Source organism: Oscillibacter sp. 1-3 (assembly GCF_000403435.2).
Classification (GTDB): Bacteria; Bacillota; Clostridia; order Oscillospirales; family Oscillospiraceae; genus Oscillibacter.
Genome location: NZ_KE159703.1, coordinates 167,693 through 270,534 on the forward strand (window position 1 = coordinate 167,693; position 102,842 = coordinate 270,534).

100 protein-coding genes and 1 tRNA gene are annotated in these 102,842 nt (G+C 62.7%); 60 read left to right on the top strand and 41 right to left on the bottom strand.

Annotation, left to right across the window (positions count from 1 at the left end; translation table 11 throughout):
- Window positions 1-104: 104 nt before the first annotated feature.
- From C816_RS00860 to C816_RS00895, 8 genes are all read right to left on the bottom strand, one after another.
- Window positions 105-530 carry an aspartate carbamoyltransferase regulatory subunit gene (locus tag C816_RS00860; RefSeq protein WP_016320507.1) on the bottom strand — a complete coding sequence of 142 codons (426 nt, stop codon included), beginning with the start codon at window positions 528-530 and terminating at the stop codon, window positions 105-107.
- Between the two features lie 15 nt (window positions 531-545).
- Window positions 546-1,466 carry an aspartate carbamoyltransferase gene (gene pyrB / locus C816_RS00865; RefSeq protein ID WP_016320508.1) on the bottom strand — a complete coding sequence of 307 codons (921 nt, stop codon included), beginning with the start codon at window positions 1,464-1,466 and terminating at the stop codon, window positions 546-548.
- A gap of 146 nt (window positions 1,467-1,612) precedes the next feature.
- Window positions 1,613-2,248: an orotate phosphoribosyltransferase gene (pyrE, locus tag C816_RS00870; RefSeq protein WP_016320509.1), complete on the bottom strand. Its 636-nt coding sequence runs from the start codon at window positions 2,246-2,248 to the stop codon at window positions 1,613-1,615.
- Between the two features lie 17 nt (window positions 2,249-2,265).
- On the bottom strand, window positions 2,266-2,985 hold the full coding sequence (locus C816_RS00875; protein WP_016320510.1) for a hypothetical protein: 720 nt from the start codon (window positions 2,983-2,985) through the stop codon (window positions 2,266-2,268).
- Window positions 2,985-3,686 (bottom strand): orotidine-5'-phosphate decarboxylase, encoded by a 702-nt coding sequence (gene pyrF / locus C816_RS00880; protein WP_016320511.1) that lies wholly within the window; start codon window positions 3,684-3,686, stop codon window positions 2,985-2,987. The genes C816_RS00875 and pyrF overlap by 1 nt, the downstream gene beginning before the upstream one ends.
- Complete coding sequence (locus C816_RS00885; protein ID WP_016320512.1) at window positions 3,679-4,596, bottom strand: dihydroorotate dehydrogenase; 918 nt, start codon at window positions 4,594-4,596, stop codon at window positions 3,679-3,681. The genes pyrF and C816_RS00885 overlap by 8 nt, the downstream gene beginning before the upstream one ends.
- Entirely contained in the window at window positions 4,590-5,330 is a 741-nt protein-coding gene (locus C816_RS00890; protein ID WP_016320513.1) for a dihydroorotate dehydrogenase electron transfer subunit, read from the bottom strand. The genes C816_RS00885 and C816_RS00890 overlap by 7 nt, the downstream gene beginning before the upstream one ends.
- Window positions 5,327-6,619, bottom strand: coding sequence for a dihydroorotase (locus C816_RS00895; RefSeq protein WP_016320514.1), 1,293 nt, complete (start codon window positions 6,617-6,619; stop codon window positions 5,327-5,329). The genes C816_RS00890 and C816_RS00895 overlap by 4 nt, the downstream gene beginning before the upstream one ends.
- Before the next feature lie 260 nt (window positions 6,620-6,879).
- Here C816_RS00895 and C816_RS00900 point away from each other — a divergent pair, with 260 nt between their 5' ends.
- Window positions 6,880-8,556, top strand: coding sequence for a methyl-accepting chemotaxis protein (locus C816_RS00900; protein WP_016320515.1), 1,677 nt, complete (start codon window positions 6,880-6,882; stop codon window positions 8,554-8,556).
- A 201-nt stretch (window positions 8,557-8,757) separates the two neighbouring features.
- Here the strand turns inward: C816_RS00900 and C816_RS00905 are convergent, their stop codons facing one another.
- A complete protein-coding gene (locus C816_RS00905; protein ID WP_016320516.1) occupies window positions 8,758-9,351 on the bottom strand; it encodes a LysE family transporter in 594 nt (197 codons plus the stop codon).
- A gap of 185 nt (window positions 9,352-9,536) precedes the next feature.
- On the opposite strand from C816_RS00905, the gene C816_RS00910 reads away from it, so the two are divergent.
- From C816_RS00910 to C816_RS00925, 4 genes are all read left to right on the top strand, one after another.
- Window positions 9,537-10,247, top strand: coding sequence for a hypothetical protein (locus C816_RS00910; protein ID WP_016320517.1), 711 nt, complete (start codon window positions 9,537-9,539; stop codon window positions 10,245-10,247).
- Window positions 10,248-10,275: 28 nt separating this feature from the next.
- Entirely contained in the window at window positions 10,276-10,794 is a 519-nt protein-coding gene (locus C816_RS00915) for a hypothetical protein (protein ID WP_016320518.1), read from the top strand.
- 165 nt (window positions 10,795-10,959) lie between these two features.
- Complete coding sequence (locus C816_RS00920) at window positions 10,960-11,649, top strand: FadR/GntR family transcriptional regulator (protein WP_016320519.1); 690 nt, start codon at window positions 10,960-10,962, stop codon at window positions 11,647-11,649.
- A 202-nt stretch (window positions 11,650-11,851) separates the two neighbouring features.
- Window positions 11,852-12,844 (top strand): lipoate--protein ligase, encoded by a 993-nt coding sequence (locus tag C816_RS00925; RefSeq protein ID WP_016320520.1) that lies wholly within the window; start codon window positions 11,852-11,854, stop codon window positions 12,842-12,844.
- Between the two features lie 46 nt (window positions 12,845-12,890).
- On the opposite strand, the gene C816_RS00930 is transcribed toward C816_RS00925, so the two are convergent.
- Entirely contained in the window at window positions 12,891-13,610 is a 720-nt protein-coding gene (locus C816_RS00930) for an MBL fold metallo-hydrolase (RefSeq protein WP_016320521.1), read from the bottom strand.
- A gap of 279 nt (window positions 13,611-13,889) precedes the next feature.
- Here C816_RS00930 and C816_RS00935 point away from each other — a divergent pair, with 279 nt between their 5' ends.
- The 12 genes from C816_RS00935 (at window position 13,890) to C816_RS21445 (ending at window position 27,147) form a co-directional block, all read left to right on the top strand.
- Window positions 13,890-14,402: a TRAP transporter small permease gene (locus C816_RS00935; RefSeq protein ID WP_040654512.1), complete on the top strand. Its 513-nt coding sequence runs from the start codon at window positions 13,890-13,892 to the stop codon at window positions 14,400-14,402.
- Entirely contained in the window at window positions 14,395-15,702 is a 1,308-nt protein-coding gene (locus C816_RS00940; RefSeq protein ID WP_016320523.1) for a TRAP transporter large permease, read from the top strand. Before C816_RS00935 ends, C816_RS00940 begins: the two co-directional genes overlap by 8 nt.
- A gap of 65 nt (window positions 15,703-15,767) precedes the next feature.
- Window positions 15,768-16,844 carry a DctP family TRAP transporter solute-binding subunit gene (gene dctP / locus C816_RS00945; RefSeq protein ID WP_016320524.1) on the top strand — a complete coding sequence of 359 codons (1,077 nt, stop codon included), beginning with the start codon at window positions 15,768-15,770 and terminating at the stop codon, window positions 16,842-16,844.
- 176 nt (window positions 16,845-17,020) lie between these two features.
- A complete protein-coding gene (locus C816_RS00950) occupies window positions 17,021-17,509 on the top strand; it encodes a PPC domain-containing DNA-binding protein (protein ID WP_016320525.1) in 489 nt (162 codons plus the stop codon).
- A 91-nt stretch (window positions 17,510-17,600) separates the two neighbouring features.
- Window positions 17,601-18,605 carry a thiamine pyrophosphate-dependent dehydrogenase E1 component subunit alpha gene (locus tag C816_RS00955; protein WP_371254339.1) on the top strand — a complete coding sequence of 335 codons (1,005 nt, stop codon included), beginning with the start codon at window positions 17,601-17,603 and terminating at the stop codon, window positions 18,603-18,605.
- Window positions 18,602-19,582, top strand: coding sequence for an alpha-ketoacid dehydrogenase subunit beta (locus C816_RS00960; protein ID WP_016320527.1), 981 nt, complete (start codon window positions 18,602-18,604; stop codon window positions 19,580-19,582). Before C816_RS00955 ends, C816_RS00960 begins: the two co-directional genes overlap by 4 nt.
- 12 nt (window positions 19,583-19,594) lie before the next feature.
- The gene (locus tag C816_RS00965) at window positions 19,595-20,842 is read left to right on the top strand and encodes a dihydrolipoamide acetyltransferase family protein (protein ID WP_016320528.1); all 1,248 of its coding nucleotides are present in this window, start codon (window positions 19,595-19,597) and stop codon (window positions 20,840-20,842) included.
- A gap of 15 nt (window positions 20,843-20,857) precedes the next feature.
- On the top strand, window positions 20,858-22,612 hold the full coding sequence (gene lpdA, locus C816_RS00970; RefSeq protein ID WP_016320529.1) for a dihydrolipoyl dehydrogenase: 1,755 nt from the start codon (window positions 20,858-20,860) through the stop codon (window positions 22,610-22,612).
- A 182-nt stretch (window positions 22,613-22,794) separates the two neighbouring features.
- Window positions 22,795-23,841, top strand: a complete 1,047-nt coding sequence (locus tag C816_RS00975; RefSeq protein WP_016320530.1) for a zinc-binding dehydrogenase — start codon at window positions 22,795-22,797, stop codon at window positions 23,839-23,841.
- A gap of 25 nt (window positions 23,842-23,866) precedes the next feature.
- Window positions 23,867-24,832, top strand: a complete 966-nt coding sequence (locus C816_RS00980) for a thiamine pyrophosphate-dependent dehydrogenase E1 component subunit alpha (protein ID WP_016320531.1) — start codon at window positions 23,867-23,869, stop codon at window positions 24,830-24,832.
- 17 nt (window positions 24,833-24,849) lie between these two features.
- Window positions 24,850-25,833, top strand: a complete 984-nt coding sequence (locus C816_RS00985; protein WP_016320532.1) for an alpha-ketoacid dehydrogenase subunit beta — start codon at window positions 24,850-24,852, stop codon at window positions 25,831-25,833.
- A gap of 81 nt (window positions 25,834-25,914) precedes the next feature.
- Window positions 25,915-27,147, top strand: coding sequence for a dihydrolipoamide acetyltransferase family protein (locus C816_RS21445; protein WP_051147025.1), 1,233 nt, complete (start codon window positions 25,915-25,917; stop codon window positions 27,145-27,147).
- Between the two features lie 121 nt (window positions 27,148-27,268).
- Here the strand turns inward: C816_RS21445 and C816_RS00995 are convergent, their stop codons facing one another.
- The 11 genes from C816_RS00995 to C816_RS01045 form a co-directional block, all read right to left on the bottom strand.
- A complete protein-coding gene (locus C816_RS00995) occupies window positions 27,269-27,673 on the bottom strand; it encodes a GNAT family N-acetyltransferase (RefSeq protein ID WP_016320534.1) in 405 nt (134 codons plus the stop codon).
- A gap of 24 nt (window positions 27,674-27,697) precedes the next feature.
- The gene (lysA, locus tag C816_RS01000; protein WP_016320535.1) at window positions 27,698-28,999 is read right to left on the bottom strand and encodes a diaminopimelate decarboxylase; all 1,302 of its coding nucleotides are present in this window, start codon (window positions 28,997-28,999) and stop codon (window positions 27,698-27,700) included.
- Between the two features lie 108 nt (window positions 29,000-29,107).
- Entirely contained in the window at window positions 29,108-30,358 is a 1,251-nt protein-coding gene (locus C816_RS01005; protein ID WP_016320536.1) for a dicarboxylate/amino acid:cation symporter, read from the bottom strand.
- Between the two features lie 322 nt (window positions 30,359-30,680).
- Window positions 30,681-32,495, bottom strand: a complete 1,815-nt coding sequence (locus tag C816_RS01010) for a sigma 54-interacting transcriptional regulator (RefSeq protein WP_016320537.1) — start codon at window positions 32,493-32,495, stop codon at window positions 30,681-30,683.
- A gap of 141 nt (window positions 32,496-32,636) precedes the next feature.
- A complete protein-coding gene (locus C816_RS01015) occupies window positions 32,637-34,880 on the bottom strand; it encodes an SF1B family DNA helicase RecD2 (RefSeq protein WP_016320538.1) in 2,244 nt (747 codons plus the stop codon).
- 18 nt (window positions 34,881-34,898) lie between these two features.
- On the bottom strand, window positions 34,899-35,222 hold the full coding sequence (locus C816_RS01020; protein WP_016320539.1) for an MBL fold metallo-hydrolase: 324 nt from the start codon (window positions 35,220-35,222) through the stop codon (window positions 34,899-34,901).
- 67 nt (window positions 35,223-35,289) lie between these two features.
- On the bottom strand, window positions 35,290-35,781 hold the full coding sequence (gene ybeY, locus C816_RS01025) for an rRNA maturation RNase YbeY (protein ID WP_016320540.1): 492 nt from the start codon (window positions 35,779-35,781) through the stop codon (window positions 35,290-35,292).
- Between the two features lie 14 nt (window positions 35,782-35,795).
- A complete protein-coding gene (locus tag C816_RS01030) occupies window positions 35,796-36,191 on the bottom strand; it encodes a hypothetical protein (RefSeq protein WP_016320541.1) in 396 nt (131 codons plus the stop codon).
- Window positions 36,188-37,168: a PhoH family protein gene (locus C816_RS01035; protein ID WP_016320542.1), complete on the bottom strand. Its 981-nt coding sequence runs from the start codon at window positions 37,166-37,168 to the stop codon at window positions 36,188-36,190. Before C816_RS01035 ends, C816_RS01030 begins: the two co-directional genes overlap by 4 nt.
- Before the next feature lie 19 nt (window positions 37,169-37,187).
- Window positions 37,188-38,390 carry a sporulation protein YqfD gene (locus tag C816_RS01040; protein WP_016320543.1) on the bottom strand — a complete coding sequence of 401 codons (1,203 nt, stop codon included), beginning with the start codon at window positions 38,388-38,390 and terminating at the stop codon, window positions 37,188-37,190.
- A gap of 4 nt (window positions 38,391-38,394) precedes the next feature.
- A complete protein-coding gene (locus tag C816_RS01045; RefSeq protein WP_016320544.1) occupies window positions 38,395-38,685 on the bottom strand; it encodes a YabP/YqfC family sporulation protein in 291 nt (96 codons plus the stop codon).
- Window positions 38,686-38,801: 116 nt separating this feature from the next.
- Here C816_RS01045 and C816_RS01050 point away from each other — a divergent pair, with 116 nt between their 5' ends.
- Together C816_RS01050 and C816_RS01055 are read left to right on the top strand one after the other, a co-directional pair.
- A complete protein-coding gene (locus C816_RS01050; protein WP_016320545.1) occupies window positions 38,802-39,719 on the top strand; it encodes a nucleoside recognition domain-containing protein in 918 nt (305 codons plus the stop codon).
- A 222-nt stretch (window positions 39,720-39,941) separates the two neighbouring features.
- Window positions 39,942-40,256 (top strand): DUF6881 domain-containing protein, encoded by a 315-nt coding sequence (locus tag C816_RS01055; RefSeq protein ID WP_016320546.1) that lies wholly within the window; start codon window positions 39,942-39,944, stop codon window positions 40,254-40,256.
- Window positions 40,257-40,424: 168 nt separating this feature from the next.
- On the opposite strand, the gene deoC is transcribed toward C816_RS01055, so the two are convergent.
- Together deoC and C816_RS01065 are read right to left on the bottom strand one after the other, a co-directional pair.
- A complete protein-coding gene (deoC, locus tag C816_RS01060; protein WP_016320547.1) occupies window positions 40,425-41,087 on the bottom strand; it encodes a deoxyribose-phosphate aldolase in 663 nt (220 codons plus the stop codon).
- A gap of 14 nt (window positions 41,088-41,101) precedes the next feature.
- Window positions 41,102-42,082: an MBL fold metallo-hydrolase gene (locus tag C816_RS01065; protein WP_016320548.1), complete on the bottom strand. Its 981-nt coding sequence runs from the start codon at window positions 42,080-42,082 to the stop codon at window positions 41,102-41,104.
- A 225-nt stretch (window positions 42,083-42,307) separates the two neighbouring features.
- On the opposite strand from C816_RS01065, the gene C816_RS01070 reads away from it, so the two are divergent.
- On the top strand, window positions 42,308-43,627 hold the full coding sequence (locus C816_RS01070) for a S1C family serine protease (RefSeq protein WP_016320549.1): 1,320 nt from the start codon (window positions 42,308-42,310) through the stop codon (window positions 43,625-43,627).
- A 38-nt stretch (window positions 43,628-43,665) separates the two neighbouring features.
- On the opposite strand, the gene C816_RS01075 is transcribed toward C816_RS01070, so the two are convergent.
- Both C816_RS01075 and C816_RS01080 read right to left on the bottom strand, forming a co-directional pair.
- On the bottom strand, window positions 43,666-44,331 hold the full coding sequence (locus C816_RS01075) for an HAD hydrolase-like protein (RefSeq protein ID WP_016320550.1): 666 nt from the start codon (window positions 44,329-44,331) through the stop codon (window positions 43,666-43,668).
- A gap of 100 nt (window positions 44,332-44,431) precedes the next feature.
- The gene (locus C816_RS01080; protein WP_016320551.1) at window positions 44,432-45,178 is read right to left on the bottom strand and encodes a ZIP family metal transporter; all 747 of its coding nucleotides are present in this window, start codon (window positions 45,176-45,178) and stop codon (window positions 44,432-44,434) included.
- 103 nt (window positions 45,179-45,281) lie between these two features.
- On the opposite strand from C816_RS01080, the gene C816_RS01085 reads away from it, so the two are divergent.
- Window positions 45,282-46,556 (top strand): LysM peptidoglycan-binding domain-containing protein, encoded by a 1,275-nt coding sequence (locus C816_RS01085; RefSeq protein WP_016320552.1) that lies wholly within the window; start codon window positions 45,282-45,284, stop codon window positions 46,554-46,556.
- A 63-nt stretch (window positions 46,557-46,619) separates the two neighbouring features.
- On the opposite strand, the gene C816_RS01090 is transcribed toward C816_RS01085, so the two are convergent.
- Window positions 46,620-46,892, bottom strand: coding sequence for a zinc ribbon domain-containing protein (locus tag C816_RS01090; protein ID WP_016320553.1), 273 nt, complete (start codon window positions 46,890-46,892; stop codon window positions 46,620-46,622).
- A gap of 81 nt (window positions 46,893-46,973) precedes the next feature.
- Entirely contained in the window at window positions 46,974-47,879 is a 906-nt protein-coding gene (locus tag C816_RS01095; protein ID WP_016320554.1) for a helix-turn-helix transcriptional regulator, read from the bottom strand.
- 281 nt (window positions 47,880-48,160) lie between these two features.
- Here C816_RS01095 and galE point away from each other — a divergent pair, with 281 nt between their 5' ends.
- From galE to C816_RS01145, 10 genes are all read left to right on the top strand, one after another.
- The gene (galE, locus tag C816_RS01100; RefSeq protein WP_016320555.1) at window positions 48,161-49,180 is read left to right on the top strand and encodes a UDP-glucose 4-epimerase GalE; all 1,020 of its coding nucleotides are present in this window, start codon (window positions 48,161-48,163) and stop codon (window positions 49,178-49,180) included.
- Window positions 49,181-49,193: 13 nt separating this feature from the next.
- Window positions 49,194-50,120 (top strand): nucleotidyltransferase family protein, encoded by a 927-nt coding sequence (locus C816_RS01105; RefSeq protein WP_016320556.1) that lies wholly within the window; start codon window positions 49,194-49,196, stop codon window positions 50,118-50,120.
- Window positions 50,117-51,232 (top strand): phosphotransferase enzyme family protein, encoded by a 1,116-nt coding sequence (locus C816_RS01110; protein WP_016320557.1) that lies wholly within the window; start codon window positions 50,117-50,119, stop codon window positions 51,230-51,232. The genes C816_RS01105 and C816_RS01110 overlap by 4 nt, the downstream gene beginning before the upstream one ends.
- 91 nt (window positions 51,233-51,323) lie before the next feature.
- Window positions 51,324-52,190, top strand: a complete 867-nt coding sequence (locus C816_RS01115) for a PocR ligand-binding domain-containing protein (protein WP_016320558.1) — start codon at window positions 51,324-51,326, stop codon at window positions 52,188-52,190.
- Between the two features lie 186 nt (window positions 52,191-52,376).
- A complete protein-coding gene (locus C816_RS01120; RefSeq protein WP_016320559.1) occupies window positions 52,377-53,666 on the top strand; it encodes an ABC transporter substrate-binding protein in 1,290 nt (429 codons plus the stop codon).
- 158 nt (window positions 53,667-53,824) lie between these two features.
- Entirely contained in the window at window positions 53,825-54,781 is a 957-nt protein-coding gene (locus C816_RS01125) for a carbohydrate ABC transporter permease (RefSeq protein ID WP_016320560.1), read from the top strand.
- Window positions 54,778-55,641: a carbohydrate ABC transporter permease gene (locus tag C816_RS01130; RefSeq protein WP_016320561.1), complete on the top strand. Its 864-nt coding sequence runs from the start codon at window positions 54,778-54,780 to the stop codon at window positions 55,639-55,641. Before C816_RS01125 ends, C816_RS01130 begins: the two co-directional genes overlap by 4 nt.
- 122 nt (window positions 55,642-55,763) lie before the next feature.
- Window positions 55,764-56,516 (top strand): glucosamine-6-phosphate deaminase, encoded by a 753-nt coding sequence (gene nagB / locus C816_RS01135; protein WP_016320562.1) that lies wholly within the window; start codon window positions 55,764-55,766, stop codon window positions 56,514-56,516.
- Window positions 56,501-57,640, top strand: coding sequence for an N-acetylglucosamine-6-phosphate deacetylase (gene nagA, locus C816_RS01140; protein WP_371254340.1), 1,140 nt, complete (start codon window positions 56,501-56,503; stop codon window positions 57,638-57,640). Before nagB ends, nagA begins: the two co-directional genes overlap by 16 nt.
- Before the next feature lie 226 nt (window positions 57,641-57,866).
- Entirely contained in the window at window positions 57,867-59,057 is a 1,191-nt protein-coding gene (locus C816_RS01145; protein ID WP_016320564.1) for an ABC transporter ATP-binding protein, read from the top strand.
- A gap of 50 nt (window positions 59,058-59,107) precedes the next feature.
- Here the strand turns inward: C816_RS01145 and C816_RS01150 are convergent, their stop codons facing one another.
- The 3 genes from C816_RS01150 to gap form a co-directional block, all read right to left on the bottom strand.
- A complete protein-coding gene (locus tag C816_RS01150) occupies window positions 59,108-60,532 on the bottom strand; it encodes a spore germination protein (protein ID WP_016320565.1) in 1,425 nt (474 codons plus the stop codon).
- A 105-nt stretch (window positions 60,533-60,637) separates the two neighbouring features.
- Complete coding sequence (locus tag C816_RS01155; RefSeq protein WP_016320566.1) at window positions 60,638-60,820, bottom strand: ferredoxin; 183 nt, start codon at window positions 60,818-60,820, stop codon at window positions 60,638-60,640.
- A 720-nt stretch (window positions 60,821-61,540) separates the two neighbouring features.
- Window positions 61,541-62,554 carry a type I glyceraldehyde-3-phosphate dehydrogenase gene (gene gap / locus C816_RS01165; RefSeq protein ID WP_016320567.1) on the bottom strand — a complete coding sequence of 338 codons (1,014 nt, stop codon included), beginning with the start codon at window positions 62,552-62,554 and terminating at the stop codon, window positions 61,541-61,543.
- A 313-nt stretch (window positions 62,555-62,867) separates the two neighbouring features.
- On the opposite strand from gap, the gene C816_RS01170 reads away from it, so the two are divergent.
- Both C816_RS01170 and fumC read left to right on the top strand, forming a co-directional pair.
- On the top strand, window positions 62,868-63,881 hold the full coding sequence (locus tag C816_RS01170; protein WP_016320568.1) for a LacI family DNA-binding transcriptional regulator: 1,014 nt from the start codon (window positions 62,868-62,870) through the stop codon (window positions 63,879-63,881).
- A 35-nt stretch (window positions 63,882-63,916) separates the two neighbouring features.
- On the top strand, window positions 63,917-65,275 hold the full coding sequence (gene fumC / locus C816_RS01175) for a class II fumarate hydratase (protein WP_016320569.1): 1,359 nt from the start codon (window positions 63,917-63,919) through the stop codon (window positions 65,273-65,275).
- A 30-nt stretch (window positions 65,276-65,305) separates the two neighbouring features.
- On the opposite strand, the gene C816_RS01180 is transcribed toward fumC, so the two are convergent.
- Window positions 65,306-65,530, bottom strand: coding sequence for a helix-turn-helix domain-containing protein (locus C816_RS01180; protein ID WP_016320570.1), 225 nt, complete (start codon window positions 65,528-65,530; stop codon window positions 65,306-65,308).
- Between the two features lie 177 nt (window positions 65,531-65,707).
- Between C816_RS01180 and C816_RS01185 the strand changes: the two genes are divergently transcribed.
- The 8 genes from C816_RS01185 (at window position 65,708) to argF (ending at window position 75,880) form a co-directional block, all read left to right on the top strand.
- Window positions 65,708-65,875 (top strand): Arc family DNA-binding protein, encoded by a 168-nt coding sequence (locus C816_RS01185; protein ID WP_016320571.1) that lies wholly within the window; start codon window positions 65,708-65,710, stop codon window positions 65,873-65,875.
- Window positions 65,876-66,860: 985 nt separating this feature from the next.
- Window positions 66,861-68,084: an argininosuccinate synthase gene (locus C816_RS01195; RefSeq protein WP_016320572.1), complete on the top strand. Its 1,224-nt coding sequence runs from the start codon at window positions 66,861-66,863 to the stop codon at window positions 68,082-68,084.
- Between the two features lie 194 nt (window positions 68,085-68,278).
- On the top strand, window positions 68,279-69,664 hold the full coding sequence (argH, locus tag C816_RS01200) for an argininosuccinate lyase (RefSeq protein WP_016320573.1): 1,386 nt from the start codon (window positions 68,279-68,281) through the stop codon (window positions 69,662-69,664).
- A 170-nt stretch (window positions 69,665-69,834) separates the two neighbouring features.
- The gene (gene argC, locus C816_RS01205) at window positions 69,835-70,776 is read left to right on the top strand and encodes an N-acetyl-gamma-glutamyl-phosphate reductase (protein WP_016320574.1); all 942 of its coding nucleotides are present in this window, start codon (window positions 69,835-69,837) and stop codon (window positions 70,774-70,776) included.
- Between the two features lie 247 nt (window positions 70,777-71,023).
- Window positions 71,024-72,250 carry a bifunctional glutamate N-acetyltransferase/amino-acid acetyltransferase ArgJ gene (gene argJ / locus C816_RS01210; protein ID WP_016320575.1) on the top strand — a complete coding sequence of 409 codons (1,227 nt, stop codon included), beginning with the start codon at window positions 71,024-71,026 and terminating at the stop codon, window positions 72,248-72,250.
- A 468-nt stretch (window positions 72,251-72,718) separates the two neighbouring features.
- Window positions 72,719-73,579: an acetylglutamate kinase gene (gene argB / locus C816_RS01215; RefSeq protein WP_016320576.1), complete on the top strand. Its 861-nt coding sequence runs from the start codon at window positions 72,719-72,721 to the stop codon at window positions 73,577-73,579.
- A 2-nt stretch (window positions 73,580-73,581) separates the two neighbouring features.
- Window positions 73,582-74,760 (top strand): aspartate aminotransferase family protein, encoded by a 1,179-nt coding sequence (locus tag C816_RS01220; protein ID WP_016320577.1) that lies wholly within the window; start codon window positions 73,582-73,584, stop codon window positions 74,758-74,760.
- Between the two features lie 136 nt (window positions 74,761-74,896).
- Complete coding sequence (gene argF, locus C816_RS01225; protein ID WP_016320578.1) at window positions 74,897-75,880, top strand: ornithine carbamoyltransferase; 984 nt, start codon at window positions 74,897-74,899, stop codon at window positions 75,878-75,880.
- 100 nt (window positions 75,881-75,980) lie between these two features.
- Here argF and C816_RS23315 read toward each other — a convergent pair whose 3' ends face one another.
- Window positions 75,981-76,724 carry a DUF3795 domain-containing protein gene (locus C816_RS23315; RefSeq protein ID WP_155978866.1) on the bottom strand — a complete coding sequence of 248 codons (744 nt, stop codon included), beginning with the start codon at window positions 76,722-76,724 and terminating at the stop codon, window positions 75,981-75,983.
- Window positions 76,725-76,893: 169 nt separating this feature from the next.
- On the opposite strand from C816_RS23315, the gene malQ reads away from it, so the two are divergent.
- On the top strand, window positions 76,894-78,366 hold the full coding sequence (gene malQ, locus C816_RS01235) for a 4-alpha-glucanotransferase (protein ID WP_016320580.1): 1,473 nt from the start codon (window positions 76,894-76,896) through the stop codon (window positions 78,364-78,366).
- 96 nt (window positions 78,367-78,462) lie between these two features.
- Here the strand turns inward: malQ and C816_RS24100 are convergent, their stop codons facing one another.
- From C816_RS24100 to C816_RS01255, 4 genes are all read right to left on the bottom strand, one after another.
- Window positions 78,463-79,284 (bottom strand): SMI1/KNR4 family protein, encoded by an 822-nt coding sequence (locus tag C816_RS24100; protein ID WP_016320581.1) that lies wholly within the window; start codon window positions 79,282-79,284, stop codon window positions 78,463-78,465.
- A 63-nt stretch (window positions 79,285-79,347) separates the two neighbouring features.
- Window positions 79,348-79,761, bottom strand: coding sequence for an EamA family transporter (locus tag C816_RS01245; protein WP_016320582.1), 414 nt, complete (start codon window positions 79,759-79,761; stop codon window positions 79,348-79,350).
- Between the two features lie 63 nt (window positions 79,762-79,824).
- Window positions 79,825-80,256, bottom strand: a complete 432-nt coding sequence (locus tag C816_RS01250; protein WP_016320583.1) for a GNAT family N-acetyltransferase — start codon at window positions 80,254-80,256, stop codon at window positions 79,825-79,827.
- A gap of 76 nt (window positions 80,257-80,332) precedes the next feature.
- Window positions 80,333-80,950: a CatA-like O-acetyltransferase, family 2 gene (locus tag C816_RS01255; protein ID WP_016320584.1), complete on the bottom strand. Its 618-nt coding sequence runs from the start codon at window positions 80,948-80,950 to the stop codon at window positions 80,333-80,335.
- A 354-nt stretch (window positions 80,951-81,304) separates the two neighbouring features.
- Here C816_RS01255 and C816_RS01260 point away from each other — a divergent pair, with 354 nt between their 5' ends.
- From C816_RS01260 to C816_RS01275, 4 genes are all read left to right on the top strand, one after another.
- Window positions 81,305-81,562: a TM1266 family iron-only hydrogenase system putative regulator gene (locus C816_RS01260; RefSeq protein WP_016320585.1), complete on the top strand. Its 258-nt coding sequence runs from the start codon at window positions 81,305-81,307 to the stop codon at window positions 81,560-81,562.
- Window positions 81,563-81,761: 199 nt separating this feature from the next.
- The gene (locus C816_RS01265) at window positions 81,762-82,808 is read left to right on the top strand and encodes an ABC transporter substrate-binding protein (RefSeq protein WP_016320586.1); all 1,047 of its coding nucleotides are present in this window, start codon (window positions 81,762-81,764) and stop codon (window positions 82,806-82,808) included.
- Complete coding sequence (locus C816_RS01270) at window positions 82,798-83,559, top strand: ABC transporter permease (protein WP_016320587.1); 762 nt, start codon at window positions 82,798-82,800, stop codon at window positions 83,557-83,559. Before C816_RS01265 ends, C816_RS01270 begins: the two co-directional genes overlap by 11 nt.
- Window positions 83,559-84,131, top strand: a complete 573-nt coding sequence (locus C816_RS01275; RefSeq protein ID WP_016320588.1) for an ATP-binding cassette domain-containing protein — start codon at window positions 83,559-83,561, stop codon at window positions 84,129-84,131. Before C816_RS01270 ends, C816_RS01275 begins: the two co-directional genes overlap by 1 nt.
- A gap of 49 nt (window positions 84,132-84,180) precedes the next feature.
- On the opposite strand, the gene C816_RS01280 is transcribed toward C816_RS01275, so the two are convergent.
- A complete protein-coding gene (locus C816_RS01280; RefSeq protein ID WP_016320589.1) occupies window positions 84,181-85,200 on the bottom strand; it encodes an alpha-hydroxy-acid oxidizing protein in 1,020 nt (339 codons plus the stop codon).
- 199 nt (window positions 85,201-85,399) lie between these two features.
- Between C816_RS01280 and C816_RS01285 the strand changes: the two genes are divergently transcribed.
- The 4 genes from C816_RS01285 (at window position 85,400) to C816_RS01300 (ending at window position 88,267) form a co-directional block, all read left to right on the top strand.
- A complete protein-coding gene (locus tag C816_RS01285) occupies window positions 85,400-85,588 on the top strand; it encodes a hypothetical protein (RefSeq protein WP_016320590.1) in 189 nt (62 codons plus the stop codon).
- Between the two features lie 288 nt (window positions 85,589-85,876).
- Window positions 85,877-86,554, top strand: coding sequence for a DUF5714 domain-containing protein (locus C816_RS01290; RefSeq protein WP_371254341.1), 678 nt, complete (start codon window positions 85,877-85,879; stop codon window positions 86,552-86,554).
- 112 nt (window positions 86,555-86,666) lie between these two features.
- Window positions 86,667-87,599, top strand: coding sequence for a DUF4349 domain-containing protein (locus C816_RS01295; RefSeq protein WP_016320592.1), 933 nt, complete (start codon window positions 86,667-86,669; stop codon window positions 87,597-87,599).
- A 59-nt stretch (window positions 87,600-87,658) separates the two neighbouring features.
- Complete coding sequence (locus tag C816_RS01300; RefSeq protein ID WP_016320593.1) at window positions 87,659-88,267, top strand: MBL fold metallo-hydrolase; 609 nt, start codon at window positions 87,659-87,661, stop codon at window positions 88,265-88,267.
- A gap of 283 nt (window positions 88,268-88,550) precedes the next feature.
- Here C816_RS01300 and C816_RS01305 read toward each other — a convergent pair whose 3' ends face one another.
- The 3 genes from C816_RS01305 to C816_RS01315 form a co-directional block, all read right to left on the bottom strand.
- A complete protein-coding gene (locus tag C816_RS01305; RefSeq protein WP_016320594.1) occupies window positions 88,551-89,306 on the bottom strand; it encodes an acyl-[acyl-carrier-protein] thioesterase in 756 nt (251 codons plus the stop codon).
- Between the two features lie 212 nt (window positions 89,307-89,518).
- A complete protein-coding gene (locus C816_RS01310) occupies window positions 89,519-90,310 on the bottom strand; it encodes an HAD family hydrolase (RefSeq protein ID WP_016320595.1) in 792 nt (263 codons plus the stop codon).
- A gap of 219 nt (window positions 90,311-90,529) precedes the next feature.
- A complete protein-coding gene (locus tag C816_RS01315) occupies window positions 90,530-90,907 on the bottom strand; it encodes an SMI1/KNR4 family protein (RefSeq protein ID WP_040654518.1) in 378 nt (125 codons plus the stop codon).
- Window positions 90,908-91,195: 288 nt separating this feature from the next.
- Between C816_RS01315 and C816_RS01320 the strand changes: the two genes are divergently transcribed.
- The 4 genes from C816_RS01320 (at window position 91,196) to C816_RS24105 (ending at window position 97,360) form a co-directional block, all read left to right on the top strand.
- A complete protein-coding gene (locus C816_RS01320) occupies window positions 91,196-93,862 on the top strand; it encodes a translation factor GTPase family protein (RefSeq protein WP_016320596.1) in 2,667 nt (888 codons plus the stop codon).
- Entirely contained in the window at window positions 93,856-94,275 is a 420-nt protein-coding gene (locus tag C816_RS21450; RefSeq protein ID WP_016320597.1) for a signal peptidase II, read from the top strand. The genes C816_RS01320 and C816_RS21450 overlap by 7 nt, the downstream gene beginning before the upstream one ends.
- A gap of 418 nt (window positions 94,276-94,693) precedes the next feature.
- Window positions 94,694-96,685, top strand: a complete 1,992-nt coding sequence (locus tag C816_RS01330) for a DNA gyrase/topoisomerase IV subunit B (protein WP_016320598.1) — start codon at window positions 94,694-94,696, stop codon at window positions 96,683-96,685.
- A 291-nt stretch (window positions 96,686-96,976) separates the two neighbouring features.
- Window positions 96,977-97,360, top strand: coding sequence for a transposase (locus C816_RS24105; protein WP_016320599.1), 384 nt, complete (start codon window positions 96,977-96,979; stop codon window positions 97,358-97,360).
- Here C816_RS24105 and C816_RS01340 read toward each other — a convergent pair.
- Complete coding sequence (locus C816_RS01340) at window positions 97,355-97,597, bottom strand: hypothetical protein (RefSeq protein ID WP_016320600.1); 243 nt, start codon at window positions 97,595-97,597, stop codon at window positions 97,355-97,357. The genes C816_RS24105 and C816_RS01340 overlap by 6 nt on opposite strands.
- Window positions 97,598-97,711: 114 nt before the next feature.
- On the opposite strand from C816_RS01340, the gene C816_RS01345 reads away from it, so the two are divergent.
- From C816_RS01345 to C816_RS01370, 6 genes are all read left to right on the top strand, one after another.
- Window positions 97,712-97,933 carry a helix-turn-helix domain-containing protein gene (locus C816_RS01345; protein WP_016320601.1) on the top strand — a complete coding sequence of 74 codons (222 nt, stop codon included), beginning with the start codon at window positions 97,712-97,714 and terminating at the stop codon, window positions 97,931-97,933.
- 15 nt (window positions 97,934-97,948) lie between these two features.
- Entirely contained in the window at window positions 97,949-100,207 is a 2,259-nt protein-coding gene (locus C816_RS01350) for a DNA gyrase/topoisomerase IV subunit A (protein ID WP_016320602.1), read from the top strand.
- A 178-nt stretch (window positions 100,208-100,385) separates the two neighbouring features.
- On the top strand, window positions 100,386-101,243 hold the full coding sequence (locus C816_RS01355; protein ID WP_016320603.1) for a YitT family protein: 858 nt from the start codon (window positions 100,386-100,388) through the stop codon (window positions 101,241-101,243).
- 37 nt (window positions 101,244-101,280) lie between these two features.
- Entirely contained in the window at window positions 101,281-101,877 is a 597-nt protein-coding gene (locus C816_RS01360; RefSeq protein ID WP_016320604.1) for a lactate utilization protein, read from the top strand.
- A 28-nt stretch (window positions 101,878-101,905) separates the two neighbouring features.
- On the top strand, window positions 101,906-102,664 hold the full coding sequence (locus C816_RS01365) for a hypothetical protein (protein ID WP_016320605.1): 759 nt from the start codon (window positions 101,906-101,908) through the stop codon (window positions 102,662-102,664).
- Window positions 102,665-102,700: 36 nt separating this feature from the next.
- Window positions 102,701-102,776: transfer RNA gene (locus C816_RS01370), tRNA-Gly, on the top strand.
- Window positions 102,777-102,842: the final 66 nt, after the last annotated feature.

Genomic DNA, 102,842 nt, shown 5'->3' on the forward strand with positions numbered 1-102,842 from the left:
CCCATCTCGCAATCCCCTGTAATTTTGAATCCCGTCATAGCAGGAAAATGAAAAGGGGCAGAGCCGCCGTCTCATTCCATGAGACGGCGGCTCTGCCCCTTTGCTCAAAACTTCTTATCAATTGCGGTCTCGCAGTAGGCGCAGCGGTAGGTGTGCTTTTCCGGGTCGCTGAGAAGGAACACGGCGTCCAGCTGGGGCTCCGCCGTGGTGATGCAACGGGGATTTTTGCATCGGATGACGTTCACCAGTCTTTGGGGCAGCTCCAGGTGCTTTTTCTCCTTTAGCTTCCCGTCCCGGATGATGTTGACGGTAATGCTGGCGTCAATATAGCCCAGGACGTCCAGATCCAGGTCCATGGGATAGTCGATCTTGATAATGTCTTTTTTGCCCATGTGGCCGCTGCGGGCGTTTTTGATGATGGCCACCTGGCAGTCCAGGCGGTCCAGATGCAGGTGCTTGTAGATCTCCATGCTCCTGCCGGCCTGAATGTGGTCCAGGACTACGCCGTTGGAAATGCTGTCAATATTCATACCGTAAAACCCTCCTCAGACGTGAATGTCCAGCAGCTTCAAAATCAGCGCCATGCGGATGAACTTGCCGTTTTTCACCTGCCTCCAGTAGGCCGCCCGGGGATCTTTGTCCACGGCCACGGCGATCTCGTTGACCCGGGGCAGGGGGTGGAGGATGGACAGGTCCGGCTTTGCGCTTTGCAGCTTCTCCGGCGTCAGGATATAGCTGTCCTTTAACCGCAGGTAGTCCTCTTCGTTGAAAAACCGCTCCTTCTGGACCCGGGTCATATACAGAATGTCCAGCTGAGGGATAACGGACTCCAGGTCCGTGGTCTGGGTGTAGGAGATGCCCTTGGACTTGAGGGACTGCTCCTTGACATACCGGGGCAGTTTCAGCTCCTCCGGGGAGATCAGCACATAGTTGATTTCTCCGTACCGGCTGAGGGCGTTTACCAGGGAGTGGACGGTGCGGCCGAATTTCAGATCGCCGCAGAAGCCGATGGTGAAGCTGTCCAGCCTCCCCTTCTCCCGGTGGATGGTCAAAAGATCCGTCAACGTCTGGGTGGGGTGGTTGTGGCCGCCGTCTCCGGCGTTGATGATGGGGACCTCGCTGAACTGGGCGGCGGCGTAGGGCGCGCCCTCCTTGGGGTGGCGCATGGCGATGATGTCGGCGTAGCAGCTGACGGTGCGGACTGTGTCGCCCACGGTCTCGCCCTTGGCGGTGGAGCTGGAATTGGCCTCGGAGAAGCCCAGCACGCTGCCGCCCAGGGCCAGCATGGCGGACTCGAAGGAGAGGCGGGTGCGGGTGGAGGGCTCGAAGAACAGTGTGGCCAGCTGCTTGTGGGCACAGGCGTCCTGGTACTTGGCGGGGTTTTCGATGATGTCCTCTGCAGCGGCAATCAGCTCGTTGATCTCCGTGACGGACAGGTCGATGATGTCGATGATGTTTCTGGGCATATGGGCCTCCGTTCGTTAAAAGTTTCGCCCGCCTTTTCAAAGGCGGCGGGGGTGCAGGGGGCGGCGCCCCCTGCCGGGGTCCAGGGGCAGCGCCCCCGGAGGTCGCTGCGGCGAAAATGCCGATCGATGGGTTTACAAATTTAACGTCACCCAATCCAGCTCTCGTCAGAGGGATTCGCCCGGAATTTTTTCAGCCGGTCGATGTCCTCCGCCCGGATCTTTCCCTCCTGGGCGGCGATTTCGCACACCGCGTCGAAGTTGGAGAGGCTGTAATTCGTCACATTGGCCGCCGCCAGGCGGTCCAGCCCCTTCCGGAGCCCGTAGGTGAAGATGGACACGATGCCCAGGACCTCCGCCCCGGCCTCCCGCAGAGCCTCCACAACTTCAATGCAGCTCCCTGCCGTGGAGATCAGGTCCTCCACCACCACCACTTTCTGTCCGCGCTCCAGCTTTCCCTCAATGCGGTTCTGGCGGCCGTGGTCCTTGCTGCCGGAGCGGACATAGCCCATGGGCAGGCCCATGAGGTGGCCCACAATGGCGGCGTGGGCGATGCCGGCGGTGGAGGTGCCCATCAGCACCTCCGCCGTGGGGTAGTGGGTGCGAATCAGGTCCGCCAGCCCCTCCTCCACGTGGGTGCGGACGGCGGGGGCGGTGAGGGTCAGGCGGTTGTCGCAGTAGATGGGGCTCTTGATGCCGCTGGCCCAGGTAAAGGGCTCATCGGGCCGGAGAAAGACCGCTCCAATGGAGAGCAGGTCGCGGGCAATGGTCTGTTCCAGGGTCATAGGAAAATCCTCCTTCTTTATGGTTCCGATGAAAGGGGCAGGGATGCCAGCGGGGCTTCCAGGACGTAATGATACCTGCCGTCGGAGACAATCAGGCACAGGTTGTCCTCCGTCAGGTAAAAATTTTTGCCCTCGTCATAGGTCAAAGACTCCGTAAACCGGGATGCCAGCTCCTCCAGCGGGGGAAGGTCAAACCAGTTCCCAAGGGCTGTGAACGCCTCCGGGATAAGCCGTTCCAGGTCCCCAGGGCTGTCAAAGCTCACAAGATCGGAGAGCAGGACGCGTTTGTCTTCTGTGCGGTCAATGGTCACGGCGTACTCGTTGGAGGCCGGATGCGCGCCGCCCTGGGTAATGGCGCAGAAGAGAAACGCCGCTGAAAAATACCGCGCGTCATTTCGTGTGACCTCGTAATCCACAGTGACGGTGGTGTTGGGATACTCCGTAAGGGCCTCCATGGTCCACCCGTTGTACGCGGCCTGACGGATCAGCTCCGCGGCGCCGTTCCCATTGGACTGGTAGTAGTCGGGATAGTCCACAAACACATAGACGCCCTCGTTGGAATCAATATAGTAATCGCTGATCCGGCAGGGGCTGACCGTGTTGCCGGAGTCGTACCGGACAGTGCCGCGCACGGCCTGCGGGGAGGCAGGGGAATCCGGTGGGGCCGCCTCCTGCGTACCGCAGCCGGCCAGAAGAAGCAGGAGCAATACCGGCAAAAGCAGTGACGGACGGGTCATTACCCCAGAAATTCCCGCACCGCCCGGCGGTAGGCCTCCACCGGGTCCGGCGCCTGGGTGACGGGACGGCCCACCACGATGTAGTCGCAGCCGCTCCTGCCGGCCTTTTCCGGCGTCATGATCCGCTTCTGGTCCCCCACGTCGCCGCCGGCAAAGCGGATGCCCGGAGTGACGGTGAGGAAGTTTTCGCCGCAGCGCTCTTTCACCAGCGCCGCCTCCAGGGGAGAGCAGACCACGCCGTCCAGGCCGCACCGGGCGGCGTTTTGGGCGTAGGAGAGCACCGTCTCCGCCATGGGGGTGTCAATGAGCAGCTCGTCTTTCAGGGCCGCGGCGCCGGTGGAGGTCAGCTGGGTGACGGCGATCAGCAGGGGCCGGGTGCCGTCGGGCCGGGTGAGGCCCTCCAGAGCGGCCTTCATCATCTCCGACGCTCCGGCGGCGTGGAGGTTCACCATGTCCACGTCCAGCCGGGAGAGAACGGCCATGGCCCGCTTTACTGTGTTGGGAATGTCGTGGAGCTTCAAATCCAGGAAAATTTTGTGTCCCCGGGCCTTCATCTCCCGGATGATGGCAGGCCCTTCGGCATAGTAGAGCTCCATGCCGATCTTCACAAAGGGCTTCTCCCCGGCGGGGAAGCGGTCCAGAAAGGCCAGGGTCTCCTCTCTGGCGGGAAAGTCCAGGGCGATAATCACGTCGTCAGCCATGGTGCGCGCCTCCTGTCAGTTCAGAAATTTTTGTCACGCCCAGCCGCTTACAGACGCCGGGCAGGTCCTCGATGATGGTCTTGCAGGCATAGGGGTCTATCAGGTTGGCGGCCCCCACCTCTACGGCAGCGGCTCCCGCCAGCATCATCTCCGCCGCGGTCTCGGCGCTGTCCACGCCGCCGCAGCCGATGATGGGGATCTTCACCGCCTCGTACACGTCCCACACCATCCGCACTGCCACGGGGAAGACGGCGGGGCCGGAGAGACCCCCGGTGCGGTTGGCCAGGATGGGCCGGCGGGTGTTCAGGTCGATGCGCATGCCCAGCAGGGTGTTGATGAGGCACAGGCCGTCGGCGCCCTCGGCCTCGCAGGCCCGGGCAATTTCCGCGATGTCGGTGACGTTGGGGGTCAGCTTCATGAAAACCGGCTTCTTTGTCACGGTCCGCACCGCCCGGGTGACCTCCGCGGCGGCTTTGGGATCGCAGCCGAAGTTCTTTCCCCCGGCGTGGACGTTGGGGCAGGAGATATTGACCTCCAGAATGGCCGCCTGTTCCACATCCTCCAGTTTCCGGCAGTTCTCGGCGTACTCCTCCAGCGTAAAGCCCCCCACGTTGGCAATCACCGGCCCGTGAAAGAGTTTGGCGATGCCGGGGACCTCCTCCCGGATCACGGCGTCCATGCCGGGGTTCTGGAGGCCCACGGCGTTGAGCATTCCGCCGGGCGTCTCGGCAATGCGGGGCTGGGGATTGCCGCTTCGGGGGGCGGCGGTGGTGCCCTTCCAGGAGAAGGAGCCCAGGATGTTCAGGTCATAGATTTCCGCGAACTCCCGGCCGTAGCCGAAGGCGCCTGAGGCGGGAATGATGGGGTTTTTCAGCGTCACGCCCGCAAGATTGACCGACAGATCTACCATACGATCTCCTCCTTTTGGAAGACGGGCCCGTCCTTGCAGACCCGGCGGGGGCCTCCGGCCGTGGGGATGGAGCACCCCACGCAGGCTCCGAAGCCGCAGGCCATACGGGCCTCGAAGCTGAACTGGCCGCCGGTGACGTTGGGCAGGCCGTGGACGGCGCGCAGCATGGGGGTGGGACCGCAGGCCAGGACGTAGACGTCCTCCGGAAAGTCCCTCAGTACGTCGGTGACAAAACCCCTGGCGCCGATGCTCCCGTCCTCTGTGGCAATCCGCAGGTCCATGTTCCATGCGGCGAACACCGCCTGGTAGAAGGACTCCTCCGCCGAGCGGTAGCCCAGCACCACCGCGGGGGTTTGCCCCTGCTCCCGCATGCGGATGGAGAGACCGACCAGCGGCGCGATGCCGATGCCGCCGCCCACCAGGACGGTGTTTTTTCCGGCCGCCTTCGACGGGTCAAAGCCGTTCCCCAGGCCGCTGAGCACGTCCAGCTCTGTGCCGGGGGCCATGCGCACCAGCTCCCGAGTGCCTTCGCCCGCCTCTTTTACCAGCAGGGTAAGCTCGTCCGCCGTCCAGTTGCAGACGGAGATGGGGCGGCGGAGAAACCTTCCCGGCAGGGCGATGTTTACAAACTGCCCCGGCGCCGTGACGGCAGAGGTGTCCCCGGCGAGGACCAGCTCCCACACATCCCGGGTGAGCTTATGTGTGCGGACAATAGCAAACTTAGATTGCTTCACTGCAGGACCTCCTCCGGATTTTGCAGATTGTGGTACGCGATCTCCCCGCCGCAGATGGTCAGGGCCACGGCGGCAGAGACGCCCCAGCCGTCGAAGGGCGTGGAATGGCCCAGGGAGCGGAAGGAGCCGCTGTCGACAACGCCGGGCCGGTTCAGGTCCAGCGCCGTCAGGTCTGCGATCTGGCCCGCCGCGATGCGCCCTCCCGGCAGGCCGAAGATGCGCCGGGGGTTGACGCACAGGGCGTTCAAAAGCGTCTCAAAGGGCACGGCGCCGGTCTCCACCAGGTTGGTGTACAGCACGGGAAAGGCGCACTCCAGCCCCACGATGCCGTTGAGGCTGCCTCGAAGGCCCCTGGACTTCTCCTCCGCGGAGTGGGGGGCGTGGTCCGTGGCTACGCAGTCCACCGTTCCGTCCAGCAGGCCTGCGATCAGCGCCTCCCGGTCCGCGGAGGAGCGGATGGGGGGATTCATCCGGAAACGGCCCTCGTCCAGCAGGTCCTCGTCGCAGAGGACCAGATAGTGGGGCCCGGTCTCGCAGGTCACCGGCAGTCCCTCGGCCTTGGCCGCGCGAACAAGAGCCACACTCTCTTTGGTGGAGACGTGGCAGACGTGGTATTGACAGCCGGTCTCACGCACCAGCCCCAGGTCCCGCTCCACCTGCCGCCACTCGCTGGCGGGGTCGTTGCCCGGCAGGCCGTTTCGGCGGGCAAAGTCCCCGTCGTGGACGGCCCAGCCCTTTTGCAGCAGGGACTCGTCCTCACAGTGGGCCGCAATGGGCCTGTTCAATTTTTTGGCCAGCGCCATGGCGCGGCGCATCATCTCCTCCGACTGGACGCCCCGCCCGTCGTCGGAGAAGCCGGGGACATGGGGGGCCAGGGCGGCGAGGTCCGCCAGCTCCTCGCCCCGCTCCCCCCGGGTGACGGCCCCGTAAGGATAGACCCGGATTTTGGCGTTTTTCTCAATGATGTCCAGCTGGGCCCGGAGATGCTCCGGGATGTCGGGCACCGGGTTCAGGTTTGGCATGGCGCACACCGCCGTGTACCCCCCGGCCGCCGCCGCCGCGGTGCCGGAGAACACCGTCTCCTTATAAGAAAATCCAGGCTCTCGAAGATGGACGTGGACATCAACGAAACCTGGAACCAGACAGCGGTTATGCAGTTCAATGACGGAAAAGCCTTCCCTTGGAAGGGCGGGGGAAACGGAAACAATACGGCCGTCGGAGATGGCGACGTCCAGATTCTGAAAGCGTCCGTCCAAAAAGACGGCCCCGCCGGTCAGCAGCAGATCCATACGCGGACTTCTCCCTCCTTTTTTCCTTTTGCTCGAAGAGATATACTACCGGATTGCGGCGGAATTGTCAACAGTTACATTCCGAAACTTTCCAGAATCCTCCGCGGAATTTTTGTTGCAAAGTTCCAAGATTATGATATAATACCCACTGAGAGAAAATTCTGGCCGCCGGAAGGCGGCGTCCCGTCCGCCCTGGCGGGGCGAGAGGGGGCCGCGCTGAGGCTGTCCCCTGATTTTATGACGAGAAAGGATGTCATACTATGCGCAAGAGCATCAACAAGATGGTCGGATACCGGGTGATTGCGGCGCTGCTCTCCGTGGTGCTGTTCAGCGCCGTTACGACGGTGAACATCATGCGGATCAAGCGGGCCGAGGCGGAAAACGCCGAGGCCTTCGCCCTGCTGAACCGTGCTCAGACCGCCGAGGCGGCGCACTACAAGTGGTCCAGCGGCCTCAGCAACGCCCTGTACGCCGGCAAGGACTTCACCGGCAGCATCGACCCCACCACCTGCGTCCTGGGCCAGTGGCTCTACGGCGAGGAGGGCACGGACGACGAGAAGATCCTGGCCCTCCGCGCCCAGATGGAGCCGCTGCACAAGGAGCTCCACGAGTCCGCCGTCAAGGTGCTGGAGATGCTGGAGACCAACGCGCCCCGGGCCCAGTCCTACTATCAGGAGACCATTCAGGCCAACCTCACCACCCTGGTGGGGCTGCTGGACCAGGTGATTGAGGAGGCGTCGGCCATGAGCGAGGAGAGCATGGCTGCGGTGGAGAACATCACGCTTTTGATGAATATCCTGTGCCTGGTCTGCCTGGTGCTGGCGCTGGCGTGCCTGCTGAGCCTGGTGCAGTATGTCCTGCGCCGTGTGGTGCGGCCCATTCTGGAGATCACCCGGAACACCGCTCCTCTGCAGGAGGGCCGGCTGGACCTGGAGCTGGGCCGGTACGGCAACAACGAGCTGGGCGACCTGTCCGCCACACTGGAGAAGTCCATGGCCCAGGTCCACGCCTACGTGCAGGACCTGAACACTGTGATGGACCAGCTGTCCCAGGGCAATTTCGACGTGCGGACCTCCCAGCCCTACATCGGGGATTTCAAGTCCATTGAGGACTCCCTCAACAGCTTTACCGCCACCATCTCCGCCGCCCTGGGCAAGATCAGCCAGGCCCAGGGGCGGGTTTCCAGCAACGCCGACCAGCTCTCCAGCGGCGCCCAGGCCCTGGCCCAGGGGGCCACGGAGCAGGCCAGCGCCGTGGAGGAGCTGTACGCCACGGTGGACGATCTGAGCAAGAACGCGGCTCAGAACGTGAAGATCGCCGCCTCCGCCCAGGAGAACGCCCGCCTCACCGGCGAGCAGGTCACCATCTCCAGTCAGCAGATGGACCAGATGATCTCCGCCATGGCGGACATCACCAACGCCTCCGAGCAGATCAGCAAGATCATCGCCACCATTGAGGACATTGCCTTCCAGACCAACATCCTGGCCCTGAACGCCGCCGTGGAGGCCGCCCGGGCCGGCAGCGCCGGCAAGGGCTTCGCCGTTGTGGCCGACGAGGTGCGGAACCTGGCCGCCAAGTCCGACCAGGCCGCCAAGGCCACCAAAGACCTGATTGACAACTCCGTCCAGGCCACGGAGCGGGGCAGCCAGATCGTGGAGGAGGTCTCCGCCACGCTGAAAAAGACCCTGGAGCTGGTGATGCAGTCCAACAGCGCCATCGGCGAGATCGCCCAAGCGGTGGAGGGCGAGGCGGAGTCCATTGCCCAGGTCACCGAGGGCATTGGTCAGATCTCCGCCGTGGTCCAGACCAACTCCGCCAGCAGTGAGGAGTCCGCCGCCGTCAGCGCGGACCTGTTTGAGGAGGTCCACAAGCTGGAGGCGGAGACCAAGCGTTTCAGGCTCCGGGCGGACAGCACCGGCGCCATGGGCGCCTACTGAGCGCTTACATAGGCAAAAGGGAGCCGCGCCTGAAAGACGCGGCTCCTTAAATTTTGCGGATATATTAGAAACGGTATCGTGGAATGATGGATGGACGAGGGATCTCCGCGCCGGCCGAGGCAGACTGGATGTATTTGAAAAAAATTAACGAAGAACGGCGCAAAAAGACCCGTTCGGACGGCGTTTTACGCCGGCAGCCTCTTACATAAAAATGATCTTCCAGGCGCACCACACCAGCAGCAGGGCCATGACCACGTTAATGGCGGTATTGAACCGCTTGTACAGGGGAAAGAGTATGGTGCCCACGGTGGCCCAGATCAGGTTTCCGGTGGCGGCGCAGCCGGCCATGGTGGCCGCGAAGCCCAGGATCATGGGAACCTGGAAGCCGTGGGGCAGGATGTAGCCGGAGTAGGCGGCGATGCCCAGAGAGAGGATCTTGACGTTCAGAAACTGCAGGAGGAAGCCGTTGACATAGGTGAGGGGGGCGGTGCTGTCCCCGTCGGCGGAGCCGGTCTTGCGCAGCAGGGTGCGGTAGGCAAGGTACAGGATGTAGGCCGCGCCGACGTATTTGGCGTAGGGGACGACCTGGGGGACCAGCTCGCCCAGCCAGGCGCAGCCGAAGCCGCAGATCAGCATGACCGACAGCAGGCCGGTCCAGATGCCGAAGATCAGGGGCAGGCACTTCTTAAAACCGAATTTGCTGGTGCAGCTGAGCAGGAGAATGTTGTTGGGGCCGGGGGAGAAGGTGGTGGCGCAGGCGTAGGCCGCCAGCTCCAGAAAGACCGCTCCGGGCATGGAGAATCTCCTCTTTTCTGTCTGGATTCGCCGCCCCTTTGCAGAGGAGGCGGCGCTCGTATGATGTTAGCACCGGGGTTCGGGAATGTCAAGCGGGTTTTTGCCGCACTTTGACAGCGTCTCTTGCCTAAAGCGGCCGTATGCGGTATACTGTACCGGTAAACTGGAGAAAGGAGCCTCCCCGTATGAGCGCTCAGAAAAAGAAAAAAACATTGGACCCCGCCTCCCGGCAGGCGGAGATGGAGGGCGCGCGCCTCTTCGGCAAACACGTGTCCAAAACCAAGGGCCGGCTGCTGCTGGCGGTGACGCTGGTGTGCTGCGCCCTGCCCGTCAATCTGGGTCTGCGGCTGTGGGAGGAGATTCCGGAGATCGTGGAGACCGGCCTGATCGGCATGGACGGAAAGGACGACTCCCTGCCCCGGTGGGCTGTGGTGTTCGCCCTGCCGGGACTGATGTGCGTGCTGGACCTCCTGGCCCACTACCAGCTGTTGGTGAACCAGAAGCGCATGACCGTGCCCAAGGCCCACGTCCGTCTGGTGGGCCGGTGGGGCTTTCCCGTCATCTCTGTGCTGTTCTGCGGCGGCATGATGCTCCAGTCCGCGGGGCGGGCGTGGGGCCTGCCCTTTGCGGCTCCCTGCGTGCTGGGCCTTCTTTTGCTGCTCCTGGGCTCCCACATGTGGGACTGTCCCCGGGACTCCCGGGTCTCCCTGGGATTTGCCCTTGCAGGACGGCCCGGGGCGGACTGGAACGCCGTCCACCAGTTCACCGGCGGCGTCTGGCTGGCGGCGGGGCTGGCGGCCATCGCCGGAACCATGGCGGGGGTGTCCTGGGTCGCGGCGGTGTGCGGCGCCCTGGCACTGATTGTCCCCGGGATCTTCGTTTGGCGGCAGAGGTGACGGGTCCGTGAGAGAGTGGAGGGACGATATGTCGGACTGGCGGCTGCGGCAGGAGAATCTGGCGGAGCCGTTTCCGTGCGTCTATCCCCGGATGCCGCCCCGCTTCCGGCGGTGCCGCGCCTTTGCAAGAGGGGCGTTCCTGCTGGAGTGGGGCTCGGTCCTGGCGATGATTCTGGGGAGCGCTGTCGGAGGCGGCGGGATGCTGCTCCAAGGAGAAGAGGCGCTGCTGGAGGGCTGGGCGGCCATGCTGACAGTTCTGGCGCTCTTTGTGTCTCTGCCGCTGTACTTTCTCAGCCGGCTGCTGCGGAATGCGCCAAGATTTTATTGGCGCTGTCCCCGCTGCGGGCTTCCGTTTCCGTATTACGCGCCTCCGCCGCTGCGGGGGATGGATGTTCTGAGAGAGGCGGATTGCGCGTATACGATGAAGCGTCTCCGGATCAAGTATGTGAAAGAGAAATTCTGTCCGCTGATTGTTCCGTCAGAGTGCCCGGAGTGCAGGGCGAAATTTTGGGATACACCGGACGCCCTCCCTACCGAAGGCCGGTGAGCCGAAGCCGCGGAGGACCGGCGCGGCAGGAAGGCGGCTCTGTCCGGATGGCGGCGGTTTTGGGGCTTCGGCTTTCAAAACCGCCGCTTTTATTATAATATTTCTCTCGTTGACACCAAATGGGTTTGATGGTAAGATGGCCTTACCAGAAGGGGGGGAGAGGATATGCGGCTGGAAAAAATTCAACACGCGCTGCCTAAAATACCGGAGCTTGTGATGCAGACGCTGATTACCGCCATTGACCGGGGAGATGTCAAAGTGGGCCAGGAGCTCCCCTCCGAGCGGGACCTGGCGGAGATGCTGGGCGTGGGCCGGGGCTCCCTGCGGGAGTGCCTTGCCATTCTGGAGTTCCTGGGCGCCATTGAGAACAGGGGAAACCGGAAGGTGGTGATCCGGGACGCGGACTATATTCAAAGGTCTATCTCCTTTGTCCGGGTGTCCAACAAGCCCAACATCCAGGAGGACTTCGGCGAGTTCCGCCGGATCAACGAGGTCGCCATCGCGGGGCTGGCCAGCCAGCGGGCCACGGAGGAGGATCTGGCGGCTCTGGCGGAGGCGGTCCGGATGCTGGAGAGCAACCCGGACGACTATATGAACGACCTGCGGTTCCATGACGCTCTGGCCATCGCCAGCCATAACATGATGCTGGCCGCTACCATTCACCTGGTCAACAGCATGATCGCCGACATCCGCGTCCGCTTTTTCGGCAGGCCGGACTACCAGCGGCGCAGTCAGGAGTCCCATATTGCCATCTATGAGGCGGTGCGGGACCGGGACGAGGAGCGGGCCAAGCGGGAGATGGACCGCCATCTCAAGATCGTGGAGGACTTCGCCCGGAAGTATCCGGATCATTAGGCCGTGTTTGAAAGCGGCAGAGCGCCTTTCCGGCCTGGTTTGTGCAAACTGTTGGGAATCCGGTGCTTTTTTTGGCGTTTAGACTTTTTTAAGACGCTTGACGAACGGCCCGAAAGCTGGTATTGTAAGAATACCGGTTGGATGGTATGACCAACAGACCGCCAGACCGATTCGGCGCAGGCAAGAATAAGGAGATACCATAATGTCAGTGACATATCTGGAGACCGGGTCGCAGAATCCGTATTACAATTTGGCCTTTGAAGAGTTCGTGCTGACGCACCGGCTGGACGGGGAGTACCTGCTCCTTTGGCAGAACGACAACACCATTGTGGTGGGGCAGAACCAGAACACCGAGGCGGAGATCAACCGTGAGTTCGTGGAGGCCCACCACATCAACGTGGTCCGAAGGACCACTGGCGGCGGCGCCGTGTACCACGACCTGGGAAACCTTAACTACTCCTTCATCACCGGCGCGGGCGACGCGGACCGGCTGACTATGGAGCGGTTCACCCGCCCTGTGGTGGAGGCGCTGCGGGGTCTGGGGCTCCAGGCGGAGGCCTCGGGGCGCAACGACATCCTGGTGGATGGGAAGAAGGTCTCCGGCACGGCCCAGCGGCTGGTGAAGGGACGCATCCTGTACCACGGGACCATGCTCTTTGACGCGGACTCGTCCATGGTGGCGGGCGCGCTGCAGGTGGACCCCAGTAAGTTCCAGTCCAAGAGCGCCAAGTCCGTCCGCAGCCGCATCGGGAATATTCGCCCCGCCCTCGCCCGGGATATGGAGCTGGGGGAGTTCTGGGAGTATCTGAAAAATACCCTGGCGGGAGGCGGCATGACGGCGGGCAGTCTGACGGCGGAGGAGCTCTCCGCCGTGGAGGAGCTGAAACGGACAAAGTACGACACCTGGGAGTGGAATTACGGCCGCTCTCCCCAGTATGACCTCATAAACAAGCGCCGCTTTGAGGGCGGCGGACTGGAGGTCCGGGTCCAGGTGAAGGAGGGCCGGATCACCGGCATTGTGTTCTACGGCGACTTTTTGGCGGTCGCTCCCCTGGACGGCCTTACGGCCGCGCTGGAGGGGTGCGCATTCCGCCGCGAGGCCGTGGAGGAGGTGCTGGACAGATTCTCCCTGGGAGAGCTGTTCGGCGGCATTGCGAAAGAAGAGATCCTGGAGACCATGTTCTACGTGAGTTGAGCTTTGGCAGACCTTTTTTTGCCCTGGGGCAAAAAAAGAGGACGCATTATGCGTCCTCCAGGGTTTCCTGCTGAAAGGGCTCCAATAAGAGCCGGACGTCCGTGCCCTCCAGCAGCGGCGCGGACTTGAGGGCGGCGGCCCGGTAGCCGTAAATGTCGTCCCCGGAGAAGGGGAGATGACACACCAGAAGCGTTTTGGGCCGGATGTGCTCCTGGACAAAGCGCCGCCCGCGGGGCAGCGTCAGCCAGGGGAAGTCCAGAATGGCCAAATCAATGGGGCCGTCCTCCTGTAAAAACTCCGCCAGCTCCGGGGCGCAGAGCCTGCAGTCCCCGGTGATGAGGACCCGGAAGCCCCGGGATTCCAGGATGCAGCCGTAGTGGGGCTTGTCCGCGTAGCGGGGGCCTTCGTGGGTGAGGCGGATAAAGTCCAGCGTCAGGTCCGGCAGATGTACCCGCTCCCGCCGGCCGGAGAGCAGGGCCTGTCCCGGAAAGCGGTCCTCCGGAAGGACAATCTTCGCCTGGGGCCAGAGGTCCAGCGCCTCCCGGGCCATCCACTGGGAGAAGTGGTCCGGGTGGCAGTGGGTGAAGAACAGCAGGTCCGGCTCGGCAAAGGCCGGGTGGGTCCGCATGGCGGCCCAGAGGGCCGGTGTGACGGTGGAAAATCCCGGGACCTTCTCGTCGTGGAGGGCGTCCACCCAGAGGCGGAGCCCGCCGAAATCCAGGGATGCGCCGGCGTTGGCGCTGAGGGTTACTTGACAGCGGGACATAGAGAGCCTCCGTTTCATCGGCTCCGGCGGGACCGGACGCCGTGGGAATGGGACTATTATAGTATGGTTTTCCCAAAAGGAAAATGACAAGATCCCGACGGGAGGGTATTTTCGTCGGAATCGAAAAAATCACGGCGGACGGCGGCGCCTCGTCTGTGAAAAGCCACCAGGGGGTGAGCCCCCGGAGAGAGAAATCCACAAACAGAAGGACCGAGGGATGTTTCTGTGGAGCGGCGGCGCGGGGGCGCCGGCCGCAGTATAAAGGAAGGGAATGGTTTAATGAAAATCTACAAAAAGTTCATGAATATCATTGCCGCCGTTGAGAAGGTCGTTCTCAGCGTGGTATTGGTAATCGTGACCGCGATCACCTTCGCCAATGTGGTGGTCCGGAAGCTGACCAGCAGTCAGTTTGCCTGGTCGGAGGAGCTGGTCATCAACCTGTTTATTCTGCTGATTATGCTGGGCTGTGCCCTGGCGGCCCAGGAGGGCAGCCTCATCAGCCTGTCGCTGATCTACGACCGGCTGCAGACCGGCGCGAAAAAGGTCTTTATCACCATCATCAGCGTGTTCAACCTGGTCTTCTGGGGCGTGCTCATCAAAACCGGCTTCGACAAGGTCATCAACCAGATGGACACCGGCAAGCACACCTCCTCCCTGAACTGGCCGGAGTGGGTGTTCACCATCTTTCTGCCCATTGGCGCCATCTTTCTGGTGCTGCACACCATCGAGTTTTTTATCACCAACGTACTCGGCGACGGGCTGAAGGCGGGAGAGGAGGACGGCAATGATTAATCTGATCCTGTTCGGCAGCTTTTTCGTGATGCTGTTCTTGAATATCCCCATCTGCGTGAGCCTTGGCATGAGCTCCATCTTCGCCATGCTCTTCTCTGGCGACAAGCTGTCCATCGTGCCCACTAACGTTTACAGCAGCATGGCAAAGTTTCTGCTGCTGGCCATCCCGTTCTTTGTGCTCTCCGGCAACATCATGGCAAAGGCCGGCATCTCCACCCGTCTGGTTCAGTTCATTGACGACTGCATCGGCCACCGGCGGGGCGGCATCGCCATCGTCTGCGTGGTGGTGGCCTGCTTCTTCGGCGCCATCTCCGGCTCCGGTCCCGCCACCGTGGCGGCCCTGGGCATCATCCTGATCCCCGCCATGATTAACCGCGGCGGCTTCTCCGCCGCCTTCTCCTCGGCCATGATGGCGACGGCCTCGTCTATCGCCATCGTCATTCCGCCCTCCATCGCCTTCGTGGTCTACGCCTCCATCACCGGCGTGTCCGTGGGCGACATGTTCATGGGCGGCATCCTCCCCGGCATCATGATGGGTCTGGCCCTGGTCATTATTATCATGATCGAGGTGCGGCGCAAGGGCTTGCCCGCCTCCCGGGAGAAGGCCACCTGGGGCGAGCGGTGGAAGTCCTTCCGCACGGCCTTCTGGGGCTTTTTGATGCCCGTCATCATCCTGGGCGGCATCTACGGCGGCATCTTCACCCCCACCGAGGCGGCGGCTGTCTCCGTGGTGTACGGATTGATCGTGGGCCTTTTCATCTACCGTGAGGTCAAGATCAAGGATCTCTTTGACCTGCTGGTGGACTCCGGCAAGACCACCGGCGGCATCATGCTCATCATCGGCGCGGCGTCCCTGTTCTCCTACATCTGCACCGTCCATGGCATCTCCAAGGCCGCTCAGGCGCTGCTGCTCAACGTGGCTGGCAACAAGTATGTCTTCCTGATTATCATCAACGTCATCTTCCTGATTGCCGGTTGCTTCGTGGACGCCAACTCCGCCATGTATATCTTTATCCCCATCATGTACCCCGTGGCCCAGCAGCTGGGGATTAACCTGGTCCACTTCGGCGTCATCGCCACTGTGAACCTGGCCATCGGTCAGGTAACTCCGCCTGTGGGCGTGAACCTGTTCGTGGCCATCGGCGTCAGCGACAAGCTCACAAACATCAAGGACAAGACCAAGGTCACCATAGAGACCATGTCCAAGGCCGTGTGGCCCATGATCGTCGCCTGCGTCATCGCGCTGCTGCTGGTGACCTACATCCCCTTCTTCTCCACCGTGTTTTTGAAGGGCGTGTGATTGGATCTGCCATCACGAAAGTGATCTCAGATAAACGCAACTGTAAATTTTAAGGAGGAAAACCAATGAAAAAGTTTCTTGCACTGCTCATGACTCTGGCCATGTGCCTGTCTCTGGCCGCCTGCGGCGGCAATGACGGCGGCGGCAGCACCCCTGCCAACAACGACACCCCCGCCAACAACGATACCCCCGCCCCCAGCGACGGCGGCGCCACCGAGTTCCCGAAGATGACCTGGAAGTACACCTGCTCTGCCACCGAGAACACCTGCTGGGCCGACATGGGCCGCGACTTCGGCCAGATGGTCAGCGAGGCCACCGGCGGCGCCATCACCGTGGAGGTCTACGCCGCCGACCAGCTGACCTCCGGCAACCAGACCGAGGGCATCCAGGGCGTTATGGACGGCACCATTGAGCTGTCCGCCCACTCCAACATCATCTACTCCAACTTCGACAAGCGCCTGAACGTGGTCTCCCTGCCCTTCCTGTTCGACTCCTTCGACGACGTTGACGCCAAGCTGGACGGCGACGCCGGCAAGGCCGTGGGCGAGGTCGTGGAGTCCATGGGCCTGCACCTGCTGGGCATCGCGGAGAACGGCTTCCGTCATCCCACCAACAGCAAGCGTCCCATCGAGAAGTTGGCCGATATGCAGGGCCTGAAGCTCCGCGTGGCCGGTTCCGACCTGCTGAACGCCGAGTATGCCGCCTGGGGCGCCAACTACACCAACGCCAACTGGTCCGAGGTCTACACCGGCCTGCAGACCGGCACCTATGACGGCCAGGAGAACCCCCTGCCCACCGCCAACGGCGCCTCCATTCAGGAGGTTCAGAAGTACGTCACCTACTGGACCGGCGTGTATGACTGCATCTTCTTCACCATGAACGGCGAGCTGTACAACTCCCTGTCCCCCGAGCTGCAGAAGATCGTTGACGAGTGCGGCCTGAAAGCCGCCCAGAATCAGCGCGCTCTGGAGCGTCAGGGCGACCAGGAGGTGCTGGAGGCCTGGAGGGCCGCTGGCGTCACCGTTTCCGAGCTGACCCCCGAGGCCGCCGAGGAGTTCCGTCAGGCCGCTGCCGGCATCTATACCGATCCTCAGTTCGTTGACATGATCGGTCAGGACCTGATTGACGTGTTCACGAAATAATCTGAGGGGATACCCAATTTGAATGACGCTCTACCGGAGTGCGTTCCCCCTGACAAACGACTCGTTTTAAGGTTGCGTTAGAGAGAAAGCACGTGGCGGCAAATGCGCCGCGTGCTTTCTCCATGCCCAAATTTTCCAAAATTTTATGCAATTTATACAAAAATAGAGGGTAAAATATGGACAATAATAATAACAACAATATTCAGATGGCCGAGGGCAAGCTGGGACGGGTCGTGGTGCTTCGGCTGAAGCCGGGCACGGACGTTCTGCTGGGGCTCCAGGAGGCCTGCGAAAAGGCGGGCATCAGCAACGGCGTGATCCTCAGCGCCATCGGCAGCCTTGCCCATGTGCGCTTCTGCGATCCCATTGAGATCGCAGAGAAGCGGGCGAAGTACGGCTACGGCGATCCCCTCCAGCTGGATGGGCCCATTGAGCTGCTCAGCGCCAGCGGCATCATCTGCCACGACGACAGCGGCGCCGTCAATCTCCACGTTCACGTGGACCTGGCCGACCAGGACGGCAGGGCCTACGGCGGCCATCTGGTGGAGGGCACCAAGGTGCTGCTGACCACCGACGCGGTGATCGGGGAGATCGAGGGCGTGGATATGCGCCGGAAGATGGACCCGGAGCTGGAGGTGCCGCTGCTCTCTCCCCAGCAGCTCTGAGCCCCGCCGGAGCGTATGACTTGAAGATCCCGCCCCATGGGCGGCCCCGCCGCGGGGCCGTCCCGGGGACAAGATACATTTATGGAAAGGCGTGAAAACATTGGCTAACAAGAAATACTCCAAGGAACAGCTGACTGATTTTTACCGCACGATGGTGCGCATCAGGACCTTCGAGGAGAAGGCCGCCGAGTGCTTCACCAAGGGTATGCTGGCCGGCAACATCCACCTGAGCATTGGGCAGGAGGCGGCCGCGGCGGGCGCCTTTGCCGCCATCCAGCCCCAGGACTACTTCACCTCCACCCACCGGGGCCACGGCCACGCCATCGCCCGGGGCATGGATCCCAACCTCTGCATGGCGGAGCTCTTCGGCAAGAAGACGGGCTACTGCCAGGGCAAGGGCGGCTCCATGCACATCGCGGACATGAAGAAGATGAACCACCTGGGCGCCAACGGCATCGTAGGCGCGGGCCAGGGCATCTCCGCCGGCAGTGCGCTGGCCTCCAAGATCCTGGGGGACAACGCCGTCACCGTTGGGTGCTTTGGCGACAGCTCCACCAACGAGGGCACCTTCCATGAGAACCTGAACATGGCCGCCGCCTGGAAGCTCCCCGTGGTCTGGTTCATTGAGAACAACTGCTACGGCGTGTCCACCGAGATCCACCGTGTCACCAACACACCGGATCTGGCGCCCCGCGCCGCCGCCTACGACGTGCCCTTCGCCGTGGTGGACGGCACCGACGCGGTGGCCGTCTACGAGGCCATGGTGAAGGCCATGGACCATGCCCGCAGCGGCAAGGGTCCCTACGTGGTGGAGGCCAAGGTCTACCGCTATCAGGGCCACTACTGCGGAGACCCCGCCGTGTACCGTCCCGACGAGTACATGGAGAAGGCCCTGGAAAACGACGCCATTGAGAAGATGGGCAGACGCCTGATGGAGATGGGCGTCGCCGCCGAGGAGCTGGAGGCCATCAAGAAGGCCGCCGACGACGAGATGAACGCCGCCGTGCAGTTTGCTGTTGATTCCGAGTATCCCGATCCCTCCGAGGCGGTGACGGATGTCTATGCCTCTGACAACGAAAGGTGTGTGGCAAGATGAGCAAGAAGATTACCGTCAGCAAGGCCATTGGCGAGGCCCTGCACGAGGAAATGGTCCGTGACGACAAGGTGTTCATCATGGGCGAGGATATGGCCGTTATGGGCAACGTGTTTGCCATCACCCGGGGCTTTTTGGAGGAGTTCGGCCCCAACCGGGTGATCGATACGCCCATCAGTGAGGAGGGCTTCTGCGGCATGGCCGTAGGCGCGGCCATGCGGGGCATGCGTCCCGTGGTAGAGCTGATGTATGACGACTTTGCCACCGTGGCCGCCGATCCCCTGCTGAACCAGGCCGCCAAGATGCGCTACATGAGCGGCGGGCAGGCCACCGTTCCCATGGTGCTCCGGGCCCCCATGGGCGCCGGCCGCCGCAACGCCGGCCAGCACTCCCAGTCCCTGGAGAACTTCTTCTGCCACTTCCCCGGATTGAAGGTCATCGCCCCCTGCTCCGCCAAGGACGCCAAGGGTATGCTGAAAACCGCCATCCGGGACGACGATCCCGTCATCGTGCTGGAGCACAAGCTGCTGTACGCCAAGAAGGAGGAGATCCCCGAGGAGGAGTACCTGATCCCCCTGGGCCAGGCCGATGTGAAGCGGGAGGGCAGGGACCTGACCATCATCACCTGGAGCCGTGAGGTCAACTTCTCCCTGGATGCCGCTCAGACCCTGGCCGCCGAGGGCATCGACGTGGAGGTGCTGGACCTGAGGAGCCTGGTGCCCCTGGACTGGGACGCCATCGTGAAGTCCGTGTCCAAGACCCACAACGCCGTCATCGTTTCCGAGGAGGTCAAGCGCGGCAGCTACGCCGGCGAGATCTCCGCCCAGATCGCCGAGGAGCTGTTCGACGAGCTGGACGCCCCCGTGGAGCGGGTGTGCGGGCTGAACATCGTGCCCCCCTTCAGCCCCACTTTGGAGGACGAGAACTTCCCCCACCCCGACACCATCGTCAAGGCCGTCAAGCGCGTGCTGAACAAGTGAGGAGGGTGAATCATGGCATTTGAAGTACTGATGCCCCAGCTGGGCCTGACCATGGAGGAGGGCACCGTCTCCCAGTGGATCAAGCACGAGGGCGATGAGGTAAAGGCCGGCGATGTGATTCTGGAGATCACCACCGACAAGCTGACCAACGAGGTGGCCAGCGAGCACGACGGCGTGCTGCTGAAAATCGTGGCCCAGGAGGGGGAGGACATCCCCGTCAAGGGACTGCTGGCCTATATCGGCCAGCCCGGAGAGAGCCTCTCTGGCGGAGAGGCCGTTGGCGGAGCGTCTGCCCCTGCCCCTGCCGCGGCCCCTGCGGCTGCTGCCGCTCCCACCGCTGCTCCGGCTCCTGCGGCCGCCGCGAACGGCGCCCGCATCCGCATCTCCCCCCTGGCCCGGAAGACCGCGGCCAAGCTGGGCGTGAACTATGCCGGCATCGCCGGCACCGGCCCCTCCGGCCGGATCGTCCTAAAGGACATCCTGGCCGCCTCCGAGATCCAGAAGAACGCTCCCGCCGCTGCCCCCGCCCCGGCTCCTGCCGCCCCCGCCGCCAAGGCCGGCTCCCTGGAGCTGATGGAGGGCGACACCGTCATCAAGCTGGCGGGGATGCGCAAGGTGGTGTCCCAGCGGATGTGGGCCTCCCACAACGAGATTCCGCCGGTGACCCAGAACATCAAGGTGGACGTCACCGCACTGATGAAGTTCCGCAAAATGCTGCTGGCGGAGACCGGCAAGAAATACTCCGTCAACGACCTCGTTTTGAAGGCCACCGCCAAGTGCCTGCGCCAGCACCCCGAGATGCTGGTGAGCCTGGACGGCGAGCAGATCATTCAGCGGGCCCACGTGAACCTGGGTATGGCCGTGGCGTTGGACGCCGGACTCATCGTCCCCGTGATCCGGGACGCCGACAAGCTGAGCCTGGACGCCCTGTCCGCCGCAGCCAAGGATCTGGCCTCCCGGGCCAAGGAGAACAAGCTGGGGGCCGACGAGTACAAGGGCTCCACCTTTACCGTGTCCAACTTGGGCATGTTCGGCATTGAGACCTTCACCCCCATCATCAACCAGCCGGATGCCGCCATTCTGGGCGTGTGCGCCATTCACGACGAGCTGGATCTGGACGGCGAGGGCAAGCTCTTCAAAAAGCAGGTCATGCGTCTCTCCTGCACCCTGGACCACCGCCTGCTGGACGGGTCCGTTGTGGCCAAGTTTGAGATGGACCTGCGGGATCTGCTGGAGAAGCCCATGAGCATTCTGCTCTGATAGGAGGAACCACCAATGGCTTTTGAAGTGAAAATGCCCCAGCTGGGGCTGACCATGGAGGAGGGCACCGTCTCCAAGTGGATTAAGCATGAGGGCGACGCCGTCAAAGTAGGCGATGTGATTTTGGAGATCACCACCGACAAGCTGACCAACGAGGTGGCCAGCGAGGCCGAGGGCACTCTTTTGAAGATCGTGGCCCAGGAGGGCGAAGATGTGCCGGTGAAGGGCACTCTGGCCTGGATCGGCCAGCCCGGAGAGGCGATTGGCGGAGCTCCGGCTCCCGCCGCCCCGGCAGTCCCTTTCGCGCCGGCTCCCGCCGCTGCCGCGGCAACTGCCGCGCCTGCGGCGCCTGCAAAACCCGCCGGTGATACGAGCGTGATCGTCATCGGCGGCGGCCCCGGCGGGTATGTGGCCGCTATCCGGGCGGCCCAGCTGGGCGCCAAGGTGACGGTCATTGAAAAACAGTACCTGGGCGGCACCTGCCTGAACGTGGGCTGCATTCCCACCAAGTGCCTGCTGCACTCCGCCGAGCTGGTGGAGGACATCAAAAATCAGGGTAAGGAGATCGGCGTGGAAGTCGAGGGCGTCAAGGTCAACTTCCCCCAGGTCATCGCCCACAAGAACGACATCTCCAAGAAGCTCACCTCCGGCGTGGCGGGCCTTCTCAAGATGAACAAGGTGAAGAAGATCGACGGCGAGGCCAGCTTCGTCGGGGAGAAGAAGATCTCCGTGAAGAAGCCCGACGGCAGCGCGGAGGAGATGACGGCGGACGCCATCATTGTGGCCACCGGCTCTGTCAACTCCGTGCCCCCCATCCCCGGCATCAAGGAGAATCCCAACTGCATCGACTCCACCGGCGCGCTGAGCCTGGAGGCTCTGCCGAAGTCCATGGTGGTCATCGGCGGCGGCGTCATCGGATTGGAGCTGGCCTGCGCCTACGCGGCCTTCGGCACCAAAATCACTGTGGTGGAGGCCATGGACCATATGCTGCCCATGCTGGACGGCGACCTGACCAAGATCGGCGTGGCCCACATGAAGAAGATGGGCATGGAGTTCAACCTGGAGTGCCCCGTGCAGTCCGTTGAGTCCAGCCCGGCGGGTGCGAAGGTTGTGTGCAAAAACAAGGCCGGCGAGACCGTCAGCTTTGAGGCGGAGAAGGTGCTGGTGGCCATCGGCCGCAAGGCCAACACCGCCAGCCTCAACCTGGAGGCCGGGAAGATTGCCAATGACCGGGGCCGGATTATCGTCAACGACAAGATGGAGACCAATATCCCCGGTGTGTACGCCATTGGCGACTGCGTCATGGGCCGCGCCCAGCTGGCCCACACCGCCAGCGCCATGGGCGAGGTGGCGGCGGAGAACATCTGCGGCCATGAGGCGTACTACGACGAGAAGACCAACCCCACCTGTGTCTACATTGAGCCGGAGGCCGCGTCCGTGGGCCTCACGGAGGAGCAGTGCAAGGCCCAGGGCATTGAGTATAAGGTTGGCAAATTCCCCATGAGCGCCAACGGCAAGGCCTTGATTATCAACGGCGGCGAGGGCCTGGTGAAGATCATCGCCGGCAAGGAGTACGGCGAGATCCTGGGCATGCACATCATCGGGCCCCGGGCAACGGACCTGATCGCCGAGGGCGCGCTTGCCATCGGCGAGGAGATGACTCTGGATGAGATCATCGCCACCATCCACTCCCATCCCACGGTCACCGAGACCATGCGGGAGGCCGCCCTCCAGGCCGAGAAGCGGGCCATCCACACCTCCAACAAATAAAGCGGCTGAGAAGCTCGTCAGAACAGCCAGGACAGCAAAGAGCCCCGAAGATGTGATACCTTCGGGGCTCTAAGCTAAAAGAAGACCGGTTCGACGGGAAGGAGGGGTGTGCGCAGGTCCCCCAGGCGGGGCTCCCTGCGGGACCCTTTTTCAAAATGTTACTGTGAAAGGAGTGTCTTGCCATGGAGGGAACCATGCGCGGCGTCTGCAAAATGGCGCCGGGGAAGGGCGCGGAGTACCGGACGGACCTTCCCATCCCCCAGACCGGAGACGATGAGGTGCTGATGAAGGTCCATGCCTCCGCCATCTGCGGGACGGATCTGCACATTTACGGCTGGAACGAGTGGGCCGCAAACCGGATGAAGAATCTTCCCATTGTCTTCGGCCACGAGACTGCCGGAGAGATTGTGGAGATCGGAAAAAACGTCACAGGCTTCCAGGTGGGGGACCGGATCTCCGTGGAGACCCACATCCCCTGCAACCACTGCTTCCAGTGTGAAAATGACCGGCGTCACATCTGTGAGAACATGAAGCTCTTCGGCGTCACGGAGCCGGGGGCCTTTGCCGAGTACGCCCCGGTGCCCAAGGACTGCATCGTCCGCCTGGGAGACGGCGTCTCCTATGAGATGGGGGCCATGCTGGAGGCCATGGGCGCCGGCGTCCACGGCGTGGAGAAGGCGGAGGTCCGGGGCAAGGCGGTCCTGGTCAGCGGCTGCGGCCCCATCGGATTGATGGTGGCAGGAGCCTGCAAAGCCCACGGGGCCAGACGGATCATCGCCTGCGACATTCTGCCGGAGAAGCTGAAGCTGGCGGAGGCCATGGGGGCCGACGTCACCATCAACAGCATGGAGACGGACATCGTCCAGGCCGTCCGCAGGGAGACCGGCGGCGCGGGGGCGGACGCCGCCATTGACATCACCGGGAACGGGAGGGCCATCGTGGCGGGACTGCGGGCCCTGCGGAAGGGGGGCCGGATGGTCTCCGTGGGCCTGCCCAGCGGAGAGATTCCCGTGAACCTCACCGAAGACATCATCTACCGGGAGATCCAGTACACCGGCGTCTCCGGGCGGCAGATGTTCGCCACCTGGGACGACTGCATGGAGATCTTGCAGTCCCCCGGCTTCTCCCTGGAGCCGGTGATGGGCGGACGGTATCCCCTGGACGGCTTTGAGGATGCCCTGGCGGCCATTCAGGGCGGCGCGCCGGGAAAGATGCTGCTGATTCCGTAAATCGACGATAGAGGAGGCAATGCTGATGCAGTATTCCAAGGAATTTTTGCTGGAGATCCACAAAAACCTGCTGGAGACCCGTCTCTTGGAGGAGAAGATGAAGGACCTCTACGCCCAAGGCCGGGTGCCGGGCCACGTCCACAGCGGCGTGGGCCAGGAGGCCGCCTATGTGGGCACGCTGTCCACCCGGAAGCCGGGGGACTACTTCAAGCTGACCCACCGCCCCACCGCCATGCCCCGGATGCTGGGCACGCCGCTGGAGATGCTCTTCGGCGAGCTGCTGGCCAAGAAGACCGGCAACTCCGGCGGGCGGGGCGGCAGCCTCCACATCGGCGAACTTCGCACCGGCGTGCTGGGCATGTCCGGCACGCTGGGCTGTGACGCCGGTGTGGCCGTGGGCGCGGCCCTGACCCTGGACATGGAGGGCCGGGACAACATCGTCTATATGTTCATGGGAGACGGCACCTCCAGCCGGGGCCCGGTGTATGAGGCAATGAACCTGGCGGCAGCCTGGAAGCTGCCGGTGCTGTTTGTCTGCGAGAACAATCAGTTTGCCATCTCCACCCACGTCTCCACCAGCATCCCCGTGGAGAACGCCCTGGCGGACCGGGCCGCGGGCTACGGTATGCCCGCCCGGGTGGCCGACGGCACGGATGTGCTGGCGGTGTACGAGGCGGCAAAGGAGATGAGCGAATACGTCCGCGACCGCAAGGGCCCCGCGGTGCTGGAGTGCAAGGACTACCGCTGGAGAGGCCACTTCGAGGGCGACCAGTGCGCCTACCGGGACGGTGCCGTGGCGAAAGAATGGATGGAGAACCGGGACTGTGTGAAGAACCTGGAGGCCATGCTGGCCCGGCAGGGCGTGCTGACGGCGGAGGAGGCCGCGGCGCAGCGGAGCGCCTTCGACGCGGAGATGGAGGCGGCCATCGCCCAGGCGGAGGCCGCGCCGTCCATGACGCCGGACGAGATCTACGACGGGCTGTACGCCTGAGAAGGGGGGAGAGCGAGATGAAGGTTCCATATGTAAAGGCCATCAACGACGCGCTGAAAGAGGAGATGCGCCGGGACGGCAAAATCGTGGTCTACGGCGAGGATGTGGCGGAGTTCGGCGGCATCTTCGGCGAGACCCGGGGACTGCTGGAGGAGTTCGGCCCCAAGCGGGTGCGGAACACCCCCATCGCGGAGACCGCCATTGTCTCCTCCGCCGTGGGCGCGGCCATCACCGGCCTGCGGCCCTGCGTGGAGCTGATGTACGCCGACTTTACCATGGTGGCGTTCACGGAGATCTTCCACCTGGTGGGCAAGTGGCGGTATATGCACGGGCCGGAGTACAAGCTGCCCCTGGTGATCCGGTGCGCCTCCGGCGCGTCCAACGGCGCGGGGAGCGAGCACTCCAACGTGGTGGAGAGCCTCTTCATGCACGCCCCGGGGCTGACCATTATCACCCCCTCCTGTGCCTATGACGCCAAGGGGCTTTTGAAATCCGCCATCCGGTCGGACAATCCGGTCCTCTTCTGCGAGCCCAAGCAGCTCTACCAGGCGAAGCAGGAGATCGCCGATGATGTCTACGGGAGCGATTACACCATTCCCATCGGCGTGGCCGACGTGAAGCGCCCCGGCAGGGACGTGACCCTGGTGGCCATCGGGCTGATGGTGCCCCGGGCCCTGGAGGCGGCGGAGAAGCTCTCCGCCGAGGGCATCGAGGTGGAGGTCATTGACCCCCGGACCCTGGCCCCTCTGGACACGGACACCATCTACCAGTCCATCCGGAAGACCCACCGGGCCGCCATTGTGGAGGAGAGCGGCAAGACCGCCGGCATCGGCGCGGAGCTCATCGCCCGGTTCCAGGAGGAGCAGTACGACGAGCTGGACGGTCCCGTGGTCCGCATCGCGGCGCTGGATGTGCCCATGCCCTACAACATCCCCATGGAGAAGTATGCCATCCCCGATGTGGAGCGCATCTGCGCCTCCATCCGGGCCATGATGAAGTAAGCGCATGGCACGGAGGAAAAATCAGGAAGGAGGAGCCGTCAGGCGGGGGAGACCCGGCCGGGAAGGCGGCGAGGAAAACCGATGCGTATTGATATTCCGATGCCAAAGGCGGGTCTGACCATGGTGGAGGGCACCATCAGCGAGTGGAAGGCCGCCGAGGGGGCCCTGATCCAAAAGGGCGACGCCATCATGGAGTACGAGAACGAGAAGAACACCATTGAGTACGAGAGCGTCCACGGCGGCTACCTCCACATTCTGGAGCCCGCCGGGGAGACGGTGGAGGTGGGCAGGCCCATCGCCTGGGTCACGGAGACGAAGGAGGAATACGACGCCCTGACGGGCGGCGGGGCTCCGGCGGCTGCGGAGAGCGCCCCGGCGGCAGTTCCTGCCCGGCAGACGGCCCCTGCTCCGGCGGAGGCGCCTGCACCCCAGGGCCGGCGTCATGTCCGGGCCACGGGCCTTGCCCGGAAGATGGCCCGGGAGGCGGTGATCGACCTGGCAGACGTTCCCGCCGGCAGCGGCCCCGACGGGCGGCGCGTGGCCGCCAGGGATGTGACGGCCTATCTGGAGTCCCGGAGGGCCGCGCCCGCCGCGGCTTCCGCCGTCCCGGCGGCGGTGGAGGACGAGGTCACGGCCATCCCCTGGACCGGCGTCCGCAAGACCATTGCCCGGAACATGATGACCAGCCTCCAGCAGTCCGCCCAGTGCACTGCCATGTGCGAGGTGGATGTGACGGAGCTGCTGGCCCTGCGGAGGAAGCTGGTGGAGGGAGAGGCGTACCTGGGCTGCCGGGTGACGGTGAACGACCTGCTCTGCATGGCCGTGTGCAAGGTGCTGAAAAACCACCCCACGGTCAACGCCACCTTTGACGGCAAGACGCTCTATTCCCACAAGCACGTCCAGCTGTCTCTGGCGGTGGCCACCGAGGGCGGGCTCATGGTGCCCGTCATCAAAAACGCGGACACCCTGACCCTGACGGAGCTGAGCCTTGCGGCCAAGGACCTGGGCCGGCGGGCCCGGGACAAGGCGTTGCGCAATGGGGAGCAGAGCTGCGGCACCTGTACGGTTTCCAACGTGGGCATGTTCCCCATCGACATGTCCACGCCGATCCTCAACCCGCCGGAGGTGGGCATCTTCGGCTTTGGCCGCACTACCCGCAAGCCCGGTTATCTCCCCGACGGCACCCTGGCCCCCCGGGAGATGATGTGGGTCTATCTGACGTTTGACCACCGGGTGGTGGACGGCCTGGAGGCGGGAAAGGTATTCAAGGACCTCCAGTACCTGCTGGAGCACCCCCAGCTGATTACGGCCTGATATTTGCCCCCTGCGGCTTCGAGCCGAGCGGGCGGGACAGAGAACGGAACCATAACCCAATACGAACATAATTTTACCCCCCTGACGCGGAGCCAAAACGCTTCGCGCCAGGGGGGTCCATTCAGGTCCAGAGCTCTGTGATGAACATGGGGCTGTAACCGTCTGGTCTTTGAAAGCCGCAGGACTGATAGAATCCGATCTCCTTGTCATAGGCCACCAGTACAATGCGAAGAAAGTTCCGGTAACGATCCTTCATCAGCTCGACCAGATGCGTTCCAATCCCCGTGTGCTGGTACTCCGGCCGCACCAGCAGGTAGTGGATGTACGCGGTCATGACGCCGTCGTCCATGGCGCACACCAGGCCGGCCAGGGTATCCCCGTCCCAGGCGGTGTACACCGTTTCAAAATGCCTCATGGCCTTGCGCAGCTTGTCCGGATAGTGGCCGGAGGACCACTCCACTGAGAGAAACAGAGCCTCCAGATCGTCCCGGCTCAATTCACGGGTATCGCGGTATTTGATCTCCATACCGGCCTCGTTCCGCCGCCCGGATCAGAGGTCGTTGCGGCACAGGTCCTCCAGGGACTCCCGGCGGACGGCCGCATAGCTCTCCTTGCCGCCCCGGAGCATGACGATGGGGGGGCGGGGCAGGCGGTTGTAGTTGGAGGCCATGGAGTAGTGGTACGCGCCGGTGGTGCACACCGCCACGATGTCCCCCCGGCCAACGCTTCGAGGGAGCTTCACGTGCTCCTGGATGATGTCGCCGCTCTCGCAGCAGCGGCCCACCACGGAGCACTCGAAGTCCGCGGCCTCGTTCATCTTGTTAGCCAGCAGGCAGGTGTACGGTGAGCCGTACAGGGCGAAGCGGGGGTGGTCCGGCATGCCGCCGTCTACGGAGACGTAGTTTTTGTAGCCGGGGATGCGCTTGACGGTGCCGGCGGTATAGAGGGTCATGCCTGCGTCGGCCACAATGCTGCGGCCCGGCTCCATGTGGATCTCCGGCATCTCGATGCCGAGGCGTGCGCAGGTCTCCTGAATGGCCGCGGCCACCTCGCCCACCTTGGTGTCCACATCCAGGAAGGGATCGCTGTCCACGTACCGCACGCCGTAACCGCCGCCCAGGTCCAGCTGGCGGGCCATGTAGCCGTATTTTTTCTTCATCTCAGCCACGAACTCCAGCATGATGACGGCGGCCCGCTCAAATACGTCCTCGGCAAAGACCTGGGAGCCCACGTGGCAGTGGAAACCCGCCAGATCCACATGGGGCTGCTTCAGGGTGAAGGCGGTGATCTCCTCCGCCTGGCCGGTCTCGATGGCGCTGCCGAACTTGGAGTCCACCTTTCCCGTGGCAATGGCCTCGTAAGTGTGGGGGTCGATGCCGGGGGTGAGGCGCAGGAGGACCGGCTGTTTGATATTCCGCGCGCCGGCCTCGGCCTCGATGACCTTGATCTCCTCCACATTGTCGGCCACAAAGCAGCCGATGCCGTGGTCCAGCCCATAGCGGATGTCCTCGTCGGTCTTGTTGTTGCTGTGGAAGTAGGCCCGGCTCAGGTCGTAGCCCGCCTGGAGGGCGGTGTAGATCTCGCCGGAGGAGACCACGTCGATGCCCATGTTCTCCTCCCGCATGATCTCGTAAATGCGCTTGCAGGAAAGGGCCTTGCTGGCGTAGAGGGGGCGGGCCTTATCGCCAAAGTGCTTGCGGAAGGCGGCGGTGTAGACCCGGCACTTCTCCCGGACCCGGTCTTCGTCCATCAGATACAGGGGCGTGCCGTACTGCTTGGCCAGGTCCACCGTATCCTGCCCGGCGAAGAGGAGATGGCCATTTTCGGCCGTAGTGATGTTGTCGCAGATCATAGGATGCTTCCTTTCTCTTTTGTTGTGCCGGGGGATGGACGGGGGCCAAGGCTCAACCACACCCTGGCCCCACCCATGCCCGCAAGGGGAGAAAAGGGGCGCTTTGAATCAGCCGGCGGACTTTTTGGCAATAGCTTTGTCCAGCCAGTCCTTGCCGTCGGCGAAGCGGGAGACAATGTAGCAGACCACATAGTCACCGGCGGAGTTAATCATAGTGGCGGGGGGATCTACCAGGTTGCCGATGGCCACCAGAATTGGGAAGGCGATTTCAATATTCTGGGGGAAGAAGATGGAGCAGATGATATACTCACCGATGTAGCCGCCGCCGGGGACGCCGCTCATGCCCACGGAGCTGAGCACAGCCACCAGGACCACGGGGACCAGCATGCCCCAGCTGAAGTCCTGGCCCAGGGCGCCCAGGACGAAGGCGATCTTCAAAACGCAGGAGAAGCAGGAGCCGTCCATGTGCATGGTGGCGCCCAGGGGGCAGACCATCTCGGCCACGTCCTTGGAGATGCCGGTGTCCTCCGCCTCGGTGAGGTTGGTGGGAATGGTGGCCACGGAGGAGCAGGTGCCCAGAGACACCACGGCGGGCTTAGCAATATGACTGAACATGGTCTTGATGCCGTGCTTGCCGCCGCCGAACCAGGCGAAGAGGGGGAAGGCGGTGAAGATGTAGATAAAGCACAGGGGATAGTACACCACCATGGCCCGTCCGTAGGACTCGGTGATGGCGGAGCCGTAGGTGGCCATCAGGTCGGCGAAGATGGCGAAGAAGGCGATGGGGGCGTAGTAGGTGATGATCTGCACGAACTTCATCATGACGTCGGTGAGGCCGCTGAGCCACTTGCCGACGATGCTGTCTGCGCCGCCGGAGAGGTTGGTGGCGAAGCCGAACAGCACGGAGAACACGATCAGGGGCAGCATGGCGCGGCGGCTCAGCAGACCCACAAAATCGCTGGCGGTGAAGAAGTTGACGATCATGTCGGAGATGGAGGCGTACTCGCCCAGCTCCTCAGTGGGCAGCTCCGTCCAGGGGGCGAGCACCGGGGGGAAGATCTTCATCAGGGCGAACATAATCACGGCGGCAATGGCGCCGGTGATGACGAAGGTGGCCACGGTGGTGCCCATGATCTTACCGGCCCGTTTGCGGCTGCGCATGTTGGCCACAGACCCGGCGATGGAGGCGAAGACCAGGGGGACCACCACGCAGAACATCATGTTGATGAATACAGTGCCCAGGAAGCTGATCTTGTTGCCGAACTCAGGGGCGAACCAGCCCACGACGCAGCCCAGCACCATGGCGCCCAGCATGATTGCCAGGAACCGGTAGTTTTTCGCAACAGCTTTTTTGTCCATAATGACTCCTCTCAATTTCTCTCATTTGCGAACAGATTTGGTTGATTTTTCTGCGGCATCCGCCCGGCTGCTGCCGGGGAAGACCTCCCTTGCGGTTTGGATTCTGGTGTCAATATAAGCAAAAAGAATGCCAAAACCGCGAAGGAAGATGAAAGCTGTCGAATAAAACAAAACCGGTGTCTGGAATTTTACAGATAAAACAGAGTTTTTCCGATTTTAAGCAAAATATAAACAGGAAGTTCTGAAATCAGAGCGAAAAGAGTTCTGATTTCAGAACTGCATTTCCTGAAATCAGAACTCCTTACAAAAAACGGAAATCCGTCTACTCGATTTGATACTCTTTCAGCTTGCCGTAAAACACGGTCTTGGACAGCCCCAGCTCCTCCATGGCCCGGGCGCGGCTGCCGCCGCACTGAGCCAGAGTCTGGCGGATGATCTTCTCCTCCTCCTGCCGCAGACGCTGGCGCAGGGTCATACGAACGGGGGTCTGCTCCAGGCGGATGTGCTCGGCATAGATGATGTCGGACTCGGAGAGGGCCGCGGCGCTCTCCAGCACATTTTCCAGCTCCCGGATATTTCCCGGCCAGTCATAGGCCAGCAGCTTGTTCACCGCCTCCCCGGAGAGGACCTTTTTGGGCATGTCGTATTTTTGGAGGATCTTTTCCATCAGGTGGTCGATGAGGAAGTAGACGTCCTCCTGGCAGTTTCGCAGAGAGGGCAGCTCCAGAGAGAAGGCGCTGAGGCGGTAGTACAAGTCCTGCCGGAACTGCCCGGCGGCCACCTTGTCCCGCAGATTGCAGTTGGTGGCGGCCAGGATGCGCACATTGACGGGGATCAGCCGGGTGGAGCCCACCCGGCAGACGACCTTGTCCTGGATGGCCCGCAGGAGCTTTGCCTGGATGTCCAGGGGGATCTCGCCGATCTCATCCAGGAAGATGGTGCCGCCGTCCGCCTCCTCGAAAAAGCCGGCCCGGCCCTTGGGGTCCGCCCCAGTGAAGGCGCCGCCGGCGTAGCCAAACATCTCGCTTTCAAAGAGGGAGGGGGCGATGGTGGAGCAGTCCACGGTGACGAAGGCACCCTTCCGGGGCTGGGCCCGGGAGAAGGCCCGGGCCATGTAGCTCTTGCCGGTGCCGCTCTCCCCGGTGATGAGCACGTTGCAGTCCAGCTGGGAGAGCTTGTAGGCCCGGTGGCGCACCTCCGCCGTGGCGGCCCCGCCGCCGAAGAGGGCGGCAAAGGCGGCTTCCTCCGGCCGGGAGGCCTGCTCCCGCTCCCGGTACCGCCGCTCGGCGGATTTGATGGCGTTGTTCCGCTCCTGGATGGTGACCCGGATGTCCTCGATGTTCCGGAACTTCACGATGACGCCGCTGAGGGTCCCGCCGCTGTCCGTGACGGGCAGGATGGAGGCCACCAGCTCGTAGCCGTTGATCTCGTAGGGCATGTCCCGGAACTCCGGGGCCTGGCCGGTCATCACCTGCTCCAGGTGCCGCTCGAACAGCGTCCCCTCGAAGAACTCCCGGAAGTAGTACCCCGTCACCTTGATCTCGGAGCCGGGGCTCTTGCCGGTGAAGGGCGCGCCCCGCAGCAGGCTGCCGATGCCCTCCTTCCGGGCGGAGTAGCCCTTCTCCTCCCAGAATTTCACCTGGCCGGTGTTCCCGTCCAGCACCACCAGCTGGCCGATGCACCAGAAGTAATCAATGGTATATGTAACCTCTCCCACAGTCACCGCGGCCTCCCTGCCGTCGATGAAAATCCGGATGGAAATGCCCTCCCAGGCGGTGGACAGCTCCAGCGTCTCGGCGTCCCCGCCGGGCAGGAATTTGTAGACCGGCTTGCTGTCCGGTGTGTCGTAGCGGCCTACCGCCGCCAGCCGGTCCCCGGCCCGGAGCTTCCGGTCGCGGATGTTCAGCCGCTCCAGGTCGGCGGGGGAGAGGTTTCCGTCGTCGGCGCCAATGGAGGTGTCGGCGATAATGACCAGATCCCCGCGCTCCAGCCGCCCGGGGCCATGGGAGTGCCGGCTGTGGTTGAACAGGCCGAAGTAGTCCTTGGTCTGTTGGTTGATGTGGGTGATGGTGCCCTCCCGGTCCAGGGTGAACATGGCCTGGGAGGAGGCCTCCATCACGCTTTGCAGCATATCCATATCCCGCGTTCCTTTCCGCCGCTCCAACTTGTCCTGCAATCCCCGGTTTCGCTTCTTTTTCTCATTATTTTCGGGAACTGCTCTAGGCCATGCACCCTATGGGGCTTGTCCGGCGCCCGGAGTTTTGATGATTGCCAAAGCTTATGCTTCCCGTCCGGCCCTGTCAGAACCGGCGGCCGCTTCCCCGCTGTGGGCCAGCCGCCACCGCAGGCCGGAGTACCGCCGCTGCTGGCGGTCGTTGGCAGCCATGGAGCGGAGGACGGCGTCGTCCCCCACCACCACCAGCAGCTCCCGGGCCCGGGTCAGGGCGGTGTACAGCACCCCCCGCACCATCAGGGACTGAGCCGAGGGCATGGCCGCCAGCACCGCGCAGCGGTACTCGCTGCCCTGGGCCTTGTGGACCGTCACGGCGTAGGCCAGCTCTAGCTCGCTGAGCTGCTCTGTGCCGTAGACCGCCCGCCGCCCGTCGTCAAAGGCCAGCTCCAGCAGCTCCCCGGAGGGGTCGATCTTCTCGATCCGCCCCATGTCGCCGTTGAAGATGCCGCTGCCCACGGAGCCGTCCTCTTTTTCCCAAATCACGTCGTAGTCGTTCCGGGTCTGCATGACCCGGTCCCCCTCCCGGAACAGCCGCTCCCCCCAGAGGAGTTCCCGCTTGTCCGGCGATTTGGGATTCAGCGCCTCCTGGAGGCAGCCGTTGAGGCGGATGGTGCCGCTGGGTCCCTTGCGCATGGGGGAGAGGACCTGGATCTGGTCCGCCGGAATGCCCATGCCTCCCGGCAGGCGGGTTTTGCACAGCTCCACCACTGTGGAGACCGCCCGCTCCGCCTCCCGGCGGCAGAGGAAGAAAAAGTCCCCCTGGTTGTTGGCGAGCGCCGGCGGCTGGCCCAGGTTCACGGCGTGGGCGTTGCGGATGATGGCGGACTGCTCCGCCTGGCGGAATACCTCCCGCAAAAACACCGTCTCCACCCGGCCGCTGCGGATCAGGTCGGAGAACACGTTCCCCGCCCCCACGGAGGGCAGCTGGTCCGCGTCCCCCACCAGCACCAGCCGGGTGCCGGGCCGCAGGGCCCGCAGCAGGGCGGAGAACAGCGGCAGGTCCACCATGCTCATCTCGTCCACGATCACCGCGTCCGCCTCCAGGGGCTCTTTCTCCGTCTTGGAGAACACCGGTTCCCGGGTGTTTTCGTCCCACTTTACCCCCAGCAGGCGGTGGATGGTCTGTGCCTCCATATCGGAGAGCTCGCTCATGCGCTTGGCCGCCCGGCCTGTGGGGGCCGCCAGCACCATGTCCAGCCCCATCCGCCGGAACAGGGCCACGACGCCCCGCACGGTGGTGGTCTTGCCGGTGCCGGGGCCTCCGGTGAGGATCAGCACTCCCTCCCGGGCCGCCAGCTCCACCGCCTGCCGCTGCTGGGGGGCGTAGGCGACCCCCTGCTCCTCCTCGATCTCCCGGACCGTCTGCTCCGCGGCACGGCTCTCGTCGGCCTCCGCCGCCAGCAGGACGTTCAGCCGCGTACAGGCAGAAAGCTCCGCCTCCCACAGCCGCCGGAGGTAGCAGGCGTCCACCTTGGCCACATGCTCCTGCACCACCGCTCCCCGCTGGATCAGCGCGTCCAGGGCCGTCTCCACCGGCTCGGCGGCGCAGTCCAGCAGGCGGCAGGTGGCGTCCAGCAGCTTGTTTCTGGGCAGGAAGACATGGCCGTTGTTCTCGTTGTGGCTCAGCTCATAGATCACCGCCGCCTCCACCCGGCAGCCGCTGTCGGCGGAGAGGCCCAGACTCATGGCGATCTCGTCGGCGGCGGAGAAGGCCACGCCGCACCCGTCGTCCGCCAGCAGGTAGGGATTCTCCCGCACCATCTCCAGGGCGGCTGCGCCGTACAGCCGCCGCAGCCGCATGGCCAGCACCGGCGGCAGCTGGTACTGGGCCAGAAAGGCCATCAGCCGCCGCAGGCCCATGTGCTGTTGGAAGCCCTGGGCGATCTCCTGGGCCTTCTTGGCGGTGATGCCCTTGATGGTGTTCAGCCGCTCCGGCTCCCGCTCCAGGATGTCCAGGGTCTCCGCTCCGAACCGGTCCACAATGCGCCGTGCGGTGGCAGGGCCTACACCTTTACAGATACCGGAGGAGAGGTAGCTGAAAATCTCCTCCTCGTCCTCCGGCAGGGACCGCTCCAGCTCCGTGGCCCGCAGCTGTTCCCCGTGCTGGGGGTGGGTCTCCCATGCGCCGGAAGCCGTCAGATGCTCCCCCGGAGCCACGCAGGGGATGCACCCCACCACGGTGACCACCTCTCCCTCCAGCGTCAGGAGGCGGAGGACAGTATAGCCGTTTTCCGGATTTTGAAAGATGACGCTATGTACAGTCCCCTCGCAGCAGGTCAGTTCTTCCATGCTTTTGTACCCTCTATCTCACTTCATTTGAAAATCCCCGCCGTCCGCCACTACGGCGTTTTTCCCGCGGCCCGCCAGGTATTGGGCCAGCTGGCGGGCGTCCGGCGTGAGGCCGCAGTCCGCCAGAACGATCTTGGCCCCGGGCAGCTGGCCCTGGACCCGGCGGAGCTCCCGCACGTCGGACTCCATGGCCAATGCCTCGCCCCGCAGGGGGAGGACCAGCAGAAGGCCCGGGATGGCGGGCCGGCCCGCGTGGAACAGGGCGCCGGCCGCCAGCCAGACCACGGTGGTCAGGCCCACGGCGGCGAGGAATGCGATACAGCCGTCTTGAAGCAGCATCATGGTAAATCACCTCATGACAGCGTATGCAGCGGGGCCTGGGTTTGCCCCTGGCCCCGCGGGGGAGCACTTACCGTCCAATCCCTAATTCGGAGAGGATCGCCTCTTCCCGCTTCCGCATCTGCGCCTTCATGGCCCCCTCATCCAAATGGTCGTACCCCAGCAGATGGAGCACGGAGTGCACCACCAGATACGCCAGCTCCCGGCGGGCGGAGTGACCATACTCCTTGGCCTGGGCGGCGACGTGCTCCATGGAGATCACCATGTCTCCCAGAGGCACCAGCCCCGTGCCGGGGTCGGCGTCCTCCGCCTTCGGCAGTACCCCGGGGGAGAGGTCAAAGGCGGGAAAGCTCAGTACGTCCGTGGAGCTGTCCACCTGCCGCGTCTCCCGGTTCAGGCGGCGGATCTCGGCGTCGTCTGTGACAAGCACATCCACTTCACAGGGAGAGTCCACTCCCTCCGCCGCCAGGGCCGTGCGGATGACCCGGCGAATCAGGGCCTTCTGGCCGTCGTTCACGCCGGGGACGCTGGCCGTGACGGGAATATAGTGCCGCTTTGCCATGGTTTTCTCTCCTCTCAAAGCCCTTCCGCAATCCAGTCAGGCAGATTATCCCAATCCCAGAACTCTCCGCCTCCGCAGTCCACGATCCGGGCGTCCAGCAGCCGGCACAAAAACTTCAGGGGATAGGCCCAGCGATCTCCGCTGCCGGGACGGCCGAACATGATACCTGTCAGGGGCTCGTCCTCGCTGTCCACGGCCAGATTGAACTCCAGGGCGTAGTCCGGGGAGCTGAGAACGGGGAAGTCCATGCCGTCGTCCAGCTGGGCATAGCCGCTGATGAGGTCCGGAAAGCGGCAGCGCAGCATCATTTTCAGCTCCCGCCAGCAGGGCATGGGCTCCACGCTCTCAATTTCACTCAGGTCCCGCTCTTGATTCGAGGCGGTTTTCATCATATAGACCTCGTAACTCATCTTCGCTTCCCCGCGTCCTTCCGGCTTTTGCGGTTTTCATAGTCCTCGTAGGCCTGGACGATCCGCTGGACCATGACGTGGCGCACCACATCGGCGTTGGTCAGCTCACAGATGCCGATGCCCTCCACGTTCTTGAGCACCCGCATGGCCTCCTTCAGGCCGGAGGTCTTGCCGTCGGGCAGGTCGATCTGGGTGGCGTCGCCGGTGATGACGATCTTGGAGCCGAAGCCCAGCCGGGTGAGGAACATCTTCATCTGCTCCCGGCTGGTGTTCTGGGCCTCGTCCAGAATGATGAAGCTGTCGTCCAGGGTCCGGCCCCGCATATAGGCCAGGGGGGCCACCTCGATGTTGCCCCGCTCCAGGTACTTCTGGTACGTCTCCGCCCCCAGCATATCGAAGAGCGCGTCGTACAACGGCCGCAGGTAGGGGTCCACCTTGCTCTGGAGATCCCCGGGCAGGAAGCCCAGACGCTCCCCGGCCTCCACGGCGGGCCGGGTGAGGATGATGCGGTTCACCTGCTTGTCCCGAAAGGCCTGGACCGCGGCGGCCACGGCAAGGTAGGTCTTGCCGGTGCCCGCCGGGCCCACGCCGATGGTGACGGTGTTCTTGAGCACGGACTGGATATACTCCTTCTGCCCGATGGTCTTGGGCTTGATGGGGCGGCCCTTGGCGGAGATGCACAGCACGTCGCCGGTGAGCTCCGCGATCTGGCCCTCCTTTCCCGCCCGCACCAGGTTAATGACGTAGCGCACATTCTGCTCCCCGATGGCCTCTCCCCGGCTGGAGAGGGTCAGCAGGGCCTGGATGGCCTTGCAGGCGGGCATGGTGTTCTCCGCCTCGCCGTTGACCCGCAGCTCCCCGTCCCGGTTGGTCACCGTGACGGAGAACTCCTGCTCCAAAAGGCGGATATTCTCGTCAAAGGAGCCGAAGATGTTCACGGCCTGCTCCAGCCGTTCGATGCTGATTCTCTGTTCCAAATCGCTTCACTCCTGTTAATTACGGGCTCTCGCCCGGTTCTTCCGTATAGATGGGCACCCGCACCCCGATCTCCTCCACGCACTCCGCCGAGAGGGTCACCAGCAGCACGCCGTCTCTTTGGCGGGAGGAGCACAGGGTGGAACTGACGCTGCCATAGGGTTCCACGATGGAGGCCAGGTATGAGGTCAGAACTGCCTCCCCGGCCCGCTCCGCCTCCGCCGCCTCCCGGGAGGCGGGAACGGTCTCGTAAAAGCGGCAGGTTTCGCTCACCAGCGTCGCCGGCAGCCGCAGTCCGAAGAGGGAGAGCGGGACCCTGTTTGTTATTTTATCATATTTCTCCCCCTGGATGCTACTGTTTGAGAAGAATTTTATGCGGCGGGTACCGAAGACCAGGGAGAGATATGTCTTCTCCTCCCCGGTGTACTGTTTTTCCAGCACCTCCAGGGGCATGGCGGCGGTCAGCGTGTACCATGTCCGGGCGGTGACGCTGCCCATTCCCGCCAGCACCCGGGCGCCCACGGTCTCCGTATCCTCCACGCCGGAGACCAGAAGCTGCTTCTCCGTTACGGCGGTCCCCGGCTGGACGGCCGCCACGCCGTCCACGGCCCGGACCTTCAGTACCAGCCCCGCCCGCCGGGCAATCAGGTTGGAAGGGGTCTGCCGGTCCAGCCGCTCTGGGGCCGGAATCCGCTCCCTCACCTGGACATGAGCCCGGCAGCCGGAGACGTTGACGGTGATCCAGCTCAGCTCCGGGATGTCCAGCAGCACGTGGTTGCGGATACTCTCCCCGTCCAGGGACAGGCCGAAGGCCCCCAGATGCACGTCATTTTTCTCCAGAGCCCGCAGGATCTTCTCCGTGGGCACGGTCTCGTTGCCCTCCACAACGAAGTCCCAGACAAAGAAGGAGCCCAGGAACAGCGCAGTGGCGCAGAGCGTCAGACCAATCAGAAGAACCTGCCTGTGGCGGAACCGGAAGAGAAAATAGGGCGCCCCCTCCCGGCCCACCACGGTGAGCTCACAGTCCAGATGCTTCGCCGCCTGGCGCAGGATGTGCCAGTCCCGGCGGCTGAGGCGGCAGGTGAAGGCGGTGGGGGACTCCCACGTCACGTCCCAGAAGGCCAGCTCCCGGGCGCCGCACAGGTTTAAGATCCGCTCCGGAAAGGCGCTCTCCGCCCGGATGCGCACCTGGCCCCGGAGGCGGTTGATGATTCCAGTCAGCATGGCCTCACCTCACCCACTCCACGGACTGAATGTGTCCGCCGATCCGCAGCTCTCCCGCTGTCATGGCCAGCAGTGTCAGCCTTTCTCCCTTTACACGCAGGACTCCGCCGGCGGTGTTGGCGTCAATCTGTTGGTCTGTGTACGCCAGGATCCCGGTGTGGTGCTCCAGGTACAGCTGGCGGCTGCCCACCATCTCCAGCCTGGGAAGTCCCGCCACCACGTCCGCCGGCAGGTCGAACAGCTCCGCCACCGTGGTCAGGACGCCGCCCTCCCGGTCTTTTCGATTTCGCTCCATTTGCAGTTCACCCCTTGTCTGACCCTATGCGGCCGGCGGCGAAAACTTGCCTGAAAACGAAAGCGCCCCGGACATAAGCCCGCTCCCTCCGGCATAGGGTAGGGGCGGTGATGTGTATGAGAATGCGGTGGCGGGGACTGGCCTGCCTGGGACTGTGCGTGGTGCTGGCCTGGTTTCTGGCGGACGCGGGTGAGATTCGCCAATGGGCGGCAGAGGCGTTGGCTCTGTGCGGGCGGTCCGTGGTCCCGGCGCTGTTTCCCTTCCTGGTGCTGTCCAGCCTGCTGGTGTCCCTGGGCTTTGGGGAGCTGGTCTCGCCCTATCTGGCGGGGCTGATGACGCCCTTGTTCCGCCTGCCCGGGTGCGCCAGCTCCGCGCTGCTGCTGGGACTGGCGGGCGGGTATCCCATCGGCGCCCAGACGGCGGCCCGCCTCTATCAGGAGGGCTCCCTGACCCGGGGCGAGGCGGAGCGGCTGCTGGCCTTCTGCAACAACTCCAACCCCGTGTTTCTCATCAGTGTGCTGGGGGCCGGGGTCTTCGGCAGCGTCCGGGCCGGGGTGTGGCTGTGGCTGATTCATATCCTGGCCGCCCTGCTGACGGGGCTGGTGTTCCGCCGGGCCGGGGAGAGCGGCTCTCACCAGCACACGACAAGGAAAACGCCTTGCAGGACAGTCTCTTTCTCCACAGCCCTGGTTGAGGCGGTGCGGGGCGGAGCGGCGGGGATGCTGTCGGTCTGCGCCTTTGTGATCTTCTTCTACGCGCTGGCGGCCCCCCTGGCTGCCCTGGGAGGACGGCTGGGGCCGCTGCTGGTGGGCCTGACGGAGCTCTTTTCCCTGACGCCCCTGCTGACAGCGGACAGCTTCGGCTTTGTCCTGGCGGCGGGCTGCGCCGGCTGGGGCGGGCTGTCCGTGCTGTTTCAGACGGCGGCGGTGCTGGAGGGCAGCGGCCTGCGCCTTCGGAACTGCCTTCTGGGCAAGGTCCTCCAGGGCCTGCTGTCCGCCGCCCTGGCTCTGGCGCTCCAGGGGTATGTCCTATAGCGGTCCGGCAGACCCCGGGGCAGCGGGCCGCCGCGATAGTTCTTTGATTGCTGGGTTGTCCGTTCCCCGCGGTCTCCAGGCAAAAAATCATCCTTTTTACTCATTATTTTCGGGAACTGCTTTAAGCACCAGTAATTTTACGAATCACGGGTTGAAACAAGAAGTTCGGCATGATATACTTATCTCAGTAAATCGGTATTTTGTATAGAGAGGCGCTTGTCAATGGAAAGCGATATTGAGTATATACAGCTATTTATGGAATATGAATCCGATGATATGCCTGTGGTATATTTTTATGAAGTAGATTTGAAGGATAACCGCTTTGCGCTTAGAGAGATGGAAATCTTTGCAGACAGGACAGTAAAGATTGAGAATGACCTCTATCGTGATGTCATAGAAGTATGTCCAATCCCAACCGTTGATGAATTTAACGCAAAGGTCTGGGGAGAAGGCTTCTATGCAACGATTATTTCCAGAGAAGAATTTGATGAAATATGGAATACCAGAATTTATTGCGGAAGCTTGGCTGCTGTCTAACTTCCGGTTTGTCGGGCGGTTATCCATGATGGATAACCGCCTGTTCAGTCATTTTGGCGGAAGGGGGTATTTATCAACACAAAAGGTAAGAGGGAGAAATCATCCCCTCTGCTGTCGCATAATTCGACAACAGAGGGGATTTTCTGAACGTTTTTCTACAAAAAGGAGTTATTTTTCTGCCTCCAGGGCCTTCACGGCTCTGACAATGCGGCTGGTGCCCAGGCGGGACGCGCCCAGGGCGATGAAGTCCTCCGCGTCCTGGAGGCTGGCAATGCCGCCGGCGGCTTTGATCTTCACATCGGGGCCGATGTGCTTTGCGAACAGGGCTACATCCTCCCGGGTGGCGCCGCCCCCGCCGAAGCCGGTGGAGGTCTTGATATAGTCCGCGCCGGAGTCTGTGACGATCCCGCAGAGCCGGATCTTCTCCTCATCCGTCAGCATACAGCACTCGATGATGACTTTTAAGAGCTTTTGGCCGCAGGCGGCCTTCACTGCTCGGATCTCCGAGAGCAGGTCCTCCCACCGCCGGTCCTTCACCCAGCCCAGGTTGATGACCATGTCCACCTCGTCCGCGCCGCTGTCTACGGCGTCTTTTGCCATGAAGCACTTGGCCGCGGTGGTGTCGTAGCCGTTGGGGAAGCCGATGACGGTACAGATGGGAATCTGCCCAGCGGCGTATTCCGCAGCCCGTTTCACGTAGCTTGCGGGGATGCACACGCTGGCGCAGCCGTATCTGATGCCGTCGTCGCACAGGGCTTGGATCTCCTCCCAGGCGGCCGTCTGGGCAAGGAGGGTGTGGTCGCATTTGCGCAAAATGTCTTTCAGTTCCATTTCAGGATGCTCCTTTATTCTCTTGCATAGTAGCGGTATTTTCCCCGCTCCTCCCGGCGGAGCACCCGGCCCCGGACCTCCAGGTAGTCCAGGTGGGCCAGCGCCTCTCCCACGGCGAAAAACTTCTGCTCCAGGGGGAAGTCCTCCCAGCTGCGGCTGCGGATTCTCCAGCGCATCCGTCCGGCGATCTCGTAGCCCGTCAGCCCCGGCTCCTCCCGCACGGTATGCCAGGCGTCCTCGATCCTGCCCAGGTGGTGGGCGGTGAGCTCGTCCGCCCGGTCCCGGAGGACGCCGGTATCCCGCCGGTGGGCGGGGAGCAGCAGCTCCACCGGCAGGTCCCGCACGGTCTGCAGACTCTCCAGATAGCTGCCCAGGGCGTCCGGCATGGTTTCCCAGCGGCAGATGTTGGGGGAGATATAGAAGAGGATGTGGTCTCCTGTGAAGAGCCATCTGGCCTCCGGCTCATAGAGGCACATGTGCCCCGGTGTGTGGCCTGGAGTCAGGATGCAGCGAAAGGTATGCCCGCCGTAGGACAGGGTATCCCCGTCCCGCAGGTACTGGTACCGGGTCCACGCGGCGGGGGCGGCCGTCTGGGCGGGATTGCCGGCCCAGAGACGGTCCGTCTCCTCCCGGGTGAAGCCGTCCCGGATATACCGGGCGTAGAGGTCCCGCCAGCGGTTTTCGTCCATATAGGCTGCCACGCCGGGTCCGTCCACCTCCCCGATGAAGATCCGGCACCCGGGCCGGATCAAGTCCGGCGCCAAGCCCACGTGGTCACTGTGAAGATGGGTGATGAAGATGTCCATCCGGTCCCGGTCCGCACCCAGCTGCTCCAGCTGCCGCTCACAGGCGGCGCGGCAGGAGTCCCAGCGAAAGCCGGTGTCGATCAAAAGGCTCCGCTCCCCCCGGACAAAATAGCTGTTCAGGGTCTTCAAAGGGCTTCCCTCCAAAGGGATCTCCAGCCGCCACAGGTCCCGTGCCAGTTGCTCCGCCATACGCGCCTCCGCCTTCTCGTTTGGTGACGAGTATAGCAAATTTCCACCAAAATGTCCAGTCTCTTCCGGCGGGGAGCCGCGCCGGAGCAGAGTTTTCCATGGCCGCCTTTTGTTTTCCCTTGCGCCGCGGGCCGGATGGTGCTACAATAGAGTGCGTTGACGGCGTCGGCCGGATCAACGTACATCGCTTTCACAACGGATATACCCTGAATTCGGAGGAACATCATGAAAAAAAGAATTCTGTCACTGTTTTGCGTCCTGGTTCTGCTGGCGGGGGCCCTGCCCTCCGCCGCCGCTCTCCAGGGGGAGGCCGCCCGGGCGGCGGACGCTCTGGCCACACTGGGGCTGATTGAGACCGCCGCTTCCGGAGATTACGGACTGAATGAGCCCGCCTCCCGGGCCCAGGCGGTGGTGCTGCTGGTGGCTCTGGCCGGGGCGCGCCAGGAGGCGGAGAACGACGCATGGATCTCCGGCTTTACCGACGTTCCCGCCTGGGCCCGGGCGGAGATCACCTATGCCGCCCACCAGGGCTGGGCCTCCGGAACGACATCGACGGAGTTCCGGCCCGACAGCGCCGTTACCGCCAACGCCTGGTTTGCATTTTTGCTGCGGATGCTGGGATACAGTGACAAGGCCGGGGACTTTACGGTGTCCGGCGCGGCGGTTTTTGCCCAGCAGATCGGCCTGGCGGCCAGGGGATACAGCGGCGGGCTGACCCGCGGCCAGCTGTACCAGTCCGCTGTGGACGCGCTGACCTTCCCCTATAAGGACGGCGGCGCCACAGTGATCGGCCGTCTGGCGGAGAAGACCCCCTCCGTCCGGGCTGCGGCCAACGCACTGGGCCTGCTGGAGACCACGCTGACGGTCCGTCAGGCGGCGGACCGGCTGACTGCCGCCGTCTTCCGCATTGACCTCTATGAAAAGCAGAAGAATGTGGACAAGGGTACGCCCACCTCCACCGCCAGCGGCTTTTTCATCTCCGCCGACGGCATGGCCGTCACCAACTACCACTCCATCGATGGCGGCATCTACGCCACCGCCACCCTCTCCACAGGGGAGACCTTCCCGATTGAGCGGGTCCTCTACTATGATCCGGAGATTGACATTGCCGTGGTGAAGGTCTCCCGGACCACCGACAAGGGCAAGACCACTTCCGCCTTCAAATATCTGGAGATGGCGGGCACCGGCGACGTCCGGCCCGGCGACAAGGTGTACTCTTTGGGCAACCCGCTGGGCAGCGGTCTGGCCGTCAGCGAGGGCGTGGTCAGCGCCACGGACCGGGAGGTGCCCGGCTACGCATGGCCCTGCGTCATGAATACGGCGGACATCTCCAAGGGCAGCAGCGGCGGCGTGCTGATGAACGTCTACGGGCAGGCAATCGCCGTCACCACCGGCGCCTACGCCCAGGGCAACAGCATGTATCTGGGCGTTCCTGTGGACCCGGTGATGGAGGCGGACCTGACCGGAAAGGGCTGGACCCTGCAGGAGGTTGTCAACGCCGAGCAGGCCAAGGTGGAGCAGGCCAGAGCGGAAAACGACAAATGACCAAAGAGGGAGCGCCATACGGCGCTCCCTCTTTGGTCTTATGTATCCGCTCCGCTGTGCGCCAGAATGAAGGCCTCCAGCTCCGCCACGGTCCCGACAACTGTGACGGCGCCCGCCGCCTCCAGCTCTCCCGGGGGCGCGTAGCCGAAAAACTCCACGCCCGCGCAGTCCATGCCGCAGGCCCCGGCGCCCTCCACGTCGTACTTCCGGTCGCCCACCATCAGGGCGCGGCGGGGGTCCGTCAGGCCCAGGCGGGCCATGGCCTCCCGGATGACGTCCGCCTTGCTCTGGTCCCGGCTTTCGGAGCTGCCGGCGATCACCGCCAGATGGGGGGCGAAGCCGAACCGCTCACAGATGGAGACGCACTGGGACTCGGCCTTGGAGGAGGCCAGCGCCAGCGTGAGCCCCCGGGCCTTCAGCCGTCCCATCATGTCTGCGATGCCCGGGGCCGGGCGGTTTTTGAACTGGCCCACGGGGACGTATTGCTCCCGAAAGAGCCGCAGGGCCTCCTGGGCCTCCTCCCGGCTCAGGCCGCAGTACTGCATAAAGGAGTTCTGGAGCGGCGGGCCGATGAATTTCAGCAGGTTCCGGTCCTCCGGCAGCGGGCGACCCATGGCCTCTATGGCGTACCGCACACATTCCAGCACGCCCTCCTGGGAATCGGTCAGAGTGCCGTCCAGGTCGAAAAAGACGTATTGATACATACTCTCACCCTCCTGCCGGAAAGTGTATCACGCCTTTTGAATTTTCGCAAGAGAAATGCGGATTTTCTGGGGGAATTAACAGGATTGCCGGGAACACAGCCTACGCGTACACGATTACCATTCCGGTGATGATTCCCAGCACCGCCGCCAGGGCGGGGGCCTTCCCCCGCCACATCAGGGACGATTCCGGCAGCAGCTCCCCGAACACCACGTAGAGCATGGCCCCGGAGGCAAAGCTCAGGGCCAGGGTCAATGCCGCCGGGCCCAGAGTCCCCAGGCTGAACCCCAGCAGGGCCCCCAGCACGGTGGGGGCGCCGGTGAGTGCCGCGGCTCCGGCGGCCCTCGCCCGGCCCATGCCGCCGGAGATCAGGGGAACGGCCACCGCCATGCCCTCGGGGATGTTGTGCAGGCCGATGACCGCCGCCATCACCATTCCGCCCCGGGCTGAGCCGGGACGGGCCGCCCCCCTGGCGAAGGCGGCGCCGATGACCATCCCCTCCGGCACGTTGTGCAGGGCGATGGCCGCCGCCATTACCAGCCCGGCCAGAAACAGGCCCCCGCCTGTCCCGCTCCGCCGCCCAATCCAGGCGTTGAGCGCGCCGGTGACCCCGCAGCCCAGCAGGATGCCGGGAATCGCCAGCCACAGACGTCCGTTCTCCGGGGACACGGCGTCCGCCAGCAGGTCGAAGCACACCACCGCCGTCATCACCCCGGCGGCAAAGCTCAAAAGCAGACTCACCGCCCGGCTGGAGTCCCGCCGGAACAGGCAGGCGGTCAGTCCGCCGGTTCCCGTGCCGCCGATGCCCGCCGCCGCCGTAATCAGCAGAACCTCTCCCAAACGCCCCATGCCGTCCGCCGCCTTCCAAAACAGTCTCTGGAAAACTCTATTTTTCCCCAAAGCCGTCTAGAACTATTCCCGCGGGCATAGCCTGATGGAGAGGTGATATTCCATGACGATCCATGTTGTGCGGTCCGGGGAGACCCTGGACGCCATTGCCGCCCAGTACGGGGTGAATCCCGCCCAGCTGGGCGCGGCCAACGACGTCCCCGCCGACGGCGCCCTGGCCGTGGGACAGACCCTGGTGGTACGCTTTCCCCGGCAGGTCCATGCCGTCCAGCCCGGGGAGACGCTCAGCTCCATCGCTGCGGCCTACGGCACCGACACCCGCACCCTCTGGCAAAACAACTGGGCCCTGGGCGGGGGAGACGCCCTGGCGGCGGGCCAGCTTCTGACAATCTCTTACTTTGACGAGAAGATCGGCGCCGCGGCCTTCAACGGCTACGCCTATCCCTTCATCCAGACGCGGCTGCTGGAGGCCCAGCTGCCCTATCTCACCTACATGGCACCCTTCACCTATGGCATCGCCGCCCAGGGCGGTCTGCTGTCTTTGGACGACGGCGCCATGCTCTCCTCCGCCCAGACCCACGGCGCCCGGCCGGTGATGCACCTGTCCACCCTGACGGAGTCCGGCGGGTTCGACACGGAGCGGGGGGCCATGGTGCTGACGGACTATGCCATACAGGACCGCCTGATAGACGAGATATTCTGGGTGATCGGCGAAAAGGACTATGTGGGGCTGGACGTGGATTTCGAGTACCTGCCCGGTTATCTGGCGGCGGCCTACGCCGCCTTTTTGGACCGGCTCCACCGGATGCTGCGGGCCCGTGGGCTGTTTTTGTGGGCGGCCCTGGCCCCCAAGACCTCTGCCGCCCAGCGGGGACTGCTGTACGAGGCACATGACTACGCCGGCGTCAGTGCCTCCGTGGACGGCGTGCTGCTGATGACCTATGAGTGGGGATACACCGCTGGCCCTCCTATGGCAGTGGCCCCGCTCCCCAATGTCCGGGCGGTGCTGGACTACGCCGTTACGGAGATCCCCGCCGGGAAGATCTTCCTCGGCATCCCCAATTACGGCTACGACTGGCCCCTGCCCTTTATCCGGGGCACCACCCGGGCCCAGTCCATCTCCAACCAGCGGGCCATTGAGCTGGCCCTGGAGCACGACATCGCCATCCAGTTCGACGAGACCGCCCAGGCTCCCTTTTTCCACTACACCGACGGCGGCGGCACAGTCCATGAGGTCTGGTTCGAGGACGCGCGAAGCATGGACGCCAAGCTGCGGCTTATCGCGGAGTACGGCTTCCAGGGCGGCGGGGTCTGGAACCTGATGCGGCCCTTCTCCCAGATCTGGCAGGTGATGGCGGCGCTGTACGACATTTGGTAAGACCGAACTGAACGCAGAACCGGGCGGCTGCCCAAAATGGCAGCTGCCCGGTCATCCCTGCGGTCACGCCTTTTGCCACCGCTTCAAGGTGGGGAACCAGCTCCGCATCATCTTCTCCGCCTCTTCCTGGGGGCCAAACGGGTGGCCGTTTTCGGCGTTGAACTTCAGGTTGAAGGCAATGATGTCGTCCATGGTGGCGTCGGGAGCGGTGAAGGCCCCTTTCTGGTAGCAGTAACGGCAGTAGTCGGCGCTGGGGGAGCCGTTCGCTTCGGTGCCTGCGTCTGCGGGCTTGTCCAGGGGCATGCCGCAGCACTGGCAGAATTTTCTTTCTTCCATTGAGAAAACCTCCTTATGTTGGACGGGTTCCGTTCCCCCGCCTCTGACACAAGGATACTTCATGAAACCCGACAGGGTCTGTCAGGTTTCATAGACCGCTGAAAGTTTTTGGATCTCTTCGGCGAGGAGCTTTCGCCAATAGGCCGGCGACAGGACTTCCAGCTGGCTGCCGAAGGACAGGAGAAAGGACAGCAGCCACTGGTCCTCCGGAAAATTGCACGCCACCAGCAAACAGCCGTCCGGCTCCCGGGTAATCTCCTTCGGGTGGAAGTAGTCCCGTACCCGCCAGGCGGCGGCCGGGGCAAAGCGCAGCCGCAATTCCACGCCCCGGTACTCCGGGGACGGCGGGGCCTCCAGCCGCTCCGGAGGGCGGCGGGTCGGGCAGGCTCCCTCCTCTGCGGTCAGGTCCTCCATCCGCATCAGGCGGAAGATCCGCCAGTCCTGCCGCTTTTGGCAGAAGGCCGACAGATACCAGCAGCCGCCCTTGAACACCAGCCGGGTGGGCTCCACGGTCCGGCGGCTCCGCTCCCCGGCGGAGCTGTAATAGGTGAAGGACAACGGTCGGCGGGCCAGAATCGCCCCCTTCACCAGGGCGAAATTCTCCCGCTCCACCGCCCCGCTGCCCCAGTCGGTGAAGTCCACCTCCAGCCAGCCGGTTCCCTCCCGGCGGAACAGGGCGGTCAGTCGGGCCAGCGTCTCCTCCTCCGCCCCGCCGCCGGTGGCCAGAATGGCCTGGAGGGCGAAGAGAATCTCGTCCTGCTGGGCATGGGAGAGGAGGGCCTTGTCCAGCACAAACTGGTCCATCAGCCGGATACCGCCGCCCTGCCCCCTCTGGGTGAACACCGGGATGCCGGCGGCGGACAGGGCGTCGATGTCCCGGTAGATGGTGCGCTCCGACACCTCCAGCCGCTCCGCCAGCTCCCCGGCGGTGACGGCCCGCTTTTCCACCAATAAATATAAAATCTCAAAAAGACGGCTGTTCTTCATCTTTTCCTGCGCCCCCGAATGCTGCAAGTGCGTCCCCATCAGGCCCGGCTCATAAGGCAACTATACCACGCCGGCCGGCCGGATTCAACGCTGCTTTCAAAACGGCTGGACACGCCCTGGGATTTCTAGTATAATAAACGCATAATTCGGACGATTTTTCTAATAATGAGTACGTTCCTCTCTTCCCATTTTCACCCAGGGAGCCTACAATAGAGTTTGATGAATCTTGAAAATCTTTCACCGGCACGAAAAATTTTCATAATTTGAAAGGAGCGGTTCTTATGTCCATTCTTGTCACCGGCGGCGCCGGGTATATCGGCAGCCACACCTGCGTGGAGCTGATCCAGGCGGGCTGCGAGGTCATTGTGGCGGACAATCTCTACAACTCCAGCGAGGAGGCCGTCCGCCGGGTGGAGAAGATCGTGGGGAGGAAGATCCCCTTTGTCAAGGCGGAGCTGTGCGACATGGAGCAGGTGGAGGCCCTTTTCACCAGGTTCCCGGACATCGACTCCGTGATGCACTTCGCCGGGCTCAAGGCCGTGGGGGAGAGCGTCAGCAAGCCCCTGGAGTATTACTCCAACAATCTCATCAGCACCCTCTACCTTCTCCAGGCCATGCGGACCCACGGGGTGAAGAATTTCGTCTTCTCCTCCTCCGCCACGGTCTACGGCGATCCCGCCACCGTGCCCATCCGGGAGGATTTCCCCACCGGCGGCACCACCAATCCCTACGGCACCACCAAGCTCTTCCAGGAGCGCATTCTCTCCGACTACTGCGCCGCCGACCCCACCCTGAACGTGGCCCTGCTGCGGTACTTCAACCCCATCGGCGCCCATGAGAGCGGCCTGATCGGCGAGGACCCCAACGGTATTCCCAACAACCTGGTGCCCTATATCGCAAAAGTCGCCGTGGGCCAGCTGGAAAAGCTCCACGTATACGGCAACGACTATTCAACTCCCGACGGCACCGGCGTCCGGGACTATATTCACGTCGTTGACCTGGCCAAGGGCCACGTGGCGGCGCTGAAAAAGCTGGAGCAGAACTGCGGCCTCTTCATCTGCAATCTGGGCACCGGCAAGGGCTACTCCGTGCTGGACGTGCTCCACGCCTATGAGAAGGCCTGCGGCAAGGAGCTGCCCTACGTCATCGACCCCCGCCGCCCCGGAGACATCGCCGCCTGCTACGCCGACCCCAAGAGGGCCCGGGAGGAGCTGGGCTGGGAGGCGGAGCTTGGCATCGAGGAGATGTGCGCCTCCTCATGGAAGTGGCAGTCCATGAACCCCAACGGATACAAGGGTTAAGGGAGGACGGATTATGAACAAGCCTGTTCTCGTCATCATGGCCGCCGGCATGGGCAGCCGGTACGGCGGCCTCAAGCAGCTGGACCCCGTGGGCAGCCACGGCCAGCTGATTATCGACTACTCCATCTACGACGCCCGCCGGGCGGGCTTTGAGACCGTGGTCTTCGTCATTAAGCCCGAGATCGAGGCGGATTTCAAGGCCGCCATCGGAGACCGGGTGGCCCAGGTGATGGACGTGAAGTACGCCTATCAGCTCAAAGAGGACCTGCCGGAGGGGTACGCCGTCCCGGCGGAGCGGACCAAGCCCTGGGGCACCGCCCATGCGGCGCTTTCTGTGCGGGGCATTGTGGACGGCCCCTTCGCCGTCATCAACGCCGACGACTACTACGGCCCGGAGGCCTTTCGGGAGATCCATGCCTACCTCTCCAGCCATCCCGACGGGGCGCTGTACGAGTACGTCATGGTGGGGTACCTGCTGAAAAACACGGTGACGGAGAACGGCACCGTGGCCCGGGGCGTGTGCGAGGAGACGGCGGAGAACTTCCTCACCCAGGTCACCGAGCGCACCAAGATCGAAAAGGGCGAGCCCCCCCGCTTCACTGAGGACGACGGCAAGACCTGGACGGACCTGGCGGGGGACACCATCGTATCTATGAACATGTGGGGCTTTAACCGCAGCTTCCTGGACGAGGCGTGGAAGCGTTTTCCCGCCTTTTTGGACAAGGCCCTGGCGGAGAACCCCGCCAAGGCGGAGTACTTCCTGCCCACCGTGGTCAGCCAGCTGATCGACGAGGGGAAGGCTCGGGTGAAGGTGCTGCGCAGCGAGGACAAGTGGTACGGCGTCACCTACCGGGAGGACAAGCCCGCGGTCATGGCTGCCATCGCGGAGAAGACGGCCTCCGGGCTGTATCCGGACAATCTCTGGGAGGTGCGGGTATGATCCAGGCGGAACAGACTCTGCAGGAGGTCTTGGTGGCCTTTGACTTCGGCGCGCCCGTGGTGGGCGCCGTCCGGTACGGCCAGGGACATATCAACGACACCTTCTGCGTACACACCCAGCCGGAGAACGCCTGCTGCCGCCGCTTCATCCTCCAGCGCATGAGCGCCGCCGCCTTCAAGCGGCCGGACCAGCTGATGGAGAACATCATCGGCGTCACCGAGTACCTTGGCCGGCAGATTGAGGCCCGGCGCGGAGACCGCGGCCGGGAGGCCATGGAGGTTCTCCGTCCGAAAAACGGGGAGCCCTACTACACCGACAGCCAGGGCGGCGCCTGGCGGGTCTATCCCTTTGTAGAGCGCACCGTCTGCTGCCAGGCGGCGGATACGCCGGAGCTCTTCGCCGCCTCCGGCCGGGCCTTCGGCCGCTTCCAGCAGCTTTTGAAGGACTACCCGGCGGAGACCCTTCACGAGACCATCCCCAACTTCCACAACACCGAGGACCGGCTGAAAAAGTTCAAGGCCGCCCTGGAGGCGGACAAGCTGGGGCGGGCGGCAGAGTGCGGGCCGGAGATCAGCTTCGTCCTGGAGCGGGAGGCGGACTGCTCCGCTGCCCTGAGCGCCATGCGGGAGGGAAAGCTTCCCGTCCGCGTCACCCACAACGACACCAAACTGAACAACGTCCTCATGGACGAGACCACCGGAGAGGGGATCTGCATCATCGACCTGGATACTGTGATGCCGGGCCTTGTGATTTACGATTTCGGCGATTCCATCCGCTTCGGCGCCAACCACAGCGCCGAGGACGAGACCGACCTCAGCAAGGTCAGCCTGGACGTGGACCTCTTCGACGTGTACACCAAAGCCTTTTTAGAGGGGACCGGCGGCTCTCTCACAGATGCGGAGATCGAGTATCTCCCCTGGGGGGCCAAGCTGATGACGCTGGAGTGCGGCATCCGCTTCCTCACCGACTATCTGGTGGGGGATGAGTACTTCCACATCAGCCGGGAACGGCAGAACCTGGACCGCTGCCGCACCCAGTTCAAGCTGGTAGCGGACATGGAGGCGCGCTGGGACGAACTGCGGGCCATCGTGGACCGGTACCGCGGAAACTGAGACACGGGATTGAAAAACAACGTGGGAGGGCGCCCTCCCGCAGTCGCTCTGCAGGGCAGAGCGCCGCGTCCGCACGGGAGGTGATCTTTGAATGGCGGAGATGAATATCCTGTTTGACGAGGAGCGGCTGCGCAAGCTCATTGCCAACCTCAACATCCTCACCGGCCTGCCCGCCAACATTTTGGACCCGGAGGGGCGGGACATCAACCTGTTCAAGGGCCACCCGCCCTTTTGCCGGATGCTCAACGACCTGCCGGAGGGGCATGAGCGCTGCGTGGCCTGCGACCGGTGCAAGATCCAACACTACACCGCGGATAAGGGGTTCCAGTTCTACCGCTGCCACGCCGGGATCTGCGAGGCCATCATGCCCCTCTTTGATAAAAAGAGACCCCTGGCCTATCTGGCCTTTGGCTGCTACCTGGACGAGAGCCCCCTGGAGGAGCAGTGGGAGGTGACCCGGAGCCGGCTGGACTGGTATCCCGGCGGGGCCGACGCCCTGCGCCCCGCCTTCTTCCAGTTCCGGCAGTACAGCCAGAAGGAGCTGCGGGCCTATGCCGAGACGCTGGAGGCCCTGTCCGCCTATATCCAGCTCAAGGGCATGATTCTCACAGCCGAGCAGACGGACCTGCAGAAGCTGGAGCTGTATCTGGACCAGCACTATATGGAAAAGCTCTCCCTGGCCTCTGTCTCTCAGGAGCTGCGCATCGGCCGCACCAAGCTGTGCGCCCTGGCCAAGGAGCTCTCCGGCGGACACACCCTGTCCCACCTCATCGCCCAGCGGCGCATCAGCGAGGCAAAGCGCCTGCTGCTCCAGAGCAGCCTGCCCATCTCCGTGGTGGGGGAGATGGTGGGCATCAGCGACTACAACTATTTTTCCAAGGTCTTCCGCTCCGTCACCGGCAGCACCCCCAGCGCCTTCCGCAAAAACGGCCTAAAGGGCGGGGGGATTTCCGGCTAATCGATTACGAAATCGTACGAACTTTCACGGTTCGTACGATTTTGCTATAAAGCGGACTTTTTGCTCTATTATTCGCAGAATGAACAAGTATAATTTAGATTAAGGAAACGCGTTTGTGGATTATTTCCCATGAGGATGCTCCGCAGCTGGGTTTCCCACATCATTTCATGAAAGAGGAGAATGAAGATGAAAAGATTTCTTGCGTTGCTGCTGGCCCTGGTCATGACGATGGCCCTGGCGGCCTGCGGCGGCAAAACCGACACCCCTTCCACTGACAACACCCCTCCCGCGGAGAGCAATGATCCCGCGCCCGCGGCCCCCGCTGAGAAGATCCCCGTCAACGTCATCGCCGCCGAGTACGGCCAGAACACCAAGCAGTGGTGGGCTGACTTTGTGGAGGACTTCAACAAGGACAATGAGAACATCGACCTGACTGTGGAGGTTGTCTCCTGGAACGACATCTACACCGTGGTCAACACCCGCATCTCCGGCAACAGCGCCCCCGACATCCTGAACATCGACGTCTTCGCCGACTATCAGGCCGATGACCTGTTGCTGCCCGCCGAGGAGTTCGTCTCCCCCGAGACCTACGCCAAGATGTACCCCGCCTTCCTGGATCAGTCCGTTGTGGACGGCACCGTGTGGGCCATCCCCGACCTGGCCTCCGCCCGCGCCATGTACTACAATGTGGACATCCTGGAAGCCGCCGGCGTGGAAGTTCCCACCACCTGGGACGAGCTGACCGAGGCCTGCAAGAAGATCAAGGAGTATGACTCCAGCATCTATCCCTGGGGCATTGACATGACCACCGACGAGGGCCAGGCCGCCTTTGCCTACTACATTTGGAACAACGGCGGCGACTTCACCGACGCCGACGGCAACTGGACTCTGAACACCCCCGAGAACGTGGAGGCCATTGAGTACGCCATCAGCCTGGTGAAGGACGGCTACACCAACTCCGACCCCGCCAACGAGACCCGCTACACCCTGCAGGATCTGTTCGGCGCCGGGAAGCTGGCCATGATGATCGGGCCCAACTCCATCCCCACCTACATCAAAGAGGGCGGCAGCACTATCAACTACGCCTTCGCGGCCATCCCCACCAACGGCGGCAACCCCTCCGTCTCCGCCGGCGTTATGGACCGCTTCATGTGCTTCGACAACGGTCACTCCGACGAGAAGATCGAGGCCATCAAGACCTTCTTCGACTACTTCTATGACGATGCCCGCTACTCCGACTGGGTGCTGATGGAGGGCTTCCTGCCCGCCACCTCCGCCGGCGGCGAGATCGTGGCCGCCTCCGATCCCTCCATGGCCCCCTGGGTCGAGATCGTTGGCTCCTGCAAGTTCTATCCCACCGCCAAGGCGGAGTGGGCCGACGTGAAGCAGGGCGTCATTGATGTCGAGCAGCACGCGCTGCTGGGCGGCGATGTGGCCGAGCTGCTGGATACCCTCCAGGCCAGCCTCCCCGGCTGAAAGGGCCGTCAATACCTGAATTAGAAAAACGCACAGCCGCGGGCCGGGCCGGCTTGGTCCGGCCCGCGGCCTCTTCCATTTGCGGCCGCTTTCAAAGGGCGGAGCGTTCCGCCCTTTGAAAGCGGCCGGAGAGAAAACGTACTTAGGGAGGTGTCTCCGTGAACGCAGCAACCCAAACCGTTCCCGCAGAGAAGAAAGCGCCCGCGAAGAAAAAGGTCCCCGGCAGTTCCGGGAAGAAGCTGTTCCGGAAGGTGGAGCCCTATATCTGGATCGCGCCCAGCGTGATCCTCATGGCGGTTTTCATCCTGGTGCCCATCCTGTCCGTGTTCCAGATGGCCATGAGCGACGTCAGCCGGGCGGGCAAGATCAAGGGCTTCAACGGCCTTGAGAATTTCTCGAAGGTCATCAGCAATCCCTCGTTCAGCCTGGTCCTGAAAAATACCCTGGTGTGGACCGTGGCCGTGGTGGTTCTCTCCACCGTGCTGGGCTTCATGCTGGCCCTGGTGCTGAACAACAAGTTTCGCGGGCGGAAGATCGCCCGGGCCATTGTGGTCTTCCCCTGGGCCACCACGCTGGTCATCCAGGCCAGCGCCTGGAACTTCATCATCAACACCGACTACGGCACCCTGAACACCCTTCTGATGAAGATCGGCCTGATTTCCGCCCCGGTGAACTGGACCCCCACGCCGGCAGCCTACTTCGCCTGGGAGATCGCCTGCGGCATCTTCGTCACCATCCCCTTTGTCACCTTCTGCGTCCTCTCCGGTCTCCAGAGCATCGATACCTCCTATTATGAGGCCGCCACGGTGGACGGAGCCGGCTATTTCCAGAAGCTGTTCAGCATCACCCTGCCTCTGGTGAAATCGTCCCTGACCGTGGCCACGGTGCTGAACATCATCTACGTGTTTAACTCCTTCCCCATCATTTGGACCATGACCAAGGGCGACCCCGCCAACCACACGGACACCCTGGTCACCTACCTCTACAAGCTGGCCTTCTACAACGGCAAACAGGGCGAGGCCGCCGCCGTGTCGGTCATCGGCTTTTTGATTCTGCTGATCTGCGCCAGCACCTACATGATCTACACCCTGCGGAAAGGAGATGAGGACCTGTGAGCCAGCCCGCTGCCGCTTTGAAAAAGCCGCTCTCCGTGAAAAAGGTGATTTTGCGCCTCCTGCTGTACTTTGTGGTGCTTGACGTGTGCATCATCACCCTGTATCCCTACTTTGCCATGCTCTGCACTGCGTTGAAGAGCCGCAACGAGATCTTCAGCGGCAATACCATCCTGCCCGTCACGGCCCTGTGGTCCAACTTCATCGACATCTGGAGCCGGGCCCCCATGGCCAAGTACATGCTCAACTCCATCCTGATTGCCGGCGGCTCCACCATCATCGCCATGCTCTGCGGCATCCCCGCCGCCTATGCCCTGGCCCGGATGAAGTTCAAGGGTCAGACCGCTTTCCTGGGCGTCATCATCGTCTCTCAGATGTTCGCACCGGTGGTGCTGCTGATCGGCATCTACAAGGTGATGCTCTCCATGGGGCTGACGGACAGCATCCTGGGACTGATTTTCATCAACGCCGCCTTCAACCAGGCCTTCACCGTCTGGCTGCTGCGGGGCACCTTCATGGGCATCTCCGCAGAGATGGAGCAGGCCGCCACCATTGACGGCTGCAGCCGGGTTCAGTCCATGATGAAGGTGTTGCTGCCTGTGGCGGCCCCCGGCATTGTTACCACGCTGATCTTCATCTTCATCAATGCCTGGAACGAGTACACCGTGGCCCTGTGCCTCATTCAAACCGACACCCTCAAGCCGCTGACTGTTGGCATCAACACCTTCAACGGCTACAACATCATCGAGTGGCAGTATCTCTTCGCCGCATCCATCTTCGCCATCATCCCTGTGGTGATTCTCTTCATGTGCATCGAAAAGAATCTGGTCAGCGGTTTGGCCTCCGGCGGTGTGAAGGGTTAAGGGCTGTACAAACTCACAAAAAATTGGTGGATTCCCTCCGGCGAGCATGGTATACTATGCATAGGATCTCCGTGTTCCGCCGGAGCGCGCCAATCAGGACTTTTGGAAAGGGAGAGCATACCATGAGAATTTACTGCGAGAAGGACTACGACGCCATGAGCCGCCGGGCGGCCAACCTGATCTCCGCCGAGGTGATCCGCCGCCCGGACTGCGTGCTGGGTCTGGCCACCGGCTCCACGCCGGAGGGGACCTACAAGCAGCTGGTGGCCTGGAACCAGCGGGGCGATTTCAGCTTCAAGGAGGTCCGCTCCGTGAACCTGGACGAGTACCGGGGGCTGGCCCCGGACCATGACCAGAGCTACCGTTATTTCATGCAGAAGCACCTCTTTGACCATGTGGACATCCGCCCGGAGAACACCTGGGTGCCTGACGGTCTGGCGGAGGACCCTGCCGCCGAGTGCGCCCGGTATGACGAGCTGATCCGCTCCCTGGGCTACGCCGACCTCCAGCTGCTGGGCGTGGGCCGCAACGGCCATATCGGCTTCAACGAGCCCGACGAGGACTTCATGAAGCCCACCCACGTGGTGGATCTGGCCGAGAACACCATTGACGCCAACGCCCGTTTCTTTGCCAGCCGCGACGAGGTGCCCAAGCAGGCCTTCACCATGGGCATCGGCTGCATTATGGCCGCCCGCCGGGTGCTGCTGCTGGCCAGCGGCACCAACAAGGCGGATGCCATCTACAACGCCGTCTGCGGGCCCATCACGCCCCGCTGCCCCGGCTCCATCCTCCAGCTTCACAATGACGTGGTGCTGGTGGGCGACGAGGCCGCCCTCAGCAAGCTGATCGAGGCGGGGGTATGCGTATGCGGATAACCGGCGGCCAGGTCTTTGACCTGGAACGGGGATTCATTGCCCGGGATGTCTGCACCGACGGCGGGCTGATCGCTCAGGCCAGCGGCGGCGGTGAGACGCTGGACGCCGCCGGATGCTATGTGATCCCCGGTCTGGTGGATGTCCACTTCCACGGCTGCGTGGGGGAGGATTTCAGCGACGCCACCCCCGAGGGACTCCAGCGCATCGCGGACTTTGAACTCAGCCAGGGCGTGACCTATATCTGCCCCGCTGGCATGACTCTGCCGGAGGACCAGCTGACGGCCATCTGCAAAAATACCGCCGCCCACCGCAGGCACAACACCGGCGGCGCGGAGGTGGTGGGGGCTCACCTGGAGGGCCCCTTCCTGTGCATGGCCAAGAAGGGTGCTCAGAACGGGGACTTCCTCCACGACCCGGACATTCCCATGCTGGAGCGCCTCCAGGCGGCAGCGGAGGGGTGCGTGAAGCTGGTGACCGTGGCCCCCGAGCAGCCCGGCTCCGTCGCGTTTATCAAGGCCGCCAGGGAGATGGGTATTCACGTCTCCGTGGGTCATACTGTGGCGGACTACAACACCGCAAAGGCCGCCTTTGAGGCGGGGGCGGATCATGCCACCCACCTCTTCAACGCCATGCCGCCCCTGGCCCACCGGGACCCCGGCGTCATCGGCGCGGCCTACGAGGTCTCCGCCGTCCAGCCGGAGCTGATCTGCGACGGCATCCACATCCACCCGGCTGTGGTGCGCCTGACCTTTGACCTGTTCGGCAAAGAGCGGATGATTATCATCTCCGATTCTCTGCGGGCCACGGGCATGCCCGACGGCGAGTATCCCTTCGGCGGGCAGATGATCGAGGTTCACGGCAACCGGGCCACCATCCTGGGCCACCCGGAGACGCTGGCGGGCTCCGTCACAAGCCTCATGGGCTGTCTGCGCCAGGCAGCCGCCTTCGGAATTCCCCTGGCGGACGCGGTGCGGAGCTGCACCTACAACCCGGCCCGCTCCATCGGCATTGAGGACAGAGCGGGCACCTTGGATGTCGGCAAGGAGGCCAGCCTCGTTCTGCTGAATCAGGCGGACCTGTCCATCCGGGCCATTGTGTTCAAGGGCCAGGTTGTGAAGAGCTGAGCGCGCCCCATTTTTTCGTTGGAACTGGCGGAGTCATCCGCCTTTCCATAAATAAACCAGGGCCGCGGGCTGCTCCACTTCCACAGCCCCCGGTACCAAACAAAAGGAGGAAAACCCGCAGCGGCTTGCGGTGCGGCAGTGTGGAGACCTGCCGTAAAGTCCTCGGGGCCGTGCGCCCCGGGACGAGGTGGAGAGGGCGGAGGCCGCTCCATCAAAGCCGAAGTGTATGGCAACTCTGAACCTGAAGAACATCAAAAAGGTCTACCCCCACAGCGGCGATCAGAAGAAGGCCAAGAAGAAGGCCGGCGAGCCCGAGAAAAAGGTAAATCTGCAGGTGACCGACGAGGGCGTCGTGGCCGTGCAGGAGTTCAGCCTGGACATTGCCGACAAGGAGTTCATCGTTCTGGTAGGCCCCTCCGGCTGCGGCAAGTCCACCACGCTGCGCATGGTGGCCGGCCTGGAGGAGATCTCCGGCGGCGAGTTGTACATCGACGGAAAGCTCATGAATGATGTGGAGCCCAAGAACCGGGATATTGCCATGGTGTTCCAGAGCTACGCACTGTATCCTCACATGACTGTCTATGAGAACATGGCCTTCCCCCTGAAGCTCCGCAAGACCCCCAAGGAGGAGATCGACCGCCGCGTGAAGGAGGCCGCCGAGATCCTGGACATCACCCAGTACTTAGACCGCAAGCCCAAGGCCCTCTCCGGCGGCCAGCGCCAGCGCGTGGCCATCGGCCGGGCCATCGTCCGGGAGCCCAAGGTCCTTTTGATGGATGAGCCCCTCTCCAACCTGGACGCAAAGCTCCGCAACCAGATGCGGGCGGAGATCATCAAGCTGCGCCAGAAGATCAACACCACCTTCATCTATGTCACCCACGACCAGACCGAGGCCATGACCCTGGGTGACCGGATCGTCATCATGAAGGACGGCTTCATCCAGCAGATCGGCACGCCCCAGGAGGTCTTCGACCACCCCGCCAACCTCTTCGTGGCCGGCTTCATCGGCATGCCGCAGATGAACTTCTTCGCGGCCAAGCTCCTCTGCGAGGGCGGAAAGTACAGCGTGTCCGTGGGCGGCTGCACGGTGGAGCTCTCTCCGGAGAAGCAGGCGAACCTGGCGGCCCACAGTGTGGCGGCCCAGAACATCACGCTGGGTGTCCGTCCCAGCCACATGGTGCTGGCCAAGGAGGCGGGCAACACCCTCACCGCCACGGTGGAGGTCAGCGAGATGATGGGCAGCGAGGTTCACTTCCACGCCAACGCCGAGGGCAAGGACGTGGTGGTCATCGTTCCCACCATGAACGCCGAGGGAGAGCACATTGACTCCTTCCGCGCCGGCGACAAGCTGAATCTGACTTTCAGCGGCAACGTCTGCCACGTGTTCGACAAGGACGGCAAGAATCTGGAATTCTGATTGGAAGCGCGAAAAAGAGGAGCGGCTTTGCCGCTCCTCTTTTTGCGTTTTTACGTGTTGTCCCGGCTGATGGGCTCCCGGAGGAAGAGCCGCCGCAGGGCCCTGCCGTTGAAGGGGACCAGCGGGTACAGATACCCCTTGCCCACCAGTGGCTTTGTGGTGGCCAGCAGTACCAGGATGCCTAGAATCCCTAAGAAGAACCCCCACACGTCAAACATCGCGGTGACCACCAGCAGCACCACCCGCAGCAGCTTGAAGGCATAGCCGATCTCATAGCTGGGCTGAGCGAAGCTGGCCACGGACACGAAGGCCATATACACCAGCACCTCCGGCCCCAGCCACCCCGCCTGGACGGCGAAGTCGCCTAAAATCAGGGCCCCCAGCATGGAGAAGGAGTTGGACAGGGAGTCCGGCGTGTTCAGGGAGGCCAGCTTCAAAACGTCAATCAGAAACTCCACCACCAGCAGCTGCCACAGCAGGGGCAGGGAGGCCGGCTCCGGCGAGGAGAGAAAGTCCAGCCATCCCGGCAGGCGGTTGGGCTCGCTGACCATCATATACCAGGCCGGCGTAATCAGCAGAGAGATGAGAAAGACCACAATGCGCAAAAGCCGCAGGTAGGTGCCAACCAACGGCGGGAAGTAGAACTCATTGGCCTCCTGAGTAAAGTCGAAAAAGGTGGTGGGCAGGATCATCACCGAGGGGGAGTTGTCCACCATCAATATGATGTTACCCTCCATGACACAGGCGGCGGCGCTGTCCGGCCGCTCGGTGTAGCGCACCTTGGGGAAGGGGTTGTACCACTGCTTCCGCTTGGGCCGGATGGCCTCCGCCACGCTCTCCTGGGACATGACAAGGGAGTTGACGTCGATGGAGTTCAGTTTGTTCCGGATCTCCTCCAGCAGCCCTGGGTCCGCCTTGTCGTCCAGATAGCACAGCACCGCGTCCGTGCGGGAGCGGAGCCCCACCTTGAGACCCTCCATGGTGAGATGGGGGTCCCGGATGCGGCGGCGCAGCAGCGCCATGTTGGGGACCACCGCCTCCACAAAGCCGTCGTGAGAGCCCCGGAGGACCTTGCCGTCCGGCGGCTCCTCCACGCCCCGGCCGGGGTAGTTTTTGGCGTCCATCAGCGCCGCACCAGAGAGGCCCTCCATCAGCAGCAGCGTCTTGCCCAGCAGAACGGAGGTGACAATATCCTCCCCGTCAAAGCTGACGTCAGTCTCCGAGAAGGTGATGAAGCGGTCGGCAAATTGCTGCATCTCCGTGAGCCCGCTCAGATGTTCCTCTGTCAGCGACAGCCAAAAAGACCCCATCCGCTCCAAAATCTCATCCTTGCCGTAGCCGTCAATGACCCAGATCCTGGCCCGTTTTCCGCCGATGATGTAATCCCTGCTGACCAGGTCGCAGCTGCGGCCCACGCCCAGCACATCATTGAAACGGCGTACATTTTCTCCGTAATTATTTGAAAGTTCTTCCATGCGCCACCTCCGTTATGAAGGTAGTATGCGCAGTACAGGGTACAATATCCGGAAAATGAAACAAAAGGGAAGGGCGGGGCCGGAAATCCGGCCCCGCCTTGGCGATTACTCCTCAATGCTGATGGCGCTGACAGGGCAGCCGTCCCGGGCGTCCTGGGCGCTGGCCAGCTGGTTTGCGGGGACCTCGCCGCCGTGGGCCAGACCGTCATCGCCCATGGTAAAGCACACGGGGCAGGTGCCGGCGCACAAGCCGCAGCCGATGCAGTTTTCATTGACCGTCGCGTTCATGAAAAAGCCTCCTTGTCGATTCCGCCTCCGGCCCGGCAGGGCCGCTCCGGAAGTGTGCCTGTTTTCAGACGCCTCTATTATCTCTCATTTTTTCGTTTTCAAACCGGGACAGCGGACAAAGAGGTAAACGGTTGCTTATGCAGATTGCATTTTTGAGGCGGTGTGGATTTGGTAAAAATGTTGAAATTGCATAAAGCTATTGACAAATCAAAAAAAATATTGTACAGTATAGACACAAGAAAGGAGTGAGTCCCATGGGCTAGGTAAGTCCAAGAGATTCCCAAATTCCCACGCCGTTCGGAATCGAGAGCATTCTCAGTAACCGCGCAAACTCCGGAAGATCCCCCAAAGACGAAACACACTCACTATGCTGAGCAGCACGAGACAGGCCGTTTTGGAAAAATCCAGAGCAATGATCTGCGTGTACCGCTGTTTTATGGATTGGAGCATATCCCTGAGTTTCCCGACTCCCCAGCATTCCCGGCATCCGAACGGTAATCCCGAAGAAATCTGGAGGTAGACAAATTGGAAAATCCGATCCACGCGTAGGCCCCCCATTCGCCGCTGGAGCGAGTGGGGGGTTGTGTTTTGCTGTTGAACGGACCGCCGCAGAGGCGGCGCGGGCTGGAGAAGTCTCCGGCCTGGTATTTTTTTGCATAAAAGGAAGGTGCGGCGGGCTTTTGCCCGCCGCACCTTCCAAACAGAAGTGATTGGAAAGAATTACTTGTTGTCAACAGAGAACATATAGGCGATCAGCTCCACCATCTTGTTGGCGTAGCCGCACTCGTTGTCGTACCAGGAGACAACCTTCACGAAGGTGTCGGTCAGGGAGAGGCCGGCCTTCTTGTCGAAGATGGAGGTCCGGGAGTCGCCCAGGAAGTCGGAGGAGACAACGTCCTCGTCGGTATAGCCCAGAACGCCCTTCAGCTCGCCCTCAGAGGCCTCCTTCATGGCCTTGCAGATGTCCTCGTAGGTGGCGGGCTTCGCCAGCTTGGCGGTCAGATCCACCACGGACACGTCCAGGGTGGGGACGCGCATGGAGATGCCGGTCAGCTTGCCGTTCAGCTCGGGAATGACCTTGCCCACGGCCTTGGCGGCGCCGGTGGAGGAGGGGATGATATTGCCGGTGGCAGCACGGCCGCCGCGCCAGTCCTTCATGGAAGCACCGTCCAGCAGCTTCTGGGTGGGGGTGACGGAGTGGACGGTGGTCATCAGGCCCTCCACAATGCCGAACTTCTCGTTCAGAACCTTGGCGATGGGGGCCAGGCAGTTGGTGGTGCAGGAGGCGTTGGACACGAAGGTCATGTCAGAGGTGTACTTGGTGTTGTTGACGCCCATGACAAACATGGGGGTGTCGTCCTTGGAGGGAGCGCCCATGATGACGTGCTTGGCGCCGGCGTCGATGTGGCCCTGGCACTTGCTCTTCTCCAGGTGCTGGCCGGTGCACTCGCAGATATACTCGGCGCCCACGCTCTTCCAGGGAATGTCGCTGACTTCCTTGGCGGTGAAGACTTTGAACTCCTTGCCGTCCACCACCAGGGCGTCGGCGGTGTAGGAGACCTCTCCGGGGAACTTGCCGTGGACGGAGTCATACTTCAGCATATAGGCCATATACTCGGGGCTCATGAAGGGGTCGTTCAGGCCCACGACCTCCACGTCATCCCGCTTCAGGGCGGCGCGGAACACGATGCGGCCGATGCGGCCGAAACCATTGATACCAATCTTAGCTTTCATTGATCTTTACTCCTTTTCATGAATAATAGACTGATGAGTTGGCTGCAATGTCGAAACGTTTGCGTAAACGATTTGCCTAATCGATTTTCCAGGAGTATCGTACCACACTGTCAGCTTTTTGACAATTGTCATTTCAGATAACAATCACCACCCGAGGTTGTTAATTTTTGATAATAAAATCTCAAAAAATATGGGAATTCAGGAAAAACCCGGGGAAAAAACTTGACGAAAAAGGGGGAGTATTCTATACTGTTAATTGATTACGCAAATTGGATTACGCAAAGAGAGCGAACTTTGCGCAAGGAGAGGCAATATGAAAGTGACCATCAGCGATGTGGCCCGGCTGGCGGGGGTGTCCACCGCCACGGTGTCCCACACGATCAACAATACGCGCTACGTCTCCGGGGAGACCAAGGAGAAGGTCTATCAGGCCATCGCGGAGCTGGGCTACACGCCGGACGCCTCCGCCCGCAGTTTCCGCACAGGGAAGAAAAAGACCATCGGCTTTATCGTGCCGGACATCTCCAACAAGTTTTTCGCCACCATGATCGAGGCAGTGGAGTACCAGCTCTCCGCCCGGGGCTACCACCTGATAATCGCCAACACCAAGGAGAACATGGAGCGGGAGGAGAACACCATCCGCCTTTTGACTGCGGGACTGGTGGACGGGCTGCTGATCGCCAGCACCATCGACGACTTCGCCCGCTTTGACAGCCTGATCCCCGCCGGCTTTCCGGTGGTGCTGGTGGACCGCACCTTTGAGGAGAAGAAGTATTCCTCCATCTGCGTGTCCAACTTCCAGCCCATCTACCGCAGCGTCTGCCGCCTGGCGGGGAAGGGGGCCCGCCGGGTGGGCATCATCGGGGGACTGCCCCGCCTGTCCACCACCAAGGAGCGGATTTTCGCCTACCAGCAGGCCGTGGCGGACTGCGGCCTGGTCCAGGAGGAGGGGCTCGTTCAGTACGGCGACTCTATGGAGAACAGCGCCCGGTTCTGTCTGGAGACACTGCTGGAGCAGGGGTGCGACGCCCTGATTGTCTGCCAGGGCCTGATGTCTCTGGAGACCATCAGCTACCTGAATCTAAAGAACATCCGGCTGGCGGAGGACATTGATCTGGTCAGCTTCGTAGATTATGATTACGATTTTTATCAGCTTTATTCCAGCCGCATGGATTCCATCATCCAGCCGGTGGAAGAACTGGGGGCCGCCGCCGGGGAGCAGATTCTGCGGCGGGTGGAGGAGCCGGAGGCGCCGGTATTTGAAAAGGTGCTGACCTCCGCCTACAAGCCCTGCAGCCTGTCCGCCCAGAGCCACTCGGACCGCTGAGTACCGGATACATATTGATATTGGGGGAATTTTGCATGAATACCCGCATGGAACACGACACCATGGGCGAGATCGCCGTCCCGGCGGAGCGGCACTGGGGAGCTCAGACCCAGCGGAGCCTCGAGAATTTCAGAATCGGCGGCCAGCGTCAGCCCCAGGAGATCATCGCAGCCTTTGCCTTTTTGAAGGAGGCCTGCGCAAAGGCCAACGCGGAGGCGGGCAAGCTGACGGAGGAGCAGGCCGCCGCCATTGCCGCTGCCTGCGAGGAGATTCGGGCGGGAAAGTGGGACGAGGAGTTCCCCCTGGTGGTCTGGCAGACCGGCAGCGGCACCCAGACCAACATGAACGTCAACGAAGTGATTGCCCACCTGGCGGGGGAAAGGGGTGTGGCTTTACATCCAAACGACCACGTCAACGCCTCCCAGTCCAGCAACGACACCTATCCGTCCGCCCTCCACATCGCCGCGGCCATGACACTGGAGCGGCAGGTCCTCCCGGCGGCGGAGCGGCTGGCGGCGGCCTTCAAGAGTCTGGAAGATGCCTATCCGGACCTGATCCGCATCGGCCGCACCCACCTCCAGGACGCCACGCCGCTGAAATTCGCCCAGGAGGTCTCCGGCTGGCGGGAACTGACGGAGGCCCCCTGCCGGATGCTGCGGGCCGCGCTGGAGGAGCTCTGCCGGCTGGCCATCGGCGGCACCGCCGTGGGCACCGGCCTCAACGCCCCCGGGGGCTACGACGAGGCCGTGTGCGCGAAGCTGCGGGACCTGACCGGCCTGCCCTTCCGTCCGGACCCCAATAAATTCCACGCCCTCACCAGCAAGGACGCCCTGGTGTTTGCCCACGGGGCCCTGAAAGCTCTGGCGGCGAATCTTATGAAAATCGCCAATGACATTCGCTGGGAGGCCAGCGGCCCCCGGTGCGGCATGGGGGAGCTCCGCATCCCGGAGAATGAGCCCGGCAGCTCCATCATGCCCGGAAAGGTGAACCCCACCCAGTGCGAGGCCGTCACCATGGCGGCGGTGCAGGTGATGGGCAATGACGCCGCCATTGGCTTTGCCGCCAGCCAGGGAAATTTCCAGCTGAACGTGTTCCTGCCGGTGTCGGCCTATAACTTCCTGCTCTCGGCGAATCTGCTTGCGGACGCCATGGAGTCCTTCCGGACCCACTGTGTGGAGGGGATTGTCCCCGATGTGGAAAAGATGGAGGAGAACCTGAACAACTCGCTGATGCTGGTGACCTGCCTGACGCCGAAGATCGGCTACGAGCGGGCGGCGGAGTGCGCCAAGAAGGCTCTCCACGACGGCACGACGCTGAAAGAGGCGGCGCTGGCCCTGGGGCTTTTGACGGCGGAAGAGTTTGACGAGACAGTCCGGCCGGAGAAAATGGTATAAATATAAGGAGTGAGGACGGCGGCGCCGTCCTCACTGTTTTTGACCCTGCGGAATTCGCCGGTCCGTAAGCCCTGCGAGGTAATCCAGGCTGGTGTGGTGGATGTCCGCGAGACCGCAGATTACAACTAAGGGAATATCAGTCGTTCCGCGCTCATAGTTGGAATACGAGCTGCGGCTGATCTGCAGCAGCTCCGCTATTTGCCGCTGTGTCAGGTGCTGTTCTTCCCGCAGTTCCCGGATGCGTTTGTATTGCATAAAATCCCTCCCTGTAATCCTTTTGATGTATTATAGCACAGTTCCATCTGTTAAGACAAAATTGACAACTAAGTGACATCACCTGTTATATAGTGATCCCACTTAGTTGTTAATCTCTTTTCAAAAAAACGCTTTGATGGTATTATGCTGTTACTAAGATAACATGGAGGGAGCCTTATGCCGTCATATCTGCCCCAGTATACCTTGCGGATACCTGAAGATACCATGAACAAGCTTAAATATATTGCGGAGCGTAGCGGACGCTCTGCGAATAAGGAGATTGAGCAATTGATTTTAGCGCATATTGAGAAGTGGGAATGCGGACATAGGCCAATTATTTTGTAGTTCTCCCGCAGGTCCCAGCCAGACGGGCGGGCGCAGAGGCCCGCCCCTACAGGGTGTTCCGGCGGAAGTGCCGGGGTGTTGTGGGGCCTGGTCAGGTGACCAGGTCCCACAAGTCTTCCGTTGAAAATGCTGGAGGTTGAGGGGGGATGGCCAGCAGAGGGCTGCTGGCCCCACAGTTCTCCTGGCAGGGAATGGCCGGGTCAGGAAACCAGGCCCAAGAGGTCTTCCGCCGAAAGTGCTGGAGGTTGAGGGGGGATGGCCAGCAGAGGCTGCTGGCCCCACAGGTGTTCTACCGGAAAACAGAAGGTTGTTGGAGGGGAGAGCCGGGTCAGAGCCCGGCCCCTACAAGAAAATCGGTAGAATAGGGCACCATCTCACATGGACCCAGCCAGGCGCGAAGCGCGGGAAGAGAAGAACGTCCCTGCGTCCACGCACCAAAACAGCTTCGCAGGCATTGGCAAATGCGGCAGAGCGCCCCCGCAAGGTACGCTGTCAAGCGCACCCGGCAGAAGAGTGGCAAGACTTATGGGCATTGGTTCAGACCAGCCCCCGTAATTTGGCCAAATTCGGCCCCAGCGCCTTTTCTCTTTTGGACCGTGCACGGCCCGTTTTCTCTTTTCGGCGCAACCGAAAAGAGGGGCCCCCGCCGGAGCCCAGCGAAGCGGGTCCGGTGGGGAGAGGAGGAAGGAACGGAGCTTGAGCGGAATGTTCGGCTTTAGCCGGAAATGGAGCGGCGGAGTTTCTTCCGACGACATGGGGGTGCATTGCCCAGCCATCACCATGGCTGAATCCCGCCCCGCCCGCAAGGGCGAGCAAAAGCCGCCCCCACCCGCAGGGCGGCCACCCTCCAACTGCCATACTCTCTCAAAATATGCAAAATACGCCAGTACCCGGACAGAATCTTGTACAATCTCACAATTGAATAAATATACACATAGGGCGTATAATGCACCTATCATCCAACAACACAAGGGAGGACCCCATCATGAAGAATAAGGACGACATCAAAAAGATTGTGCTGGCCTATTCCGGCGGCCTGGATACATCCATTATCATCCCCTGGCTGAAAGAGAACTACAACAATCCCGAGATCATCGCCGTGGCCGCCGACGTGGGCCAGGGGGACGAGCTGGACGGCCTGGAGGAGAAGGCCATCAAGACCGGCGCCAGCAAGCTGTACATCGCAGACCTCACCGACGAGATGGTGGACGACGTCATCATCCCCTCCTTGAAAATGGGCGCTAGCTACGAGCAGTACCTGCTGGGCACCGCCTTCGCCCGGCCCATCATCGGTAAGAAGCTGGTGGAGATCGCCAAGCAGGAGGGGGCCGACGCCATCGCCCACGGCTGCACCGGCAAGGGCAACGATCAGGTCCGCTTCGAGCTGGCCATCAAGCGCTTCGCCCCGGAGATGACCATCATCGCCCCCTGGCGGGAGTGGGACATCAAGGGCCGGGATGAGGAGATCGACTACGCCGAGGCCCACAAGGTCCCCCTGAAAATCTCCCGGGAGACCAACTACTCCAAGGACAAGAACCTCTGGCACCTGAGCCACGAGGGCCTGGACCTGGAGGACCCCGCCAACGAGCCCCAGTACGAGAAGCCCGGCTTCCTGGAGATGGGCGTCAGCCCTGTTACCGCCCCCGACGCCCCTACCTACGTGACCATCGACTTTGTCAAGGGCGCCCCTGTGGCCGTGGACGGCCAGAAGATGAAGGCCAGCGACATCATCCGCAAGCTGAACAAGCTGGGCGGCGACAACGGCATCGGCCTTTTGGACATCGTGGAGAACCGGCTGGTGGGCATGAAAGACCGGGGCGTGTACGAGACTCCCGGCGGCACCATCCTCTACAGGGCCCACCAGTGCCTGGAGATGATTACCGTGGACAAGGACACCGCCCACATGAAGAGCAAGCTGGCAGTGGACTTCGCGGACCTTATCTATAACGGCAAGTGGTTTACTCCTCTGCGGGAGGCCCTCAGCGCCTTCGCCGACGCCACCCAGGAGCATGTCACCGGCTCCGTGAAGCTGAAGCTCTACAAGGGCAACATCATCACCGCCTCTATCACCTCTCCCGAGAGCCTGTACTCCGAGGAACTGGTGACCTTCAACGAGAGCGACTACAACCAGGGCGACGCCACGGGCTTCATCAACCTGTGGGGCCTGCCCGACACCGTGCTGGCCCTCAGAGAGGCGGGGCGTCTTTGAAAGATGCAGGGGGGAGCAGGCTCCCCCCTGAGAATCCCCCTCTACTGCCGGAGGAACCGGGGCGGGGAGGATGGGTCTGATTTTCTGCCGAAGCCCGTCCTGACACCGGCGAGATCCGCTTGCTATGAGGCCGCCGCTCTCGGCGGCCCAATCCCTTCCGTTTTCTAAAAATTTTCCGTTCAGGAGGTCTCCCCATGAAACTCTGGTCCGGCCGCTTTGCCAAAGACACCGACGCTCTGGTGGATCAGCTGAATGAATCCATCTCCTTCGATCAGCGCCTTTACCGCGAGGACATCCAAGGCAGTCTGGCCCACGCCAGAATGCTGGGGGACTGCGGCATCATCTCTTTGGAGGATGTTGCCGCCATCACCGAGGGCCTGAACGGCATCCTCCGGGACATTGAGGCGGGAGAGGTGGAGTTTACCACCGATAATGAAGACATCCATATGAACATTGAGGCCCTGCTCACCGCCCGCATCGGCGACGCGGGAAAGCGGCTCCACACCGCCCGGTCCCGCAACGACCAGGTAGCCCTGGACTTTCGGATGTACGTCCGGGGGGAGATCCCCGTCGTCGTGGGTCAGCTGCTGGAGCTGGAGAAGGTCCTCTGCAGGCAGGCCCGGCAGTACCAGAGTGCCGTCATGCCGGGTTACACCCACCTCCAGCGGGCCCAGCCCATCTCCTTTGCCCAGCACCTGATGGCCTACGCCCAGATGTTCGCCCGGGATGTGACCCGGCTGGAGGACTGCGCGAAACGACTGAATGTGTGCCCCCTGGGCTCCGGCGCCCTGGCGGGGACCACTTACCCCATCAACCGCGCCCAGACCGCCGCGGATTTGGGCTTTGACGGGCCCATGAGCAACTCCCTGGACGGCGTCAGCGACCGGGATTACGCCCTGGAGCTTTTGTCGGATCTCTCCATTTTGATGATGCACCTAAGCCGCTTCGCCGAGGAGATCATTCTCTGGTGCAGCTGGGAGTTTAAGTTTATCGAGCTGGACGACGCCTACGCCACCGGCTCCAGCATCATGCCGCAGAAGAAGAACCCGGACGTGGCGGAGCTGGTCCGGGGCAAGACGGGCCGGGTGTACGGCGATCTGATGAGCCTTTTGACCGTCATGAAGGGCCTGCCTCTGGCCTATAATAAGGACATGCAGGAGGATAAGGAGCCGGTGTTTGACGCGCTGGACACGGTGGAGATGTGTATCCCTGTGTTCGCGGCCATGCTGGACACCATGACCGTCCGGACGGAGAATATGCGTCAGGCGGCGGGAAGGGGCTTCATCAACGCCACGGACTGCGCCGACTACCTCACCAAGAAGGGGATGCCCTTCCGGGACGCCTACACGGTGACGGGCCGCCTGGTGGCGGACTGCGCCGCCAAGGGGAAGACGCTGGAGGAGCTGACGCTGGAGGAACTGCGGGAGGTTTCGGACCTCTTTGCCGGGGACGTGTACGACGCCCTGAACCTGGAGAACTGCATGGCCCTGCGGAACAGCTATGGCGGGCCGGCCAGGGAGAGCGTGGAGCGGCAGATTGCCCTCATAGAGGAATTCACGGCGGCCCGAAGGGATGTTTAAGCTGGAGGAAGCAACCCGGCCCCCCTGGCCTGCGCCCTGGAGGTCCTGGAGAAGGCCGCCCGAATGGCGCTTCGGCTTTCTGGAGACCGGGAAACGCGCTCCGGAGACGAGCTGGGCAGTGAACCGGGAGGAGATCTGCCCTGGAATTTTTGAAGAACAGGGAGGCTGACATGAGCAGACCGATTGTATACATCGACGGCAGGGAGGGCACCACCGGCCTCCAGATCTACGACCGCCTGTCGGCCCGGGAGGACATTGAGCTCCTTCTCATCGACGGGGAAAAGCGCAAGGACCCGGCGGAGCGGGCCCGGCTGATGAACGGGGCGGACATCGTCTTTCTCTGCCTGCCGGACGATGCCGCCGTGGAGGCCGTGGAGCTGGCGGCAAATCCCAACACCCGAATCATCGACTGCTCCACCGCCCACCGGGTGGCTCCGGGCTGGGTGTACGGCTTCCCGGAGCTCACCGGCCAGCGGGAGAAGATCCGTTCTGCCGGGCGGGTGGCCAACCCGGGGTGCTATGCCACCGGCTTTCTGGCCCTGGTCCGGCCCCTGGTGGAGCGGGGCGTGCTTCCCGCCGGAGCCAGGGTGACCTGCCACGCGCTCTCCGGCTACACCGGCGCGGGGAAAAAGGCCATCGCCCAGTACACCGCCCCGGACCGGGAGACGGAGCTGGACGGCCCCCGGCACTACGCCGTCTCCCTCAGCCACAAGCACCTGCCGGAGATGGCTGCCGTGGCCGGGCTGGACAGCCCGCCGCTGTTCACACCCATGATCTGCGATTACCCCCAGGGTATGGTGGTCACGGTTCCCCTGTGGCTGGACCAGCTGAACGGGGAGCAGTCCATTGATACGCTGCGAACGCTGTACGCCGGCTACTACTGCGGCAGCCCCGTAGTGGAGCTGCGCCCTGCCGGCGCCCCCGCCTGCGGCTTCATCGGGTCCAACAATCTGGCGGGGAAGGACACCCTCCAGATCTTTGTCAACGGCGGCGGCGGGGCGGTGCTGCTCTCCGCCCGCCTGGATAACCTGGGCAAGGGCGCCAGCGGCGCGGCGGTGCAGAACATGAACCTGATGCTGGGCTTTGAAGAGACTGCCGGATTAAGCCTGTAAAAGTTTTCGTCCACCTTTTTCAAAAGGCGGCGGGGTGCAGGGGCAGGGCCCCTGCCGTCTCGGGCGATGCGAAGCGAGCCCGCTTCCAAGAGCGGAGACAGCCAACGCAGTGAAACAAAATGATTGGGCTCCGCCCAAACCCGCCAGGGCGTTGCCCTGGACCCACCGCCCTTTGAAAAGGGCGGCCCTAAACTTTATTCTTTTCAGCTGCCGCAGCTATAACAACAAACAGCGAGGTATCAAAACTATGCTGAACTTCATCGACGGCGGCGTCTGCGCCGCACAGGGCTTCCGGGCCGCCGGCGTCCACGTGGGGGTCAAAACCCACGCCGCTTGGAAAAAGGACGTAGCCCTCATCGTCTCCGACACGGACTGCGCCGCAGCGGCGGTGTTCACGAAAAACGTGGTGAAGGCCGCCCCCATCCACGTGGACCTGGCCCATCTCAAAGACGGGCGGGCCCGGGCCGTCATCGCCAACAGCGGCAACGCCAACGCCTGCGCCCCTCATGGGGAGGAGTACGCGGAGCGCATGTGCGCCGCTGCGGCAAAGGCCATCGGCTGTGAGGCCGGGGACGTGCTGGTGAGCTCCACCGGCGTCATCGGCCAGACCATCAATGTCTCCGTGATCGAGGAGGGCGTCCCGGCGCTGTACGCTGCCCTGGAGGCATCTCCCGAGGCCAGCGACGCCGCGGCCCACGCCATCATGACCACCGACACGGAGAAGAAGGAGGCGGCGGTGGAGACCGTTGTGGGCGGGAAGACTGTCCGCCTGGGCGGCATCGCCAAGGGCAGCGGCATGATCCACCCCAACATGGGCACCATGCTCTGCTTCCTCACCACGGACTGTGCCATCTCCTCCCAGATGATCAAAACCGCCCTGCTGGAGACGGTGAACGTCAGCTTCAACCGCATCAGCGTGGACGGCGACACCTCCACTAACGACACCTGTCTTGTCCTGGCCAACGGCCTTGCGGGCAACGCCGAGATCATTGAGAAGGGACCGGACTACGAGGCCTTCCTCGCGGCCCTGCGGACGCTGTGTGTGGAGCTGGCGAAAAAGATGGCCTCCGACGGCGAGGGGGCCAAGCACCTCATTACCTGCTCCGTCGTTGGTGCGAAGAGCGAGGCGTCGGCGGAGATCATCGCCAAGTCCGTCGTCTCCTCCACGCTGACCAAGGCCGCCATTTTTGGCGCGGACGCCAACTGGGGCCGGGTGCTGTGCGCCATGGGCTACTCCGGGGAGGACTTTGACCCGGACAAGGTGGATGTCCATTTTGCCAGCGCCGCCGGAGACATTGCGGTGTGCGAACAGGGCCGCGGCCTGGATTTTGACGAGGAGCTGGCCAAGACGATCCTGACGGAGCACGACGTGGAGATTCTGATCTCCATGGGCGAGGGCCAGGGGACCTGCACCTGCTGGGGCTGTGACATCACTTATGATTATATCAAAATTAACGGCGATTACCGGACTTGACCGTTGATTGGCGGACACTGGGGCCGGCTGATGACTGCCGAGGAGGGCGGGGGGCATGGCCCGCACAGGGGTGCGGGCCCCACAAAGATCCCTCTTGTTCGCCAATGTCACTGAGTTAAAGAAAATTGCCCAATAATGGACTGCAGAAATGTTTTGGATTTCCCTTGTTCAGCTGAAATCCAGGGGCATTTTAATGCGCTGCTATTTGGAAAATGGTCTTATCTTGATGACATTGGCCTGTCCGCCTGACAGCCGGTCCCGCTCTGTTCCGGTGCATATTGGAAAATCGCTGTAAGGGTGGAAAAACCTGTGGAGCCAGATCCCCACTGTGGGATCAGCCTTTCAGGGGAAGGCGGCGCCCTACTGTGGGGCCCGCTGCCCTCAGCAGGCCATTCCCCCTCAGCGATCCGACTCCCCATCATCCTGCAAAGACGGGGAGCATTTCCCCAAGAGAAAGGAAGATCACCCATGTCCTCCCATGAACAGCAGGCCCAGACCCTGATTGAGGCCCTGCCCTATATTCAAAAATTCACCGGCAAGACCGTGGTGGTGAAGTACGGCGGCAACGCCATGGTCTCCGACACCCTCCGCCGCTCCGTCATGAGCGACATCGTCCTTTTGAACCTGGTGGGCATCCGGGTGGTGGCGGTTCACGGCGGCGGGCCGGAGATCTCCGCCATGCTGAAAATGATCGGCCATGAGTCCCGCTTTGTGGACGGCCTGCGCTACACCGACGCCACCACCATGGACGTGGTCCAGGCCATCCTCTGCGGCAAGGTCAATAAGGACCTGGTCTCCCAGCTCAGCCGCCTGGGCGGGCAGGCCATCGGACTTTGCGGCATGGACGGCGGCCTCTTCCAGGCCGTGCAGCTGGACGAGAAGTACGGCCTGGTGGGCCGCATCACCGGCGTGAATCCCGCTCCGGTGGAAAACGCTCTGGCCAGCGGCTACATCCCCATCGTGGCCACCGTGGCCCAGGGGACGGACAGCGATACTGTCTACAACATCAACGCCGACACCGCCGCCGCAAGATTGGCGGAGGCCCTCCACGCCGAGAAGCTCATCCTGCTCACCGACGTCCGGGGCCTTCTCCGGGACCCCAAGGACGAGGAGACGCTGATCCACGTGGTTCGCACCGGCGAGGTGCCGGAGCTCATCAAAACCGGCGTCGTCTCCGGGGGGATGATCCCCAAGATGGAGTGCTGTGTGGACGCCATCCGCGGCGGCGTGGAGCGGGTCCATATTCTGGACGGCCGCATCCCCCACTCCATTCTCATCGAGCTGCTCAGTGACCGCGGCATCGGCACCATGCTGAAAAGGGAGGAATGAACATGACTTCTCAGGAGATCAAGAGCCTGACCCATCAGTATATCATGAACACCTACGGCCGCTTCCCCGTGGCCATTGACCACGGCCAGGGCGCGCGGCTCTACGACCCAGAGGGCCGGGAGTACGTCGACTTCACCAGCGGCATCGGCGTCACGGACCTGGGCTATGGGTATCAGCCCTGGGCAGACGCCGTGGCGGCCCAGGCGAAGAAGCTCAATCACGTTTCCAACCTCTTCTACACCGAGCCCGCCGCCCGCCTGGCGGAGATCCTCTGCAGGCGCACCGGGGAGAGCTGTGTCTTCTTCGCCAACGGCGGCGGAGAGGCCAACGAGGGCCTCATCAAGCTGGCCCGAAAGTACAGCTTTGACAAGTACGGCCAGGGGCGGAGTACCATCATCACGCTGAAAAATTCCTTCCACGGCCGCACCGTCACCACCTTGAAGGCCACGGGGCAGGACGTGTTCCACAACTACTTCTTCCCCTTTACCGAGGGGTTCCGCTACGCCGCCGCCAACGATCTTGACTCCCTGAGGGCCGCCGCCGGCGAGGACGTGTGCGCCGTTATGGTGGAGCTGGTTCAGGGCGAGGGCGGCGTGCTGCCCCTGGAGCCGGACTATGTGAAGGCTCTGGCGGAGCTCTGCGCCGAAAAGGATTGGCTGCTGCTGGCGGACGAGGTCCAGACCGGCGTGGGCCGGACGGGCAGCCTCTTCGCCTTCCAGCAGTACGGCATCCTGCCGGACGCGGTGTCCTTTGCCAAGGGCATCGCCGGGGGCCTGCCCATGAGCGGCATCCTGGCCAATGAGAAGTGCCGGAACGTGCTGGGGCCCGGCACCCACGCCACCACCTTCGGCGCCAATCCCGTCTGCGCCGCCGCGGGCCTGGTGGTGCAGGAGACCCTGAGCGACGCCTTTTTGGAGGAGATCAAGGCCAAGGGCGCATACCTCCGCGAGGGCATTGAATCGCTGGCCCTGCCCTGCTTCGACAGGACCCGGGGCCTGGGATTGATGATCGGCATCGAGGTCAAAGACGGCTTTACCAACAAGGACATCGCAAACCGGCTCATTGAAAACGGCCTCCTGGTGCTGACTGCGGGCCCCGGCATGCGCCTGCTGCCGCCGCTGGTCATCACGAAGGAGGAGATGGATCAGGGGCTGGAGATCATGCGGAAGGTTTTGGCATAACAGATATATCCAGACAGGCCGCCGAGGGTGGCGGCCCCTGTTTCTTTCTATTAAAAAACCTCCTGCAGGGGGCCGGCGCTCTTGCCGGCCCGTTCCCCCCGGTTTTGCGAAATTGACGAAAGAGAGGCGTTCTCCCATGAACAACCACACCCATTTCTTAAAGCTTTTGGACTTTACCCCTGCTGAGATTCAGCAGTTCCTGGACACTGCCGCCGATTTGAAGGCCAAGAAAAAGGCGGGGATTCCCCACCGGTACTTAGAGGGCAAAAACGTGGCGTTGATCTTTGAGAAGACCTCCACCCGTACCCGCTGCGCCTTTGAGGTGGCGGCCCAGGACCTGGGGATGGGCTCCACCTACCTGGGGCCCACCGGCTCCCAGATCGGCGTGAAGGAGTCCATCGCCGACACCGCCCGGGTGCTGGGGAGGATGTACGACGGCGTCGAGTACCGGGGATTCGGACAGGCGTTGGTGGAGGAGCTGGCGGCGCACGCCGGGGTGCCGGTGTTCAACGGGCTGACCAACGAGTTCCATCCCACCCAGATCTTGGCGGACTTTTTGACCATACAGGAGCATTTTGGAAAGCTCAAGGGCGTGAAGCTGGTGTACCTGGGGGACGCCCGGTTTAACATGGGCAACAGCCTGATGGTGGGCTGCGCCAAGATGGGGATGCACTTCGTGGCCTGCGCTCCCAAGGCGTATATGCCGGACCCCGCCCTGGTGGAGACCTGCCAAAAGATTGCCGGGGAGACCGGCGCGGCGCTGGAGTTCATAGAGGACCCCATGGAGGCCGCAAAGGCCGCGGACGTGCTGTACACCGACGTGTGGGTCTCCATGGGCGAGCCGGTGGAGGTCTGGCAGGAGCGCATCGAGGCCCTGGGACCCTATCAGGTGACAAAGGCCCTGATGGACAACGCCGGCCCCCAGTGTAAGTTCATGCACTGCCTGCCCGCCTACCACGACCACAAGACCAAGGTGGGACGCGAGATGGGCGAGAAGTTTGGACGCAGCGCCATGGAGGTCCCCGACGAGGTCTTTGAGTCCCCGGCCTCCATCGTCTTCGACGAGGCGGAGAACCGGATGCACACCATCAAGGCGGTTATGTACGAGCTGATGAAGTGAATAAAAACCGCCTCCGGCAGCGCCGGAGGCGGTGAGGATATTGCAAAAAGCAGGGCGGCCGGATCAAAACGTGCCGCTCTTGTTTTGCGCTTTTACCCTGTCAGGGATGTTTTTGTCCGTTGCAGCGATGTGAGCCCATGTCAAACCAGGTAATCAGCTCGCCGCATGCAGGGCACTTGTGCTGTTCAATCTTCTCGCGAAGCCATTGGGGAATGCCGACTTCCCGCATACGCAGGGAATCGGGGATGACGGAGGCATGATTGCAGATGCCGTTGATGACCGGCTTTGTGCTGAATTCCCTCAACTTTTCACAGGGAAAATCCTGGCACTCACAGCAGCGGCGAACACCGTGACACACAGCGCAGTCCAAAAATCCATGATCGGCGCAATTTTGACATCCCTTGCGGACGTAGTCGGAAAGACAGCCGTGACATTCGTCGGGAAAGGACGGACAGGCCCCGCAAAACAGACCGCATATTGACGCGCAGTCCTCATCTGGAATTCTTTTCATAGCTTGCCTCGCTCCAATCAGAGTAGATTGGTCAATACTAGGCCTTGTTTGAAAAAAGCGGAATGCCCAACGGCGAGAGATGTTTTCGCCAATCAAGGCAAATTTTTGCAGGCGGGCTGACGCCCGGCAAGAAAACTTAACGCAGAGTGGCGGATAAAGATCCACCGTTTGGGCGTTTTGACTTTTTTCAAACAAGGCTTGAATATAAAGTATACTTAAATTATGCGGACAAGTCAATACAGCAAGAGAGGAATACTCAGGGCTTTGCCCCGGGACCCCGCAGACTTTGCAAAGGCTTGCGAAACCTTTTTCCGTGCTTCGCGCCTCTTTCATGCGTTTGCCCGGGGAACACCCAAAGCCGCGAGGGCCGACAGCAGGTGTCCTTTTGGCCTGTTGTCAAAAATGTCTGGTTAGGGGCCTTTCTTCCAAAATCGGCTTGACAGCCGCGTCTGTCCCTCCTAAAATAGAATAGCAATTCTAGCAGACAAGAGGAGAGGGTTTTATGGAACGTTCCGCCGGCATTCTGCTGCCGATTTTTTCCCTGCCGGGGGCCTATGGCGCCGGCGTCCTGGGGACGGAGGCCCGAGAGTTTGTGGATTTCCTCCGCGATGCCGGACAGAAGTGGTGGCAGATTCTGCCCATCGGCCCCACTGGGGCGGGCAACTCCCCCTATACCAGCGAGTCCACCTTCGCGGGCAGCCCCCTGCTGATCGACTTGGAGCATCTGGCGGCGGAGGGGCTGCTGGACCGGTCCGACCTGGAGGGCGCCCGGGTGCCGCCCTCGGACCGGATCGACTACGGAGAGCTGTACCGGCTGCGGGAGCCCCTGCTGCGCAAGGCCTTCCAGCGGGCCAGGGGGAAGGGGGACGAGGCCGTCCGGGCTTTCGCGGAGAAAAATCCCTGGCTGGCGGAATACGTGCTGTACCGGGCCGCCAAGATCCACTTTGAAAACGCGGCCTGGTTCGACTGGCCGGACGAGGGCCTGCGCCGCCACGAGCCGGAGGCCCTGGACCGCTGGCGGCGGGAGCTTCAGGAGGATGTGGCCTTCCGCTCCTACGTGCAGTACTGGTTTTTCACCCAGTGGGCGGAGCTGAAGGACTACGCCAACGGAAACGGCGTGGGAATCATCGGCGATATGCCCATCTATGTCTCCCTGGACTCCGCTGACGTGTGGTCGGAGCGGGGGGAGTTTCTGCTGGACGGCGAGGGCCGTCCCTCCAAGGTGGCGGGGGTGCCGCCGGACTACTTCTCGGAGGAGGGCCAGCTCTGGGGCAATCCCCTGTACGACTGGCCAGCCATGAAGCGGGACGGCTTCGGCTGGTGGATTCGCCGGGTGGAGGGGGCCAGCAGGCTCTTCGACGCCATCCGCATCGATCACTTCCGGGGACTGGAGAGCTACTGGGCCGTTCCCGCCGGGTCCGACACCGCCAAGACGGGGGCCTGGGAGAAGGGCCCCGGCATGGATTTGCTGCGGGTGCTCATCAGCTGGTTTCCCAAGACCACATACATTGCCGAGGATCTGGGAATCCTCACCGACGATGTCCACCGGCTGCGGGAGGAGGCGGGCCTGCCGGGAATGAAGGTTCTGGAGTTCGCCTTCTCCGGGCCGGACAACGCGTATCTTCCCCACCACTACAAGCCCGGCTGCATCTGCTACACCGGAACCCACGACAACGACACCGCCGCGGGCTGGTACGCCCACGCCTCGGAGGAGGAGCGGGCCTTTGTGAAGACGTACCTGGGCGTGTCCGACGCCGGGAGCGCGGCGCGGGCCCTGCTCCGGTGCGGGCAGGGCAGCGTGGCGGAGCTGTTCGTGGCCCAGATGCAGGACTACCTGGGCCTTGGCAGCGAGGCGCGGCTCAACGTCCCTGGCGTGGCGGAGGGCAACTGGCGCTGGCGGCTGCTGCCCGGACAGGTCACGGAGGCGCTGGCGGAGGAGATCCGTGCCATGACGGCGGCGTTCAGCCGGTGCTGAGCTGGGCGCGGCGGAGCGGAGACGTTCCCAGGGCCTTCTCCCGTGAATACAGGTTCTAAGGGCAGGGCGGACCATTTTGGTCCGCCCTGCCCGTTTTTACTGCCACGCAATTAGACCCAGATGTTTGCCAAGCGCGTCCAAATGCGACTCGTCCAGGGCTCCGGCATGAATATCCGCATAAAATCCATTGCTTCGTATCCACGCGATGAGCGTTTCCTCGGAATACATCACCGCAATTCCATACGCGTTGAACTCCGGTAAGAGGTGATAGCGGTCATTGCAGAAGCTCTCTAATTCCCTTTCAATATCGAGGGTTGTTACAAAGCTTCCTTTGCATCTTCCCTTCTTAAAAACGGGCTTGTTTTCCAGAGCGATTGTAAGCATTCTGCCTGCGCAGAACTGATAACAGGAAAAGCCGCTCCGCTCTATATTCCATTCCCGTTTGTAATATTGCGCAAGGCGCCCGCCTGTGATCTCATAGCCGGCAATTGGCGCCCGCTTCTTTTTGAAGAAGACGAGGATTCCCTGCTCTTCATAAATTTCATCCAGGGGTAAAAAGCGCTCCGCGCCCGCAAAATATTCCTCCTGATGATGAATCGCTGTATAGATCAGCTTTAATTCCTCGGGGAAAGGGCGGCCTAGTTTTTCCTCAACCGCGGAGAAATCGACCGTTTCCTCTGTGTTGAGGTTCATGAACAGGCTCATTTTTAAGAGCATAGTCCGCAGATCCGCGTACTCCGGCTCCAGCAGCCTGTGATTGTCCCATAGACGAACCGCCCGGTCGTCTTCACAGATCGGGTGTTCTGACTGGATCAACTCCGGTTTGATGATGGAGAGGCTTGCATACCCGCACATCTGCGTTTCATCATATCGGCCATAATAGACCTTTTTCCTGTAAAAGTAAAATCCCTCTTTCATTTTTCGCCCTCCGTCCGCTTTGGCCGTCCAATGACGACGCAAAGCGCCGCTTTTATATTGTGCTCACAGCGCCATCAGCAGCGTCCCCGCGCCGATGAGGACACAGCCGGCCAGGGATTTGGCGGTGAATTTCTCGTGGAGAAAGACGAAGGCCAGCGCCAGCGTGATGACCACGCTGAGCTTGTCGACAGGCACCACCTTGGAGGCCTCGCCGATCTGGAGGGCCTTGTAGTAGCACAGCCAGGAGGCCCCGGTGGCAAGACCGGAGAGGATCAGAAACAGCCAGCTCCTCCGGCTGATGTCCGTGATGCCGCCCTGGGCGTTGGTGACAAACACCATGCCCCAGGCCATAACCAGCACCACGACGGTGCGGATGGCGGTGGCCAGGTTGGAGGACACGCCCTCAATACCCACCTTTGCCAGGATAGAGGTCAGGGCGGCGAAGACCGCCGATAAAAGGGCCAGGATGAACCACATAGCAACGCTTCCCTTCTTCCGAGATATGTTCAGATGCCGGATGCCGCGGGGCGGGCCCCGCTGTCACAGAGGCTTTTCCATGGCCACGTGGGGCACCGGGGCGCACTCCATGATGAAGACCTCGCTGGTGGTCTTATAGCCGCGGCGGGCATAGAAGGGCTGGGCCGTCACCCGGGCGTCCAGGTACATGGTCTTTCCGCCCTGCTCCGCCGCCATGGCCTCCATCCGCTCCAGCAGCTCCCCGCCGATGCCGCTGCCCTGGAGCGCGAAGTCCACGCACAGATATTCCACCTTGAATACCTCCTTGTGGCTCATGACGCCGACGCCCAGAAGCTGCCCGCCGTCAAAGGCGCCGATGACGGCGGACTCCTTTTCGCAGCTGAAATCCTCCTTGTGGATGTCCAGGCCCAGGGGAATCCGCATGACCCGGTTCCGCAGCTCCAGCGTCTCCAGGTACTCCGCCGAGCCGTATTCGATGGGTTTGATCTGCCGCATATGTACGCCTCCTGAAAATATGATAAAAGATTATAGCACGCAGGGGATGCCCTGCCAAGGCGGGGAGGCGGAAATTTCACAATTTCAGTCCCCGGATCTCTGCCTGGAGGCGCTCCAGAAACCGCGCCGCGGGGATGCCGTCCAGCTGGGTGTGGTGAAACTGGAAGGAGACGGGGAGCTCGGTCCGCAAAAGCCTCTTCCGGTACCGTCCCCAGATCAGGAAGGGGTTGTTGTAAACGCCGGCGTAGATGTTCACCGCGCCGTCTATGTCGTATTGGGCCAGGGCGGAGGTGCCGATGACCATATAGTCCTCCAGGTCGTGGGGGCGGCCGGTGCCGCGCACCCGCTCGGTGAGGGCCAGGTAGTCCCGCTCAAACTGCTCCAGGTCCTGGGAGAAGGGAATGTCGCAGGTGCTGATCCCGCCGCCAGCGGCAACGACGGTGTTCACCGCGATGCGGTCGTACTGGATCAGCTTGTCCCCCGCCGGCAGCAGGTAGAGCTCCTCTGTCCGAAAGGCCGCCGCGCCGATGCACCAGCACATGAGCATGTTGAATTTGCGGCCGCGCCTGCGGCTGAGCCTTGCCAGGTTTGTGACGTCCAGGGTTTTGAAAAGCGTCACCATGGGCATGGGGGCGTTCATCCACAGGGCAAACGCCTCGGCGCGGCCGGTCTGGCCGGGATCGATCTCTCTCATTGTTCAACACTCCTCTCAAAAATCGGAAATTGTACCGCATTGTACCACGGAAGTTCCCGCAAATCAAGGATGAGGCCCCGGCCCGCTCTCTTTTGCGCGGGCCGGCCCGGGGTTTGGCGGGCGCGGGGGAGCTTGACATTCCGCCCTGTTTTGTGGTATTATTTTCTTGTTCCCGGGAAGTTTTCTGACCGGCGGACGGTAAAATTCATTCTGTCGTTCTGGCAGCGAGGCATGAGACCCGAGCTGTAAGAGGAGAGAGGTGGCGCGGGGGCTCCCGCGTCCTGTCAGGTTATGCCACACCCCTCCGCCAAACGGCGGAGGGGTGTTTTAGATTTCAGGAGAGGAGGGACTTGTATGGAGACCCGGGTGGCTTTGATCGCCGTCATCGTCCGCCAGGGCGGCGCCGTGGCGGAGCTGAACGGCCTGCTGCACCAGTACGCAGAGCATATTATCGGACGGATGGGCGTACCCTATCCGGCGAGAGGCGTCAATGTCATCAGCGTTGCCATGGACGCGCCGGCGGATGTGATCTCGGCGCTGTCCGGCAAGCTGGGGCGGCTCCCCGGCGTGACGGCCAAGACGGTGTACGCGCCGGAGGCGGCGCTGCAATAAAAGACTGCGCCCGCCCTTTTGGGCCCCCGCGCGAGCCCGGCGGCTGCGCAGCCCCTGGCAGCTCTGCCGCTTAGGGATGCGGCGCGCCCCATGCGGGTAAGCGGGCCGGACGGGGAGAGGAGCGGAACATAAGCGGTATTTCCTCCGACGAGACGCCGGGGCGCGGCCTCGGCAACAATCAGAAAAAGAGGCGTTCATCATGAAACTGTATCAAAGAATTATGTCCTTGTCCCTGGCGATCCTGCTCCTTTTGTCTCTGGCCGCCTGCGGCCAAAGGCCGGACATTCCGGATACGTCCTCCACGGCCCCGCAGGGCGATGCGCAGGAGCTGGTTCCCACCGACCCTCCGTCTCCCCCGGAAGCTGTCCAGACCCGGTTCGCCGCCCTGAAGGGCCCCACCGCCATGGGACTAGTCCATCTGATGTCCACGCCCGGTATTGGTGAGCACTGGACGTTCACACTGGCGGGCTCCGCCGACGAGGTGACCCCCGCTCTCATCAAGGGGGATTTGGACGTGGCCTGCGTCCCGGCCAACCTGGCCTCCGTGCTCTACAACAAGACGGAAGGCGGCGTTGTGTGTCTTGCCGTCAACACCCTGGGCGTGCTCTATATTGTGGAAAACGGGGATGAGATCCAGTCCGTGGCAGATCTTGCGGGCAAGACCATTGTCTCCGCCGGCAAGGGCTCCACGCCGGAGTACGGCCTGCGGTATCTCCTCAGCGAAAACGGCGTCGACCCGGACAAGGATGTGACCATCGACTGGAAGAGCGAGCACAGCGAGTGCGTGGCGGCCCTGGCCTCCGGGGCGGCGACGGTCGCCATGCTGCCCCAGCCCTTCGTCACCGCGGCCCAGAATAAGCTGGAACACCTCCGGGTGGCTCTGGACCTGACGGCGGAGTGGGACGCTCTGGACAACGGCTCTGCCATGATCACCGGCGTGGCGGTGGCCCGGCGGGCGTTTGCAGAGGAGCACCCGGAGACCGTGGAGGGCTTCCTCCAATACTACGCCCAGAGCGTGGACTGGGTCAACGGCAATCCCGCCGAGGCCGCGGAGCTGATCGCGGCATACGGCATTATTGAGAGCGCCGCCATTGCGGAGCAGGCCCTGCCCCACTGCAATATCGTCTGCCTCACAGGACAGGAGATGTATGAAAAGCTCTCCGGATATCTCCAGGTCCTCTCTGAGGCGGCCCCGGAGGCCGTGGGCGGAGCGCTTCCCAGGGACGACTTCTTCTATGGCGCGTAAAAGCGGCCTCCGATTGCGGGCTGTGGCTTTTTGGCTGCTGGTGTGGCAGCTGGGGGCCATGGCCCTGGCGGCGGCCTATCCCCACGGGGGACTGCTGCTGGCCTCGCCCCTCGCCTCCCTTTGGCGGCTGGGGGAGCTGGCGGTCACCGCCGCCTTCTGGCGCGCCGTGGCCTGGTCCGCCTGCCGCATCCTGGGGGGCTTTCTGCTCTCCTGCCTGACAGCGGCGGCGCTGGCGGCGCTGGCGGCCCGGTATCCCTTGGCGGAGGAGCTGCTGGCCCCCCCAACGGCGGCGGTGAAGGCCACGCCGGTGGCCTCCTTCATCATCCTGGCCCTGGTGTGGCTGGACAGCCGCCGCCTGCCGGTGTTCATCGCCTTTTTGATGGTGTTCCCCACGGTGTACCTGAACCTGCTGGAGGGCATCCGGCAGACGGACGGGAGGCTGCTGGAGATGGCCCGGGTGTTTCACGTGCCGCCTGTCCGGCAGCTGTGGGGAATCTACCTCCCCCAGGTGCTGCCCTACTTCCGCTCCGCCGCCTCGCTGGGGCTGGGCCTTTGCTGGAAGGCGGGGATCGCGGCGGAGGTCATCGGCCTGCCCGCCGGGTCCATGGGGGAGCGGCTGTACACCGCCAAAATCTACTTCCAGACGCCGGACCTCTTCGCCTGGACCGCCGCCGTTGTGGCGGTGTCGGCAGTCTTTGAGCGGCTCTTTTTGAAACTGGTGGACGCGGTTGCGGGAAAGGCGGCGGCGTGATGGAGATTCGGGTCAACCATCTTTGCAAGTCCTACAACGGCGCATCGGTGCTGCGGGACGTGACGTTCACAGCGGGAGACGGCGTCACCTGCGTCATGGCCCCCTCCGGCTGCGGCAAGACCACGCTGCTGCGCATTCTGCTGGACCTGGAGACGGCGGACAGCGGCACGGTGTCCGTCCCGGAGGGCTGCCGCTGGGCGGCGGTGTTCCAGGAGGACCGGCTGCTGGAGCAGCTGGACGCCGCCGGGAATCTGCGGTTCATCCTGGGGCGGGAGTACGACGGCGCCCGGGCCGCCGCCGTGCTGACGGAACTGGGCCTGGGAGATGTGGGCGGCAAGTCCGTCCGGGCGTTTTCCGGCGGCATGCGGCGGCGGCTGGCGCTGGCCCGGGCCCTGCTGGCGCGGAGCGACGCCTTGGTCCTGGACGAGCCCTTCGCCGGATTGGACGGCGAGACCCGGCAGCGGGCGTGGAGCTGCATCCTCCGCCGCAGGGGGCAGCGGCCCGTCCTGCTGGTGACCCACGACGAGGAGGACGCGGCGGGCCTGGGGGCGCAGATCGTCCGCCTGGCCTAAAAGGAAAGGGGAGGCGCCGGCCTCCCCCTTCCTTTTTGATGTATGAGCCTCAATAGCCAAAGAGCATGGACCGGCTGATGTCCGCCAGCGTGCGGGCCCCGCACATGGACATAGTGTCCGCCAGCTCCGAGCGGAGCTTTTCCACGTAGAGCCTGACGCCCTCCGCGCCGCCGCCGTAGACCATGTTCACGAAGGGGCGGCAGATCAGCACGCCGTCGGCTCCCAGGGCCAGGGCCTTGAACACGTCCATGCCGGAGCGGATGCCGCCGTCCACCAGGACGGTCATCTTCCCGCCCACGGCGTCCGCGATGGCGGGCAGGACCTCGGCGGTGGCGGGGCACTGGTCCAGCACCCGGCCGCCGTGGTTGGACACCACGATGGCGCTGGCCCCGGCCTCCAACGCCTTTTTCGCCCCGGCCACGGTCATAATGCCCTTTAGGATGAAGGGCCGCTCCGCCCAGGCGGCGATCTGCCGCAGCTCCTCCACGGTCTTCCGGCCGGCGGGGGGCTCCATCTTCTGGAGGAAAGGCAGGCCCGCCGCGTCGATGTCCATGGCCACGGCGATGGGGTTCGCCGCCTTCACAAGCTCCAGCTTCTCCTTTACCAGCTCCATGTTCCAGGGCTTGACGGTGGGCACGCCGCAGCCGCCGCATTTCGCCAGCACCTCCGCCGCAGAGCGCATGACGTCGTGGTTCTGCCCGTCGCCGGTGAAGGCGGCGATGCCGGCCTCCGCGCAGGCGGGGACCAGGATCTCGTTGTACTCCAGGTCGTTGTACTTGTCGCCATAGTGCATGGTCACCGCCCCCACGGGGGCCGCGAACACGGGCAGGACCAGCCTGCGCCCGAACAGCTCGCAGCTGGTGTCCACGGGCGCGTTTTCGCAGATGGTGTCCATGTTGACGCACAGCTCCTGCCACTTCTGGTAGTTGCGGATGGCGCCGGTGCCCAGGCCCTTGGCCCCGGGGCCGGGCATGGTGTTTTTGCAGGCCAGGCCGTTGCAGACGGGGCAGGATTTGCAGTAGGGCCCCATGCAGGTGCGGCTGGCCGCCAGGACTTCCTGATAGGTCATTGTAGTTTCCCTCCAAACAGTAAATTATGGAATCCATTTTACCCGCTTTTCGAAAAAAAGGCAAGCGGAGAACAAAAAGGTCCCTTTTGAGAAAAGTGTTGCCGAAGTATCACTTTGTCAGTTTCTACAAAACCAGGTTGATGCAGTGATAACTGTGTGCTATAATCAGCTCAGCAAATCGAAAGTTGCGGAGGGAGATATGGAAAAACTTTCTGTATTGTTAATGTCAGTGTTGTTAATGATAGCTGCCATTGTCTGTGCCTTATTTTCAGATAAAATAGATACGGCAGTAAAAGGGGATAAACAGGTTAAAAAAGTGATTGCCGTATTCAGTGTGGGAGTATTATTGGTTTGCACGATTGCTATTATTGCAAGTATTTTATCGTGAATATCCAAATCGAAAATCGTAATTTTATCGAGCAGTTACATGTCTGTATAGGGTAACTGCTCGCTTTAGATATTTTGACGAATCATTTTGCCAGATGGCGTTGAGAAACACCAATCTGAAAAGGGAGGCAAAAAGTCTCTCCTGCGGCGGCTGATCCTGCCGGAATTGAATCGAGGCCGCGTCTATGGTAGACTGGATAAGAGAGCCGTATCGCTGCGCGCCGGCGGGCGGTACGGAGAAAAGCCGCCTGCGGTGGCGGATGGGAGGCCAATGATGCCGGAAGAGTGTTTGATCTGTAAGGCGCCGCTGGAGTATCTTGCGGCGGACACGCTAATGGAGTGCGCCGTTTGCGGCAGGCGGGAGAACAGCAAGACCCGGTGCCTGAGCGGGCACTACGTCTGCAACGAGTGCCACATGAGCGGGCTGGACGCCATCACCGGCCTCTGTGCGGCGGAGACCTCCAGGGACCCCGCCGCCGTCCTCCAGAGGATGATGGACCAGCCCTTCTGCCATATGCACGGACCGGAGCACCACGTGATGGTGGGTGCCGCCCTTCTGACGGCGTATCGGAACGCCGGCGGCGGGATCGATCTTCCCGCCGCCCTGGCCGAGATGGTGCGCCGGGGGAAGAGCGTCCCCGGCGGGGCCTGCGGATTCTGGGGGGCCTGCGGGGCGGGACTCAGTACAGGGATGTTTGTATCCATTATCTCCGGGTCCACGCCCCTGGCGGAGGAGCCCTTTGCCCTGTCCCACCGGATGACGGCCCGGGCGCTGGGGAAGATCGGGGAGATTGGCGGGCCCCGGTGCTGTAAGCGGGATTCCTTTTTGGCGGTTCTGGAGGCGGTGGATTTTGTGGAGGAGCATTTCGGCGTCAAAATGGAGCGGTCTGAGATCGTGTGCGGCTATGCGGCCGGAAACCGCCAGTGTGTTGGAAAGCGGTGCCCGTTCTCTAGGGCGAATCGCTGAGAGGCGCATGGAAAAAGTTATGAAAGGCCGAAACTTTTTTCATCCGATTCCGTCTATATAGGTAAGAGCGCGTATGGAAGAGCGGAAAAGAGAAGCAAGGGAGGTCTACAGCATGAAAAAGCGCATTGGAGGCATATTCCTGGCCACAGTATTGGTGTTGTCCCTGCTCACCGCCTGCGGCGGCAGTGCCGGGGGAAGCAGCGGGAGCAAGAACTCCGCCGCCGCGGACATGGCTCCGGCGGCCGCGGAGGACAGCGGCGGCACGGAGTACGGCTTTACGGGGGAGTCCGTCTCTGCGGGCGGGGCGGATGAGGACGTCCTGCGGGACGCCAAGATGATCCGCACCGCCAATCTGGAGATGGAGACCACCGCCTTTGACGAGGCCGTGGAGGGCCTGGGCCGCCTGACGAAGGAGATGGGGGGCTATTATGAGAACAGCTCACTGCGCACCGGCGGCAGCGGCTACCGCTGGGCGGACTACACCATCCGCGTCCCTGCGAAGAACTATGACGAATTCCTCTCCCGGGCCGGAGCGCTGTGCAGCCTGACCTGGCGCTCCGAGAGAGCCGAGAACGTGACGGAGGCCTATTACGATACGGAGGGCCGCCTGAAAACCCAGCAGATCAAGCTGGAGCGGCTCCAGGAGCTCCTCAGCCGGGCGGAGGCCATGGAGGACATCATCACCATCGAGTCCGCCATCTCCGAGACGGAGTACCAGATCGAGAGCCTCTCCGGCACCCTGCGCCATTACGACGCCCTGGTGGACTACGCCACCGTCAGCGTCAATCTCCAGGAGGTCTACAAGCTCTCCAGCATGGAGGAGGCCCCAAACAGCTTTGGCGCCCGGATGAGCGCCGCTTTCACCGCCGGCGGGGCGGCCTTCGCCTCCGGTGTGGAGAACCTGGTGGTGGGCCTGGCGTATATCTGGATGTGGCTGCTGGTGCTGGCGGTGATCGTCGCCGCCGTGATTGCCGTCCTGCGGCGGAAGCGCGGCTCCACCCTGCCCGGGCGGGAAAAAACGGATGACACGGTGCCGAAAACCTGATAAAATTGAGAGAGGCGGAGCGCCCGCCTCTCTCAATTGATTTACAAGGAGGACTTGCCATGAAGCTTACCTGGCTGGGCCACGCCTGCTTTTTGCTGGAGCGGGACGGCTATACCATTTTGCTGGACCCCTATACCGGCGTGGAGGGCTACCCGCCCCTGCGCGCCGCCGCGCACCAGGTCTTTTGCAGCCATCAGCACTTTGACCACAACGCCGTGGACCGGGTGGAGCAGCTGCCCGCCCGGGAGTGCCCCTTTGCCGTCCGGGAGGTCCCCGCATTCCACGACGATCAGGGCGGCGCGGCGCGGGGGGAGAACACCATTCGGGTCTTCTCCGCCGGCGGCGTGTCCGCGGCCCATCTGGGGGACCTGGGACACCAGCTCTCGGCGGAGCAGGTCGAGGCCATCGGCCCCGTGGATCTGGTGATGGTCCCCGTGGGCGGCACCTACACCGTAGACGCCGCCGGGGCGAAGCGGGTCTGCGAGGCCCTGGCCCCCAGGTGGGTCGTCCCCATGCACTACCGCCATGCCCCCTACGGCCTGCCCAACGTGGGCGGGGTGGAGGATTTCCTCTCCCTGTGGCGGCCGGAGCAGGTCCGCCGTCTGGAGGGGCCCTCCCTGGAGCTGCCCCTGCCGGAGCCCGGCGTTTGGGTGCCCCAATTTGTATGACGCCAAAGAAGGGCGGCCCGGCGTTGCCGGGGCGCTCGGGCTGCCGAAAAACGGTCAAAAAGGCCACGGATTAAAGGAGGAGCACGAGGGGGCGGCGCCCGCCTCGTATGGGATCAAATGTCTGTAAACGGCTGCTTCGCAGACGTTTGCGGAGCGAAGCGACAGATTTTCCAATTGCCGTGCGATTGGAAAATCGAGACATCAGCAGGCTGTGGGGAAAGTCCTTGCGGACTTTCCCCACAGCCTGGAGCGGCCCGGCACAAAGCCGGGCCGCTCCTCTTTTTTATACGGGTCCAAATACGCAAAGAGCTGTAAAGCAGGCCCCCTCGGGGCCCAGGCCCTCCACGCGGCAGGTCTCTCCCTCCCGCAGGCCCAGGAGCCGCAGCTCCTCCCCCAGGGTAGCCTCCTTGCTGTAATTGATGTAGAACTCCCGGGGAATGCGCTCCTGGAGGTCCTCCGGCAGGCAGTCCCACACGATGTCCCCGTAGTTGGCGCTATATACGTGGCCGTTGCCGTCCAAATCGGACCAGCGGATGCGCCGGACGCCCAGTTCCTCCGTCCCCTCCCGGGGCAGGACGATCTTCCGGGGCTCCGGGCAGTCGATCTCTTTGGGGCAGACGGTCAGGGGCTTGGCGGTGAAGGAGCCGGGGCGCAGGATCTTCCGCGTCACCGGGTCCACCAGAATCCAGTCGCTGCGGATGGAGGCGCACAGCCGCCCCTCCTGGTCCGCCATCTCGTACACACGCTGCATATGTGCCCCCTTGACGCCGTTTTCCCAGGTGGTGATGTCCAGCACCTCCCGGGCCCGAGGGCAGCGGTGGATCTTCACCGCCAGGCGGGAGAGGAGAAACGCCTCCCGCATCTCCAGCAGCCTCTCGTGGGTCAGGCCCCGGGCGTCGTAGTCGTAGCCGGCGTAGTTGGCCGCCTTGCGCAGCAGAGCGGAGACCCGGGCATTTTTGTTCCGGTCACAGTCGGCAAAGGTCAGCTCTTCCTGGCGGAAATAGCCGTTTTCCATCAGCTTGGTCTTGAAAGAATCCACGGTGGTTCAGACTTCCTTTTCTCGTTTGTTGATAGGTGCATCATACCACAAATTCCGCAATTTTACAACCGGGCCCTGGAAATGGAAGCGCCCAGCCGCACATTTCATCATCCGCGATTTTAATTTTGCGGCTGCGGCTTTGCAGGGACAGAGCCCGGCCTATGCATAAAATCTGCGATGAGGACACTCCCCACTGGAAATTTGTTCCGCCCTCACGCGCCCAGCTCCGACAGAAGCTCTTCCAGTACGGTGAGCACGTCGGCGCACTGCCGGGGGAAGCGCTCCCGAAGAGCGGGGGCGGCGGAGGCCATCAGCCAGGGGATGCCGGCGGCCTCCAGCATGGGCACATCGTTCCAGTTGTCACCGAAGGCCATGGCCTCCGCCGCCTCCACGCCCAGGGAACGGCACAACCCCCGCAGGCCCGTGCCCTTGTCCGAGAGGGTGAAGTCCAGCCAGATGGGCCCTGCCTCCGCCATGTGGAACCGCTCTCCCCATCGCCGGCCCAGGGCCTCCGCGGCGGCGGCGGGACTGGGACAGCAGGCGGAGACCTTGATAATGTCCTCCCGGATGTCCTCCGCCCACTCCACCGGCTGGACCAGATTGCCGGTCCAGCTCCGGAAGTCCCGGACCAGCTGCTCCGGCCAGCGGGGAAGGTAGGAGATGTTCTGGCCGGAGACCAGGGCGTGGGACTCCGGCAGGGCCATGATGTCCCGGGTCAGGTCCAGGGCCTCCTGCCGGGGCATGGGGGTTTTGGAGAGGACGGGGGCCGTCTCCTCTGTGCCGGGACCGAAGACCACGGCGCCGTTCTCACAGAGGAAGCAGACCTCGTCCGCCGCCGGGGCGAACAGCTGGCGCAGGGAGTGGTACTGCCGCCCGGAGGCGGGACAGAACAGCACTCCGGCGGAGCGCAGGCGGCGGATCAGGCCGAACAGGGCGGAAGGCAGGGCTGTCTCCCCGTAGGAGAGCAGGGTGCCGTCGATGTCGCTGGCGATGAGCTTGACCATGGAGCAAGACCTCTTTTCCAATATTACCGCATTTAACCATACCACAAACTCCGCTCTGTTTCCACTGTGCAATTGACAGAAATTTTTCCGGTTTTGTGCACTTTTTTCAAGATTCGTGCCGTCAAACGCCGGAGATCCGCCCCGCCGTCAAAATATACGGGCGGGCGGTTCTCCATTGCGGATCACCGCCCGATAGATGTAAATTGACGCCGCGGATTTTCAAACAAGACCCAATCCTGTTTTTGCGAGATATTCCAAAACATCGGAAAAATCCGTATCTTGTACGGTGTGATTCTCGTGGTCACAAAAAACGATTTCCTCTTTGCACCTGCCGCCTTCCATGCGGAAAGCATAATAGTCCCCGCATCCGTTGTCCGCCATGAAAAGCAGATCTTTTCTGATGGCTGGGTTGTGATTGAGAATAAAAAAACAGCTGTTTTTGTCTAAAGAATAGATATTTGCGTACCCAAAATAGCCGCCGCCAAAATGCAAGAGAAACTGTATGTATTTTTCCGGTAAGACAATTTGATATTGTCTTTGGAAAGCCACCGCTTCTTCCGCCGTTGGAATCCGGTCATGCTCCAATTCAAAAAGCAAAGGATTTTTTGCTTTTGCCGTTTGAACGGTTTTCTCAAATGCCTCAAAATCAATAGCGGTCCATCACTCCAATTCCAATTTGCCGGGCTGACTATAGCATAGGCGCGAATCCTGTTCAACTCGTTTCCCTGAAATCGGCGGAACTTTGGCCGGCGGCATCCAACGGAACAGGGACAAAACCAAAATCTCGGCCGGACACGTCCCCTCCTGCTTTTCCGCTTGCGCCCCACGGGAATCAATAGTATAATAAACCGATTATACCTGATTTTACAGAAGAGGAGGGCCGGTATGAGAAAGCTGACGGCGGGAATCCTGGCCCATGTGGACGCGGGCAAGACCACGCTGTCCGAGGCCCTGCTCTACCGGGGCGGCTCCATCCGGAAGCTGGGAAGAGTGGACCACGGGGACGCCTTTTTGGACACGGACGCCATGGAGCGTCAGCGGGGAATCACCATCTTCTCCAAGCAGGCGGTGCTGCCGCTGGAGACCGTGGAGGTCACCTTGCTGGACACCCCGGGCCACGTGGACTTCTCCGCCGAGGCGGAGCGGGTGCTGCGGGTGCTGGACTGCGCCGTTCTGGTCGTCAGCGGCGCCGACGGCGTGCAGGCCCACACCCGGACCCTCTGGCGGCTGCTGGAGCGGTACGGGGTTCCGGTGTTTTTGTTTGTCAACAAGATGGACCTGGCCGGGGCGGACCGGGCGGCCCTTCTGGCGGACCTGAAGGGGAAGCTGGACAGCGGCTGTACGGACTTCTCCCTGCCGCCGGAGGATTTGGCGGAGGAGGCCGCCGTCTGTGACGAGGCCGTTCTGGAGCGCTATCTGGAGACCGGAGCGGTGCCGGAGGCGGAGCTGACGCGGCTGATCCGGGAGCGGAAGCTGTTCCCCTGTCTCTTCGGCTCCGCCTTGAAGCTGGAGGGCGTGGACGAATTTCTGGCGGCGCTGGAGCGGTACGCCCCGTTGCCGGACTACCCGCCGGAATTCGGCGCCCGGGTATTCAAAATCGCCCGGGACAGCCAGGGGACCCGGCTGACCTACCTCAAGGTCACTGGCGGAACGCTGCGGGTGAAGGACCTCCTCACCAACCGCCGCCCCGGCATGGCGGAGGAGCGGATCTGGTCGGAGAAGGCGGACCAGATCCGGATCTACTCCGGCGCCAAGTTCCGTTCCGTGGAGGAGGCCCCGGCGGGCGCCGTGGCGGCGGTCACGGGACTGAGCCGCACCCGCCCCGGGGACGGCCTGGGCTTTGAGGACGCCTGGGCCGGGCCGGTGCTGGAGCCGGTGCTGGCCTACCGTGTGATTTTGGAGGACGGCACGGACCCCCACACGGCTCTGGGGAGGCTGCGGCAGCTGGAGGAGGAGGACCCTCAGCTCCACATCGTCTGGAGTGACGGCGAGATCCGGGTCCAGCTGATGGGCGAGGTGCAGCTGGAGGTCCTCCAGCGCCTGGTGCGGGAGCGGTTTGGCATGGAGGTCTCCTTCGGCAGCGGGTCCATCCGCTATCGGGAGACCATCGCCGCCCCGGCGGTGGGCATCGGCCACTTTGAGCCCCTGCGGCACTACGCCGAGGTCCACCTGCTGCTGGAGCCCGGAGCCCCGGGCAGCGGGCTTGTGTTCGCCTCCGCCTGCCCCACGGACGTGCTGGACCTGAACTGGCAGAGGCTGATTCTGACGCATCTTGCGGAAAAGGAGCACCTGGGCGTGCTCACCGGGTCTCCCATCACGGACATGAAGATCACCCTCCTCACCGGCCGGGCCCATGAGAAGCACACCGAGGGCGGGGACTTCCGCCAGGCCACCTACCGGGCGGTGCGCCAGGGCCTGATGCAGGCGGAGAGCGTGCTGCTGGAGCCCTGGTACGACTTCCGCCTGGAGCTGCCCAGCTCCCAGGCGGGCCGGGCCATCAGCGACATCCAGCGGATGAACGGCGAGACCGCCCCGCCGGAGACGGCGGGGGAGGAGACCGTCCTCACCGGGTCCGCCCCCGTTGCGGCCATGGGGGATTACGCCAGAGAGGCGGCGGCCTACACACGGGGGCTGGGGAGGCTGTCCTGCTTTCCCGGGGGATACCGCCCCTGCGGAGAGGCAGAGGCGGTGATCGCGTCCGCCGGCTACGATCCGGAGCGGGACGTGGAGAACACGCCGGACTCCGTATTCTGCGCCCACGGCGGCGGGTACGCGGTGCCCTGGCATGAGGTGCCCGCCTGCGCCCACCTGGACAGCGGCGTCCGGCTTGATCCGCCAAAGGAGCGGACGGAGGAGGTCCAGCGCGCCCGGCAGAGCATGGACTATGCCGGAACCATCGAGCAGGACAAGGAGCTCCAGGCCATCTTCGAACGGACCTACGGTCCGGTGAAGCGCAGGGCCTTCCTCCCGCCCAAGGAGTCCCGGCGAACTCCCGCGGCGGAGCAGGCGGAGCGGCGGACCGTGCCCGAGCGGGACAGCGGGCCGGAGTACCTGCTGGTGGACGGCTACAATATCATCTTCGCCTGGGACGAGCTGAAGGACCTCGCCCGGGACAACCTGGACGCCGCCCGGAAGCACCTGTGCGACCTGCTGTGCAACTACCAGGGCTATCAGAAGTGCCGGGTTATCGCGGTGTTTGACGCCTACAAGGTCAAAGGCGGCCTGGGCTCTGTGGAGAAGTACCACAACATCCACGTGGTATATACTAAAGAGGCGGAGACGGCGGACGCCTATATTGAGCGGGCTACCTACGAGATCGGGCGGAAGCACCGGGTAAAGGTGGCCACCTCCGACGGGCCGGAGCAGCTGATTATCCTGGGTCACGGGGCCCTGCGGCTGTCCGCCTCCAGCTTCCGCGAGGAGATGGAACGGGTCCAGGGGCAGATTGCCGCCGCCCTGGGCCGCAACAACCAAAAGATCAGGACCGGCGCGGTGCGCTCCGCCATGGAGCGGGCCCAAAACGCCGGAAAAAAGGAGGAGCCGCCATGCTGACCACCATCTGGATCGCCGCCGCCGTGCTGTTTGCCTGTACGGCGGCCCGGCGGGCTCTCTGCCGCCCCGGCCGCCGGGAGACTGTCCACTGGGGCGGGCGGGTCCGCCTGACGGCTTTGTGGAACGGCGGCGGGGCCTTCGGCCTGCCCGTCGGGCGCGGCACGCTGGCGGCCCTTTCCGCGCTGGCGCTGGCGGCGGTGCTCCGCTGCCGGAAGCGGGCCCCCGCGGCGGCGGGTCTGATTCTGGGCGGCGGGCTCAGCAACCTGTGGGAGCGGCTGCGGCATGGCCGGGTGTACGACTACCTCCGATTCCCCAAGGCCCCGGGACCTCTGGGGCGGTATGTCTACAATCTGGCGGATCTGGTCCTTTTCCTGGGAGCGGCGGGGCTGCTGCTGGGCCGCCGCCGCCGGTAGGCAGGCCCGCTCCGTCCGGCAGCAGGTATGCCGGGAGCATCCCGGGCGGTGGATTTTTTCGTGATTACGAGGTTGACATAATGGTGTGGAAAACTCTGTGGAAAATGTGCAAAACCCAATGGCGGCAGGCATTTTGCCGGGTGACAGGCCTGTTATGAAAAGATTTGCGTAAGAACATTTTCTCGAAAAAAGAAAATCTTTTCCGGGAAAGGGCGGGAAAAGCAGACTCCGGCTGCGGGAATACTTGAACCCGCGGAAAAACTGTGATATAATAACCAGAAATGGCGGTTCTGCCGGATTTCGACCCTTTTTTCGCCTCCGGCGGGGCGGCTCGCGAGACGGCTTTTGACGGGCGCGGGGACTGCTGTTCCAGATACTGGTATTTTCAGGGCGGACAACGCCCTTTTTTGGAGGGCCTATGGCATCGAAAAAACAGGATTACGGCAATGAGAGTATTTCGTCCCTCAAGGGCGCGGACCGGGTTCGGAAGCGGCCCGGCGTCATTTTCGGCTCCGACGGCCTGGACGGCTGCGAGCACGCGGTATTTGAGATTTTGTCCAACTCCATCGACGAGGCCCGGGAGGGCCACGGTACGTCTATCACCGTCACCCGGTACGCTGACCACAGCGTGGAGGTGGAGGACGCCGGCCGGGGCTGCCCGGTGGACTGGAACGAGAAGGAGCAGCGGTACAACTGGGAGCTGGTGTTCTGCGAGCTGTACGCCGGCGGCAAGTACGACAACGAGGGCGGGGACAACTACGAGTTCTCCCTGGGGCTCAACGGCCTGGGCTCCTGCGCCACCCAGTACGCCTCGAAGTACATGGACGTCACCGTCTGGCGGGACGGCTTTGAGTACAGCCTCCACTTTGAGCGGGGCGAGATTGTGGGGGAGCTGGGGAAAAAGCCCCTGCCCAAAAATCAGAGCAAAAAGACCGGCACCCGCACCCGCTGGCTGCCGGACCTGGACGTGTTCACGGACATCGCCATTCCGGCGGAGTACTTTGCCGGCGTGATGAAGCGCCAGGCGGTGGTGAACGCCGGCATCCGCTTCCTCTTCCGGGACGAGACGGCGGAGGGCTTTGATGAGACGGAGTTCCTGTATGAAAACGGCATCTCCGACTATGTGGCGGAGCTGGCCGGGGAGGGGGCCCTGACGGCCCCCGTCTTCTGGCAGGCGGAGAAGCGGGGCCGGGACCGGGCGGACAAGCCGGAGTACAAGGTGAAGCTCAGCACGGCTGTCTGCTTTTCCAACAAGGTCAACGTGGTGGAGCACTACCACAACTCCAGCTGGCTGGAGCACGGCGGCAGCCCCGAGAAGGCCAGCAAATCCGCCTTCGTCTCCGCCGTGGACAAGTACCTGCGGGACCAGGGGAAGTACCAGAAGAACGAGAGCAGGATCACCTGGGCGGACGTGGAGGACTGCCTGGTGCTGGTCTCCAACAACTTCTCCACCCAGACCAGCTACGAAAACCAGACGAAAAAGGCCATCACCAACAAGTTCGTCCAGGAGGCCATGACGGAGTTCCTGCGGTCCAACCTGGAGATCTATTTCATCGAAAACCCCTTTGACGCAGAGAAGATCGCAGGACAGGTGCTCCTGAACAAGCGCAGCCGGGAGAAGGCCGAGGAGGCCCGGCTGAACATCAAGAAGAAGCTCTCCGGTTCCATCGACATCGCCAACCGGGTGCAGAAGTTCGTGGACTGCCGCACCAAGGACGTGGAGCGCCGGGAGATCTACATTGTGGAGGGTGACAGCGCATTGGGCAGCGTGAAGCAGGCCCGGGACTCGGAGTACCAAGGTATCATGCCCATCCGGGGCAAAATCCTGAACTGCCTCAAGGCGGACTATGCCCGCATCTTCAAAAGCGAGATCATCACGGACCTCATCAAGGTCTTGGGATGCGGCGTGGAGGTGCAGAACAAGCACGTGAAGGACGTGTCCTCCTTCGACCTCAATAACCTGCGCTGGAGCAAGGTGGTGATCTGCACCGACGGCGACGTGGACGGCTTCCAGATCCGCACGCTGGTGCTGACCATGCTCTACCGCCTGACGCCCACGCTGATCCGGGAGGGGTACGTGTATATCGCGGAGACGCCTCTCTTTGAGATCAACTGCGGGGAGAAGACCTGGTTTGCCTACTCCGACAAGGAGAAGAGCGACATCGTCAAGGAGCTGGAGGGGAAGAAATACAAGATCGACCGCTCCAAGGGCCTGGGTGAGAACGAGCCGGATATGATGTGGCTGACCACCATGAACCCGGAGACCCGGCGGCTGATCCGGGTGATGCCGGAGGACGTGGAGCGGACGGCGGCGGTGTTCGACCTGCTGCTGGGGGACAATCTCCAGGGCCGGAAGGACCACATCGCGGAGAACGGGTATAAGTATCTGGAGATGGCGGACATCTCGTAAGGGAGGATGGGGCCGCATGGGGGGTTTCGCCTTTGCGGTGGGTCTTCCGTGTGGGATCGCGCTTTTGAGCCGGGTGACAGAGATGATTTGAGGAAGCGGATATTTCATGAGAGATCTGCCGGGAAGAAAACCGATGCGCCTGCGCGGATATGATTGCGGCAAACCGGGGCATTATTTTGTAACGGTCTGCACAGCTGTGCGGGGCCAGGATATTTTGTCGGCCGTCCATGTAGGGGCGGGCTCTGTCCCGCCCCGCCTTCCGGACCTGCCTGCTGTTCTCCTGTTACTGTTTTGACACCCATCGGCCAGGTGGTGGAGGAATCAATTCTCGGGATTTTGCAGCGGTATACCGGGGTGGAAATTGATACCTATTGTATTATGCCGGACCATGTGCATTTGCTTTTGGCCATGACGGCAGATGTGGATGGGACCAGTGAGACGGGGCGGGACAGAGCCCGCCCCCTACAAAATATCATTGGTGCCATGAAGTCATATACGGACCGGCAATATCGGATTTTGAGAAGGCCCTCTGAGAAAAAATTGTGGCAAATCGGTTACTATGACCACATCATCCGAAATGACGAAGATCTGCAGATCACCCGCCAATACATCCAGAACAACCCCCTGAAATGGATTTGGACCAAGTCCCATAGCGGGGAAGCGCGCGGCCTATGAGACCTCCGGTCCGCCGGTCCGCTGGCCGGCCATCAGGCGCAGGCCCAGCTGCAGGCCCAGGGCGAAGGCATCGCTTCCCCACAGCATGCAGAGGCTGTCCAGCTGGTCCCGCAGGAGGATCTGCCGGTCCGGGCCGCTGCAGGTGATGATCGCCTGCTTGAGTTCATCGGCCTCTTTTTCCACCTGGATCAAGGGCTGGGCGCAGTGGTCATACAGCCATTCATAGGTTTCGTTCATAGCTGTTCCTCCCGATGCGTTGATGAGTATAGTATACAAGAAAAAATTCATGTAGTCAACACTATACTTGAATTTTTTCTCGCATCCTATTAAAATAAAATGGGGGATGCCTTTATGAAACATTCGGAAAGAATTTTGAAAATTATAGAAGAGAGAAAGATTACCGGGTATAAGCTGGCAAAAGAAACCGGTATTTCTGAAAGTCTGTTCAGCAAATGGAGAGAAAAACCCTCCTCAAAAATCGCCTCCCAGAATCTCGAACTGATTGCGGATTATTTAGACTGCTCCGTAGACTACCTCCTGGGCCGCACAGACAACCCCGAAGTGAACAAGTAAAGGAATCAGAATCATATGCCGAAGAAGAAAACACCCAACGAAAACAAGCCCAAGGTCACAAACCCCAACGTCCTGGGCCTCCACGCCGCCGTGGTGGAGCAGTCCATCACCGACACCCTGGAGACCAACTATATGCCCTATGCCATGAGCGTCATCGTCTCCCGGGCCATTCCGGAGATCGACGGCTTCAAGCCCTCCCACCGCAAGCTCCTCTACACCATGTACAAGATGGGCCTTTTGACCGGCGCCCGGACCAAGTCCGCCAACATCGTGGGCCAGACCATGCGCCTCAACCCCCACGGCGACGCCGCCATCTACGACACCATGGTGCGCCTCTCCCGGGGCTACGGCGCCCTGCTGACTCCCTTTGTGGACTCCAAGGGCAACTTCGGCAAGTGCTACTCCCGGGATATGTCCTGGGCCGCCCCCCGGTACACCGAGGCGAAGCTGGCCCCCATCTGCCAGGAGATCTTCAAGGACATTGACAGCGACACCGTGGACTTTGTGGACAACTATGACAACACCATGAAGGAGCCGGCCCTGCTGCCCACCACCTTTCCCAACATCCTGGTGTCCGCCAACACCGGCATTGCCGTGGGCATGGCCTCCCAGTTCTGCGGGTTCAATTTGAAGGAGGTCTGCGATACCGCCGCAGCTTACCTCAAAAACCCGGACTGCGACCTGACGGAGACCCTCCTGGCCCCGGATTTCCCCACCGGCGGCGAGCTGATCTGCGACCCGGCGGCCCTGAACGAGATCTACAACACCGGCCGGGGCAGCGTGAAGGTCCGGGCCAGGTACCGCTATGTCAAAGAGGAGAACCTCATTGAGATCTACGAGATCCCCTACTCCACCACCACCGAGGCCATTATCGACAAGGTGGCGGAGCTCATCAAGGGCGGAAAGGCCAGGGAGATCGCCGACATGCGGGACGAGACGGACCTCTCCGGCCTCAAGCTGGCCATCGACCTGAAACGGGGCACGGACCCGGATAAGCTCATGGCCAAGCTCTACCGCCAGACGCCCCTGGAGGACTCCTTCTCCTGCAACTTCAACGTGCTCATCGCCGGGCAGCCCCGGGTCCTGGGGGTCCGGCGGATTCTGGAGGAGTGGACCGCCTGGCGCACCGACTCCGTCCGGCGGCGGGTGTACTTCGTGCTGCAAAAGCGCAGGGACAAGCTGCACCTTCTCAAGGGCCTCAAGCGCATTTTGCTGGACATCGACAAGGCCATCAAGATCATCCGGGAGACGGAGGAGGAGGCCGAGGTCATCCCCAACCTGATGATCGGCTTCGGCATTGACCAGATTCAGGCGGAGTACGTGGCGGAGATCAAGCTCCGCAACATCAACAAGGAGTATATCTTAAAGCGGGTCAACGAGACCGCCGCCCTCCAGGACGAGATCGAGGACCTGGAGGACATCCTGAACAACCCCAGGCGGGTGAAGAAAATCATTGTGGAGGAGCTGAGCGCAGCGGCAAAGAAGTACGGCGAGCCCCGCCGCACCTCCATTGTCTACGGCCACGAGATCGCGGTCTACGACGAGACGGAGCAGGTGGAAGAATACCCCGTCCACCTCTTCCTCTCCCGGGAGGGGTACTTCAAGAAGATCACCCCCCAGAGCCTGCGGATGAGCGGCGAGCAGAAGTTCAAGGAGGGCGACGGCCTCCGCCAGAGCTTCGAGGCCACCTCCGGCGCGGAGATCATGTTCTTTACCAACCAGTGCCAGGTCTACAAGACCCGTCTCAGTGAGTTCGACGATTCCAAGGCCAGCGTCCTGGGGGACTACCTGCCCTCCAAGCTTGGCATGGACCAGGGAGAGAGCGTGGTCTACGCCGTGCTGCCCGGGGCGGACTACGCCGGGGCGCTGCTGTTCTTCTTTGAAAACGGCAAGGCCGCCCGGGTGGACCTGACCGCCTACAAGACCACCTCCAACCGCCGCAAGCTCACCGGGGCCTACTCCGACAAGTCGCCCCTTTGCTGTATCTGCCGTGTGGACGAGGATCTGGAGATGGCGGTGTACTCCACGGAGCCCCGGTGCCTGATCTTCCACACGGCCCTGCTGGCCCCCAAGACCACCCGCTCCACCCAGGGCGTGGCGGTGATGAACCTGAAGCCCAAATACCGCCTGGAGGCGGTGAAGCCTCTGGAGGAGACGGGGATTTCCAATCAGAGCCGCTACCGGGTGCGGGCTGTCCCCGCCGCCGGGGCATTGCTGCGGCAGGAGGACAGTGAGGAAAAGCAGATCGGGCTTTTGGATGAGGAGATGAATTAACGGGATATTTAGAGCCGAATCCCCAATAATTCGCACGCATCCTGCCCGCGTCTTTTCCGCCTTGCGGGCTGTTTTTCTGCCGGGCGGGCGGTCTGCCTGCAAAAAAACGCCTCGTCAGGCGAAAATCCGGCGGCGCGGTCTGCGATTCTATTTTGAGATCGGCTCTCAGGAGGATTGAATGAAAAAATTTCTGCGGATCTATGGAATCACCTTTGCGGGATCTCTGCTGTTTTCCCTGGCGTTCAGCGCATTTTTTGAGACCAACCAAGTGGGCATGGCCGGCATGACCGGCCTGGGTCAGGTCATCAATGTGTTCCTGCCCCAGATCTCCGTGGGCGTGATTGTATTTGTACTGAATGTGCCCATCTTTCTGGTGGGCTGGAAGCTGCTGGGATTCCATCTGCTGGCCTCGTCGTTGTTCTCCATGTTCGTCACCTCCGCCGCCATGGACGCCTTTACGCGGCTGGGAAATTTTTCCGCCATGGACCCCATGCTGGCCTCCCTCTGCGGCGGTGCGCTGATGGGGCTGGGCCTGGGCATGGTGTTCTCCCAGGGGGCCACAACCGGCGGCACGGACATCATCGGCCGCCTCTTAAAGCTGAAATTTCCCTGGCTGCCTTTGGGCAAGCTGGTGCTGGTACCGGACCTGGCGGCCCTGGTGCTGGTGGCCGTCGCCTTCGGCCGCCTGGAGGCGGCGCTGTACGGCGCGGTGGCCATGTTCGTCTCCAGCCAGGTGACGGACACCGTGCTCTACGGCCTGGACAGCTCCAAGGTGGCCTATATCATCTCAGACAAGTGGCAGGAGATCACCAGGACGCTGATGGACCGTCAGGGCCGGGGCGTCACCATCCTCCAGGGTGAGGGAGGCTACACCGGGGACGAGAAGCGGGTGCTGCTGGTGGCCTTCAAGCAGCGGGAGATTGTGGACATCAAGCGGCAGGTCCACGAGCTGGACCAGGGGGCCTTCCTCATCGTCTGCGACGCCCGGGATGTGCTGGGCGAGGGCTTCGGCAAGTACCGCCAGGACGAGATCTGACGGTCATCCATTACATACTTTGAGAGGGGAGCGCGCTATGGGAACATTTGACACTGTAAAGAGGAATCTGGAGGCCCGGGGCTACGCCGTGCGGGTGTTCGGCACCGGGGCGGAGGCCGCCGCTTATCTGGATCAGGCCATTGACGGCAGAACCGTGGGCTTCGGCGGTTCGCTGACCCTGGATCAGCTGGGGCTGTATGACGCCCTGGGAAAGCACAACACCGTGGTGTGGCACTGGAAGCAGGAGGCGGCGCCGGCCCGCCGGGAGGCCATGTTCACGGACGTGTACCTCACCTCCGCCAACGCTCTGGCGGAGAGCGGGGAGATCATCAATATCGACGGCATCGGCAACCGGGTTGCGGCCACGCTGTTCGGCCATGAGAAGGTGTATTTCGTCATCGGCCGCAGCAAGCTGGTTCCCACCTGTGACGAGGCCCTGTGGCGGGCCCGGAACATCGCCTCGCCCAAAAACGCCCAGCGGCTGGGGAAAAAGACCCCCTGCGCCGTCAAGGGCGAGCGCTGCTACGACTGCAGGAGCCCGGAGCGCATCTGCCGGGGACTGGTGACGCTGTGGGGCCCCATGATGGGCATGGAGGCGGAGGTCCTGCTGGTGGACGAGGACCTGGGACTGTAACCGAAAAATGAGAGGGGGGGGACGGCCTGTGAAAAAGTGCTGCGTACTGCTGATGGCGCTGTGTCTGCTGGCGGGCTGCGCCCCCCTGCTGGAGCGGGAGTACAGCACCGTGGAGCCTCACAGCAGCAAGTTCTGGGAGAGCGAGGCCGCCGGCACTCTGCGGGCGGAGAACTATCAGGACATTGTCAACGACCTTCTGATCCTCATCGGCCAGCACACGGAGACGGCCACGCTGCGGCTCTATAACGTGGACAACAAGCTCCAGGCGGCGGACCTGCTGGAGCGTGCCACGGTGGAGGTCCAGCAGGAGACGCCCATGGGGGCCTACGCGGTGGAGTATATCACCTCCTCCAGCCAGGCCCAGCGGGGCTACTACGAGGTGGAGCTCCAGATCAGCTACCGCCGGACGCTGGAGCAGATTCAGGCGGTGGTAAACGCCACCAGCCCGGAGGCGCTGTACGCCCTGCTGGATACGGCTCTCACCGAGGAACGGACGGAGCTGGCGGTGCGGGTTGGCTACTGGAGCCCGGAGAACGGCCAGACCCAGGTGGAGGAGGCTCTGGCCCGGGTGCGGGAGGAGCGGGGCCTGCTGGAGCGGCCTATGTGGCCGGTGCTCTACTATCCTGCCGGCGGCCCGGTGGGGCTGATCGAGTTTCTTCTGGACCAGGAGGTGCCCCCGGAGGAGACGGAGCCTGTAGACGGTCAGGCGGAGCTGGAGGGAGAGCCGGGGGAGGAGCCGCCGGAGGAATCTGTGGAAAATGAAGAAAAAATTGGTCTGGAGGGTTGACAAAGAGGGAGGGGGCTGTTATAATACTCTTTGTTCGCGGGCATAGCTCATCTGGTAGAGCGCCACCTTGCCAAGGTGGAGGTAGCGAGTTCGAGCCTCGTTGCCCGCTCCAGAGTGAAACAGGACATCCGGTTTGGATGTCCTGCTTTTTTGGTAGAAGGCGAACTCGATACCTCCG

Coding starts and splice junctions, on each gene's coding strand:
- C816_RS00860 (WP_016320507.1), bottom strand. CDS start 530: ATGAATATTGACAGCATTTCCAACGGCGTAGTCCTGGACCACATTCAG.
- pyrB (WP_016320508.1), bottom strand. CDS start 1,466: ATGCCCAGAAACATCATCGACATCATCGACCTGTCCGTCACGGAGATC.
- pyrE (WP_016320509.1), bottom strand. CDS start 2,248: ATGACCCTGGAACAGACCATTGCCCGCGACCTGCTCTCCATTGGAGCG.
- C816_RS00875 (WP_016320510.1), bottom strand. CDS start 2,985: ATGACCCGTCCGTCACTGCTTTTGCCGGTATTGCTCCTGCTTCTTCTG.
- pyrF (WP_016320511.1), bottom strand. CDS start 3,686: ATGGCTGACGACGTGATTATCGCCCTGGACTTTCCCGCCAGAGAGGAG.
- C816_RS00885 (WP_016320512.1), bottom strand. CDS start 4,596: ATGGTAGATCTGTCGGTCAATCTTGCGGGCGTGACGCTGAAAAACCCC.
- C816_RS00895 (WP_016320514.1), bottom strand. CDS start 6,619: ATGGATCTGCTGCTGACCGGCGGGGCCGTCTTTTTGGACGGACGCTTT.
- C816_RS00900 (WP_016320515.1), top strand. CDS start 6,880: ATGCGCAAGAGCATCAACAAGATGGTCGGATACCGGGTGATTGCGGCG.
- C816_RS00905 (WP_016320516.1), bottom strand. CDS start 9,351: ATGCCCGGAGCGGTCTTTCTGGAGCTGGCGGCCTACGCCTGCGCCACC.
- C816_RS00910 (WP_016320517.1), top strand. CDS start 9,537: ATGAGCGCTCAGAAAAAGAAAAAAACATTGGACCCCGCCTCCCGGCAG.
- C816_RS00915 (WP_016320518.1), top strand. CDS start 10,276: ATGTCGGACTGGCGGCTGCGGCAGGAGAATCTGGCGGAGCCGTTTCCG.
- C816_RS00920 (WP_016320519.1), top strand. CDS start 10,960: ATGCGGCTGGAAAAAATTCAACACGCGCTGCCTAAAATACCGGAGCTT.
- C816_RS00925 (WP_016320520.1), top strand. CDS start 11,852: ATGTCAGTGACATATCTGGAGACCGGGTCGCAGAATCCGTATTACAAT.
- C816_RS00930 (WP_016320521.1), bottom strand. CDS start 13,610: ATGTCCCGCTGTCAAGTAACCCTCAGCGCCAACGCCGGCGCATCCCTG.
- C816_RS00935 (WP_040654512.1), top strand. CDS start 13,890: ATGAAAATCTACAAAAAGTTCATGAATATCATTGCCGCCGTTGAGAAG.
- C816_RS00940 (WP_016320523.1), top strand. CDS start 14,395: ATGATTAATCTGATCCTGTTCGGCAGCTTTTTCGTGATGCTGTTCTTG.
- dctP (WP_016320524.1), top strand. CDS start 15,768: ATGAAAAAGTTTCTTGCACTGCTCATGACTCTGGCCATGTGCCTGTCT.
- C816_RS00950 (WP_016320525.1), top strand. CDS start 17,021: ATGGACAATAATAATAACAACAATATTCAGATGGCCGAGGGCAAGCTG.
- C816_RS00960 (WP_016320527.1), top strand. CDS start 18,602: ATGAGCAAGAAGATTACCGTCAGCAAGGCCATTGGCGAGGCCCTGCAC.
- C816_RS00965 (WP_016320528.1), top strand. CDS start 19,595: ATGGCATTTGAAGTACTGATGCCCCAGCTGGGCCTGACCATGGAGGAG.
- lpdA (WP_016320529.1), top strand. CDS start 20,858: ATGGCTTTTGAAGTGAAAATGCCCCAGCTGGGGCTGACCATGGAGGAG.
- C816_RS00975 (WP_016320530.1), top strand. CDS start 22,795: ATGGAGGGAACCATGCGCGGCGTCTGCAAAATGGCGCCGGGGAAGGGC.
- C816_RS00980 (WP_016320531.1), top strand. CDS start 23,867: ATGCAGTATTCCAAGGAATTTTTGCTGGAGATCCACAAAAACCTGCTG.
- C816_RS00985 (WP_016320532.1), top strand. CDS start 24,850: ATGAAGGTTCCATATGTAAAGGCCATCAACGACGCGCTGAAAGAGGAG.
- C816_RS21445 (WP_051147025.1), top strand. CDS start 25,915: ATGCGTATTGATATTCCGATGCCAAAGGCGGGTCTGACCATGGTGGAG.
- C816_RS00995 (WP_016320534.1), bottom strand. CDS start 27,673: ATGGAGATCAAATACCGCGATACCCGTGAATTGAGCCGGGACGATCTG.
- lysA (WP_016320535.1), bottom strand. CDS start 28,999: ATGATCTGCGACAACATCACTACGGCCGAAAATGGCCATCTCCTCTTC.
- C816_RS01005 (WP_016320536.1), bottom strand. CDS start 30,358: ATGGACAAAAAAGCTGTTGCGAAAAACTACCGGTTCCTGGCAATCATG.
- C816_RS01010 (WP_016320537.1), bottom strand. CDS start 32,495: ATGGATATGCTGCAAAGCGTGATGGAGGCCTCCTCCCAGGCCATGTTC.
- C816_RS01015 (WP_016320538.1), bottom strand. CDS start 34,880: ATGGAAGAACTGACCTGCTGCGAGGGGACTGTACATAGCGTCATCTTT.
- C816_RS01020 (WP_016320539.1), bottom strand. CDS start 35,222: ATGATGCTGCTTCAAGACGGCTGTATCGCATTCCTCGCCGCCGTGGGC.
- ybeY (WP_016320540.1), bottom strand. CDS start 35,781: ATGGCAAAGCGGCACTATATTCCCGTCACGGCCAGCGTCCCCGGCGTG.
- C816_RS01030 (WP_016320541.1), bottom strand. CDS start 36,191: ATGAGTTACGAGGTCTATATGATGAAAACCGCCTCGAATCAAGAGCGG.
- C816_RS01040 (WP_016320543.1), bottom strand. CDS start 38,390: ATGCTGACTGGAATCATCAACCGCCTCCGGGGCCAGGTGCGCATCCGG.
- C816_RS01045 (WP_016320544.1), bottom strand. CDS start 38,685: ATGGAGCGAAATCGAAAAGACCGGGAGGGCGGCGTCCTGACCACGGTG.
- C816_RS01050 (WP_016320545.1), top strand. CDS start 38,802: ATGAGAATGCGGTGGCGGGGACTGGCCTGCCTGGGACTGTGCGTGGTG.
- C816_RS01055 (WP_016320546.1), top strand. CDS start 39,942: ATGGAAAGCGATATTGAGTATATACAGCTATTTATGGAATATGAATCC.
- deoC (WP_016320547.1), bottom strand. CDS start 41,087: ATGGAACTGAAAGACATTTTGCGCAAATGCGACCACACCCTCCTTGCC.
- C816_RS01065 (WP_016320548.1), bottom strand. CDS start 42,082: ATGGCGGAGCAACTGGCACGGGACCTGTGGCGGCTGGAGATCCCTTTG.
- C816_RS01070 (WP_016320549.1), top strand. CDS start 42,308: ATGAAAAAAAGAATTCTGTCACTGTTTTGCGTCCTGGTTCTGCTGGCG.
- C816_RS01075 (WP_016320550.1), bottom strand. CDS start 44,331: ATGTATCAATACGTCTTTTTCGACCTGGACGGCACTCTGACCGATTCC.
- C816_RS01080 (WP_016320551.1), bottom strand. CDS start 45,178: ATGGGGCGTTTGGGAGAGGTTCTGCTGATTACGGCGGCGGCGGGCATC.
- C816_RS01085 (WP_016320552.1), top strand. CDS start 45,282: ATGACGATCCATGTTGTGCGGTCCGGGGAGACCCTGGACGCCATTGCC.
- C816_RS01090 (WP_016320553.1), bottom strand. CDS start 46,892: ATGGAAGAAAGAAAATTCTGCCAGTGCTGCGGCATGCCCCTGGACAAG.
- C816_RS01095 (WP_016320554.1), bottom strand. CDS start 47,879: ATGAAGAACAGCCGTCTTTTTGAGATTTTATATTTATTGGTGGAAAAG.
- galE (WP_016320555.1), top strand. CDS start 48,161: ATGTCCATTCTTGTCACCGGCGGCGCCGGGTATATCGGCAGCCACACC.
- C816_RS01105 (WP_016320556.1), top strand. CDS start 49,194: ATGAACAAGCCTGTTCTCGTCATCATGGCCGCCGGCATGGGCAGCCGG.
- C816_RS01110 (WP_016320557.1), top strand. CDS start 50,117: ATGATCCAGGCGGAACAGACTCTGCAGGAGGTCTTGGTGGCCTTTGAC.
- C816_RS01115 (WP_016320558.1), top strand. CDS start 51,324: ATGGCGGAGATGAATATCCTGTTTGACGAGGAGCGGCTGCGCAAGCTC.
- C816_RS01120 (WP_016320559.1), top strand. CDS start 52,377: ATGAAAAGATTTCTTGCGTTGCTGCTGGCCCTGGTCATGACGATGGCC.
- nagB (WP_016320562.1), top strand. CDS start 55,764: ATGAGAATTTACTGCGAGAAGGACTACGACGCCATGAGCCGCCGGGCG.
- nagA (WP_371254340.1), top strand. CDS start 56,501: ATGCGTATGCGGATAACCGGCGGCCAGGTCTTTGACCTGGAACGGGGA.
- C816_RS01145 (WP_016320564.1), top strand. CDS start 57,867: ATGGCAACTCTGAACCTGAAGAACATCAAAAAGGTCTACCCCCACAGC.
- C816_RS01150 (WP_016320565.1), bottom strand. CDS start 60,532: ATGGAAGAACTTTCAAATAATTACGGAGAAAATGTACGCCGTTTCAAT.
- C816_RS01155 (WP_016320566.1), bottom strand. CDS start 60,820: ATGAACGCGACGGTCAATGAAAACTGCATCGGCTGCGGCTTGTGCGCC.
- gap (WP_016320567.1), bottom strand. CDS start 62,554: ATGAAAGCTAAGATTGGTATCAATGGTTTCGGCCGCATCGGCCGCATC.
- C816_RS01170 (WP_016320568.1), top strand. CDS start 62,868: ATGAAAGTGACCATCAGCGATGTGGCCCGGCTGGCGGGGGTGTCCACC.
- fumC (WP_016320569.1), top strand. CDS start 63,917: ATGAATACCCGCATGGAACACGACACCATGGGCGAGATCGCCGTCCCG.
- C816_RS01180 (WP_016320570.1), bottom strand. CDS start 65,530: ATGCAATACAAACGCATCCGGGAACTGCGGGAAGAACAGCACCTGACA.
- C816_RS01185 (WP_016320571.1), top strand. CDS start 65,708: ATGCCGTCATATCTGCCCCAGTATACCTTGCGGATACCTGAAGATACC.
- C816_RS01195 (WP_016320572.1), top strand. CDS start 66,861: ATGAAGAATAAGGACGACATCAAAAAGATTGTGCTGGCCTATTCCGGC.
- argH (WP_016320573.1), top strand. CDS start 68,279: ATGAAACTCTGGTCCGGCCGCTTTGCCAAAGACACCGACGCTCTGGTG.
- argC (WP_016320574.1), top strand. CDS start 69,835: ATGAGCAGACCGATTGTATACATCGACGGCAGGGAGGGCACCACCGGC.
- argJ (WP_016320575.1), top strand. CDS start 71,024: ATGCTGAACTTCATCGACGGCGGCGTCTGCGCCGCACAGGGCTTCCGG.
- argB (WP_016320576.1), top strand. CDS start 72,719: ATGTCCTCCCATGAACAGCAGGCCCAGACCCTGATTGAGGCCCTGCCC.
- C816_RS01220 (WP_016320577.1), top strand. CDS start 73,582: ATGACTTCTCAGGAGATCAAGAGCCTGACCCATCAGTATATCATGAAC.
- argF (WP_016320578.1), top strand. CDS start 74,897: ATGAACAACCACACCCATTTCTTAAAGCTTTTGGACTTTACCCCTGCT.
- C816_RS23315 (WP_155978866.1), bottom strand. CDS start 76,724: ATGAAAGAGGCGCGAAGCACGGAAAAAGGTTTCGCAAGCCTTTGCAAA.
- malQ (WP_016320580.1), top strand. CDS start 76,894: ATGGAACGTTCCGCCGGCATTCTGCTGCCGATTTTTTCCCTGCCGGGG.
- C816_RS24100 (WP_016320581.1), bottom strand. CDS start 79,284: ATGAAAGAGGGATTTTACTTTTACAGGAAAAAGGTCTATTATGGCCGA.
- C816_RS01245 (WP_016320582.1), bottom strand. CDS start 79,761: ATGTGGTTCATCCTGGCCCTTTTATCGGCGGTCTTCGCCGCCCTGACC.
- C816_RS01250 (WP_016320583.1), bottom strand. CDS start 80,256: ATGCGGCAGATCAAACCCATCGAATACGGCTCGGCGGAGTACCTGGAG.
- C816_RS01255 (WP_016320584.1), bottom strand. CDS start 80,950: ATGAGAGAGATCGATCCCGGCCAGACCGGCCGCGCCGAGGCGTTTGCC.
- C816_RS01260 (WP_016320585.1), top strand. CDS start 81,305: ATGGAGACCCGGGTGGCTTTGATCGCCGTCATCGTCCGCCAGGGCGGC.
- C816_RS01265 (WP_016320586.1), top strand. CDS start 81,762: ATGAAACTGTATCAAAGAATTATGTCCTTGTCCCTGGCGATCCTGCTC.
- C816_RS01270 (WP_016320587.1), top strand. CDS start 82,798: ATGGCGCGTAAAAGCGGCCTCCGATTGCGGGCTGTGGCTTTTTGGCTG.
- C816_RS01275 (WP_016320588.1), top strand. CDS start 83,559: ATGGAGATTCGGGTCAACCATCTTTGCAAGTCCTACAACGGCGCATCG.
- C816_RS01280 (WP_016320589.1), bottom strand. CDS start 85,200: ATGACCTATCAGGAAGTCCTGGCGGCCAGCCGCACCTGCATGGGGCCC.
- C816_RS01285 (WP_016320590.1), top strand. CDS start 85,400: ATGGAAAAACTTTCTGTATTGTTAATGTCAGTGTTGTTAATGATAGCT.
- C816_RS01295 (WP_016320592.1), top strand. CDS start 86,667: ATGAAAAAGCGCATTGGAGGCATATTCCTGGCCACAGTATTGGTGTTG.
- C816_RS01300 (WP_016320593.1), top strand. CDS start 87,659: ATGAAGCTTACCTGGCTGGGCCACGCCTGCTTTTTGCTGGAGCGGGAC.
- C816_RS01310 (WP_016320595.1), bottom strand. CDS start 90,310: ATGGTCAAGCTCATCGCCAGCGACATCGACGGCACCCTGCTCTCCTAC.
- C816_RS01320 (WP_016320596.1), top strand. CDS start 91,196: ATGAGAAAGCTGACGGCGGGAATCCTGGCCCATGTGGACGCGGGCAAG.
- C816_RS21450 (WP_016320597.1), top strand. CDS start 93,856: ATGCTGACCACCATCTGGATCGCCGCCGCCGTGCTGTTTGCCTGTACG.
- C816_RS01330 (WP_016320598.1), top strand. CDS start 94,694: ATGGCATCGAAAAAACAGGATTACGGCAATGAGAGTATTTCGTCCCTC.
- C816_RS01340 (WP_016320600.1), bottom strand. CDS start 97,597: ATGAACGAAACCTATGAATGGCTGTATGACCACTGCGCCCAGCCCTTG.
- C816_RS01345 (WP_016320601.1), top strand. CDS start 97,712: ATGAAACATTCGGAAAGAATTTTGAAAATTATAGAAGAGAGAAAGATT.
- C816_RS01350 (WP_016320602.1), top strand. CDS start 97,949: ATGCCGAAGAAGAAAACACCCAACGAAAACAAGCCCAAGGTCACAAAC.
- C816_RS01355 (WP_016320603.1), top strand. CDS start 100,386: ATGAAAAAATTTCTGCGGATCTATGGAATCACCTTTGCGGGATCTCTG.
- C816_RS01360 (WP_016320604.1), top strand. CDS start 101,281: ATGGGAACATTTGACACTGTAAAGAGGAATCTGGAGGCCCGGGGCTAC.